The organism is Micromonospora maris AB-18-032, assembly GCF_000204155.1.
GTDB lineage: Bacteria > Actinomycetota > Actinomycetes > Mycobacteriales > Micromonosporaceae > Micromonospora > Micromonospora gifhornensis.
Genome location: NC_015434.1, coordinates 2401983 through 2517325, shown reverse-complemented (window position 1 = coordinate 2517325; position 115343 = coordinate 2401983). Strand labels below are relative to the sequence as shown.

The following is a 115343-nucleotide window of genomic DNA, read 5'->3' as shown; positions in this document are numbered from 1 at the left end:
GGAGCAGATCCTCGGCCAGCGGATCGACCACCGCGCCGACCTGTACGGGTTGGGAGCGACCCTGTTTGACCTACTCACCGGCACCGCGCCCTTCGACGGCCTGACGACCATGACCACCGTGCGGCAGCAGATGGGCGCCACCCCACCACGGCCCGCCACGCTGCGACCGGAGACCCCGTCCGTGCTCGACGACCTGGTGCACGCACTGCTGGCGTCCGCCCCCGACAGCCGGCCGGACAGCGCCGCCGACGTCTACCGCGTGCTGGCACCGCTGGCTGAGAATCTGCCACCGATTCCCGGCGTACTGGACGATTCCGTCACCGCGGTCCAGGCGTACGCCGCGATCGTCGGACGCATACCGCCGCAACCAGGCCCCACCATCGCACCCGCTGCCGCACCGTCCGCCCTCGACCTGGGGCAGGCCGTGCGACAGGCGGAGCAGATGCAGGCCGCAGGCGAGTTCCGCGCCGCCGCCCGGCAGTGGCGGCGACTCGCCGAGCACCGGGCACGACAGCACGGCGACGAAGATCCGCAGGTGTTCGACCTTCGACTGCGCGCCGCGCGTACCCATGTGGCGCTCGGCGAGCATCCCCGGGCGTTACGACTACTCACGGCTCTGCTGCAGGACCGGGAGCGGGTCGACGGGCCGGAGCATCCCGCCGTGCGGGAGCTACGCGAGGAGATCTCTCGGCTCAGCACGGAGCCGGCCAGCGCGCCTGCGCTCCCGCAGCAATTCGTACCAGACGCGGATCGCTGAATAACCGGGGCAGCAGCACCGCCTTCTGCTCGGCGAACCGGCGACCCCCGTAGCGGAAGATCTGGGCGCAGTTCTGCCCACGCGTCTCGGTCGTCATCGCACGCACCGCCAGTGGGGAGTACATCGTGCTGTGCTTTAGCCAGGCCGCCTCCTCGCCGTGCCGGTCGAACCCCCGGCCGCTCGCCGCATGCCCGAACACGTCGTGGACAGCGCGGAACATGTCATTCTCCCCGTCGCTGAGGTACGGATGGGGGTTGCCGCTCGCCGCGCTGGCCCACACCTTCAGCCGGCGTTGCCGCACGTCATCGATCATCGACTCGACGTCGGCATACGGATCCTCGTCAACGATGCACACTGTCACGCCCAGGCCGCCGAACTCTGCCCGCCCGACCAGGAAGTGATACTGCTGGACGGTCTCCCGGCAGAACGCCGCGTAGGCGGCGTACGCCTGCTCGTCACGATGCGGTGCCGCCACGTACGCGTCGGCGATCGCAGCGCCGAGAACGGGGTCAAGGCGCACTCGCGCGTACGCATGGAAGGCAACCGTGCCGGTGGCGCCGGAAGCGTAGCGCCGCGCGCCGCGACAGACGTGCGCGACCGGCGGAAAGCACGGGGACGCAACGGGTGACGGCGCTGCTTCGAACAAGGGTGTTCATGGTCCTCCTCAGATCGACGGGATCGAATCAGTCGGTGCTGGTCAGCGCGGTGTCGCTCCTTCCCCCACCGACGGCGAGTGCGCCTCCGCACGCGCAGCGATGTACTGCTCGCGACGGAGCAGATCACCGAGCATCCGGATCTCGGAGGCGCGACGTGCCTGACAGAGCTGGGCGATCTTTCCGACCGTGGTGCTGCGCCCACGACGTGGCATGGAACCTCCCAAGGATTGTGAATCAAACGACCGAGACTGCATCGCCTGTGAATCGCGTACACAATGCAGTTAGCCATGTTAGTGTTCACGCGTGACGAGAAAGTCGACGCTGGCCCCGAGCGAGACCACCTTGACCGCCAGCGGCATCGCCCGACTGGCCAAGGTCGGCCGGGCTGCGGTGAGCAACTGGCGACGCCGCTACGCCGACTTCCCAACTCCCGTCGGTGGTAGCCCCGCGAGCCCGTTCTTCGACGCACGGGAGGTCGAGGACTGGCTGCGCCGACACGGCAGGCTGCACCAGGCCAGCACCGACGAGTGGGCCTGGCGGCACGTCGAGAGCTACCAACCAGCAGCGCAGATCAGCGACGTGCTCGGCATCGCCGGCGCACTTCTGCTTGTCCGCGCCGACCAAGCCCCGGCCACCGGCACCGGCCTACCGACACCAAGACAGCTCGTCGCCCAGCTACGCACCCTCGACCCCGACCTGTCCCGGATGGTCGACGCCCTGCTGCCGAAGCAGTGGACCGCGCAGCTCAGCACCCTGCTGGGCACCGTCGACCAACTCGCAGCGGAACAGGGCGCCGAGTCGGCCTTCGAATACCTGCACAACCGCTACGTCTCCTCGGCCCATTCCATGTCCGGCCTGGCCGGGACACCGGACACCGTCGCCGAGGTGATGCTGGCCCTCGCCGAAAGCGGCGCGAACACCTTCGACTTCACCAGCGGCACCGGGTCGATCCTGCGGATTGCCGCCGACAAGGCCTTGACACGAGGTACGGCCACCCGCTGCTACGCCCAGGAGATCAGCCCGCAGTACGCCCTGATCACCCTGCTGCGGCTGTGGCTGCTGCACCTGCGCGCCCGACGCAGCATGGACAACGCCGAGCCGCCGGTCGTGCGCGTCGGCGACAGCCTGCTCGCCGACGCGCTGCCCGACCTACGCGCCGACGTCGTCGTGGCGAACTTCCCCTTCGGCATCCACGACTGGGGACACGACCGCCTCGCCTACGACCCCCGCTGGACCTACGGTCTGCCCCCACGCACCGAACCCGAACTCGCCTGGGTGCAACATGCCCTCGCCCACCTCGCACCCAGCGGCACCGCCGTCGTGCTCCTGCCACCAGCAGCCGCGTCCCGCCCCGCCGGCCGTCGCGTCCGCGCCGAACTTATCCGCCGCGGCGCGCTACGAGCCGTCGTCGCCCTACCCGCCGGACTGATGCCGCCCACCGCCATCGGGCTGCACATCTGGGTGCTCACCCAACCCGACCCAGACCAGCCTCCCCCCGGCGACATCCTCGTAGTCGATACCACCACCACCGACCGGCCGCTGACCGAAACCGTACGCGCCGCCTGGAGCGCCTACCGGTCACACGAATACGCCGAACTGCCTGGCGTCCATCGCACCGTGCCCGTGATCGACATCCTCGACGACCAGGTCGACCTCACCCCACAACGCCACCTTCCGCACGCCAACGACCCCGCCACCGACCCGGCACAGATCATCGCCAAAATCGGCGAATTCGACCACCTGCTCGACCATCTGCGGCGCGGCCTGCCAGCGGTCCAACCGGCGCCAGACGGACCGCTACGCGGCGCCCCGCAGGCCGACGTCGCCGACCTTATTCGGTCGGGCAGCATCACCGTGCACCGCGCCCCCACCCGCAGCCGGTCGACGGGTGTCACCGTCACCGGCATCGTATTGACCGCCGCCGACGTCATCTCCGGCGGTCCGGCCACCGGCACGGCGACCCGCACCGCAGGCGACGACCCGGGACCTGAGGTACGCCACGGCGACATCCTCGTCCCCGTCATCGGCCGCAGGATCAGCGCATGGGTAGCCACCCCGGAACAGGTCAGCGCCGAACTCGGACCCGGCATTCAACTCATTCGCATCGACACCACCCGCTTCGACCCGTGGTTCATCGCCGGCGTCATCTCCCGCAGCGACAACCGGCGAATCGCCGGACGCGCCTCCAGCACCGGCAACGGGGCTATACGCATCGACGTCCGGCGGCTGTCCATCCCGGTCGTGGCGCTCGAACAGCAGCACGCGTACGGACACGCCTTCCGCCAACTCATCGAATTCCGCACCACCCTGGAACGAGCATCAGCGACCGGAGTCACACTCGCCCGCGAGATCAGCGACGCGCTGACATCAGGCACCCTTGGCCTCACATCCTGATCGACCCCCGATGAACCTGGGCAGTTCGGCAGCCAGGAGCGACGACCAAACTGGTCGTCCAGAATCGAGCCGCCCGAATCTGCGGCCCTACCACCCGCGATTCGCCCGGTACGCTGCTCCCAGCCGCACATCAACAGGCACGCGCCGCCCTCGCAACACGAGTGTCGAAAGGGCCGATCTTGCGAACCAAAGTGAATGAAATCGGAGTGGTTGATCTATAGCGCCGCAGGTCAAGAAGCCTGCTCCCCGCGCACGCGGGGGTGATCCATTGAAGGATCCGACGCACAACGCTAAAGCCATCTGCTCCCCGCGCACGCGGGGGTGATCCGTGGTCAGCCGCGTCCCGGACATGCTGTTTGGTCTGCTCCCCGCGCACGCGGGGGTGATCCCCGAGGTAGCTCTTCTCTGCGGCTGTCTGCTGCCTGCTCCCCGCGCACGCGGGGGTGATCCTGCCCGTAGCCCAGCACCGGGTTACTCCGGAACCTGCTCCCCGCGCACGCGGGGGTGATCCCGGGCAGAAGTTCGCTCAACTCGTCACGGCCCTCTGCTCCCCGCGCACGCGGGGGTGATCCCTACGTCAGCCCGGCGGCCGGCGTTTCCCTGGCCTGCTCCCCGCGCACGCGGGGGTGATCCCTGGCCGAGCATGTCGAAAAAGTTCTGCCAGACTGCTCCCCGCGCACGCGGGGGTGATCCCAGGACTGGCGGCACCTGGCCCGATCCCGCCAACTGCTCCCCGCGCACGCGGGGGTGATCCCCTAGCCCGTGTCTGCCGGGCGATGTTTGGAAGCTGCTCCCCGCGCACGCGGGGGTGATCCGCGGCGCGAAGCCGTGTTCGGGGTGGCCGGCCTCTGCTCCCCGCGCACGCGGGGGTGATCCCTGGCCGGCACCTTCACCGCGCCGTTTGCCGCCCTGCTCCCCGCGCACGCGGGGGTGATCCTCGTCCATATCGGGGTCGTAACCCTCGCTGTCCCTGCTCCCCGCGCACGCGGGGGTGATCCCCCAAGCGCCTTGAACGAATCGGCGGCGGCCTTCTGCTCCCCGCGCACGCGGGGGTGATCCCTCACCGAAAGGCACACCCGATGGCACGCTTGCCTGCTCCCCGCGCACGCGGGGGTGATCCTCACCCGGGCCCGCAAGGACGAGAAGGAGCGACCTGCTCCCCGCGCACGCGGGGGTGATCCCGGGGCGGAGTGGATCCGCTGGTTCTTGCCGAACTGCTCCCCGCGCACGCGGGGGTGATCCCGGTCTCGCGATCAACAAGCGGACCGGTGAATTCTGCTCCCCGCGCACGCGGGGGTGATCCCAGCCACAGCGCCGCGTTGACGCTGGGGGTGATCTGCTCCCCGCGCACGCGGGGGTGATCCGAGGGCACCGAGTACACGACCCGGCCGGGCACCCTGCTCCCCGCGCACGCGGGGGTGATCCCCCGCACCGGGTCTGCCGTGGCTATGGTGCCACCCTGCTCCCCGCGCACGCGGGGGTGATCCCTGGGCGGTGAGGGCGGTCGCCCGCTCGGCGGCCTGCTCCCCGCGCACGCGGGGGTGATCCCTGGACTGGCAACCGTCGGACTGGCGTCGGGAACTGCTCCCCGCGCACGCGGGGGTGATCCCGTCATCACCACCTGGGCCCGCCACATCGCCACCTGCTCCCCGCGCACGCGGGGGTGATCCCAGAACGCCGAACACGTCACCTACGCGCATGGCCTGCTCCCCGCGCACGCGGGGGTGATCCCCACAGGACTACACGGGCCGTCGGGGCGACTAGCTGCTCCCCGCGCACGCGGGGGTGATCCCGATCCGGATCGTGCTCGCCAAGAGGGCACATCCTGCTCCCCGCGCACGCGGGGGTGATCCCTCCACCCGGACCCACCTACCGCAAGCAAGGAGCTGCTCCCCGCGCACGCGGGGGTGATCCGGGGATTCCGTCCCAGCGGTACATGGCGAGCCTCTGCTCCCCGCGCACGCGGGGGTGATCCCGAGGTCCGCGACGACGAGGAGCTGGCCCCGGTCTGCTCCCCGCGCACGCGGGGGTGATCCGGGGATTCCGTCCCAGCGGTACATGGCGAGCCTCTGCTCCCCGCGCACGCGGGGGTGATCCTCGGCAACCAGGCCAAGCACTGGATCGGCTGGGCTGCTCCCCGCGCACGCGGGGGTGATCCCCCGCCTCCGAGTGCACGTACCGGCTCACGTCCCTGCTCCCCGCGCACGCGGGGGTGATCCCCCACCACGGCCGAGCCGAAGCCGGGCGATGGGCTGCTCCCCGCGCACGAGGGGGTGATCCTCGGTCAGACGGACTGGTTGTAGAGGACGGCCGCTGCTCCCCGCGCACGCGGGGGTGATCCCGGTGATCACCACTGACCAGATCGCCATGGCCCCTGCTCCCCGCGCACGCGGGGGTGATCCCCGGACTCCGGCGCTCGGGCTGTCGTACGCCAACTGCTCCCCGCGCACGCGGGGGTGATCCCGCCTGTGACACCCGGCCGAGCCAGGCCACCTCCTGCTCCCCGCGCACGCGGGGGTGATCCTCTGTGAGGGACGTTCGGGGGGAAGGGTGGCCACTGCTCCCCGCGCACGCGGGGGTGATCCCCAGCGGACGAGTCTCATGGGGTACGCCTCCCCCTGCTCCCCGCGCACGCGGGGGTGATCCCGGACAGAGCGACGCCAAGGTGGGCGCCGTCCTCTGCTCCCCGCGCACGCGGGGGTGATCCCCCGGACTCGTGGGGGTCGCGCGGTATGGCCGCCTGCTCCCCGCGCACGCGGGGGTGATCCCACGATCAGCCCCAGCAGGGTGCCCAGAGTGGCCTGCTCCGGCCTCGGGCCAACCCGCCGTTCGCCCGAATGAGGCGTCAGCTTGTACGGGGCAAGTTCGTTGCCCAGCTCGTCCCCGCGGTAGGTGCAACCGATCCCGATTCCATCCAGGTGGTCAAGGATTCCAGTACGTCGTGAACGTCGCCGATGCCCATCTTGTATTGCACCGCCTTGCCGCCCTGCTCGGTGAATGCAGCGCAGTTGTCAGCACGGTCGTCGATCAGTGCAGCGTCCGCGAAGGTAAGGCCGTGTTCCGCAAGCCAGGGCCCGAAGAAGCGTTGAGGGACTTCGGCCTTTAATGCTGCGACTTCGCTGGAACAGATGATGTCGTCGAGAATGACCGCCCAGTCCGCCAGTGTCTCGGACTGGGGGGTAGGGCGACGCCTCTTGGCCCGCGCTCGGTCGAACGTCCGCAGAAAGCAGTCCATATTGTCAGTCGCCAAGACAACCAGGACATGTGATTTGATTTTACGGAGGGCTTCGAATAACTCGGCGTTGACTCGCATCTTTGCGCAGTCGACGTATAGTCGTCGCGTGAGGAAGTCCTCGCGGAATCGGCCATCAAGCTCGACATCCATAGACTTGATGATTTCTTCCGAGGAAAGCAGTCCTTTCATCCACTCGTTGGCCTTGCTCTTGAATACCTCGGCGAGGTTCGCTTCGAGTTGCGCCTTCAGTGGATGAGTGGCGCTCTCGCGGATTGACATCCAGAAGGGGTCGCGTGACAGGACGCTGTGCCAGTCCACGAAGACGACCTTGCCGGCTAGCGGCACCTGTATCACGCGGGCGGCCCTCCTAGTTCGCAGCGGCTGTCGTCAGTAGGCCTAACGGGTGTGGGCTGCTGAGCCGGGTCTCCCAGCCGCCCGGCTCAGCGGTTGCGCACGGTTGGACTAGTCGGGAGGCCGATGTGCAGCGATTGTCGCCGCCAGGATCGGCGGGTTCGTCAGGGCGCGGCTGCGATCTCGTGGGCGCCGATCCGTGATACGAGTTGGGCCGCTTCGTCGATGACGGCCTTCTGGTGGGGCTGAAGAGGCTCGGCCGCGTAGTCGGCGACGACGGCCAAGGGATCGGTGACGCGGGTCGTGGTGCCGGCGAGTTCTTCGAGGAATGCCAGGGCGCAGTACGGGACGTAGAAGGGGCTGTAACCGCCTTCATGGGCGGCGACGAGTCGGCCGTGGCAGAGCCGGTCTGCCGCGTCGGTGAGCATGCGGGTCATCGCACGGTAGGAGGCGGCGGTGAGCATCTGCCTCGCCATGGGGTCGAAGACGTTGGCGTCGAAGCCGTTGGCGAGCAGGATCAGGTCGGGTGCGAAACGTTCGAGTGCGGGAAGGACGATTTCGGTCATGGCGTGCAGGTAGCCGGCGTGACCGGTGCCGGGTGGTAGCGGCACGTTGATGGCGTAACCGGTGCCGTCGCCTGCGCCGTTCTCGCGGATCCAGCCGGAGTCGGGTGGAAAGCACCCGGCCTGGTGCAGGGAAATGGTGAGCACGCTCGGGTCCGTGTAGAAGATGGACTGGGTGCCGTTGCCGTGGTGGACGTCCCAGTCCACGATCGCGATCCTCGTCAAGCCGAGTTCCGCCTGCGCGTGCCGGGCGGCGACCGCGATGTTGTTGAACAGGCAGAAGCCCATTCCCCGGTCAGCAGTGGCGTGGTGACCAGGCGGGCGGGTCAGCGCGTACCCATTGGTGACCTCACCGCGTGCTACGGCGGTAACGAGCTCGATCAGCCCGCCAGCCGCAAGGCGGGCAATCGCGTAGCTGCCGGGGCCCACTGGCGAGAAGCCGTCCCCGGCGTCGCCTCCCCCACGCAGGTCGCTCTGAGTCTTGATGTGTTGAACGTGGTCGCCGGTGTGGACGCGCAGGAGTTCCGCCATGGTGGCCCGGCGAGGCTCGATGACCGTCAGCTCGGCGAGAAGTCCGGAGACGTGGATCAGTTCGTGGGCGCGTCGTTTGGCCTCGGGATTCTCGATGTGCACGGCGGGTTGGATACCTGCGGGTGGGTTGGCGGGCAGCAGACCCGCGCTGGTGCCGGTGTCGTGCCACAGGTACTCGGGGTGGAAGACGTAACCGGTCGTCATGGACAAATCGCCTCCGCGAGTGGGTCGGCCTTGCTGGGGCTCGGTGGTGTGGTCGCCGGGTGCGGCGGTGATCGTGGCGGCGAGGGTGGTCAGCCGCTGCGGGGCGGTGAGGCCAGGCGCGGTAGCCGTACCGGGGGTGGGCGTTGCGGGTGGGGGCGCTGCCGGCCCGGTGGGGCTGGTGCTGCCGTGGTAGTGCTGCCGGGCTGGCAGCCTGTGAGCAGGGTGGCGGCGAGGAAGATGCCGACCAGCCGACGGCTGATGGTGCGGCGGCTGGGGATGACGCCGGGCGCAATCTCATGGGGTGCCTTCGTCGATCGGTGAGCGGGGATGCGGGATGGGTGTGCGGGTGGCGGCGGTGATGTCGGCGGCGAGGGCGTCGATCTGCCCCTTCGTGATGCCGGGCATGCAGACGATGTGGCTGGTGCGATCGTGGGTGGCGAGGAGCCATTTGGTGCGTACGGGTTCGGGTGGGGTGGGTAGGACGACGGTGAAGGCATGCTGGTGTCGCCAGGCGGGCCAGCCGGTGGCTCGGATCTGGTCGACGGCGTAGCCGGCGAGGCGGCGGGCTTCCGCGGCCCGCCAGCGGTGGCCTTCGCGGCCGTGGGTGGCGATGGCGTGCCAGAGCAGGGCGGCAGCCAGGCCGCAGCGGGAGCCGGTGACGGTGGTGTCGGCGGTGCCGGTGTAGGCGATGCGGATGCTGGGTTTGCGAGCGCTGTCGCGGATAAGCACCACCCCGCAGGGGGTGGGCGTGCCAAGGAACTTGTGGCCGGAGATCGCAATGCTGCCGATGCCGCTGGTGTCGTCCAGCCGCAGTCGGCCGTCGAGGGCGAGCGGGATACCGACCAGGGCCGCGTCGACATGCAGATGCCCGGCCATGTCGTACTCGGTGAGGATGGTGCGAATGCGGGTGGTGTCGTCGACGGCTTCGGTCATGGTGGTGCCGGCGGTGGCGACGACGATCGCCGGCCAGCGTCGCCGCCGACGCAGCTGCGCGGCCAGGTGCTCGTAGTCCATCTCCCCGTCCGGGCCGGCGTCCACGACCGCCTTGTAGGCGCCGAGCATGTCGATGATCTTCGGGATGGAGTAGTGGGCGGCGGTGGAGTAGTAGATGCGGGCGGTGGGCCAGCGGCGGTAGGCGGTGTGGAGGGCGGAGAGGTTGCCTTCGGTGCCGCCGGTGGTGACGTAGCCCCACCGGTCGTGGGTGGGCATGCCGAGCAGGTCGGCGATCCAGGCGATGACGGCTTGTTCGAGGATGCGGGTGTGGGCTACTCCCCCGGTGTCGTGGGGGTCGCCGATGTTGTTCCACAGTCGGTTGCCGAGGCGGGCCATGACGGCGGTGTGGTCGAGGTCGGTCGCGCCCGGGTAGCCGATGCTCGTTGCGGCGGTGGTGTCGGCGTGCTGGGCGAGGTGGTCGAGGACGGCGGTGACGTCGACGGGTGGGTGGCTGAGGTCTGCGGCGACGGCCAGGTTGAGGGTCATGTGACGGGCCTTGCGGTGAGGTAGCTGGTGAGGGTGTGGTGCAGGGCGGTGAGGTGCCGCCATACCTCGCGGGTGTGGTGGTCGCCCTGGTCGGTGAGGTTGGCGTGGGGGTTGTGCCAGTGGGCGGAGCGGTCGGCGTCGAGGGGTTTGCTGCTGCGGATGCCGTCGTAGTGCAGGGGTGCGTGGGGGTTGCGGTCGATGTGGATAGCGGTGTCGTCGGTCAGCAGCAGGTAGCAGTGGCCTTTGAGGTCGAAGGCTGATCGGCGATGGCCGGTGGCGGAGGGTTCCCGCAGGGTGCGGGCCAGTTGGTACCAGCGGCCGTCGTCGGTGTCGAGGGTGCTCGCGCCGACGCCGACGTAGGTGGCGTCGGCTGGGATGCCCATGTCTCCGCCGTTGACCATTGACCGTTGCGGGCCCAGGGGATGCCACCGGTGTCCGGTGGCATTCGCGTGGGTGATGTGGGTCTTGGCGATCCTGCTGAGGTCGCCGAGGATGCGGGGCAGGTCGTCGGACTCGGGTGCGGACAGGAACAGCCGCCATGCGGTGTGCAGTCGGTAGCCGTGCGGTTCGGTGGGTGCTGGGGAGGTGAAGAACAGCAGGACACCGTGGGGGCCGAGGGCTTCGTGTGTGCCGTACCGCTGGTCGGCTTCGGTCATGTGGCCGGCGTTGAACCGTTTGACGCGGAACACCATTTGGTTACGCAGGTCCGCCCACCAGCGGTCCTCCAGGCGGGTCGTTTCCCCGTCCGGTTCTTGCCCTGGCGCGGGCGGAGGTTGCGGTGCGGGCGGAGGTGGGGGTGGGGGGTGCGGTGGGCGTTGGTAGCCGGTGGGTCGGGGACCGTAGGTTGCCGGTGGTGGCCCGTAGGCGGCGGGCGGGTGGACGTCGGCGGGCGGTGGCCGCCAGTGGGGGTGCAGCGGGTCCGGTGGGCCGTCGTGGCCGACGGGGTGTCTGGCGTGGGTCATCATGTTCTGGCCTTGTCAGATCGAGATGGTGATGGCGTCGGGGACGGCGTTGGCTGCCGGTATGCCGCGTCCGATGCCGGCGTAGGTCTGCGGTCGGGTGTGGCGCAGGTACGCGGCCCAGGCCCCGCCGACGATTGCGGCGCCGAGGATGATCGCGGGTAGCAGCAGCGGGAACAGTGAGCCGGGTGCGGCGCCGAGTAGCGAGCCGATGTTGCCGATCATCGCGATGAGGACGATTGCTCCGGTGACCACGCCGACGGCGGGGGCGATGCGCCATTCCCATGCGCGGGGTCGGTCGCCGCGGATGTGGGGTGGGGCGGCGAGGGTGGCTACCGAGGCGGCGAGCAGGAGGGACAGCAGTCCGACGGCGGCCAGGCTCGACAGCCAGGTGAACATCTGGGTGAGCGGGTCGAGGCCGGCTACCGCGAATCCGGCGACGACCAGGGCGGCGGTGGCGGTTTGGGTGAGGGAGCCGCCGCGGGGTGCGTTGATGCGGGTGCCGTGGTCGGTTCCGGCGAGGCGGGTGGGGAGGACTCCTTCGCGGGCCATGGCGAACACGTACCGTGCGATGACGCAGTGGAATGACAGTTTCGAGGTGAGGATCGCGAAGATCAGCATCAGGGCGGCGGTGGCCACCCAGCCGTCGCCGAGGCGGCCGAGGATCGTGAACGGTAGGTTGCTGTCGGGTGGGGCGGCGAGGTCGGCGATGGCGTACGGGCCGACGGCTACTCCCATCGCCCAGGCGGTGGTGGCGTAGACGCCGCCGAGTGCGAGTGCCCCGACGATCGTGGCGCGGCCGATGGCGCGGCGGTCGACGGCTTCTTCGACGAAGGAGCCGGGTGCGTCGATGCCGGTGAACGCGGCGACGCAGAATGCGATCGCTCCGCCGATGCCGCCGACCATCAGGCCGGAGGTGTGGAAGCCTGCCCAGGAGAGACTGTCGGCGGGTTGTGTGGTGCCTGCGATGACGAACGCGGCGACGATCAGCAGTGACACGGTCAACACGACGGCGAGGACGCGGATCGACAGGACGATCGCTCGTACGCCCAGCACTGCGACGACGGTCACGGCGATGCCTGCCCATACCCACCAGGTGCCGCCGAGGTGGGTGGCCATGGTGGCGCCGAGGAGGCCGTAGAGGCTGATCTGGATCGCGTTGTAGGCGATGAGGGCGACCGCGCCGCCGGCCACTCCCCATCCGCGGCCGAGGCCGTGGGCGAGGATGCCGTAGTAGGCGGCCGGGTGGCCGATGTGGCGGGCCATGGTGGTGTAGCCGACGGCGAGTATCGCCATGGTGGCTGCTACCAGCAGGAACGTCAGTGGTAGTGCGGTCACGCCGGTGGTGGCGTAGATCGCGGTGATGCCGCCGACGAGGACGACCATCGGTGCTGATGCCGCCGCACCGAACATCCACAGGGCAGCTGGTGTCAGTGTCCGGCGGGCGAGGGCCACCTGCACGTGCGCGGTCACTACTGCTCACCTCGCTGTGGGGTGTGGGGGCATGACGGGTTGCGGCAGCCGTCGACGGGATGGTGGTCCACGTCGGTGGTGTGGGCGGCGACGATGAACACGGCTGCCGGCCGGACCGGGCCGGAGCGCCAGTAGGTGTGGTCGCGGGTGAGGTTCCGTTCGGCGGTGTCCTTGTCGGGGGTGAAGGCGAACAGGTCGTGGGTGCCGTCGGGCCAGTCACGACGGATCGCGTACCCCCACCGATGGTGAGGTGTGCTGCCGCCGGTCTGGGGGATGGCACCAGCGGCACACCGCGCCTGTCGGCGCACCACCCGCCATCCTTGGGGCCGTTTCCGCCCGAGTGTGGTGGTGGGACGGGTGAGCACGGTCAGCATGAGCAGAACTCTCCTGTCGACATGTGGGTACGACGAGTCGGCCTGCTGGGTGAACGGGGTCGACCATCAGCAGGTGAACGGTGTGCTGTCAGCGCCTGCGGCTCATCGGGAGCCTGGTGGTGCCGCCCGCAGCAGCCTGCCGCGAAACGGTGTCGCGGTGCGGTGGACACGGACCCGTTGCGGCAGCCCGGTTCCGGCTGTCTCGGCCTGGTCTGGGTGGGTGGGTGGCCGCCACATCCGCCACACCACGGGACCGCCCTGCTGCAGCAGGATCGGTGACCGGGGCTGATAGCCGCAGGCGGCGAGCAGCCCGTCCCGGGGGCGGCTGGTGCTCACCTCCGCATACGCCGGGAGCTGTGTCGCGTCCAGCAGCCGGTGGTGGCTGGCCAGCAACGCCCTGCCCACTCCTGCCTGATGTTGGCCGGGGGCCACGGCCAGGTGGGCGAGGTAGTGATGGGCGGTGAACGGGTGCACGGTGTCGGCGTAGGCGTGCAGCAGGGCGAACCGGGCGGTGTGCGGGCCGAGTATCGGCTCCAGGTCTCGTTGCCGCACGGCCGGTGGTGGCGTCGACCGCGGGTGCCAGATCGCCACGGCGGTGTGGTCGTCGGTGGTGTCGACCGTGCCGTGCGCCAACCCCTGCGCCACCACGAACTCCGCGTACCGCCGCATGATGCTCGGCCGGTCGGCCCGGTCGGGTACCAGCCAGACACTCAACCGGCCGGTCATCAGCGCCCCGGCCACGAGTGTGGCCAAGGCGGCCGCATCACCACCGGTCGCACGACGAACACCAGTTCCCGTCGGCCGCATGTCAGCTCCCCCAAAGCCCATGAAGATCCCCGCATCCCCTGTCTTCGTCGCGCGCCGGTGCCGGATCGCCCGACGTGGCCCGCTGACGGCTCATCGACCAGCCCGCGTCGATGGCACGGTCGAAGGTGGCTGCCAAATGCAGGCTGTCCGATGGGACCCCAGCCGCGGGCAGACGCTGCCGAGCGGCAGCGATCAGTGGTGGTGGGCCGCAGACGTAGACGACCTGCCCCGGCCGGTAGTGCTTCACGGCCATGGTCAGCACGTCTGCCTGCGCGTGCGGCTCGACATCACGGTCGTCGGAGAACGCCAACACCACCGTCAGCCAGTCCCGGTGGGCGCCGGCGAGGGTGTCCAACGCGATCGCGTCATACAGATCCAGCAGCGTGCGGGACCCCACCACCAGCGTCACCTGTCGCCCGGTCGGGGCTGCGGCGACCTGCTCCACCAGCGCCCGCAGCGGCGCCAGCCCGGTACCACCGGCGACCAGCAGCAGGTCAGCACCAGCGGCCGGCTCCACCGACAACCCGACATCACACGCCGGCCCCAACCACAGCAACTCCCCCGGCCTGACCTGCTCCACCAGCACCGGCGACACCTCACCGCCTGGCACCGTCCGGACGTGGAACTCCACCGTCCCGTCCGCGCGAGGAGCATTCGCCGGCGACAACCACCGCCACCGCCCCGGCAACCGGGGCGTACACACCGGCAACGCCTGACCCGGCAGGAACCGCAACCGCCGCATCGGCCGTACCGTCAACACCACCACGCCAGCCGACACCGACTCACGGGTCTCGACCTCACCGACGGTGACCTGAGGGCCGTCCCCCACCACCGCCGCCGCCCGCGCCGCCAACCGCAACGCCCGCCGACACCCCCGCTCCCACACACCCGGCGCGGCCGGTCCCCAACCGTCGGCCGCAAAACGGCGCACCGTGTCCACCATCGCCGCCGCGATACACGTGTCGTGATACGGCTGAAGATCGAACCGGCGACACATGCGACCCAACACCGCCAACCCTGCCCGCCGGGCAGCAGGATCGCCCCGCCCCGCGACCACCTGGCCGAGCGTCGAGACGAAGATCGGGGCGAGCCGCTGCGGCAGGAACCGCACACTCCGGTCCTCCAGGTGCGCCCAGAAATGATCGGCGGCACGGTCATCTGCGACGAGGGCGCAGAGATGCGGCAGTATGTGGTCAGTCATCGCTCCGGCTGTTCCTCGACGACGGATAGCTGATGGCGGTTCAACGATCACGGAACAATCCACAACAGGGAATGCCGACCTCCGGTTCGACCTCACGTTCTGACCTCCGGTTCGACCAGCCCTGAACAGCGAATGATTCGCCGACCGCTGCAACAGGACGCGCCAGACTGGCGGCCGCGGCTGGGACATGGCAGTGTCAGCGACGTGTCTGTCAACAATTCCTGCGTAGAATCAGCGTTGCTGGCGAAGCTCACGTGTTGATCGACGTCGACCGGTCGCCATTAGACGTAGTATGGCGGGACTTCAAACGTTTACCTCGAGCCAAGCCGGCGACCGTTGCAGTTCCGAGTTCGACAGGGCTATGCCGTAGAGGAGGAGCATGCCTCGGCACGCGGAAACGGTGATCACGCCGAATACGCACCTCAGGAGCGCCCGAGTCCAGCTTCCTTCACCGTTGAGACCCGGGCAGTGTATGTCTCGAACGGAGTTGGCCGATGCGGTGAACGCTGCGTTGGATGCCCTCTACCCTTCGCGTTGCATCGCTGCTCACTACGTGGATTCCCGGTGGGTCGGCAAACTGGAGCGCGGCGAACACCGCTGGCCCAGCGCGGAGCGGCGCGCGGCGTTACGTGCCGTCTTCGGCGTCACCGCTGACAGGCAGCTCGGGCTCTACAGTCCTCGCCGAACAGGGGCCACGAGTAGCAGCCTGACGGATGCTGCGTGGCCGGGTGTGGTTCCGGACGAGATGGCTGAGCTGCCGGGGCCATGGACGTCGGGTATGCAGGTGCCGAACAGGATCGAGCAGCCCCATGTGGAGGCACTGCGCCGGAGCATCACGTTGTTCGAGGACTGGGATCACCGATACGGGGGTGGTCTTGCTCGTGCCGCCATGGCGGGGCAACTCGAATGGGCGTGCCGCGCCATCCGTCAGGCATCGGCTAGCCCTGCCGTACGCCGGCAGTGGCTTTCGACGGCAGCCCGGCTCGGTGACGTGGTCGGCTGGGCGTGCTTCGATGCAGGCGAGGACGCCGGGACGACTCGCGGGTACTTCGTCAGGTCGATTCAACTCGCGACCGAAGCCGAAGACGTCCAGCAGCGCGCTCACACCGTCACGAGCCTGAGTAGGCGTCTCACCTACAGCGGTAAAGCCAAGGAGTCCCTACAGATCGTCGGTCTTGCCCGGAGCGGGTGGCGTGATCTACCTCCGCTGGGCCGTGCCGTCATAGGAATCGTAGAGGCGCGGGCGTACGCGTCCCTTCGCGATGCAGAGGAATGCCGTCGTGCCGTCGGTCTGTGCGACGAGCATTTCGACGCCAGCCCCGCAGATGGCGCATACGATCCCACCTGGGGGTACTACGCGGACCTCGGTCAAATCCTCGGCGACGCCGGACACGCCATGTGCGATCTCGCGTTGACCGCCAACGACCCGGCGCTAACCGATGCCACGATCACGCGGCTGCACGCCGCGTACGAGCTTCACCCCGGCACAGTGGCCAGGTCCCGAGCGCTGACCATGATCCGGATAGCCTGCCTACAGGCACACCAGGGTAACGTCGCCGCCGCCTTACCCTCAGCACGAGCCGGTTGCACGGATGCGGCCGGCGTGTACTCCAGCCGCTTGCGCGATGACGTTCGGGTCCTCGCACACATGCTCGAGAACGTCGACGCGGAACCGGACCTCAAGGATGACCTGGTTGCGGTGCGGGCCCAGCTCAGTGGTGTCGCCGCGTCACAGGTCTAGAAGCCTGTCCAGCCGGCTGGCGCCGAACCGTCCCGCAACGAGTCCAGGCGGTGTCTCAGCTGCTGCCGCCGCGGCGTGTCGTTGTCTGCCGACTGCGCCAGCCACAGAGTCATCCGCAGCATCCGGATCTGCCGCAGTACCGGCCAAGCTGGGCTGCACCGCACGTCATAGCCATAGCTATCCGCGAACATGGCGTATTCGTGCTCGGAAAACCACCCGCACTCGTAGTAGAGGGCACTGAGCGTCAGATCCCACTCCGGCGGTCCGACACACACGGACTCCAAGTCGATGAAGGCGCATCTGCCTGCCGTCGTGACCAACAGGTTCTCCATGTGCGCGTCGCCGTGCAGCACCGCCTCCCCGAGCGCGAACGTCGCGTGATCCCACTGCACTGCGAGTCCGTCACGAAACTCGCGCAAAAACGCCCTGTCGCGTTCATCCAGGCCTACGGCCGACGCCAACTGCTCACGAAGCCTCGAAAACGGCGACACGCGAGTCAACAGCCCGACCGGCCGGGGCACACCATGGAGGAGACGCAGACACCGCGCAAGCGTTACCAGGTCCGCCGAATGCCCGCCCGGCAGGTACTCCCACAACGAGACCACATGCTGATCGACCACGATCGGCTCCGACCGCACCGGACGCGCCACCGGTACACCCTGCGACGCCAACCATTCAGCCACCGCAATCTCCAGCCGCACCCGTTGCACCGCCCCCGCACGCGGCACGACCCGCACCAGCACCCCCACGCCAGACAACAGCACCACGCCGTTCTCGCCAACACGGAGCACCTGCGCATCATCAACCGGCATGCCTACCCGTGCACCAGCCAACGTCGCCACGCGGACCGCCTCATCCGTACGCACCCCGCCATCCTCTCCCAGAAACGCCCCGACTCCGCGAACCCGCAAGTGCACCCGACTGCCACCACTTGCACCCCCGGATTTGCGATTGCTGCCGCACCCACCGGCGACCGCCTCGTGGGGCTCGAGGCGCTACGTCACAGCCTGACTGCCGCCATCGACGTCGACCACGATGAGTGGCCTGACATCGTTGCCGCTTACGGCCGGTGCTATTACCAGCAGCCGCACGACCAGGTGATGACTCAGCTCGGCCGAGACTTGGCAGTGCTGCAGCACCAAATCGCTGTCGACCAGGGAGAGCGGCGACCGCTTCTCCTGAAGGCAGCAGGTCAGCTGTCGGTCATTATCGCGCTCGGCCTTGTCGCGTCCGGGCAAGCAATTGCCGCCCGCCGGTGGTGGCACACCGCACGGCGGGTCGCCGATGAGTCCGCAGATCCCGACGCGCAGATCATGGTACGAGCCTGGGATGTCGTGAACGGCTCCTACGACGGCCGTCCAGCTGTGCAGGTGGTGGCCGTGTCAGATGAGGTTCTTCCGCTGCTGGATGGGCGGGCCAGCGCTGCTACCTGTGGTCTGCTTGCCGGCCTGGCGCAGGCACTGTCGTTGGCCGGCCGGCACGCGGAGGCCGTCGCGACGGTCCAGCAGCTGGCCCGCATGGCCGAGCAGCTCCCGGCCACCGTGGTCGACGACGTCGAGAGCCTGTGGGGGTGGCCGGAGCATCGGCTGCGGCACACCGAATCCTGGGTGTACACGCACGCCGCCGACTACAGGCGGGCAGGCGAGGCCCAGGATCGTGCGCTCGCTCTCTACCCGGCGTCGCAGATAAGGCTGCGTACGCAGGTCGAGCTGCATCGAGCGGCGGCACTGATCCGAACGGGGCATGTTCCGGACGGACTGCGCCTGGCTGCCGACCTGCTGGACCGTTTGCCGACCAGTCAGCACAACGAGCTCGTCCGCAGTGTGGCGCGGCAGGTTGTCGTGGCGGTGCCTGACAGCGAACGGAGGCAGTCGTCATACCGCGAGCTTCTGGAGCGAGTCCGGTCGTAGCGGTGCCCGCGGCGTCAGATCCGATCGCCGTGCGAACTAATGTCCGGCCATAACATCCAGGGGTGCTCACCTATCACAGTGTCGCCCGTGATGAAGCCCATCAGGTCTTCGACGCCCTGGAAGACCTGTACGCGATCGTTTACGCCGAGCCGCCGTACAGTGAGGGGCCGGAGCAGGTCGCCCGATTCCGCGAGGGCCTACCGGAGGAGACGACGCGGCCGGGATTCCGCTTGGTCACCGCCACTGACGGCACCCTGCTGCTCGGAGCCGCCTACGGATGGACGATGGCAACCGGTACCTGGTGGTCGCGCGCTACCGAGGATCCGCCGCCCGAGATCCGTGACGCGGACAAGTTCGCCGTGATGGAGTGGATGGTGCATCCGAGCCATCGTAGGCAGGGTATCGGCGCAGAGCTGATGCGCCGGTTACTTGCTGGCCGTTCCGAGCAGTACGCGACGCTAGCTTCGAATCCCGTCTCTGCGGCCCGTCGCATGTACAAGCGGACGGGGTGGCAACAGGTCGGCACGTCGGCGCTCTCCTGGGGGCCGACGATGGATCTGCTGGTTCTGCCGCTACAGCTACGCCCGACTGCGTAGTAGAAGCCGGTCCAGCCAGCTGGCGCCGAACCCTCGCAACGAGTCGAGGCGGTGTCTCGGCTGCTATCCGCCGCTGCGTGTTCTTGTCTGCCGACTGCGCCAGCCACAGCGTCACCCATCGCTTACCGGTTGCACGAGGCGACGCCGTAGCCCAGATCACCGGTCATTGCTGCAAGATGATGTCTCATGTTCTTGGATCAGCGGCAATTCCCCTTCCTGGCCGATCTTCGGGCACGGTGGGAGGCGATCCGGGACGAATGTCTTGCTCTGCCGCAGGACAGCTACCAGCCGTGGGTGCAACGCGAGATGTACGGCCAGGGCTGGAGCGTGTATGGCCTGGTCGCCTTCGGCGAACGGATCGAGGAGGCCCTCGCCGCATGCCCGGACACTGCCTCCGCGTTGACGACGATCCCTCACCTGACGACCGCGGGATTCTCCCGGATGGCTCCCGGCACCCACATCACACCCCATGAAGGCTGGGTGACGACCGTGTACCGGGCCCATCTCGGACTGGTCGTGCCGCAAGACTGCGCACTGCGGGTAGGCGACGAAACCCGGCAGTGGAGCGAAGGCCAGACCCTCGTCTTCGACGACACCGTCACCCACGAGGCGTGGAACTACGGCTCCAGCGACCGCATCGTGCTCTTGTTCGACTTCGCCCGTCCCGGCTGCGAGGACATGCCGCAGGACGAACTACCGACCACAGTGGCAGACCTCGTACGACGCAAGGGATGAGCGATACGCCCGAGAGCGTCTCCACGGCCCCGTCTCATCCTGCCGTCCTGAGAACCAGCCGGGACCCGATGAGCGCCACCACGCCCGGACGCATCACGCTTCCGGCAGCGCCGTTCGCGACATGAGCGGATGTCCAGTAGCCGTGTGCTGAACTGCGAACACCACTCCTCGCCGCCTCTGGAGAGAGGGGTGCCTACTTTGGGCGTACAGGCAGCTGTGGCCCGTTGGGGTTGTTCGCGTTCCATTGCCGACGGAACGCCGCCGCGCGCGCCTCAGCCGCCGCGCTACTCAAGTTACCCCGGGCAGTCTGCGCACCGACCCGGGTGGTCTGGCCCGGCGGTGTGAACACGTGGGAGCCGCCCGGCTGGTGCCCCGCATGAACCCGACCGGAGGTCGCAGGGCCGTCCATGGTGCCCCACTTACGCGACCAGTCGCGGACTTCCCGTCGGATCCTCCGCGTGACACCGCGGTAGGTCTGCCCCGGGGTCACCTTCCACCGCTTCAGCGCTCCGACGTATACATCGGGCACGAAGTCAGCAGCCGCACCGGTACCCTTGCCGACCGCCTGCCCGGCGCCCGCCCCCGCCGCGCGCTGGGCTCCCCGGACCGCCGGGATGACCTTGCCAGCGACCTTGCCCGCGACCCAGGCCACTCCACCGCCGGCTACCTGGCCCGCCATGGCTTCCGCAAACCCCCGGCCATACCACTCGGCCCGCTGGTTGTACGGGTCCACCGGCAGCTCCTGTCCGGGCTTGACGGCATTGACCATTCCGATGCCGAAGGCCTTCAGGTCACTGCCCTCGATCCGTCCCTTGCCCTCGACGTACCGCTTCGCCTCCGGATGCGAGACCTGCGGCTCGAATGGCATCGGAGCCTCGATGATCAGCTCGGGTAGATTGATCACCTGGTGCCGACCACCCCAGCCGTGAGTGGACGCGGCGTCGCGCTTGCGCTTGGGACGCACCGGCCAGCGCCGCGCGTTGGGACGGGCCTGCGCGCCGATCCGCATGGCCGCCACGTGATCGCTGAGCCGGATCTGCGGCGAGGTGACCGGCCGGAACGGCACCCGCGGCACAACCGGTGGTGGTGACATCGGTGGAGGTCGGTGAGCCTGCGGTGGTCTGTGGGCCGGCTGCGGCGGCCGGTAGACCTGCGGCGAGACCGGCGGGCGCGGGGTCGGGCGGACCGGCGGCACCGAGGGGGTCGGGCGGACCGGCGGCTGTGGACGGGGAGTGAACGAATGTGTCCAGGGCCTGCTCGCCGGTGCCGGGCGTGGCACCTTATGCACCGCCGCCAACAGGGTGGGAGTCAACTGCGCGGCGAGATCCGCCATCGTCGGCCGATGGTGCGTAGGACGGTGGTGGACGGGACGGTGATGGTGTGGCCGGTGATGCGCCACCGGCGGCTGGGCCCGGGGCTCGGTGCGAGGCGCCGCCGGCGCCTCGGCCGGTCGGGGCCGATGCACCGGCACTGGGGGTGGCGGTTGCGGGCGCGAAGCGCTGGGCGCCGGGGTCGGATAGCTCATGTTGTCGCTTCGCTGACCACCGCACCGGTCTTCACCGGGTCCGCCGCCTCCAGTCGGATCACGTCGTCCACCAAGGCCAGGTTAAGCCCGACCTCGTCGGCAGCGAGTTCCAACGCTGCCTGATCGATACCGCGGGCCGCGCAGAACTCCTGCACGGCCGCGTTCTCCAGCGACAGCGGCAGGTCGACCGCGTTCTGCAGCCAGTGGGTGACCGCCAGCCGCAGCAGCGGCTGGGGCGCTTCGTCACCGAGTTCGGACACCAACTCATCGCGCATCCGCTCGGCGTTGCGCCGCAGGTACCGTTGCAGCTTTCCGCCGTACCCGTCGGTGATGAACTGGGCCAGCCGCGACAGCACCCCGGCTGCGGTGACGATCTGCGCCTGGTCGAAGCCGTACCGATCGAGCAGGTGCCGCACCACCCGATGGGTGTCGCTGGCCGGGTCATCGACATCCAACAAGACCGCGGGCTCGATCAGGCCGAACCGATGCAGGTCGTCGGTCAGCTCGCGGGAGCGCTCCGGGTCATCCCCGGCGACCGCGTTGAGTAGGCAGAAGACCAACTCGGCCCAGCGATCCGCCTCCGCGGCCCATGGGATAGCACCCAGGCCGTCGAGGTGCCGAAGGGACAGTTCACGAAGCTCACTGGGCAGGTCCATCGACACCTCACGGGTTGCGAAGCCAGTTCACCTGAGCGGCGGCCGACGCGGCCGGTATGGCGGTCTTTGCTTGCGGCCTGGCCACGCTACCGCTCAATACGCCAACGTCACATCGCCTGTCTGTGCCGGTAGTTGCACGAGACGGCCATTACCTTGGGGATCCGGTACCGGTGTGAAACGGGATTGGCCTTCTTCGTATTTTGCGTTTCATCCACGTCGGGCGCGCCGCGGTCGTCCACGCATGACCAGACGGCGAAATGGACTACGACCACCTAGCCGAACAACTAACGCCGCAGCCGCTGGCCCGCGATCATGGTTGCCATCGCCGGCACCACCATGACCGAAGCCGTCGACAACACCACCCATATCCGTGACGTCGGGACGACATCACCGCACTCCGGCGCGTTCACCGTTGGGGGCCCAGCGCCGGCGCGAACAGGTCTCACAGGTGACCGTGGCCCGGCGGCGGAGACCTTCCGGCGTGAACGAGAACGAGTCGGCGAACGTGCCGAGCCGGTGGTGTCGCTGCCGCTACTGCTTTCTGACGCCCGCGGCGCTCTGCCGGCTGCATGATCGAGTGCACTCAACTCGGCACGTGCGCGCACGGGGATCGAGCCGACGCCTGCGCCGGACATCTACGGAGAGTGACGGCATTTCCGGCCTTCCGGCGCGCTCGCTCGGCGGCATGAGCGTGACGTCGCCCGAGGTAGCTTCTGCGGATGCCTCATGATCCGTTGCAGGACATGCCCGCCGAATCTCGCGCGGAGCTGACGGCGGCTGTCTGCGCTGCCATCGACATCGATCAGGCTACCGCGGAGGACATCATCCGCTCGACTGAGCCGTTTTTGGACGCGATGGAACGAGCCGGTGGCCTCGTGGACTCATGGGGTGGAGGCGAGTTCTGTTATGTCCTGCCGAGGCTGTTGTCGTTCATCCGGCAGACCGCCAATCCGTAGCGCGATCGACGATCCCTCCGCCCTGTCACCGGCGCGACCGCACGGCACCTGACTCAAGTGATCGTGACGCTGCGCGGCGCGCGGTCCGCGCCTAGATCCGTGTACCTGGGTCCCAGGTGTGACCGGCCTGACGGAGCCGGCCTCGGCGACGTCCGGAGGCGGAGCATCAGAAATGGTGCATACGTGGCTCGTCCCGACCACGGGGCAACCATGATTGCGAGGAGCAGACCATCGACAAGGCCGACACGATCACCCTCTGGCGGCCCACCGGGCAGGCCGAACTCGACCTTGTGGAGGCGTCAGGGTGGCGGGAGTGGCCTCCACGCCTGCCGGACCAGCCGATCTTCTACCCCGTACTCAACCGCTGGTACGCCACGAAGATTGCCCGCGAGTGGAACGTCCCTGCCGGTGGCGTCGGCTACGTGACTCGGTTCGAGGTCCAGCGTGAGTACATGGACCGTTACGAGGTTCATCAGGTCGGTGGCCGCGACGTGCTGGAGTACTGGATCCCCGCAGAGGAGCTTGCCGACTTCAACGCCCACCTCGTCGGCGCGATCACCGAGGAAGCCGACTATCGCGGCCCTGTAGGCGACCAGGAGTTCACCGACGCCCACCATGCGCTGGGCCGAGCCCTACCGGCCGCGTGGCGGACGTACCTGCAAGGTGCGTCGTGGTTCCGGCGAGGCTGGATGACAGGCGAGGCGTACGTTTGGCTCAACACCCCACGCGAGATGCTTGAGCTGCATCACGCATGGCACGAGAGCACCGACTTGCACCCCGGCATCGCGATCATCGGCGGCGACGGATCCCGTGAACAGCTCGTACTCGACCTGCGCAGCGACCCCGCACCGGTGCTCCTGGTCGACATCACGAGCAGCGGATGGGACAACGCCATCCGGCAAGCCGATGATGTCGACGAGCTCATCAACCGCATCGAGGCGGGCACCTTCGACTTCGACTTCGACGATTAGCGGACACGGGCAAGCATGGTCGAACGCGCACCTCACGGCTACTTGTTTCATTGACCTGCGACCGTTGCCCGGCCAGGCTTCGGTCGAGGCGCCCGGGTTGTCGCTCTCATTGCGGCTGCCCACGCTGGTCGTGTGGCTCTCATTTGGCCTGCGCGGCCCGGGCGTCGCCCCAGGGCGGGGAGAGGCTCAAGAGGGGTTTGCTCGGCTCGAAGTAGCGTTGCCCTCCCGGCTCGACAACCCAGGTGGATCGAGCATCGGAGGACACGTTGACTGTCACACCGAGTCGTGTGGTCATCGGGATGGACCCGCACAAGCGTTCGGCAACGATCGAGGTCATGGCTGGCGACGAGACCGTCGTCGGCGGCGGCCGGTTCGACACCGACCGCGACGGCTACACGGCGATGCGAAAGTACGCCGGTCAGTGGCCGCACCGGGTGTGGGCGATCGAGGGCTGTCAGGGCATCGGCCGGCACATCGCCAACCGGCTGCTGGCCGACGGCGAGCAGGTCGTCGACGTTCCACCGAAGCTGTCCGCCAGGGCGCGGGTGTTCGCCACCGGGCAGGGCCGCAAGACCGACGCCACCGACGCCCACTCCATCGCGCTGGTCGGCACCCGCATGACCGGACTACGCCCGGTGGTCAACGACGAGCAGCTTGCCTTGCTGCGGATCCTGGTCGACCGGCGCCGTTGCCTCGGTGTCGACCACACCCGGATGGTGTCCCAGCTGCACCAACTGCTGCTGGAGCTGATCCCGGGTGGGGCGAAGAAGAGTCTGTCCGCCGCCCAGGCCAAGACACTGCTGGCCACGGTCCGGCCCCGCGACGCGGTCGGCAAGGCCCGACGGCGGGTCGCCGCGGAGCTGATCGCCGACCTCGAACGGATCTACCGACGCTCCAAGGAAGCCGACAAGGAACTGAAGGAGCTGGTCGCTTCCACCGGCACCAGGTTGATGGACCTGCACGGCATCGGACCCTCCGGCGCCGCCCGGCTGCTGGTCGAGGTCGCCGACATCACCCGGTTCCCCGACCGGGCTCACTTCGCCTCCTGCAACGGCACCGCCCCCATCGACGCCTCCTCCGGCGAACAGGTCCGCCACCGGCTCTCCCGCGCCGGGAACCGGCAGATCAACCGGGTGCTGCACATCATGGCCACCGTCCAACTCCGCAACCCCACCGAAGGCCGCGCCTACTTCGACCGGAAGAAAGCCGCCGGCAAGACCTCGATGGAAGCCATGCGCGCCCTGAAACGACGCCTGTCCGACATCGTCTACCGAACCATGATCAGCGACGCGGTAGCCACGGCGGCGGGCCCGGGAGGACAACGGGGAACGACTACCGACTCCAACGTGACCGACTCTCATCCCCAAGCCAGCTCTTCGGAGAAGTCACTTCCCAGACCCGCCGAAACCCAGCATAGAACTCTCCTCTCGGCGGTGTCTTGACACAGAGGGGAGCCAGATGTGCGCAGGCGATCAGCCGACTTCGTGTCGATGGTCAAGCCACGCCCGTCCGCCGAGGGCTCGTCGCCGGGCCGGTAGACGAAGCCGAGCAACTGCCGGTAGAACTCCGCCAGCGCCCTCGCGTCGGTGCTGTCCAGCACCACCGAGCACAGCTTGGGCACGCGCTGTTGGTCGGCCGTCCCCGATCACCTCCGAACGCCATTCTGGCCGCAACACGGCACCGTCGCATCCGCGGCGACGCCCCGGGTCGAGCGGTTCGCACTCTTGACACCCACCGGCCTCCGGAGTGGACGATGCGGTATGCGGATTCTCGTGATCGGTGGCAGCGGCCTGATCGGCGCCAGCGTGGTGGCGGTGCTGCGCGAACACGGCCATGACGCGACCACAGTCGCCCGCACCGCCCGGGACGGTGTCGCCCACCGCCTCGACGTGGAATCCGCCTCGGTCGACGACCTGCGGCGGTTGCTCGCCGGGCACGACGGCGTGGTGTACGCCACCCGCACCGACGAGCAACGGCCACTGCCCAAACCGATCTATCCGACGTTCCGTCGGGACAACGTCGACCCGGTGGTACGCCTGTGCACCGCGGCCCGCCGCGAAGGTCTCACCCGGGGCGCCGTGATGGGCTCGTACTACACCTACTTCGACCGGCTCCACCCGCAGTGGCGCCTCGCCGAGCGGCACACGTACATCCGCTGCCGCCTGGAGCAGGCCCGCGAAGGGCGGGCGGCGGCCGGCCCGGACCTGCCGGTCGCCGTCCTCGAACTGCCCTTCGTCTTCGGTCGGGCCGGTGACCGGCTACCCAACTGGGCCGGGCCGCTGGACCGGTGGGCGCGCTCGCGTACCCCGCTGGTAGCCCCGACCGGCGGGACCGCCGCGACCTCGGCGCGCAGCGTGGCCGAGATCGCGGTGGACGCCCTGGAGCGGGCCAGCGGGGCGGACATCCCGGTCGCCGACGTCAACCTCACCTGGACCGACATGCTCACCCGCATCGCCGAGGCGGTCGGTCGCCGCCGCCGGGTCGCCCGACTGCCGGCCGCCGCGGCGCGAGCGGCCCTGTGCCTGGGCGGCGCGGCACAGGCTCTCGGTGGCAAGGAGTCCGGAATCAACCCCACCTACCTGGCCGACCTGCTCCTCGCCGACCTGTTCATTGAGCCGACGACCGGCCGCCCGCTGGACGCCGCGCTGCGCGAAACCTTCGCCGCCCCGTAGCCAGGACGGCCGTCGCCGGGATGCCCCGACGCCCTCGACTGCGCCACTTCGGAGCCCTGTCGGCGATCAACGCTGGCTCCCGGCCCGGCTACGCGGCGGCACGAGCGCTCTCAGCAGGCCCGATTCCACGTCGTACTCCAGCCCCGCAGCCCCGCAGCAACGTCAGTCCGGAGCGGCACACCCGGGCGGGCCTCATCCGTACGGCGCAGGCCGTGCAGCGCCGAGGCAAGCAACTGGCGGGCGCCCTCGTCGTACGGCTCCTCCTCAACCAGCCTGCCTGGTCAGGTCTCCGGCGGCTTCCGGAGGCCCAGCGCGATCAAGGCCCCGGCGTGGCCATTCCGTGCCGAGCGGCGCAGCGCCTCCAGCCGGGCCACCGAAAGCTCGTCAGGGGTCACCGCAACATCGAACTACCCAGACCGTCCCGTGGCCGAGCAGAGAGCCGTAGGTGTAGGAACGGCATTCGTACTAGCCGAACCGTCCGCAACATCGGCCACGAGTGGACGCTGACCTGGCGCGCGGTCTGCGGCATGAGCGCGTACCTGATCTTGTCGTCTGTATCGCCGGGCAGCAGCGCAAGAGGACTTCTGCCGTCAGTCGACGGCTCTCCAAGGTCGGCGACGGCAGCCTTGTTGTCGTACCTACGATCGGTGCCATGAATAGAGGGGCGTGGCTCATCGTCGGGTCGCTGGTTGCCACCCTTCTTGTCATTGCCGGCCTCGCGCTGTTTCTCCGACGGGTCTGCTGCACCGATAGGTGACATCTGAGATGGCTTGCCTTGTGGGCAGGCTGGAAGGATGTCGCTGTGCCCAAGCCCTATCCCCGAGAGTTCCGTGATGATGTCGTGCGTGTCGCTCGTGACCGTGATCCAGGCGTGACGGTTGAGCAGATCGCCAAGGACTTCGGGGTGCACCCGATGACCTTGTTCAAGTGGTTGCGCCAGGCCGACATCGACGCCGGTGCCACCCCTGGGACGTCCAGCAGCGAGTCGGCCGAGCTGCGGGAGGCGCGTAAGCGGATCAGGTTGTTGGAGCAGGAGAACGAGGTCCTGCGTCGGGCCGCTGCGTATTTGTCGCAGGCGCATCTGCCGGGAAAAGGCTCTACCCGCTCGTGAGCGAGCTGGCCGCCGACGGGATCCCCGTGGCGGTGACGTGCCGGGTGTTGAACATCGCTCGTCAGCCCTACTACCGGTGGCTTGCCCGCCGTGTCACCGACGCTGAACTGGCGCAGGCGTACCGGGCGGACGCGTTGTTCGACGCGCATCGCGACGACCCGGAGTTCGGATACCGGTTCCTGGCCGATGAGGCCCGCGATGCCGGCCAGCCGATGGTCGAGCGCACCGCCTGGAGGATCTGCTCGGGCATGGGCTGGTGGAGCGCGTTCAGCAAGCGCAAGCGTCGGGGCAAGGGCGGCAAGGTCGGTCCGCCAGTGCACGATGACCTGGTCCAGCGGGACTTCACCGCCGACGGCCCGAACCGGTTGTGGCTGGCCGACATCACCGAACACCGAACCGGTGAGGGCAAGCTCTACCTGTGCGCGATCAAGGACGTGTGGTCCCACCGGATCGTCGGCTACTCCATCGACTCACGGATGAAGTCGAGGCTGGCCGTCAACGCCCTGCACAACGCCGTAGCCCGCCGTGGTGACGTGGCCGGCTGCGTGCTGCACACCGACCGCGGGTCGCAATTTCGAAGCCGGAAATTCGTCCGTGCCCTCCACCAGCACCACATGATCGGGTCGATGGGCAGGGTCGGCGCCGCCGGTGACAACGCTGCCATGGAGTCGTTCTTCGGCCTGCTGCAGAACAACGTCCTCGACCGCCGAACCTGGACGACCCGGCAGCAGTTGAGGACCGCGATCGTGACCTGGGTCGAACGGACTTACCACCGCCGTCGACGCCAACGATCCCTGTCCCGGTTGACCCCTATCGAGTACGAGACCATCATGACCCCACCGGCCAGTCAGGCCGCGTGACTACGACTGTCACCTATCGGTGCAGCAGACCCGACAACGGGTAAACGCGGATAGGTCCGATCGAACGCTGAGGGAAGCTCGCCGCGCCATCCGCCAGAGCGGACGCGACCAGCGTCACCGACACAGGGGCAATATCCGCGGCAAGGGATACGGCGGAGACGACAACCAAGGCTATAACGCAGGCGTCTCGAGCGACGGCGGCGGGATGCCGTAAAGCGACGTCGACCAGCCGGGGCAACTCCTCGTTAAGACAGCTTGGATCGCGGCAGGAGCGGATGGCCTGGCCGCTACAACCTGAGTCCATGACGCACGATGAATTCCAGGACGTCGGCCGCCTCAAACTCCGGGTCGCCGCCATCGTGGAAGTGGAACCAGACCTCCTCGCGGCAGTGACCATCATCGACCGGGAATCCCCAGTAGTCGCCGGTGCCCACCGGCGCTATCGCGATGAATGTCCGGTCAGGGAACTCCCGGTCGTTGACCGACTCGACGTCGTCGTCGCCGGAGCCGGCGCTGACGATCGGGAACAGTTCGACGCAGCCGACCACGCCACCGCCGTAGCGCATCATGAAGGCCTTGTACGTCTCCGGCAACGTCACACCGAGTTGCTTCTCCAGATCGGCGACCTCGGCGACGGTGGCGGTGCGTCCTTCGATGAGCGCGAAGCCGTGCTCGGCTAACGAGGCCACCGACTTCTGACGCAGTGGCTCGACCAGGGCGTCGAACTCCACGACGTTCATGCTGCTCAGTCTGCGCTCCCACCCGTGCAACATGTGTGTGCGGGGTCGCCAGCTGCGGATACGAGGAGCTGACTGGCTTTCAACGCAGGTGGAGGCGTCTGCTCCTGAGGATCGCGGGTTCCGCCGCGATGCCGGACGATCCCTGAATGGAGACCATCCATCTGCTGCAGGCGAGAGTGACCATGCCGCACCTGGATCAGGCCACCGACGCCACCTGGCTGGCCATGCTGTATGACAGCGCCAGGGCACTGCACGGTGTGGTCACGCCCTCGGTCGAGGAGCGGACGGTCGACTCAAACTGTGCGACTGCGTGATGCCAAGCGGTTGAGCAACCTGGTCAACCGCTTGGGTCTTCCTGGTCGCTGCAGCCGAACAGCGAGACCTTCACATGATCCACTCGGTGTTCGTTGACGTCCCAGAGGGAACATCTACCGGAGCGCAGGGCTGCGGGTCGCCACCACGGCATAGCTGAATCAGCCGCTCCACGAGCGGCACCTGCATGTTCTGACCGAAGATGAACGCCGGGATATCGCCTACCACCAGCCGAGCCGGCTCGGCGACCTCCTGTTCAACTGGTTCGACTGACCGCCTTCCGCGCTCACCGTACGGCAAATCCGGGCACCTCGAACTCAAGGGACGAGCGGCGTCGGCCGGTCGTCTAGCTCACGGCGCCAGACACGTTGCCAGCGCTCCTCGGCTGTAAAGGCACGCCAGCGTGCGGCGGGGCCGTCCGGATGGACGCCACAGGTCGGGCATGCGCGGCCCGGGCGGCGCCTCTCGACGCCGCATGCCAGGCAGTGCCTGTCGACGCTGATTCCGGCATCGTGGCGATCGAGGACCGCTTGCACGACCGTGGCGAGAGGTCCCGTCGGGTGATGCTCAGGGTCGGGACAGTAGGCGATCCCGGACCAGCCCCACGAGTTCCAGGGTGGCGGCGTCCGTGGGAGTCGCCTGCCAGTGGCCTTCTCTCGACGCCGCAGGGCAGCGAACTCCTGCGCACGCGGCACGACCACGTCGCGTGTCCGCTGCAGTTCGTCAACGGCACGCACGAGCGCGTCGAGATCGTCGGTGAGACTGCGTGGGATACGGGCGGCGACGACCAGATGGTGCCAGGTGGCGCGGAATCCGTACGGGGCACAGTGCAGAGCGCACTCCCGCAATGCGTAAAGCCTGCGCTGCGGCGAGAGCGTGCTGTCGCGGACGCGGCGCGCCTGCGCAGGAAAGCTGGTCACGGAGCAATGATGGCGCTCTCCATCAGACGGCACGACCACGTTTCGGTACCCGGACGAACCACAACGCAGGACGAGACAGCCCTCAGGGTAAACACACGCACGTCGACATGAGCAGATGCCGACCGACGATGTCGGCTCCGCCTGAAAACTGACCCCGTGGTTCCGGCTGAATTTTGACCCCTTCCGGAAGCATCGGGAGGTGCTGAGCGTGGAGGACTGGGCGGAGATCCGTCGGTTGCACCGGGCGGAGCGGATGGCGATCAAGGCCATCTGTCGTCGGCTGGGGGTCTCGCGGAACACGGTGCGCAGGGCCTTGGCCAGTCATGAGCCGCCCCGCTATCAGCGGGCGGCGAAGGGTTCGATCGTGGACGCGGTGGAGCCGCAGATCCGGGCGTTGTTGGCGGAGTTCCCGGACATGCCGACGACGGTGATCATGGAGCGGGTGGGGTGGACCCGCGGCAAGACGGTGTTCGCCGATCGGGTGCAGCAACTGCGGCCGTTGTTCCGCCGTCCGGACCCGAGCCAGCGGACGGAGTATCTGCCGGGAGAGCTGGCGCAGTGCGATCTGTGGTTCCCGCCGGCGGACGTGCCGTTGGGTTTCGGGCAGGTCGGCAGGCCGCCGGTGCTGGTGATGGTGTCGGGGTATTCGCGGTGGTTGTCGGCGGTGATGATCCCGTCGCGGCAGTCGGCGGACCTGCTGGTCGGGCACTGGACGTTGATCTCCGGCTGGGGGCCGGGTGCCCAAGGCGTTGGTGTGGGACAACGAGTCCGCCGTCGGGCAGTGGCGGGCCGGGCGGCCGCAGCTGACCGAGGCGATGAATGCCTTCCGCGGCACCCTGGGCATCAAGGTGATTCAGTGCCGGCCGGCGGACCCGGAGGCCAAGGGCCTGGTGGAGCGGGCCAACGGCTATCTGGAGACGTCGTTCCTGCCCGGACGCTGCTTCGGCTCACCTCAGGACTTCAACGCCCAGCTCACCGAGTGGTTGGTGCGGGCGAACAACCGCCAGCACCGTGTGCTGGGCTGCCGCCCGCTGGACCGGTGGGATGCCGACCGGGCCGCCATGCTGCCGCTGCCACCGGTTGCGCCGGTGGTCGGCTGGCGGCAGACCACCCGACTTCCCCGCGATCATTACGTGCGCGTGGACGGCAACGACTACTCGGTGCACCCGTCGGTGGTCGGGCGGCGGGTTGAGGTCACCGCCGACTGCGACCAGGTGCAGGTGTTCTGCGACGGCCGGCCGGTGACCCGGCATGACCGGTGCTGGGCCAAGCATCAGAGCATCACCGATCCCGCCCACCGGCAAGCCGCCGCGGACCTGCGCGTCGCTGCCCAACGCACCCCGACGACCGCCGTCGACGCCCAGGTCGAACGCCGGCCGTTGAGCGACTACGACCGCATGTTCGGCCTCGATGCCGAGGTGGCTGCGTGATGGCCGCCAAGACCAGCCGCAACGTCGCCTCGGAGATCGCGTTCCTCACCCGCGCTCTCAAGGCGCCGTCCCTCGCTGCCTCCGTCGAGAGGCTGGCGGAGCGGGCCAGGACCGAGTCCTGGACGCATGAGGAGTTCCTCGCCGCCTGCCTGCAACGCGAGGTCGCCGCCCGGGAGGCTCACGGCGGTGAGGGACGCATTCGGGCAGCGAGGTTCCCGGCCCGCAAGAGCCTGGAGGAGTTCGACTTCGAGCACCAACGCTCTCTGAAGCGGGAGACCATCGCCCACCTGGGAACCCTCGACTTCGTGGCGTCGAAGGAGAACGTCGTCTTCTTGGGCCCGCCCGGCACCGGCAAGACCCACCTGTCCATCGGCCTCGGGATCCGAGCCTGCCAGGCCGGGCACCGGGTCGCGTTCGCCACCGCCGCCCAGTGGGTGTCCCGCCTCGCTGATGCCCACCACGCCGGCCGGATGCAAGACGAGCTGGTCAAGCTTGGCCGGATCCCGCTGCTGATCGTTGACGAGGTCGGCTACATCCCCTTCGAAGCCGAAGCGCGAACCTGTTCTTCCAGCTGGTCTCCAACCGCTACGAACGAGCCTCGCTGATCGTCACCAGCAACAAACCCTTCGGCAGGTGGGGCGAAGTGTTCGGCGACGACGTCGTCGCCGCGGCCATGATCGACCGCCTCGTCCACCACGCCGAGGTCATTTCGATGAAGGGCGACAGCTACCGGCTCAAAGACCGCGACCTCGGCCGCGTCCCCGCAGCCACCAAGACCAACGACTGAACATCAACAACCAGCGAGGGGGTCAAAATTCGACCGGAACAGAGGGGTCAAAGTTCAGCCGGCGTTGACAGACGACCAGGTTGGCAGAATCCGCCTATCCCCACGGCGGCCTGGGATCCTGTCGTACCTGACCAACTCGACCTATCTGCACCAATCACGCCTAGACGCTGCATCTCGCCGCTTGGAGTTCGGCCACGACGGGCTGCTGAGCTTCTCGGTTTGGCGGCTGGCGTTCCTCACGGCGGGAAGGGCGTCGCGACGAGCGTGGCGCGGTGGCGGGCTGGTTCTCCCGCCACCGCGCCGTTGTTGTCTGCTACTCGGGGGTGGTGGTGTTCGGTGGTTGGCGTGTGCCGAGGATCCGGACGGTGGTGCTGAGTTTGATCGGCTTGTCTTCGGGTCCCTTGAGGAACGGTTCGATGGTGATGGTTTTGCGGAGGCGTCGGCCTGGTCCGTGGGCCTGGTTGCGTTCGTGTCCGGAGACCCAGTAGCGGTAGTCGGGTTGTGCCCGGCTGCGTTTCTGGCTGTTGGGGTTCGGTTCGGTTGGCGGTGTGGTGGTGGGTGGTGTGATCCGTACCAGGCGTACGTCGGGTGTGGGGCGTTGTTGTCGCTGGTAGGCCTTGGTGATGGTCTTGGGGAGTTTCGCGGGTACGGCGTCGGCCATGTGTTGGTTCATCAGGAGCCAGGTGGTGATCAGTGGGCCGAGTGGGTGGTGGCCGTCGATGGTGGTGCCGGCGGGGAGGTGTTCGGTGTGGGTGGGGATGAGCCAGCCGATGTCGTGTCGGAGTGTGGGCATGAGGTCGTTGGTGAGGCCGGCGCCGATGCTGCGGTAGGCCAGGAGGTGCCAGCCGTCGGTGTGGGGTGTCCAGGACACGGCGGCTATCTGGTGGTGTTGGCCGATGGGGTGTGGCCAGGCGAGGAGGCCGCTGCGGGTGGGGGTGATGCGGTCGGTGACGGGTGCTGGTGGTTGGTTGCCGGTGACGTCGTGGGTGAGGCGGGTGAATTCGGGGTTGATCCAGTACAGGGGTGCGCGGTCGAGGTCGTCGGCGAGGGTGTGTCGGGTGGTGCGGGTGTTCAGTGGGTCGGGTAGATCGGCGGGGCTGCGTAGCAGGCGGGTGAGCCGGTCGCGGATCTTGGGCAGCATGTCGGGGGTGATGGTGGCGGGTGGCCAGTCGGTGGTGGTGATGAGGGTGCGTCCTTCGCGGGTGAGGACGATGGCTCGGTGCACCATGCCGAGGATGGTGTGGCGGGGGTCGTGGGGGTGCCAGCCCATGAGGGCGGCGCTGGCGGCGGTGAGGGTGTCGGGGTCGTCGGCTTCGATGTGCTGGGCGCAGCGCAGGCAGACGTGCCAGTGGGTGTTGTAGGTCTGGATGACCTCTCGGGTGCCGCCGAGGCCCTGGGCTTCGAGTTCGGCGGTGCGGTAGTTCCAGACGGGGTGGGTGGCGCTGCAGATGTGGCAGCGGTCGTAGACGTCGTCGATGAGGTGGGCGGGGACGGGGACGGGTGGGTGTCGGTCGGTTTCGCTGACCGGGTGCCGGTAGTGGATCTGGTCGCCGTGCCGGTGGGTGGTGAGGCTGTAGCCGCAGGTGGCGCAGGCCATCAGGGTGCCGAGGTTCATGCGCCGGTCCCCCGGTCGGTGGAGTGCAGGTCTCGGGGGCGTGGTCCGCGGCGGGCTGCGCGGGTCGGCATGCGCAGGCCGGGGGTGTAGATGACGTGTTGGTTTCCGCCGCCGTGTTTGGCGTGGTACATGGCGATGTCGGCGCGGTGCAGGGCGACGTCGCCGAGGCTGTCGGTGCTCTCGACGCAGGCGACGCCGATGCTGGCGGTGACGGCGATGGTGCTCAGGTGACCGTCGATGTCGAGGCGGGCGGGTGCGGCGATGACGGCGACGAACGCGGCGGCGATGCGGTCGACGTCGTGGCGGCAGACGGGGAGCAGAGCCGCGTATTCGTCGCCGGAGAGCCGGGCGGCGACACCGCCGTGCAGGTCGGTGAGTTCCTCGATGCGGTCGGCGATGGTGATGAGCAGGTCGTCGCCGGTGTCGTGGCCGTGGGTGTCGTTGATGGTTTTGAAGCCGTCGAGATCGATGAGGATGGCGAGGATGGGTTGTGGGTGGGTGGTGAGGGTGGTGTGGGTGGTGTGGGCGGCGAGGAGTCCGGCGCGGTTGAGTAGGCCGGTGAGGGGGTCGTGGGCGAGTTGCCAGGCGGCGTCGGTGAGCGCGGCGCGCAGGCGCCGCGTTTCGGCGACCATGTGGCGGGCCCAGGCGGCGGAGACGATCGCCACGGTGGTGGTGGCGATCACGGCCAGGGTGGTGAACACTGGGTTCCTCCATTTCTGGTGGAGAACCCGGGACGCACACGTTTCGTAGGCGGAGGCGTCCCGGGTCTGGATACGACGAAGGCCCGCCGGCGGCGGGCCTTTTCCTTGTGTGGTGCCGGTAGCGGGGGCGGTGTCGTTGTGCCGCCCGGATTGGGGCACCGGTGGTGGGGCGGATGGTGGGCGGTGGTCGAGGTTGTCTCGGGGTCCGCGCGGCGGGTGGCTGGTCAGGTGGGTAGGTTGCGCAGGAGGTGGTGTGCCAGCCAGTCGCGTGCGGTGGGCAGGACGATGAAGTAGGTGGCGCCGACGCGTCCGGTGGGCTCCCAGACGCGCGTGTCGGGTGGGTTGACCGAGGCGATGACGACGAGGCCACGGCAGGTCAGGGGGCGTCGGACCCGGGCTACGAGGTCGGTGCCGATGATGATCAGTGGGCGGCGGGTGGCGTAGCGGCGTCCCTCGGGGATGGACGCGGCGTAGTCGAATTCGCAGCCGGCGTCTCGTTGCACGGCTTGTAGTTCGGCGCGCAGCAGTCGGCTGCCGGTGATGGCGATGGGCGGGAACCAGGCAGATGCGGTAGGCCGCCTGCGGGCGGTGCGTCCCAGGCCGGGCCCAGCCGGTGGGTGAGCGGCCGGGTTGCCGGATTTGGCGGGCGACGGGAGTCCCGGTGGCGGCGGGGTGTTGAGAGAGCGGCGGGGCGGGTGGGCGGCTCGGTCGGCGTGCAGCGTGGCGGTCAGGTCAGCCGGGATGACGGCGTAGGGTTCCACGGCGCGAAGCACCTCCGACGGGTCGAGGATCGTCTCGATCAGGCCGAGTTGCAGGTTGATCGGCTCCCCTTCGGCGTTGGTGGTCGGGTTGTTGGTGAAGTCGGCGACGGTGGCGAAGTAGGTGTGGTGGGGGTTCCAGCCGACCTGGATCGTGTAGCGCTCGAATCCGGGTCGGGGTGTGAGCGTGTGGGTGGTCATGTCTCTCCTTCGGTGGCTATGACGGGCCGGTGCACGGCCAGCCGCGTCAGGGTGTTGCGGATTCCGGGTAGAGGACTGCTCGGGGCAGCTGTCAGGTGCGGCGGGGGCACGAAGACCAGCCCGCGTCGGGATCGGTCGGCGTTGCGGTCTGCTCGAACATGGACGGTGGGAGCCCGGCATGCAGCGCCTGCAGCAGCAGGTCGGCAAGCCGGTATCCGGGGTCGACCTGCAGGGCGCGTTCTGCTGCCATGGCGGCCAGGGCGCCGTCGCCGCACCGCCAGGCGGTGATCGCGAGCAGGGTGGCCGGTGCGGGGACGAGGGTTTCGTGGGCGCGGCGGGTGATGTCGGTCCAGAACGTGACGTACTGGTCGGTGGGTGGGCTGAGGTCGGCGGCGAGGTCCCGGACGGACAGGCGGACCAGCAGCACGGTGAGCCAGGCGGCCTCGTCATCGGTGAGTGCCCGGTCGGGGTGGCGCAGCGCCGCCCGGACCGCTTGCGGGCCGGCTTCGTCGACGGCGGCGGTGTCGTCGGCGAGCAGCGCCTCCAGTCGGGCCACCGCCGTGTCGGTCGCCTGCTGCATACGGTCGCGGGCGGCGCCGGTGAGTGGTGCGAAGCGGGCGGCGACGGCGGCGCGGTCCGGGAAGGCGACCAGCCCGGCGGCGGTGGCCTGCACGGCGACCAGTGAGGCGGTCGGGTCGAAGGGGGTTCCTTCCGGCGGGCAGCAGGCCCGGTTGTCGCAGAGCAGGCTGACGAATCGAGTACCGGTCACGCGGAGGATTTCCTGGACGGTCATGCCTTCGGCGGTGAACGTGTCGCGGACGGCGTGCAGGGCCGGGTCGACGTGCTCGGCGGTGCCGTAGCCGACGAGCAGCAGTTCGGTGATCGGCTGTTGCTGGTGCAGGACCGGGATCAGTCGGCCGGCGAGGTCGCGGATCTGGTGGGCGGGTGCGTCGGGGGCCGGTAGATCGGTGCGGGCGGCGAAGACGACCCGGCCGTGGCGGGAGACGATGACGACGATGCTGGCGTCGGTGGGGTGGAAGCCGAGCAGGTACGGCACGGCGGTCACCACGTCGGCCGGTGAGCGCAGGGTCAGCTTTTCGGTGAAGGACACGCTGTTCTCCTCGTGAGGGTGTGCGGGCGGGATGGGTGTGGCGCGTGCAGGTGAACGCGGGTCACCGCGCGTCGGTCCGGCAGCGGCGTGCACGGGCGGCGGACCGGGGATGGGTTTTGCCGGTCAGTCGCTCTCGGGATCCAGGAACTGATCGATACCGGCGGTGTGGACGGTGGCGGTCACCGTCATCAGCTCGTGGGCGAGGCCGGCCAGGGTGTGGTGCAGAGCGACACGCACGGCAGCGTGGGCGGCGGCGCCAGCGTCAGCGGAGGTGGCGTGGCCGCGAAGCCACGTCTCGTACTCGTGCCGCCACGGCACCCGCCATCGGCCGTGCTCGCCGGTGGCGTAGTCCGACTCGGCCCCGCCGTACGCCTCCCACGCCGCACCGAGACCGGTGCTGGTCACCGCCCGCATCACCTGCGATGCCGCGTCGCAGGCCTGCTCCACGGTGCGGGCGACGACCAGCAGGGTCAGCTCCACGACCACTGTGATGTGGTGGGCCCGCGGCAACGCGTCGAGCCCGAGACCGGTCAGGAACCGGTCGACCCTTCGCGCGCTGGGCTGGTAGGGGCCGTCGAATTCGGCGTCGACCAGGGCACGGATCGCGCGGGCGCGTATCTTGCGCCGCAGGCCGACCAGGGCATCGAATGCGGCAGCCCGCTCCGCCGTCGCCGCAGCAAGGTCATCGTCAGCGGTGGATTGCCCAGCGCTGGACGACTGCGACACTGCACTGTCGTCGGGGCTGTCGGCCAGCCACGTCAGCCCGGTCAGCACGATGCCGGCGGCAGCCAGCGCCGGCAGGTGTGCCTGCATCGCCGTACGGGCGGCGTGGTGTGCGTCGGCCGACCGGCTCGCCGTGGCCCACACGTGCAGTCTGACCTGCACGGTGATCCGGTACCCCCGCACTGTCGGCGGGTCGTTTCCCGCGGGCTGAAGTGACCCCTATCGGCCGGACACCTCGATGTCTGTCAGGGACTCTCGGTGGATCTTCTCGTAGGTGTCGGGGCTGACGTTACCCAGACGGCTGTGTCGGCGGCGAGGATTGTAGAAGCCCTCGATGTAGGAGAAGACCTCCATCTCCAGCTCATGCCGTGACGGCCAGGCCCGGGTGTAGACCAGTTCGGTCTTGAGGGTGGCGAAGAACGTCTCGGCCATGGCGTTGTCGTAGCAGTCGGCGACCGAGCCCATCGACGCGAGGACGCCGCAGGAACGCAGGGTTCGGCCGAACTCGAACGACGTGTACTGCGTCCCGCGATCCGAATGGTGAATGAGCTGATCGCGGGCGGGCCGACGATGCTGGATGGCCATGCCGACCGCGTCGAGGATCAGCTCGGTGCGTAGATGGTCGGCCATCGCCCACCCGACGACTCTTCGGGAGTAGGCATCGACCACCACAGCGAGGTAGAGAAAGCCTTCCCAGGTGCGCAGGTAGGAGATGTCCGCGACCCACAACCGGTTCGGTGCCGCAGCGGTGAACTGCCGCTGGACCAGGTCCGGCGCGGTCGACGTTGACGCGGCCTTGCGGCGGGGCTTACCGCGCCGCCGGCGGTGGGCGCCCTCGATCCCGGCCAGCCGCATCAGCCGGGCCACCGCCTTGCGGTTCCACCGGTGGCCGCGCTCGTGCAACTCAGCGGTGAGCCGGCGGGCGCCGTAGACGCCGCGGTGCTCTGACCACGCCTGCCGGGTGATCTCGACGCGCTGCTGGTCGTGGCGTTTCCGCTCAACAGCGCGCTGACGTCCCTGCCGAAGCCAGTCGTAGAAACCGCTGTGCCCGACGCCGAGAAGTCGGCAGAGCAGACGGACCGGGTAGATGGTCTTCTCCGCGTCGATGAACCGGTACACGTCGGTACGATTCACCGCTCCGTCTCGCGTGCGAAGAAGACCGCGGCTTTTTTCAAGATCTCTTTCTCCAGCTCCAACTGGGCGACCTGCCGCCGCAAACGCACCAGTTCGGCCCGCTCGTCAGCGGCCAGATCGCTCGGCCGGCCGCCGTCACGTTCCTGCCGCATCCGATCGACCCAGTTGCGCAGCGTCTCGTGGTTGACGCCCAACTCCCGACCCACATCCCGAATAGTCCGACCGGAGTCGAGCACCAACGCCGCAGCCTGACGGCGGAACTCCTCGGGGTACTTGCTCTGTCGAGCCACAGCGTTTCCTCCTCCTCAGCAGGATGCCAAGTCAGGAGGTGTCCAGTCTCAGGGGGTCACTTCAGGCAGCGGCGTCACCTCGATGACGCGTTGCGGATACACCGCCACCGCAGGGTCTAACTGGCGGATCTCGTCCGGCACACCGAAGCGGGCCTGCGCGTGGGCCTGTGCGTCATCGGTATGCGACCGCGTGTATGACAGCTGCGCGTCCGCGGAGACCGTCCACCGCTGCGGCAGCGGATCCAGATCCCAGACGGCGAGGGCGTCTTTCACACCGGGCCGGCAGACCAGCCGACGCTCCAGGGCCGTGATGAGCGCGGAGCGTGCCTCGTCTGCGAGCGCCTGCCGCTGTTGCACGGCGGCAGGCGTTTCCCAGCGCAGTATCCGGATCTGCTCGCGGATGGGGTCGGTCATCGTGACACCGCCTCGGGGGCGGTGCTGGTGTGACGGCGGTGGGCGTACGGCGCGGTACGCGGCGTCGACCGTACGGTGATCGTGTCGTGGGTGTGGTCGGACCGCTGGTTGTCGGGTGCGGCGCTGCCGTGGGGCGGGGTGGCAGTGCGGTCGCAGGCGGGGAGGGTGCCGTGGTGTCGGCACAGGGTGAGGCGACGCATCGTGTCCTTTCTTCGGGCATGGGGATTCGGCGGTCACCGGATGCGGTGACCGCCGACAGGGGCAGGGGTTTGCGCCTTGGGCGCGGGGCGGCGACATGGGTGCTGGTGGCTGAGGCGGGCAGAGGGCGGCCGACCGGGAAGGTGGGCGCGATGCCGTCGCGGGACGCGTCAGTTCAGCACATGAGATGTAGGAGAGCCTTCAGGCTAGCCAGGGTGCTGCTGGTGCGGCTGGCCTGTCAGGCCCTACGGGTCTGACAGGCCCTGACAGCCTCGGTGCCGGCGTCGACCAGCGCCGGATTTCAGTCCGACATCGCGGAAGTTCGTGGTGACTGTCGACGTCGTAGGGCTTCCTGAGTTCGTTGATCTCGTCGAGTTGGTTCGGCGATCGATGCGGGAGATGGAGCCGACCGACCCGGACCGCTACTGCTGCCGGGCATGAGATGGTGCGGGACGCGGGGTTGACGACGTTCACCCGTCGGAAACGGGTTGCATGATGACCTGGGGGTTTGAGTAATGTCTTGTGCCATGTCGAGCCCTGAGGCATCCACGGTGGGGGCTTTCGGTCACGCCGTCAGCCCCCTGAACCGCTGAGTTCCTAACCCGCTCCCCCGCAGACGTGGCGGGGCGGGACATTACGCGCACGCCCTGGGGTGCTGGCCGCGGTGACGAGACGTGCCTTTCTCCTTCTCGCTCACCTCGGAGCTTGTGATGCCTCTCCCGCTCTATCTGCTTGCCGTGGCGGTCTTCGCCATGGGCACCTCAGAGTTCATGCTCGCCGGCCTGGTGCCGGACATCGCAACAAACCTCAACGTGTCGGTCGGCGCCGCCGGTCTCCTGACCTCGGCGTTCGCTGCCGGAATGATCGTCGGCGCGCCGCTGATGGCGGCACTCGCGCGCCGCTGGCCGGCCCGGGCCAGCCTGCTCGGCTTCGTGCTGGTGTTCGCCGTGACCCACGTCGTGGGCGCCCTCACCACCAGCTTCACCATTCTGCTGGTCACCCGCGTGCTCGCCGCCCTGGCCAACGCGGGCTTCCTCGCGGTGGCACTGACCACAGCCGCCACGCTCGTCGCCACTGACCAGAAAGGGCGCGCACTGGCGGTGCTGCTTGCGGGCACGACGGTGGCCACCATCGTTGGAGTACCCGGCGGTGCCGTGCTCGGCACGCTGATCAGCTGGCGTGCCACGTTCTGGGCGATCGCCCTGCTCTGCCTTCCCGCTGCCGTCGGCGTCATCAAGGGCATCCCGGCCCGTATCGACACCACCTCTCAGGGCACTGCACCCGCCTCGTCTCTTCGCCGGGAGATCGCTCAACTCGCGATGCCCAGGCTGCTCCTGGTCATGCTGCTCGGTGCCCTCGTCAACGCGGCCACCTTCGCCACGTTCACGTTCCTGGCACCGATCGTGACGGACACCGCCGGCCTGCGCGGCCTGTGGGTGTCGGTCGCACTGGTGATCTTCGGGGTCGGGTCCTTCACCGGTGTCACCATCGCGGGACGCCTCTCCGATCAGCGTCCCCACATCGTGATCGCCATCGGTGGCCCGTTGCTGCTACTCGGCTGGGTCGCGTTGGCGGCTCTGGCTACCCAACCGGTAGCGCTCCTGCTCCTCGTGTTCGTGCAGGGCACGCTGTCCTTCGCCGTAGGCAGCACCCTGATCACCCGGGTGCTTTATGAGGCAGCAGCCGCACCCACCATGGGCGGGTCGTATGCGACTGCGGCACTCAACATCGGTGCTGCTGGCGGCCCCGTCGTTGCCGCCATCACCCTCGGGGCCGACGCCGGCGACCTCGGCCCGGTATGGGTCAGCGCCCTGCTGGTGGCGATCGCACTGCTCATCGCCCTGCCGCTCCGGAGAGTCGTCACACCCCGCGCCGGTCAGGCCGCCCGATGACCCACAACGCTGCGCTGAGCATTGTGGGACGGCGGTGACTCATCACCGGAATTTAGGGCCGGTCGCCGTCGATCGTGAAGTCCGAGATGGCGGCGAGCAGGTCCCTCGACACGTACCAGGGATTCTTCGTGCTACCGACGACCTCAATGAGGATCGCGGTGTCGTCACGAGCCAGCACACGGAACTCGTCGCCGGTGCGGAGGGTCAGTCCGCCGCCGGCGTCGGCGTCCTCGGCGACACGGTAGATCCGCGACATGGCTGCCGCTTGGGCGTGCACGTGGAGCGCCTGCTTGATGGACCTCGTTGTCCTGACAACGGCCTTTACGCCAACCTCACCGCCCTTGTAGACGAGGGCACCTCCGGCGGCGATCGCGAGGATGAGCACGCGTGGTCCGCCGATCTTCCCGGCGACGGTCGTCATGAGTTGGTAGTCGTTCCACTTGGCCACGAGCCGCCCCCGTCGAGTTCGAGTGAGCGTGAGCGTAGCCCGTCCGATCGAAGGACGTCGCCGGTCCTCTGTGCATCACCGGGGCTCTGCGTAGGTCACTGCCCATCAGGGAGGTTCAAACCCGAGTGCCGATGGCATGACAAGCCCATCGGCTACCCGGATTCGCCGTGCAACACACGGGTGTTCCTGACCGTCAGGACTGTGGGCCGCGCCGCAGGACCAGCACGTCCTCGTGGGCGATGAGGTGGACGGGGAGACCTTGGGCCCGGGACGTGCGGACGGCCATGAGCCCGAACATCGAGGCACGGTGCACGATCTGCCCGTCACGGACGGCGGCGAGCATCGCGGCGCACCGCTGCACCGGTATCAGTCCCACCGAGCGGGCCAGGGTGAGCAGTTCGCCGGGCAGGTCGATCAGGTCGTCCCGGTGGTGGCGCACCGGCCGGCAGGTGATCACCACGGTGCCGCCGGGTCGCAGCAGCTGGTAGCTGGCGGCCAGGATTGCGGCGAACCCGTCCAACAAACGCGACCATCCGCCGTAGGCGAGGTTGCCTCGTTCCCGGTCCCCGTACAGGTGGTTGCGTTTACGGACCCCGCTGCCGGTCACCTGCACGAGGCCGTGGGTGCCGCGCCCGTATGGCGGTGAGGTGAGCACGAGTCCCACCCGGCCGACCGTGGACGCCGGGACCACGCCGAGAAGCGTGGTCGCGTCGCCGGTGAACACTCGCGCGGATCCGGTCGCGCCCTGCGACCGGGCGAGGGCGATGTTGGCGGCGGCCAGCGCGGTGAACCGAGGTTCGATGTCGATGCCCAGGCCGTGCCGGCCGAGATGCATGGCCTCGATCAGGGTGGTGCCGGACCCGCACATCGGGTCGAACACGAGATCCCCCGGTGCCGTGTAGGAGCTGATCGCGTGCGCGGCCAGATGGGGCAGCATCTTGCCGGGATGGCTCGACGTCGCCGGTACGTAACGGCCTCGACGTTGGTCCCGAGCCGGCTGCTGACAGGTCAACCACAGTGACGTGACCGGCAGAGACTCAGCCATCGGCACCGCCCCGGCGCGTCAGGATCAACACGTCGGTGTGGATGTCCAGCTGCGTACGCTGACCGGGCCGAGGCGGCCGGTCGGCCGCCACGATGTGCTGCAGGTACGCCAACCCGGCCCGCTTGGCGGCGATGACGACATCGACCGGCAGGACAAGGTCACCGTGCGGCAGCAGCACCGCCACACAGCCACCCGGCAGCAGGCCGGCCCGGCAGCGGGCGAAGAACTCCCCCGGCGGCGTGTCGTCCACCGGCCAGCCGGTGACGACCAGCATCGCGGGTTCCCGACCCCAGCCGGGGTGCCGGTGGTGAAGGTGGCTGCGGCGGTGCGCGGCAATGACCGCGCGGGCAAGTTGTGGCCCCACCACCAGATCGATGACGAGATCGGTGGGATGGGTGAGGTTGTGGACCAGCCGCACCGCCATCGCGTTAGACATGGTCTCACCGTCGGGCGGGGCGGGGACCGGCCAGACAGTGATCGGCACGGGCGGGTCACCGGACACCACATCCCCCACAGGGATCGGTGCACGGCGCGGGTTGCTGTCGGTCATAGGCACGGTGGCCCCCGGACCGGCGGACGTACTGACGGTTCCCAGTGCGCCCCTGACAGGCCGATCGAACCCACCCCCGACCTGACACGACCCGTCACACCCGCAACCTCACACCCCCACCCGATCCGCCGTCAGCGGCGCACCTGACAGGACCGGACACGACCTGTCCGGACCTGGCAACCAGCTCTGGTGTCAGGTCAGGCTGTCCCAATCGATGGCCTCGGAGCCGCCGCACCAAACGGCAGGCCCCCGTCGAAGGAGACACCACCATGGCCACGACCACCCGCAACCGCGCAGCCGAGACGGCCCTGACCACCGCGGAGACCGCGTTCACGCTGCTGACCTGTGAACCCGCACCGCTGGTGTTCGACGCCCGGCCGATACCAGGCCTGCCGGACACCACACTGCCGCTGGACCAACTGCGCACGCTGGTCAAACTCCAGCGCTACGACAGCAGCACCACCGACGAGCTGTGGAGGCAACTCGCCCACCACGCCCGCGAATGGGGACCCGCCTGGGTCGTCGGCGCGATCGGCGTCGCACTACCCGCACTGACACACCTCGCGGCGAAGATCAGCCGCGGTCACCCCCGGCACGCCGACGACGTCGACTCCGAAGTCCTCGCCGGATTCCTGCACGCCCTGCGCACCGCCGACCTCGACACACCCCGCCTGTGGCTGCGGCTCTGCTGGGCCGCCTGGCGGGCCGGCAGCAGCGTCATCACCGCCGACGACAGCCAGGAACTGCCCCTGGACCTGACCACGGAATCACGGTCGCCGAAGATGCCATACGGGCACCCCGACCTGCTGCTCGGTCGAGCAGCCGCCACCGGCCTCATCTCCGCCGATGCAGCCGAACTCATCAGCGCCACCCGCTTCGGCGACGCGCTGATCGAGCACCTCGCTGCCACGCAGGGCCTGACGCCGTCCGCTTTGCGGATGCGCCGCCGACGCGCCGAGCGCATCGTCGCCGCCGCCATCGTTCGAGGCGACCTTTCCAGCCGCACACCTTCCTGCGGCGAGGGCGAATACGCCATCAGCACCTGATCCCTGCTTGTCGTACCACGAGGCCATCCCGGTACTCCTGGGTGGCCTCGTGGTACGACGGGTTCAGACCCTCCTGCCGACAGTTGTGTCAATCCCCCGGCGAACGTCGCGATTAGCGACACGGCGAACCCAAAGTCTGGCTGTCATGGCTGGCCGGTCGTACGGCCAGCGTCTGACCTAACGGCCATGAGCGAGGCCACTGCGGAGATGACGACGAGAGCCGCTTCGCGGCTCCAGGTGAACTGCTCGGCCTTCGGGTCGCCGTGAGCCGGTGGGCTGGCTAACGAGAACAGGGCGTGGCGCAACAGAGCGAAGCGTTCCTCCTGGGTCCGGTCGTTCGGCGGAATATCCGTGATCAGCTTCATGGCGGCGTTGCTCGCGTTGAGGGCACCGAAAACAGTGTCCGCCACCTCGATGGCCCGCCGTGCGTCTATGACCGCCTTCGCCGGGTGGCCGGCCGCGACCAACTTGACGGCCTCTCGAAGCAGCGCGCTAACCGCTTGGGCGTCTGGGTCCAGAGCTGGCACAGGCACTACGACGACAAGGGCGGTGTGCGCAGTGACGCCGGCCAGAAGCTCAACCCATTGGGACCGAGTGAAGACTAATGTGTGCCTGCCGTGCGCTACGGGCCATCCGCTGGCCGAAGGTGTGGGAACGTGGCGCCGTCGCGGCCACCGAGACACCGCAGTCTCGGCCTTGGGTAGTCCGCCCGTAAGTGCTGCATCGATCTCCAACTCGATACGGACACCGCCGTCAGCCGCGGCGCGACGTTGTTCGATGAGCCCGAGCTGATCGTCGCGTAGCTCAAGTACAAGATTTGTGCTGAACGGATCCGGATACAGCGCGAGCGGCTTCTCCGTTTCCCAACGGCCCAGATAGTCTCGCGAGTCGTTGAATACCAACCAAGCCGCCCCGCTGAGCGAAACAGGCGTGCCCGCGGGCAGTGTGTACCTGCTGTCCACTTGCATGCCTACCGTAAATCTGTGGATCCCGGCACCCCCAGAAAGCCAGGCACGGTCATCGATGCTTGCCCAGACCCCGGTCGTACGTTGGCTGTCGAAGAGTAACGGAATCAAGATGCCCACAAGGTATTAGCTTGTGCCCTTGGGCAACAAAACGCCAGCGAGAAATTCCGAGTACGGCTCCCAACGGGAGCGTAGGCCAGTCAAAAGGTTCGGAACGGACATCATGCTCTACTTGACGCACCTTTTGCCACCCTCCGAGCACGGTGACCTTCCCGGCTACGCATTCGACTCGATCAGCGCACACCTCGGGGCGTCGAGCTAGCCGACCGACGTCGGCTTGCGACCCCTCGCCATCTACGAGACTAACGAGCTCGTTCCTCGAGCCAGATGGCGTGGTCAACCATCCAGGGCGTGACCGGCCTTCCCAGACGATCGGTAAGCTCCGCTGCCACCTCGGTCAGCAGCCGACGCGCCTCGTCGGCACCAACTCCCGGCCGGAGCCGGGAGAGCCATCTCAGCACCATGCGATCCGGCTTGACCAAATCGTCGTTGCCACAGAGCATCCACAGATAGCCACGCCGGATTCCGAACCGCCCGTCGCCCGGAACTGCTGACAAGGAGGCATCAATATTCCTCCACCTTCCATCCGGACCAGCTAGCAAGTCCTGGGCGGCGGCGAGGTCGGAAATCTCGTGCTCTACAAGGATTCGGGCGTATCGCAGCACCGCCTCGGAACGGAGAATCCCGCCTCTCGATGACGTGAGCTGTGCGTTCGTGTCGTTCGTGAGGGTCCTGGCGTCAGGGTACCGCGCCAGGAGCATCGGAAGCGGCACAGGATCCGTCTGTAGAACGTGTGTCGTCGGCTTCGTGTCGCCAAACGCCGCCGCGACCCGCTCGACAAGCGGCACGACCACGCTGTAGTACCGCGTATTGAGGGACCACACGGCATCCAGAACGCAATACGAGAGGCTGCTCCATCTATTGCCGCGAGGCTGCGGTTGCAGCGCCGCTACCGCATCACCAATCTCCGACACAGCGCTCACCGTATCGTGCGAGACACTCGGAGCACGCGGCCATCGGATCGTCAGTCGACTCGTGTTCCTCGTCGCGCTGGTTGATGGGCGGCGAATTATCCTGATCCCGCTCCGGTCGAACCTTCCGGTCGCCATGGGTGTGGCATAGTCGGCAGGGCTGGAATTTCGGTCGAGGGGAGAGACGGTGCCTCGCCATCCGGACACCACGCTCAGGCCGAACACCATCCTCAGTGGTGCCCGGTGCAGGTTGCCCTCCCCGATGCGGCCGGGGCAGTGCATGTCCCGAGTCGAGTTGGCCGACGCGGTCAACGCGGCTCTTGACCGTCTTTATCCCGGCCGGAATCTCGCCCCTCTGTACGTGGACTTCCGATGGGTCGGCAAGCTGGAACGTGGAGAGCACCGGTGGCCAAGTCCCGAGCGCCGTGCCGCTCTGCGTCAGGTCCTTAGCGCGGTCACCGATGCGGATCTCGGTCTCTACAGCCCGCGGCGCACGCATCCGGACAGGAACGGTCCCGGGTCGGCGGAACCGTTCCGCGTCCCCGCCACCACACCTGAGGTTGACCTGAGCGGATTGCGGGCTTGCCTCGATGCGTTCGACATCCCGCCAGACGGTCCGGTCCGCCCCGCAGCCGAGTTACGGACGGCGGTGGACCATGTCGTACGCCTGCGCCTCACCTCGAACTACCGGAAACTCGCCATCGTCATCCCCGCCCTACTCGACGAGCTTCACCGTGCTCAACGCTCCTCGATCCATGCGCGGCGAGAGTTCACGGCGGCCCTCCTCACGCAGGCATACCGAGCCGCTGATGCTCTCGCGGACAAGTTCGGCCACCACGACCTGTCCGCCAGGATCATCACCATGATGACCAAGGTCGCCCAGGACACGTCCGACCCGACCGTCATCGGCACCGCCCAGTACGTACGCGGAGAACTGTTCTTCCACAACGGCCGACCCGAACTCGGCCGCATGCTCCTGGAGGAAGCGGCAACCAGCATCAGCGGCATCAGCCAGCCAGCAGGGCGGGCGACGTACGGTGCGCTGCACATGCGGGCAGCGGTGCTTGCCGGCCTGGCCCGTCAACCGTCTTATGCCCATGACCACTTGAGGGAAGCCAGCGAGTGCGCGCGGAGACTGCCCGACGGCGAGTATCACGGCACCGCCTTCGGGCCTTCTTCTGTCCGGATCCACGAAGTGACGCTGGCTCTCGACTCCGGTGAGCCAGACGCTGCCCTTCGTGCCGCTGCGGGCTGGGTTCCCCCCGCCTCTGTCCCCAGCGAGCGGCGGTCCCATTTCTACATCGACCTGGCCCGCGCCCACATTCAGACCGGCTCGCCGCAGCGAGCCGTCGAATCTCTGTGGGAGGCGAGGACGGCAGCACCGGAACACACTCGGATTCATCCGCACGTTCGGGACGCTGTCAGTGCGTTACGTCCTGTCGTTGCATCTGGCAGTTCCTTCGACGAGTTCGCCACGTGGGCAGCCGGAGCCATCGGCTAACTCGGTCGGACCAGATCCGCTAGCTCCTCCAACGACTCCAGCACCCAGGCCCCGGTGTCGGCAATGGCGGGGTCGTCCGCCCACAGGTGCCCCCAGGGACCGCGTTTGATCAAGGCTGGCCGCAGGCCGGCCGCGTGTGCAGCGGTGACGTCGTAGTCTCGATGGTCACCGACGTAGAGAATCTCGCTCGGTTCCCCTGGCGCGAACTCGACAACCCGGGCGAAGAACAGCGGGTCCGGCTTCGCGACCTGCCACTCGCCGGAGGTGGCAATAGCGTCGACGGGAAGGGCCAACGTGCGCAGCAGGTGAGCAGCCCGGACGGTTTGGTTACCCGCCACCCCGACCCACACCCCGCGTCTGCGCAACTCGGTCATGGCGGGACGCACATCGGCGTACAGGTCCGCCTCGCCGATCTGTTCACCGAGGCCTGCTGCCTCCCGCCGCTCTCGCTCCGCAGTGAGATCAATGCCGGGGCGTAAGTACTGAAAGGCTTCAGCGTTGTTGCGGCCCTGCGCGACGACGATCCCCACCAGGGCCGACAGGGTGTGCCGTGGCACGCTCAGCCAGTCAGCCCATGCCTGGAATTCCCGTGTGTCGTCCAGCAGCGTTTCACCGACATCAAACACCACTGACCTGATCACCGGCGGCTCCTCTATCAAGGTCGACGCTTCACCCTATGGGAGTTGGGCGGCTCGGACGGTCTGCCGTTGGGTGTTGAGGCAAGTACGATCCGTGCCATCGTCGAGATGAGCCCTGCAGGAGTAGCTGATGATCGCCGATGAAATCCTCGCTCGCATCAATGAAGGGGTGCAGTTGCATCATCAGCAGGGCCAGCGTGAGGTTGCTCGCGGCCTTTTTGCGCAGATCTGGGATGAGATCGGTGGTGAGCGCGGCGATCCGTTGCATGTTTGCGTCCTGGCGCACTCGATGGCCGATGTGCAGGACAACGTGCACCAGGAGCTGGTCTGGGACGAGCGGGCGCTGACAGCGGCCAGCTTGCTCACCGACGACCGGCTTGCGCAGGCTGGGGTGCCGATGTCGGTGGCCGCTTTGTATCCGTCGTTGCATCTCAACTTGGGTGAGTGTTACCGAAAGCTCGGCGATCTCGGCCGTGCCCGCGAGTTCCTCCAGTGTGCGCAGGCGGGGATCGGCGCGCTTGGCGATGACGCGTACGCGCAGCTGATCAAGGGCGGATTGGATCGGCTGGCGCAGGAGCTGACTTCCAAGTAGGCGCACGCTGCCGAAAGGGGCTCAACCGGTCGCATCGCCGGGCGGCGAGGCGACCGAGCAGTCCCCGGTTGGGGACGATCAAAAAGACCTTCGATCGCCTCGAGGGGTCAAGTGGCGGGGATTGGTTGGATCGCGGGATGGACTACCGGAAGCTCTTCGCGGACGTGCATCGGCGGCCCGGGATGTTCGGGCTGGACGGCTCATTTCACGACTTCACCGTCTTCATTCATGGCTGCGAGGCCGGCAATGACTGGCAGTTACTTGCAGGCTTCAGGGAGTGGCTGGTGGTCCGCTGCGGGCACGGAGACAATCTGGTCTGGAGGGCACTGGTGCTGCACCAGGCGTTCCCGGATGGTCCGCCGCACCGTGAGCAGCTTGAGGCGGAGGTTGAGCTCGACCGGGCGGCTGTCGAAACGCTGTTTCGGCTGCTTGACGAGTATCTGCAGCGACGAGCAGAGGATGGTGGTCTGGCGAGGATCTTCGACGAGTACGTGACCTGGCGGAAGGCACAGAGCTGGTCGTGATTCGTGCGACGGCGGTGTCCTGCCGCGGGTCGAATGCCCTGGCAGGGTCGTATCGCTGGCCTGTCGCCAGGCAGCGATGCAGGCAGCCGCGGAGCCGGTTGACAGGCGGCGCAGCGCGGCGGGGTGCCGGTCGCCGTGGTCGCGTCGGCGTTGGTAGTGCTGCTTGGCGGGTTCGGCGTGGGTGGCGGCGACGAAGGCCCGCAGGTATCCGGCGACAGCGAGCGGGTGGTTTTGACCCTTGCGGTGGGTGAAGGAGATGCTGCGGCCGGACGCGCTGGTCACCGGGGCCGTTTGCCCACTCGAAGCTCAGCCCTGACTGGGCGTCGAGGGATCGGAACCGGGGTTCACCCGGTGAAGGACCGGTCAGCCCAGAGCAGCTGATCGATCGTGTCAGGGGGTGACAGGTTCGGGGTGGGTTCGATCGACCTGACAGCCGGGATCTGGGCGGTGCATGTCATCTACGGCATGCCCGCCCGGTGGGGACCGGGCGAGGTGCATCGGTTCGGCATGGCTGGCGCGGCGTACTGACACCGCGATCCCTTTCGCCACACGTGAGGGAGGAGCGCCCCCACCGGACCCCTGCACCGTTGTGGTTCCCACCGTGGCGGCCCCGCAGACCCTTGTGGAGCGCCGCAATGCACACGACTCTGTCCGTCCTGTCTGACCTTGCCGCCACGGCGGCGCAGCCGTTGGCGGTGAACAGCATCAATCAAGTCATTGCCAACATCACCGGTTGGATCATGGGGATCATCGCGCTGGTCGCGACGATGTTCCTGGTCATCGGTGGTCTGCGCTACATGGCGGCCGGCGGTGATCCGGCCCAGATCGAGCAGGCGAAAGGTAACTTCAAGTCGGCGTTGGTCGGTTACGCCCTCGCGGTGTTGGCCCCGGTGATCCTGCAGGTGTTGCAGGGCATCCTCGGCGGCTGAGGTGTCACCGGGCATGGTCACCTGGCTGATGGACGGCCTGGTCGGCTGGCTCGCCGAGACGGTCACCGACCTTCTCGGCGGGCTTTTGGCCTTCCTCACGTCGTCGATCTTCGTCTCACCGGACATCACGGTCCTGCCGCAGGTACGGTCGATCGCCGGCAACAGTGCCCTGGTCGTCAACGCCTGCTTCGCCGTCGCCGTCATCGCCGCCGGTATCGCGGTGATGCTCGGTGATGGCGTCGAAACCCAGTACCACGTCAAACAGCTGGTGCCTCGGCTCGTGGTCGGGTTCATCCTGTCGGCGTTCGCGGTCCCGCTCACCGGCGTGCTGATCAGCATCGCCAACGCGTTGACGGTGGCGATGGCCGGTGAGTCGGCGCCGACGACCGAGGCCATCGGGTTCGTGCGGGCGCGTGTCGCCTCAGCGATGACCGATCCGGGCAACGCCCTGCTGATCACTGTCATCGGGCTGCTCATCGTGGTGCTGATGTTCCTGCTCGTGGCCGGCTGGCTGGTCCGCATCGGCCTGTTGGTGATTTTGGCGGGGATCGCGCCGGTGGCGTTGGCCTGCTACGCCACCCCGTGGACCCAGGGTGCCGCGACACTGTGGTGGCGTGCCCTGCTGGGTTGTCTGGCCACGCCGACGGTGCAGGCCGTCGCGTTCTCGGCGGGCATCAACCTGCTGGTCGACCCGGAGTCGAACCTGCCGATCCTGCTCGGCCTGCCCGCCTCGGACACCCTCAACCTGCTGCTCGTGGTCGTGGTGCTGTGGACCACGGTGAAGATCCCGAGCCTGATGCACCGGTTCGTCACCCACCAGGGCCGCCCACCGAACATCACCGCGCTCATCCTGCGCACCGTCGCCGTGCAGCGGATGGCACGCGGTCTCGGCCGGCCCGCAGCAGCCCTGCGGGGAGCGCCGTGAGCAGCCGACCCTCAGCCCTCCAGCCCGCCCACCGACGGGAGTCGCCAATGACCCACCATGATGACGGTCCGCGTGCTGTCGTGCCGGCCAACGTCAACGAACCTGACCGTATCGCCTTCGGCTTGACGTTCCGACAACTCGGCATCCTCGGCGGCGTCGGCCTGGCCGCGTTCACCGTGTACCACACTGTCGGACACGTCCTGCCGCCGGTGGCATGGATCGTCGCCGGGGCCATCGTGTTCGCCGTCGCGATCGTCGTGGCGCTCGGCCGCCGCGACGGTCTGCCCCTGGACGTGTGGCTACGGCACGGCGTCGCCCTGACCTCCAGCCCCCGCATACTCACCCCCGGCGCTGCCCGGGCCAGCACCGTCGCGGCCGTCGCCGGCGGACCACCGGTGCCGGCGCCGCTGCGCTCCCCGGTCACCGCGGTCACCGCGACTGGGGTGCTGACCTGCGAGGGCAGCGACAAGGTGGTGATCGCGTGCGGCACCACCAACATTCACCTGCGCACCGGCAGCGAACAGAGCGCGTTGCTGGACGGGTTCGGCAGGTTCCTCAACAGCCTGACCGGGGCGACGCAGATCGTCGTGGCCGCGCAACGACATGACCTGAGCGGCCATGCGCAGCTGATCGTCGAGCACGCGCCACGTCTGCCGCATCCGGCGTTGCAGGCCGCCGCCGCCGATCACGCCGGGTTTCTCCTCGACCTCGACGCTGAGCGTGACCCGTTGCGCCGTCAGGTGCTCGCGGTCGTCACCGGCGCGCACACCGGCGACGCCGCCGTGCGTGCCCTGTCCGGGCTCGGTGTCGAAGCGGCCGTCTTGGACGGGCCGGCCGTCGCCTCGGCCCTCGCCCACGCGGTCGACCCCTTGTCCCCACCGGTGCCCGGCCCGCGCGCCGTGCCGGGCACCCCCATCACCTTGCGGAGCACACCATGAACCTGTGGAAGACCAGAACGAGGAACGTTGCGGCCGGGATGGGGATGCCGTCGCCGGCCGCGCTGGAGGTCACGGCGTCGCATCTGCGGGTCGGGGACGGCTACGCCGCCACCTACGTGGTGTGCGGCTATCCGGCCGAGGTCGGTCCCGCCTGGCTCGATCCTCTGCTGTCCTACCCCGGCCGCGTCGACGTCGCCGTGCACCTGGAACCCGTCGCACCGCAGGTGGCGGCACCGATGCTCAAGCGTCAACGGGCCCGCCTCGAATCGTCGCGTCGCCTCGACGCCGAGCAGGGACGCCTGGATGACCCGATGGTCGAGGCGGCAGCGGCCGACGCCGCGGATCTGGCCGAGCGGGTCGCGCGGGGCGCGGCAAAGCTGTTCGACGTCGGTATCTACATCACCATCCACGCCCGGACCCTCGAGGAGTTGACGACCGTCGCCGCGGGCGTGAAGTCGGCGGCCGCGTCGGTGCTGCTCGACCTGCAGCCGGCCACGTTCCGCCAGCAGCAGGGCTGGACATCGACCCTGCCGGTCGGGGTGGATCCACTGCGGATGCGCCGCATCCTCGACACCACCGCCCTCGCCGCCGCGTTCCCCCTCGCCTCGGCGGACCTCGCCGCCCCCTCCCCCGGCGTCGTCGCCGCACCGCAGGGGGTGCTGTACGGGGTGAACACCACCTCCCACGGGGTGCTGGTGTGGAACCGCTGGGCGCAGGACAACCACAACAGCGTCGTCCTCGCCCGCTCAGGCGCCGGCAAAAGCTACTTCGTCAAACTCGACGTGCTGCGCAACCTCTACCAGGGCACGGCGGTGTCGGTCATCGACCCGGAGGACGAGTACGCGCCGCTGGCCGCGCACGTCGGCGGGACCGTCGTGCAACTCGGCCAGCCCGGTGTCCGAGTCAACCCGCTCGACCTGCCCGCCGACCAGCGACCCGACACCCTGACCCGCCGCGGCCTGTACCTGCACACACTCATCGCGGTCATGCTCGGCGCGGCACCGTCGCCCGCCGAACGCGCCGCGCTGGATCGGGCGATCACCGCCACCTACGCCGGGGCGGGAATCACCGGTGACCCGGCCACCTGGACGAAACCGGCGCCGCTGCTGCGGGACCTGGCCGCCACCCTCGCCGCCGACGACGCCCCGGCCGCCGGGCAGCTCGCCGCCCGACTCGCTCCGTGGACGAGCGGGAACTTCGCCGGCCTGTTCGACGGGCCGACCACCACCGCACCGACCGGGCATCTGGTGGTGTGGTCGCTGCGGCACCTGCCCGAGGAACTGCGTACCGTCGGCACGCTGCTGGCGTTGGACTCGATCTGGTCGGGCATCGACAACCCGCCCTCGGGCGGACGTCGGCGACGCCAACTTGTCGTGGTCGACGAGGCGTGGCTGCTGATGCGCGATGGTGAGGGTGCCCGGTTCCTGTTCCGGATGGCCAAGGCGGCGCGCAAACGGTCCGCCGGTCTGTGTGTCATCACCCAGGACGCCGCCGACGTCCTGGCCACTGACCTCGGTTTGGCGGTGGTGTCCAACGCCGCGACGCAGGTGTTGATGCGCCAGTCGGCGCAGTCCATCGACGCGGTGGCGGAGGCGTTCCACCTCACCGCTGGTGAGTCCCGGCTCCTGCTGTCCGCGCCCCGGGGCGAAGGGTTGCTCGTCGCCGGCCGTAGCCGGATTCCGTTCCGCAGTGTCGGGTCGGCCGCGGAGCATCGCCTCGCCGTGACGGGTGTCGGGGAGGCCGAATGAGCACCGTCCCGGCCTGGCCCGTTGAGGTGTGGCAGTGGGTGATCGGCCGGCCGTGGCTCGGGCTGCTCGCCGCCGCCGTGATCGTCGCGGCAGTGGTCGGTCACGACCAGGTGCTCGCCTGGCGGCACCGCCGGTTGGCCGTCGGCGCGCGGTGGTTGACCATCGCCGCCCCACCGGAGGTAACGCCGGAGGCGGCTGCCGCGTTCTGGATGACCGTGATGGGCGTGCTGACCCCGTCGGTTTGGCGACGGCGGGTGTTCGGCTATCCGCATGTCGCCTGGGAGTACCTGTGGACCGGCCGTCGGTTGACCATCCGCGTGTGGGTTCCCGCGACGGTGCCGCCCGGCGCGGTCGAGGCCGCCGTCCGGGCGGCGTGGCCCGCCGCCACGGTGACCGCGGTGGCGGCGGCGGCGCCGATTCCCACCGAGGTGGGGCAGGAGGTGGGTGGGGCGCATTGGCCGCAGCGCACCGACGGTCTGCCGTTGCGGGCCGCGCATGACAGTGATCCGCTGCGGGCGTTGCTGGCCGCCGGGGCGCAGGTCCGTCATCGGGAACACGCGTGCGTGCAGATTTTGGCCCGCCCGGCGTCCGCCGGCCGGGTGCGTGCCGCCCGTCGCGCGGCCGCGACTGCCAGCACCTATCCGCACGGGCGGCCCGACGTGGCTGCCCGCGCCGTGTCCGGCGTAGCGCTGGTGGCCATCGATGCCCTGCGGTGGATCCTCGATGTCTTCACGCCCGGCTCGTCCCGAACGCACGCCCCGGCCGCGACCCGGCGGCTGGTGGAGCGGGATCCGGTGGTTGGCGCCGATGCGCGCATGGTGGTGGACAAGGCGGTGCGGGTGCCGCATGTCGAGGTCGCGGTGCGGTACGCGGTCGCCGCGGACCGCACGCCGGGCGACGAGACGCGGGCCCGGCAGGTCGGCGGGCGGCTGGCCGGACTGAGGCACACCATCGCTGCTGCGGCGGCGGTGTACACCGGCCCGAATCGGCTGCGGCCGATAAGGATGCCGCAGCCGGTGGCCACCCTCGCCGGCCGGCGGCTGCGACGTGGCTTCCTCGCCACGGTGCCGGAACTGGCGGCGTTGGCGGCGCTGCCGCGGGACGTCGCGGTGCCGGGCCTGGACCGGGCGCGGGCCAAGGCCGTGCCCGCGCCGGTGCAGGTGCCGGCGGGCGGGAGGGGGGTGAAGGTGCTGGGACGCTCGCAGCTCGGCGGTCACAGTGTCGGTCTGCGGGTGCGCGACGCCCGCCAGCACCTGCACGTGGTGGGTAAGACCGGTGTCGGTAAGTCCACGCTGCTACTGAACATGATCCTCGCCGACATCAAAGCCGGCCGCGGGACGGTGGTCATCGACCCGCGTGGAGATTTGATCACCGATGTCCTCGACCGGCTTCCCGCCTCGTCGGCGAGCAGGATCGCGATCATCGACCCGGACCAGGACAACCCGGCCTGCTTCAACCCACTGGATGACCAGGGTGATCCGCATCTGGCCGTGGACAACCTCGTCGGGATCTTCGCGAGGATCTTCGCGGGGCAGTGGGGACCGCGTATGGACGACACCATGCGGGTGGCGTGTCTGACGTTGATGCGGCATGCGAAACCGACGCTGAGTCTGGTGCCGTCGCTGTTACAGGACCGCCAGTTCCGGGGCCGGTTCACCCACGGCCTGGACGACCCCGACGGCCTCGGCGGGTTCTGGCTCTGGTACGACGGCATCAACGAGACCTTCCGCGGCCAGGTCATCGCCCCGGTCCTGGCCCGGCTGCGGGCGTTTTTGCTGCGGGACTTCGTCAAGAGCGTCATCGGTAACGCCCGCAGCTCGTTCGACATGGGTGCGGTGCTCGACGGCGGGGTGCTGCTGTGCCGGCTACCCAAAGGCATCCTCGGTGAGGAAACCAGTCGGATCCTCGGTTCGCTGATCGTCGCCCGGGTGTGGCAGGCCGCCATCGCCCGTGCCGCCGTCGCCGAGGACCAGCGCAAGGACGCCACCCTCTACATCGACGAGTGTCAGAACTTCCTCACCCTGCCGGGCAGTGTCGGTGACATGCTGGCCGAGGCGCGGGGGTTCCGCCTCGGCCTCGTCCTGGCCCATCAGGACCTCGCGCAGCTACCGAAGGACATCGCCGCGGCGGTGTCGGCCAACGCGCGCAGCAAGGTGTTCTTCACCGTCGACCCGGCCGACGCGAGGGAGCTGTCTCGGCACACCACACCTGAGGTCGACGAGCATGACCTCGCGCACCTGGACGTGTACACGGCCGCTGCCCGGCTGCTGGTCGACAACCGGGAACTGCCGGCGTTCACGTTCACCACCCACCCGCCGGTGCCGGTGGTGGGTGAGGCGACCGCGATCCGGCAGACGTGCGCCGCCGCGCACCGCCGCGACGGTGAGCCGCCGATGCAGCAGCTGGCCCGTACGGCGTTGACGCGGCGGATGCGCACATCCCCGCCGTAACTGCTCGTGCGGTCGGGGGCTCGGTGGGGTGCGGCGGTGGGGGCTCGTGTGGGGGTGTCGGCGACACGAGGCCCCCAACGAGCCTGCGCCTGCGGGCCTGTCAGGTCCCTGACCTGCGCTGATCGGGGCTACGGCAACCCCACGACCACGATCGTCTTGTCCAGACTCCCTTCGGGACTCTCTCTGCATCGGGGTAATGCTTCATGGCGACATCGCGTTCCGCTGGCCTGCTGGCCATCTACCCGCACATCACCGGCCGTGACCGCCGGCTGCTGCAACTCCTCGACGAGCACCAGGTGCTCACCACCGACCAGATCCACCGGATGCTGTTTCAGGCGCGACGCACCTGTCAGCTCCGCCTCGGTGAACTGGCCGCCCTGGGCCTGCTGGACCGGTTCCGGTTCCACCGCGACGGCGGCGGCACCCGGCCGTGGCACTGGACCCTCGGCCACCTGGGGCACCGCTTCCAGGCCGCCGCCCACCACCGACCCGAGCCCACCGTGCGGGCGACCCGGCAGATCGTGCACCGCCTGTCGGCCAACCCGCACCTGACGCATCTGCTCCTCGCGAACGAATTCTTCGTCCGGCTGACCGCCCACGCCCGCCACCACCCGGGCACGAGCCTGGACCGGTGGTGGTCGGAGACGACCACAACGAAGCAGTTCCGAACCATCACCGCCGACGGACACGGCCTGTGGAGCAGCGGCGACACGACGGTGGGGTTCTTCCTGGAAGCCGACACCGGCACCGAACCGCTCGGCCGGGTGGTGGCGAAACTCGACCGGTACGCCCAGCTGACCCGCCGCGGCGGCCCCCGCTACCCGGTGCTGTTCTGGCTCGGCAGCGCACACCGTGAGGAACACCTGCACCGGCTGCTGGGCGGCGAGGTGCCGTGCGCGACCGCCACGCATGCCGCCGACCCGGCCGACGCAGTGTGGCTTGCCGCCGGCACGACCGCCCGGGTGCGGCTGGCCGACCTCCCGAGTGACCACGGCCAGCCGGTGGCGGACAACCCCACCTTCGACGACGACGGAGTCTTCCTCACCTGACAAGCCCTGACAGCCGCACCGCCATTCCTGTCAGGGCTGGTCAGCGGCATGGTGACAAGGCGCAGCGGAGATGGCGCTGTCAGGTCACGACGCTACGGTGCAGCTTCACCTTTTTGCTCGCACCGCCGGCCGTCTCTCCCCTCGGACCTGCCCGCGCCAGCGGGATCACCCACCCACCCTTGCGGTCGGTTCCTGATCCCCCTCGCGCCCACACGGCAACCGTCCCGGTGCAGACGCCCCGCCCGGTGGCACCACCTGCCCCCACCTCTGTCGTGAAGGGAGCACCCCTGTCATGCCCACACCTGCGGCGATCGTCGGACTGACGGTCACCGTCTGCTTCTCCCCCGGCGCCGACGCCGACTGGTTCGCCGCCTGCGAGAAGGTCCACGACCTCCTGGACGCCCACGGCACCCCGGCCCGCCGCTACCACGTACGCCACCGGCCGGTGATCGGCTGGCTGACCCGCTTCTTCGGCTACTACCTGCTCGACGCAGTCCGCCGCTTCGGTGCGGTCACCCGCGCCGCCGGAGGCCGCAAGAGCCGCCTCGACCTGACCCGCACCGCCGCCACCGCCGCCCGGCACGCCACCCTGCGGTGGCGTGCCTGGAACACCCTCATCGCCACCACCACCCGACCCGCCCGACCGTGGGAGGACTTCCTCGCCCACCACCACGCCGACCCCGCCACAATCCCCCCGAACGAGGCACGTCGCCGCTTCGAACAGCAACCCCAGGTACTGGCGATGATCGCCCACCACCTCGACCCCTACGAACTGTCCGCCTACCAGGCGGGCGAACACACCTACGTCGGGCTGCACTGGCGCATCGCCCTGATCGGTGACGCGCTGATCACCACCGACGGCCGCCTCCTCGCCCCGGCCAGCGACTCAGTCGCAGACCGGTTCCGGTTCCTCAACGAGGCCTGCACCTACGTCCGGGGTCTTCGCCCCGACGCGAGGCTGTGCGCCATCACCCTCGCCTAGCACCCACCACCTGCCACAAGGCCGGTCGCCGCAGTGCGGCGACCGGCCTTCGCCATGCCCGGCCTATCCGCGAAGGAGTCCTCCGTGTTCCTGACCGATCCGGCGCTGCGGCGTATCGCCGCCGACACCCACGACGTCCTCCCCGAGCCCCTGTGGCGCCACGACACCGCCACCCTCAACCCGATCGGTGACCTCGCCCGCCTCCTGCACACCACCGCCCGCGACTTCACCGACAGCACCACCGCACTCGATGCTGCCCTCCTCCGAGTGGACGCCCTCGCCAGCCGGGGCCGCCGCGGGCTGGCCGCCAGGGCCGATATTCACATCGCCGGATACCAGCAGACACTCACCGACGCCCTCGCCGCCCGCGAACGACACCTCGTGCTCGGGGCCATGCTCGTCACCGCGTACCGCGCGTGGCGTAGCCATCGGCCGGTGCTCGGCAGCAGCGACGAGCGCCACCTGCTGCTGTACCGTGGCGACCCGTCGCGCGGCGTGGCAACGCTACGGCTCAAAGACCCAGGGACGTGGCTGGTGGTGCCCGACGCCGAGGCCGCCAGCGCCTTCACCATTCCTTACCCGGACCGTGTCGTCGGCGAGGTCACCGAGACCGAGCAGGGATGGGCGCCGACCGCGTACACCGACCCGCAGCATCGCCAGATTCAGTCCGGCATGACGTATCCGCTTCCGGTGTGTGACGACCTTGCCTCGGCCTGCCGGTCGCTGCTGCGCTGGTGGCACCTGCGCCACTCCGACGCCTGGCGCAGCCGCACCCCCGCACAGCTCACGCCCGCCGAACTCGCCCACCTCGCCAGCTAGATCGGGGGATGCTGATGCTGCACCTCGACACGATCGGGCGATGGGTCGCTCTGGCCACCGGCCGCACCCTCGACCAGCACGCCGCCGACCCGATCCCCGCCGCCGCGCACCTGCCCGAGGCCGCCGCCACACTGCGACACCTGCGGACCGAGTTACTGCTCGCCGTGGACCGACTGCGCACCTTACTGATCAACGAAGACGACCTGACCGCTTCCGCCAGCACGGTCGCCGGCAGCGTGGAGACCGTCCGAGAGCTGGCCCGCGAGTACCGGTACGCCCGCAACTGGATCGACACCCTCATCGGCGACGAGGCACGGGCCGCGTACGCACAGACACATCCAGGCCAGACGGTACGACGGCGCTACGTCAACCCCGGCGACACCGTCCTGGTCGTCCTGCCACACACCGACTCCTGCCGCAGGCAGAACCTCGCCGGACACACCACCCGCATCCGGGTCGGCACGTCCGACGCCAGGCTCCGCCCACCCGGCAGCGTCAACCCATTGCGGTTGTCCCACGCCGACGCCGGCATCTACCGCGACCCGACCGAAGACCGCCTCTACGTCCTCCAAACCGGCGACGAGACCGCCGGCGCCGGCCACTAACCCCTCGGCCGTATCACGCAGCCCCGAGACCACCGGGCCGCGATCCCCGCAGCGCCGCACACGGCAGCGCACCGCATCGACGTGCCTGCCGCGCTGGCCGCTGCCCGCGACCCGGCGCACCACCGCCCGGCCACAAGCCCGTGCCGGGCATCCCCAACCACAAGTCCCAAGGAGGGACCGATGGAAGGCCTGTCCCTGACGCCTGCCACGCAGGCCGTCTTCGACGCCCTGACCGAACTCGGTCAGGGCAACGTCCATGAACTGGCCGACAAGGCCGGCAAGGCCCGGTCGACCACCGACAAGGCGATCAAGACCCTCGCCGACGCCGGACTGATCGCCGCGGTGGACACCCACGCCGACCCGGCCGAAGGCGCGCTCACCCGGTGGACCCTGGCCACCTCGGTAGAGGCCGCCGACGCTGTACCGGACGACGCCACCGACCTCGGCGGCGAGCACCCGGTTAACCCGGACGAGACCGTTCCACTCAACGGCATCGACCCCGACAACGCGGCCGATCAGCCGGACATCGGCGACACCGAGCAGGCCGACCAGACCGGCAACGAGGCCGACGGCGACGAGGCCGCAGACGAGGAGCCCGACGACACGGCGGACGAGACCGACCGGGACGACGCGGACAGCGACGCGGACGACGCGGACAGCGACGCGGACGACGCGGACAGCGACGCGGACGACGCGGACAGCGACGCGGACGACGCGGACAGCGACGCGGACGACGCGGACAGCGACGCGGACGACGCGGACAGCGACGCGGACGACGCGGGTCGGACGGTCGCCGTGGTACAGCCGACGCGTCCCGGTGACCGCAAGGTCATGGCGATCAAGGGGGTCTTGGCCGACTACGGCGACGACGGCGCGACCCTCGCCCTGATCGTCGCCGAAAGTGGCATCGGACACGTCACCGCTACCCGGCTGCTGACCGCGATGGAGCAGGCCGACGCCGCCCGCCGGCTGCCCGGCGAGCCGCTGCGGTGGATTCCGGGCCCGACCAGAGCCAGCGAGGTCGATCCGAACCCGGAACCACCCCGTTGCCCGCTGTGCTGTCAGGTCATCCGCGGCCTGGCGAACGCGCCGAGCGCCACGGCGGCGGTGCTGCCATTGATCCGTCCGGACGGCACGCTGCACATCGTCGGACCGGATGGTGAGACCCACATCGTCGCCCTGTCCACCCGCACCGCCCCCCGCGCGGCGGCCACCACCCGCAGCGTGGCCCGCAGCGGTGACGGGACCGTCAACGCCGACGGCAACCAGCCGTTCGGTCGAGGCGAGTTGGAGAGGCTCACCCTCGACTATCTGGCCGCCAGCCCTGGCCGTCAGATGACCCCGCAGGACATCGCCACCGCGCTCGCCGCGCAGCTCAACCGGGCGGTCAGCAACGGGGCGGTGCGCAACAACCTCACGAAGGCCGCCGCCGCCGGCCGCATCCTCCTGGTCTCCGACAACCCGCTGACCTTCGTCCACCCGGCACCGACCGACAGCGGCGCCGCCGCCGAGGCCGACCCGGGCAGCACCGAGCAGTCCTGACCCACACCATCCCCGCCGTCGGGGGCCGAGCCGCGCGCTCGGCCCCCGCAGCCGCATCGAGAGGAGCACCCGTGCCGCACGAACTGGAAACGTTCGCGGACGGAACCACCGCCTTCGCCAGCGCCCGCCTGTCGGCCTGGCACCAACTCGGCACCGTCACCCAGGACACCATGCGCGCCGAAGAGATCATGGCTGCCGCCCAACTCGGCGACTGGGGTGTACGCACCATCCGCACCGTCGGCATCGACATCGTCGATGGGGTCGAGGTGCAGATCCCCGCCGACGACAAGCGGATGACCGTACGCCGCAACCCCGTCACCGGCCAGACGGAGTACCTGGGCATCGTCGGCACCGACTACACGGTGGTGCAGAACGAACAGTGCGCCGAAATGCTTGACCGTCTGGTCGATCAGGTGGGTGGCGCGCACTTCGAGACCGCCGGCAGCCTGCGTCGTGGCAAGTCGGTGTTCGTGACGATGAAGCTCCCGGACGCGATGGAGATCGCCGGGGTCGACCGCCTCGACCTGTACCTGATCGGCACCACCAGCCACGACGGCACCGCCGCGCTGCGCGTGGACGCCAGCCCCATCCGGGTAGTGTGCGCGAACACCCAGCGGGCCGCGTTCGCCAACGCGGTCGGGCACTACACGTTCCGGCACACCTCCAACGTCAACTCCCAGATCAGCCAGGCCCGCGAAGCCCTCGGACTGATGTGGAAGTACATCGAGACCTTCGAGAAGGCCGCCGAGCGGATGCTCCAGACCGAGATGACCATGCGCGAGTTCGAGCAGGTCGTCGGCCAGGTATGGCCGGTCAAGGACAACGCGTCCGAGCAGACGAAGAACAACGCCAAGCAACGGCTCGGCACGCTGAAATACCTGATCCGCGAGGCCGACACCCAGAAAGCCATCACCGGCAGCCGGTGGGCCGGATACCAGGCCATCACCGAGTACCTCGACCACTACCAGCCCGCCAAGAACGACATCGCCCGCGCCAACCGGGTACTCACCGGCAACGCCGGCGACCTGAAGCTGGCCGCCTTCGACCTGCTCAAGGTCTGACCACACCCCGTCCACACCACCGGGGCGGCGGCCACCCGTGCCGCCGCCCCGGCCTGCGAAGGAAGGGACACGCCCCATGGCACCGCCACGCACAACGAAGTGGAGTTCAGACCGGGCTGGCAGCCAATGAGCGGCCACATCCGCCACCCACGCGACCTGCAGCAGTCGGTATGCGGACTCCATGCCGCCGACGTGCGGCGGTGGGAAACCGAAAACCCACCACGCATCGACTACACCTGCGAAGACTGCTACACCCTGCTCCCCGCCGCCCAGCGCCCCGATGACGCCAACCACCCACCAGGGGACGCCACGCTCATCGACACGCTGCGGCGCATCGTCGCCGACCGCCAGTACGCCAAGATCGACGGCGTCATCGTGGACATGTGGTCCGCCGCCGTCACCGTCCTCATCTGGGACCAGCTTCGCGACGACAAACGACAGCGGCTGCTGACCCTACCGTCACACGAACTCATCCTGCGCTGCGTCGCCATCTACACCCGCCTCACCCCCAACGGAGGCGACACATGACCGGCCCCCGGCAAGCGCAGTGGTTCCACTTCGGGCCGTGGGTGTTCTCCATCGACGCCGCACAGGCCCTGATCGCCGCCGCACCCCGTGACACCCAGCCCCTCGACGTCCCGACGTGGGCGAGAGCGTACGGCCTGATCCGGCTCGACGACCCGCACCAACGGGCGGTCAGCCTCATCGGCCCGACCAGCACCGCCCTCGACCGGGCCCACGCCTCGACCACCGACCTGACCACACCCCTGATCGTCGCCCAGCTCGACATCAGCGGGTACCCACCCGCCCCACTGCTCATCGACGGCACCCACCGCCTCTACCGCGCCTGGCGCGAGCACCTGCCGCACCTGCCTGCCTACCTGCTCACCGTCGAGGAAACCCGCCAGGTCCAGGACAACGTCCTCCTGGGACCCGGCCGAGCCGCCATCACCGGGCCGCAGACCTGAGCGACGGACCACCCCGCCACCGCGTACACCTCGGAAGCTGCCCACCGCCGGCGGCGACCGAGGCGTACGCGCGCAGACGTTCGGAGGAATCCGATGGCCTACATCCAGCCGTGGCAGAGGCTCTGCGACTGCCGCTGCCTCGTCCACCACCACCGGCCACGCACCACCTACAACGACCCCGACTGCGCCTGCACCATTACCTGCACCACCCAACCCCTCACCCTCCTGGCCGACCCCTGGGGCTGCGCCCTCTTCCTCGACCACGGCGGCGACCTCTGGCACGTCCCCGCCATGACCCACGGCACCTTCGACTGGGCATACGCCGCAGAAATCGACAGCCGACACGACCACTACGACGCCAGCCGGACCATCGAGCACCTGCTCCGCCAAGCCGCCCACGAACTCCGGGCATCCATCAACTGACCCGACCGCTCAAGGTGGGCCGCCCGCGAGGGCGGCCCATGGCCCTTTTTGCGTTTCACGACCAAGGAAACACGGCACCGCATCTACCGCAGCGTCTACGAGCGCGACTGCGAGCGGCTGACCCACCGCTAGACCGCCGGCCTGATCGCCGGCTTCCTCCGCGATATCCCCGCCCGGCGGCTGACGCTCATCTATCGCCCATAACCACAGCACCACTTCACCCTTGCCGGCCGCGCACCCGCGCACGCCGGCCCTTCTTCGTGTGCAGCGGAAGGTCAATCGCCATGACCAAAGTCATCATCGGTGTCGTCACCATCGTCATCGTCGCCTGCTTCGGCCTGCCCATGCTCCTCCTGTCGGCCGTCTTCGGCGGCAGCTCCCACGGATGCGGCATCGTCGCCGCGCCCGCCCTGCGCCCCACCGGATCGCAGCCCGACATCGGTACCTGGGACACCGAGCAGCTAGACATCGCCGCAACCATCGTCGATGTCGGCGTCGCCAAGGGCGTACCCCGTTGGGGATGGGTCGTCGCTGTCGCCACCGCCATGCAGGAATCCGGCCTGCGTAACCTGCCTCACCTCGGCGACGGCAACGACCACGACTCCATCGGGGTGTTCCAGCAACGCCCAAGCCAGGGATGGGGCACCGTCGCGCAACTGTCCGAGCCTGCCTACCAAGCCGGGAAGTTCTTCGAGAAGCTTTTGACCGTGCCCGGCTGGGAGTCGATGCCACTCACCCAGGCCGCCCAGACGGTTCAGGTCTCGGCCTTTCCCGACGCGTACACGAGGTGGACCGACGACGCTTTGCACCTGGTGGACCAGCTGGCCTACACCCTCACCGACTGCGCCACCGACACGCTCGCCGCCCTCCCGGACGGATTCGCGCTGCCCGCGAACACCCCACCCGCCGTCACCACCGCCATCTTCTGGGCGGCGAACCAGCTCGGCACCCCGTACCACTTCGGGGGATCATGCACCGACCCCCACTCCGGCAACCCCGACAAACAGTGCGACTGCTCATCGCTCATGCAGGCGGCGTACCGGGCGGCCGGGATCGCCATCCCCCGCGTCACCACCGACCAGGCCAAGACCGGCAAGCCTGTGGCCGACACGGCGCTCCTACTGCCCGGCGACCTCATCCTCATCCCCGGCAGCCAAGGCACCATGACCAACCCGCGTCACGTCGGCATGTACCTCGGCGACGGACTCATCATCCAAGCCCCGACAACCGGCGACGTCGTCAAGATCACTCGACTGGACAGTTGGATCAACCAGATCGCGGCGATCCGGCGGATCGTTTAAAGGTTAGTCAAGGCATCTGATACAAATTCGCGCCGTTCAAGAAGATGGAACTCGAACGCTTCACCGACGGGCTGGATCTGCTGGAGCCCCGGCGTCGCCACGTGCTCGCTCTGGCACCCCGACCCCCCGCCTCGGGTCCTGGCCGAATGGCGCCACGAGCGGGCACGCTCACGCCGCGTACGGCGCTGCCGGCTCCGAAGAGCAGGCGTGCGGGAGTCGGTCCGCAACGGTGTCTGCGCGGACCCAGATGTGCGGTGCCCCGGCCGCCCCGGGCAGTCCGTAGCGGCAGCCGGGGCCGATGCAGCTGCAGTGGTCGCAGCGGCAGATGACGGTGGCCGGTGCGGCGGTGTAGGCGGAGACGAGACGGTCGCGGCAGACCGGTCACCCCAGACCGGCGAGGCGGTCGAGGCCGGTGCCGAGGCGGAGGGTTCGGCGGATCCGGCCGTTGAGGCGGTCGAGGAGCTGGGTGGTGCGCGGGCGGCGTGGTCGCTTATGGCGGGGATGGTGTCCCGGATCCGGGTGAGCGGTGCGGTCCAGCCTGGTGTCGCCGGGAGGTGGCGGGCGACACCGTCGAGCTGCTCGCTGACCTCCCGGGGCAGGTCGGCGTACCGGTTGCGTCGCATGCGTCCGCCGATGGTGAGGATGGCGTCACCGACGGGGTCACCGTGGCCGCCGAGGGCGTGTCGGCGGCCCCACGTCGGGCTGCGCCTGTTTGATGCTCTCCAGAGCCTGGAGCAGCGGCCCTGGTTGCCCGCCCTGCAAAAGCTCCCACGACAAGTTGCTGCGCCTCACCGACGTGCGTGATCGTGGCGGCCGTGGCTCTGTATTGTCGACCATCACCGCAATCCTCGGGCACCCACCCTCAGTGCCAAGCTGCCGAGTACAGAAGGATGACAGGCTGGCGCAACGTCTTCGCCACAACCATGGTGCCTGAGGTGCTAGGCGAGTCAGAAGCCGAACGTGGCTTCTTGACGCCGCCGAGGATGGCAACGCCGTGGCGTTGGAGGCGCTCATTTCGAGACTGACGCGGGGACCCGGTGTAAGGCGGCGGCGAAGGGCAGGATCACCCATGGACATGGCGACGCTCGGCCAGTTGGCCACCAAGGCGGCCGTCAACTGCAGCACCGTCATCGGCCGGAAGCTGCTGACCAGGCACCAGCGGAACAAGATCGCCACCGATGCCGCCGGCATCCTGGTCGCTGGGAACACTGAACGGTTCATCGAGCACCTGAACCCTCGGCAGCTCCGTGGGTTTCGCGAGTTCACCGAGTCGGCTCAGTTCGATCACCTCGTACGTCAGGCCATGATCTCCTCCCTCGCGTCGACAACCGACGACACGCGGAGCGCGATCCGTGAGCAGCTGCGGCACGGCTTGCGCCACCATGGCGAGTTCGGCGAGGCAGACCTGCTACAGGCCACCGACGTACTACACGAACTGGTGGACGCCGCGGTGCATGCGGTGCGACAGACCGCGGCGCCAGGAACGCTCGACAGCGGCCGCGCCGTGGCGATGGCAGCCAGGGTGGCCGCTGCCGGGGTGCTCAATAGCGAGCTGCTAAACCGCCTCAAGACGCTCGACGAAGTCCACCAGTTCGCCAAGGCGGTTCGATCTGCGACCAAGGCCGGCCACGCGAAGCTGCGCATGGCCGCGCACGACTTGAACCGCCAGGTCGACTACGCTCAGCTGTACGTCACCCCCGTACTGCGCCCAGCCGCCTCCTCCGTGTGGGATTCATCGGCCTCAGAGACGTTCACGCTGGCCGACGGCATGAACAACGAGGTTCGCTTCGTCATCCTCGGCGACCCGGGCGCGGGAAAGTCCACGCTGGCCGCGAAGCTCGCCCACGACCTGGCAGCCGACAGGATCGGCGGCCTAGAGGGGCAGGTGCCGATCCTGCTCGTCGTGCGTGCACACACACAGTCACTGCGCACCGATCACCACACGCTGCTGCACTACCTGGAGGCGGCGTGCCGGCGTCCTGGCAACGTCAACCCCCCACCTGATGCGCTCGAGTATCTGCTGCTTAACGGCCGCGCCACGGTCATCATCGACGGCATCGACGAACTCGGTGACAGCTCCTACCGCCAATCCTTCGCCGGACTCGTCGATGGCTTCGCCCACCGCTACCCGCTTGCCCGCGTCATCGTCACCTCCCGAGCCGTCGGCTATCCAGACGCCCCCCTCGACTCTGACCTGTTTCCGACCGTCGACATTGCCCCATTCAACGAAACCCAGGTCAATCAGTACGCCAACCGGTGGTTCCGGCTCGATACAACGCTGGACGCCGACCAGCGCCGTCAACTGACCGAGGCATTCATGCGGGAGAGCGAGGTGGCCCGCGACCTGCGAGTCAACCCGCTGGTGCTGTCGCTGCTGTGCGGCCTGTATTCGACCGTTCATTACATCCCGCGTAACAAGCCCGAGATTTACGAGAAGTGCGCCGAGCTGCTATTCGAGACCTGGGACCGGTCACGGGGCATCGAGGTCACACACCGGTACGGGGCACACATCCGCCCAGCAGTGCAACGCCTCGCCTGGCGGCTCTTCACCGATCCGCAGGGCCGCCAAGCGCTGCCACGCACGGAGCTGATCGCGTTCCTCGCCGAATACATGAAGACCAAGCGGTTCGAGGACCCAGACGAGGCGGCTCAGGCCGCGGCCGACTTCCTTGACTTCTGCGCCGGCCGAGCCTGGGTGCTCACCGACGTGGGCTCGGACGCCCTGCAACCGCACTACGGGTTCGTGCACCGCACGTTCCTGGAGTTTTTCGCCGCCTCCCAACTCGTTAAGCATCAACCCGATCCCGAGGTGGTATGGGGCCAGCTGGAGCCGCACCTCGCCGACAGCACCTGGGACGTTGTCGGCCAGCTAGCAGTACAGATTCTGGACCGCCATTGCGACGACGGCGCGGACCGAATATTGCGCCTCGTGCTGGCCCGCGTCGACGAGGTCCCCAGCGCCTCGCTCAGCCACCTGTCCTTTGCCGCCCGGTGTATGGAGAACGTTGCCCCGGACAACGCCACGCTTCGCGATGTGGTCACCCGTGTAGTGGCCCTCTCGTGTGCAGCACCAGCCGCCGACCGCCGGAGGACGCAGCTAGAGCTTTTCCCAGAGGTCGACATCCCACTATCGGCGCTGCTGGCGGTCACCGCGCCGGACAACGCCACCCGCATAGCTCGTGCGATGGCTGACGCCGTCGAGCACCACGCCAGAGTTTCCCCCCTGAGCAGTTCAGCCGGATTGCTTTACGACACTTTGCTGAACAAGCCGATCGCCCTTAACGACGGAACCGGGGAATTGATCAAGGGACTGGTCGCGGATGATCTGTCCCAGCGTGCCGTACCCGAGACGGCCCGGGTATGGCACCGCCTTGTTCAGCGGCCCACCGCCGATGACCTGGCCGAGTACGGCCTCTCGATCCTCTACGAGCTGACTTACGTGGCCGGCGCTGGCATACTGCCTGTTCTCGCTTGGATCCTGACGGGAACGGTCTCCCCGCCAGTCGGCCGGGCGGCAGCAGTCTTTGGCCGGTGGGATAGAACCCTTGCAGGTTATTACCCCCAGATCATTACAAACCATGACTGGCTCTTGCGCGCAGTGTTGCCCCGGAACGTGTGGGAGCCAGTGCTGACCCGGTTCGAGGAGGCAGCACTGCGCGAGATGAGCAAGCACGGCCGCGCCGCCCTGATCCTGCTGTTGCTCCCGATCATGCGGGTTGCAAGAAACCGACGCGACGTTGATCAGCTTGAGCAGCTCATGACCGCAGTGGAAGGCGGCTACCACGAAGCGGCTATCGAGATTGTCAACTCTTGGGCATTGCCCGCCGAAGCCCACGACTTCCTCGTTGAATGGGTCCGGCGACCCCAGCTGACGGGGGCAACCCCGCCGGGATCGGTTGTCAGATGATAGCCCGATACGCAAGGTTGGGCGCCTGGGAGGATAGGTCAGGTAAGCCATAGAGCAGGCGTAGTCGATGCCCAGTGGTGTCGCAGAACCTCCAGTTCTGCTGAGGGTCGGTAGGCGTGTGGGCGGGCAGCCCATCCAGGGGTGTGCGGGACATGGTCCCGTCCAGTGCCACCAGTGACGCCGGTACAAGCCTTTCCACGAACTTGCAAGCACTGAGGGCGACTCGGCCGCTCGGCAAGGTCACTATGCCCCAGGCGTCCCCGTCGACGTCCAGCCAGCGCAGCAGAGCCTGCTCCTCAGCGGGCGGCACCGTCACCAGGATGTTTTCCTCGCCGCCGAGTGACTGGTGCCCGGTGAAATGCAGAGCGGCGCTGTGCACGGTGTTCCGCAGCACGGCCGCAACCTTCATGACCCGATGAGCGGTCCCGCCCGCGCCGGTGAAGTTGGCCAGTTCCGGGGCGCGGCCGTCCAGCTGATCCCGCCAAGCCTGCTTCTGCCAGCCCACTTGGAAATTTGGCGTGTTCAGGCCGAGGTAGAGGTCGGCGACACGAGCCGTGATGTCGAACGCGCCGACCAGGCTGTACAGCAGCGAATCCAGCTCAGCCAGCATCTCATCGGCGTTGCGGCGGGCATCGTGCGCCGAGAGGCCGTGGATCGCGTCCCGAAACGCCAGCGCCCGCGCCACCCTCGTAAGACACGATGCCACGAGCGAGCTGTAGGGCAGATCCCCGGCGTGGTCTCTGGGTGCCGCAGCCGCCCACTCCCTATAGCTTGGCAGCATCGCGTATGCCGCCGCTTGTCGCATCGGCACGGGGCTCCAGCGGATCCGTCCGCCACCGATGATCACCGGATCCCCGTGCCACCGCAGGAACAGACCAACCAGGGCGAGAGCTTCCTCGGGCGACAGCACGTTCGCTTGGTGCCGCGCGTGGGCACCTGTCCGCCTTGCCAGCAACCACGGACGGGACGTGACAATGGCATCACACTCGATTTGGTTACCGATGTGGGGAAGCAGCACGCCAGCCAACGCCTCCGTGACCTGTAGTCCGTGACGGCCGGCCAGCTCCTGCGCCTCGGCGAGGGACTCGCGGTAGCCGTCAACTCCCGTCCACATCTTGTCGTGCACCGTGAAGCACACCTCGTCGCGCTCAAGATCCGGGTCTTCTAAGACGACACCTCCGGTAGCGTCCGGATCGTCAGTGACGAACAGCAGCTCGACGGCCTCGTGCTGACCGTATGAGCGCAGGACCGCCGCGGCGTCGGGGAAACCGGTCGAGCCGCCCGGCATGAACGGGTATCCGGCGAACTCACCCTGCCCGTCGGCGTCACCGGCAAGCAGTGGCCGGTCGAGCAGCACCCTCAGCCGACGCCGTTCAGTGATTCGATCGAACGGGTTCGGTTTCCACCCGGATCGCAGGATCGGACTCTTGTACGGCGGGATCGGCACCGATCAACTCAACCACAGCGCCATGGCGAGGCGCGTGGCGGCCGCCGGATAGAACCGAGTGAGGGTGGTTGTGAACACCCCGCAGCTGCCCTGCAGCTCAGTCGAAGGCACCGACGACAACGTCCACCGCCGCCGCGCTCTGCATGGTAGGACCGGCTCTTGTCACCCTGATCGTCGTTGATCCCCGCATCTGGCCGCCGGTCGTGCCCGGCCACACCCAACCGCAGCGGTCAGCGCACCTGGGCCTGTCGACCGTCGTGCCCGAGCGGATCAGCATCAGGTGTGACGACGGTGGCGGTATCGGATGGTTCGATGAGGACTTCGACGGGGCCCGCCAGGACAGCAACCCGTCCGGTCGGACCCTGGTCACGGATCACTCTGACCTGCTCGGCGGCGACGGTCAGGCTTACCCGTACCGTCGCCGCACCGCCAGGCACGACCAGCCCACCGCCTGCATCCCCGACTGTCCTCCTTACCCCTACCGCACTGTCCTCGGATCCAGGCGCAGGCATGCCCGAGGGCATCTCCAGTGCGGGGTCCACCTCGGGGTCTGTGGCGTGTCCGTGAATGATGAAGAAGCCGAGTTCGGCGTCGGTGCTCTTACCGAGAACCTCCCGCAACGCCGTGCGGCAATGCTCATAGGGCCACCGGTGTTCACCGCGTTCCAGCTTGCCCACATAGCGGGCGTCGACAGCGACCCGACGGCCCGTGCGCCGGTAGGCGTACGCGTTGACCGCATCCGCCAACTCCTGACGCGACATCGGCCGCCCCGAACCCGAGGGAGACCGCTGCGCCAACCGCGCCGCGCGCAGCAGATTGTTCGGCCCCGGTCGATAACCCACGACGAATCCTGTCTCCTGGTCTGTCTACTGGCATCAGCTGGCTGGCATCGGAGCGAGGAATGTGTGCGGTGGGCTCGCCCACCGCACCGGCAAGCCCACCGCTGTAGGCCAGCGGCTGGGAGTAGGTCGCCGGTCACCCGCCCCCGCAGCCGTGCTGGCGGTACGTGAACGGGGAGTCATCCGTGCGGTCGACGGAGTGCCCGGCGCCGCGCTTTGCCGGTGCGTCGGGTCGCAGTCCGGCCTGCCGCCGTGGGGCACGTCCATCTGGCTCTCCCTGGCGTGACATTTCCGCTGGCCCGCCGGCGCGCAATGGGGGTCAGGATGGTCCTGGCCGGTGTGCCGACGTGTTCCTGACATCCACGGTCGCTGAGGGCATCGGCCGGGGATAGGCCCAGCGTGGTGGGCCACGGTGGGCCTCACCGGGTCTGGCCTGGGTCGATGCGAAGCGAGCAGGCGGTCGGTCAGTACGGGAGCTGGTTCAGAGAATGTGCCAGCGGCGGAGGTCCGCCCCGTCGTCAACGAGGCCCGCGATCCGGTGGTGCACTTCGTCGGCCGCTTCGGTGCCTGGTCGGGACTTTCGGGCGTTGGTCGCGATCATTTGCAGCTCACGGAGCTGGCACAGTTCCTCGAACTGTGGCCAGGATGTGGCATCCCAGCCGTAGGCGGCGGTGAAGTCGGCGAAGGCTCCCGGGCCGGGCGGGTCGAAGCGGCGGCAGTGGACAGCGATGGTGGCGATGTCCCACTCCCGGGGTCCGAGAGCGGCGCCGTCCCAGTCGGAAAGGACGGGCCTGCCGTCGAAGCGCCGCAGTGCGTTGCGGACCTGCGGGTCGGACTGGATCAGGCTCGCACCTCGGGGAAACCGCATCGTTTCCCAGCCGGTGGCCAGCGTTTCGAGCCGGCCCATCAGCAGATCCTGTTCCTTGTCGTTCAGGATTTCCGAGCGGGCGACGGACCGCTCGATGCTGTGGATCGGTCGCAGCACGGGCAGCGGCACCGGCGGAGCCGGCAGGGCGTGCAGATCTCGGAGAAGCGTGCCGAGTTCGGAGACGGTGATGGGGTTGTCGTGTGCCGGGTCCAGACGCTGCCAGACCGTGACGGCGTGCCCGCCCGCCAGGACGGGCTGGGACAGCCCTGGGTGAAGGCGCACCGTGGGGAAGTCTTGGGCCACCAGCCAGTCGACCACGGCCACCATCGCGTGCACCTGTTCCAGGTCCTGGTCGCCGGGGGCGATCTTGACGACCACGTCACCGACTGCGTAGACGGCGTTGGTGTGGTGTCGCAGCAGGATCGCGTTCGAGTCGGGGTAGCCGAGGAGACGGCATACCTCGGCGAGCACCGGCCGGGTGCGCGCCTCGACGAACATGGGGCTCCTAGGGACCAAGTGCGGCTGTGGTCCCAAGCCTACGGGCGCGCTCGCGGCACGCCCGCACATAGTCGGTCAACATGGCGGCCTCGCCCCGCTGGCCCTTGTCAGGGATCGCGGTGACCACGGTGGCCCTGTTCAGGATGATCTCCGTTCGCTGCGTCTCGGGCAGGTCCGCGACGGCGTCACGCGCGGTCACCGCCGCTTCGGTTGCCCGCCGGTCCTGCGCGAGGCACATCGACCGGTCCAGGGCGATGAGCGCCACGTCGATCGGTACGGCCGGAGCCGAGCCGTATAGCCGCAACGCCTCGTCCTGGACCCGGTACGCCTCCCCCGTGTCACCGAGCCAGGTGTACGCGCCGGAGAGGTAGAACAACAGCCGCTTCGCTGGAAACCTGAAGGCGACGTTCGTGTCCTCATCGCCAGCCTGATCGAACAGCCGACGCGCCTGGTCGATGCCCGACCGTGCCTGCTCGGCGGCGCCGATTCGGGCCAGGGCACGCGCCCGCCCTGCGGCTGCCAAGGCACCCGGCGATGATGCGATCGACGTGACGGCCAGAGCAGCATCAGCCAGGGCCACGGCTCGGGTCGGATCCCCGAAGTAGTACGGCAGCATCGCCGCTTGGGCCCGCACCAGTACCCGAAGCTGAGCCTGCCCGCTGTCGTCCGCCGCGTGGATCGCCGTGCCGTACCACCGTCGAGCCTCGGTCACCTCCCCGAGCCTCATCAACGCATCAGCACACATCGTCGCCAGCACCGCCGCCACCCCTGACAGCCGGGCCTGGACCGCCGCCGGCTGCCGCCGCAGCGACAGCACCTGAACCTCCCGACAGTCGGCGGCCAACAACGACAGCATGACCTGGGGCGACGCCGAGGGATAAACCCTCATGTGCTCGCTTGCGGACTCCTCGATCAACTCAAGTTGCCGAGGAGCGACACTCGCCGACGCCAGGGCCTCATCCATGCCCAGCCGAAGGCTCGCCAGGCTGTTGACCGCCATGCTGGCAAGCGATCGGTCCGCGCCACCCTCCGCCACCCGATGACCGGGGGCACGAGACACATCAGCGTCCTCGTCTCGACCGAGACCCATAGCCAGACGCGGAATGTTCAGACCAGCAGCGATCCGCTCCAACACCTCGTAGGCCGTGACCTGCCGAACGCCCTTGGCTATCTCAGCAGCCCGGTTGGGCGAGACACCGACCAGAGCGGCGATCCTGCCGTACGACACGCCTCGCGCGTGCAGGAAGCGGAAGACAGCAGTGACATCGCGCCGCCGCAGAACCTCACCGATCGGTCGGCCGTTCCAACGTCCCGAGCTCCACCACTCGGGATCCACCTGCGCGGCCACGATCACCCCCGATCGAACGACGACCACTGCCAGCACAGCGCACCCGCGTCGCCACATCAAGCCAATGGCGGTCTAGCCGGGCACCACCACCCCAGAGTCGGCGCATGCAGCAGCATCCGTAACACCCACGATGGGGCCTCACCATGTCTCGGCAAGGGGGCCTTGCCCAACGCCGCTCGCGCCGCCGGGGCCGCCAGCACCGTGCAGACGGGGAGATCATCGCCTTGAAGGAGAGTGGCAGACCCCTCGTTCTCGTGGCCGCAGATCCGCATGCACACGTCGGCGCCGCCACGGCGTCTACTGCGCAGCACGCCAGTCGTCGACTACGTCTTCGATCTGTTGCGCTTGCAGGGCAATCCGACGCTTGAGTGGCCCTGCGCGCAGCGTCGCAAAGGGTCGGCGGTGCGCCGATTGTGCCTGGTGTAAGCGAGATTGCGTCATTCAGCCGTGAATGCGCTGGATTCGCGTCGCGCGGCGTAGCGATCGAGCAAGATCGGCAATCCCGTGTGCACCCACCAGGGAACGTGGACAGCGCCGGCAGACATGCCGTGGCCCGGGTCGAACTCGGGGACGTATATCGCTCCGGTGGGGTCGTGCCACGGTGCCGATTCGAGGCTGGCGGGATGTTTGCCGACAATCTGCTCGATGGTGTCCATGATGAGCATCCGTAGGTCGTAGCAGTCGTGTGGCAGCGGCGTGTCGGCGAACCGCGCGCGCAGTTCGTACCACAGGTAGAAGTCGCCGCGCAGCGAGTACTGGATCGGCTCGCGCTCAAACAAGGAGCCGACACTGTCTGTGTCGACGGGCGGCGGACACCGAACCCAGACAGCCGCGCGGGTTCGCTTGTGCATGGCTTCGTCGAATGCGACGAGCCGCACCTCGTCGACGCCCGTCTCGGCGGCCGCGATGGTCTCGATCGCCGCCGCGATGGCATCGGCGTGTGGCCAGCCGCGGACACCGGTGTTGATCAGCGGGAACGCGACGCTGCGCGCGCCCAGTTCGTCGGCGACCTCCAGCGCACGCCGGTAACACGACTCCAGCAGGGAACGGTCGCGCTCCCCGGCGTGGTAGTTGGGGCCGACGGTGTGGATGACCCACCGGGCGGGCAGGTCGCCTGCCGTGGTCCATCCGGCGTCGCCGGTAGCAAGGCCCTCAGGAAACCGGGCGATGCAGTCACGCAGGACCGCCGGGCCTCCGCCGCGATGGATCGCGCCATCCACACCACCACCTCCGCGCATCGCCTTGTTCGCCGCGTTGACGATGGCATCCACATCCTGCGTCGTGATGTCCCCGAGAACGGCGGTGACGACTGGCATGGCATTAGTCTGCCCGGGGGGCTCCGATAGAGCCGGGACCACCCCGGCACACGGCTCCACCGCTCCTGCCGCTTGCGTTGCAGTCGGACCGCTGACCACGTTCGCGGCGGCACGGCAGGGCGTTTGATCATCTAATGATCTTGAGCATTTTGGGTGAAGTCCCTGCTGACGCCGACCGATGCGGACGCGTGCCGGGCCAGCACGGTCTGCCGCCCACACTGATTGCCCAGCAAGGATCAACGTCGTTACACCGCGCCCTCATCTCGCCGGTACGACGCGTACGCCGGAGGCGATTGCCGCTCGACTCGTTGAGCTGCAAGGCCGCTGATGGCTGAGGACGTACGGCGAGTCTGCTCCCGCGAGGCCTGCGGGCTCTACTGCCACGGGAGGTCCGGCCTCTCTTGGGAGACGCAGCCGTCCGTGTCAAAGACGACAATCTCGCGGACTCTTCACATTCTCGGAGAGATTGGACACGATCGGCGCACGACAAAAAGGGAAGAGACAGCGGCGAGTCCCCGAGTTCTCACGATCACGTTCCAGATGCGGGTACCGGAGGGGCTGCGCGCCCATATTCGCGGCAAGCGTCTTAACACTGCGGTCTCCCGGATCGTCGACGCAGTGCAGGGGTGTCGTGCCGGCGGTCTTCCCCTGGGCTGACCGGATTACCGTTCGGTCCAGCTGGGACTACCAGTGGTGGGAGGACCAGCAGCCCCGGCCGTGCCGGCGTCGTAGCTCACGGGGCGAGCTGCTCTTGCCCGAGCCGGGAGATGCCCCGGATGCAGACGAGGATCGTGTCCGGGCTGCCGGTGGGTTCAGCTGCCACGATGCCTCCTCGGATTCAGTCGTTGCGTACGGTGAGGTCGAGGGCGGCGACGGCCAGCCGGGTGAGGTCAGGGAGTTGGTCTTCGTCGAGGGTGACGCCGCGCAGGTTGTCCAGCGGCGTCTTGAGGTCATGGAGGCGGCTGCCCCGCAGGTCGGTTCCGTCGAACTGGCAGGAGTCCAATTCCAGACCGGCGAGGTCACATGATCGCAGTGCGATGCGCGGTAGTCGGCAGGAAGACCAGGCACCGTTGGAGAGCGTGCAGTCGGTGAAGGCGACCGAGCCGGCGGCGGCGACGCGTTGGAGGGTCGCGTAGTCGAAGCGGCAGCCGTCGAACAGTACGTCCTTGAGGCGTACGTCGGTGAGTCTCGTGCCGGTGAACCGGGAGCCGGTGACCGCGCATCGTTCGATGGTGATGCCGGTCAGGGTCGCGCCCGAGAAGTCGGTGCGGGTGATCTCGCAGCCGTAGAAGCTGCCGGCTTCCCAGGTGCTCTCACTCAGGTCCACGCCGGTGATCAGGCTGCTGCGAATGCTGACGTCCTCAAGGTGCGAGCCGCGCCACGAGGCGCCCTCGACGAGGGCCTCGCTGAGGCCACCGGCCAGGTCCGTCGTGGTGTCGAGGTCGTCCGGTTCGAGGTCCGGCAGCAGGACCTTCACGTCGCCAATCGTGGTGGTGCGCATGTGTCCTCAACCTGTGTGGGCGCGGGGTGGGCACGCCACCCCGCGCGTCTCGTGGTGCGGGCTACTTCTTCTTGTTCCAGTTGTCCCAGCCGGGCCGACTGTCGAACTTACCCTTGTTGTCCCAGGTGGGGCGATTGTCGAACTTCGCCGCGTCGATCGACGCTACCGACCGCTGCGGGTCGACGCCGAGACGGGCGAGTTGCTCGGGTGCGGCGTTGACGAGGACCGCGAGAGCGTTGGTCATGGTGCTCCTCCTTGGAGGGTGAGGTGGTCCGCGGCGGCTCGGACGAGGGCCTGTCGGGTGGTCCGGCAGTAGGTCGTCTCTCGGGCGGTGAACGTCGCGTGCTCGAAGTAGCGGTTGCCGGCCTGGGCGCCACGGCAGAAGTCGTAGAAGGCGCAGAGGTCGGCACAGTCGTTGAGGGCAGTGACGAATTCGGCGACGTAGTCCAGGTCGCCGGCAGCGGCGAGCATGTCAGTGATGGATTTATGGAGGACGTTGCCGGCGATGAAGTCGCCGTATCGCGGCTCGGTGATACCGAGTAGCTCCGGTGACAGCAGCACCACCTGCCCATCCCAAGAGACGGTCGGGATCGGCTCGTACGGGGCGTGGTCGGCGTGTCCGGCGCGGGTGGCGGCTAGATAGTCGGCCAGCCGGTCCACGTCGCGGATCCGCAGCGGGTTGCCGCCGACGCGACGTTTGATGAGGTGCTGCCAGAACCGGTACGCGGCGTCCTCTGACACCGGTGCCCGGTCGGCGCCCTCCTGTTCTTCGATGTTGAAGCCGACCGACTGGCAGCCGGGCAGGCCGGTGAAGAAGTCGACGAGGGTGTCCGCGTGGGCGATGGTTTCCGGGGTGACCACGCAGATCACCGAGTACCTCAGCCTCGCTTCGGCCAGTGTCTGCATGCCGCGCAGGGTTCGGGCGTCCGTCGGGTTGCCGGCCCGATCGAGGCGGTTCCGGTTCAACGCGCCCGGTCCGTCGATGCTGACCCCGACCTCGAACCCGTAGGTGGCGAACAGGTCGCACCACTGTCGGTTGATCAGTGTGCCGTTGGTCTGGATCTCGTGACGCACCAGCCCCGCGCGCCGCAGCTCCTCGAAGGGTGCCAGCAGGCCCCGGAACAGCCCGATGGGTGTGGCGGTGGGTTCACCCCCGTGCCACACGACACTCACGGGATGACCGCTGTTCTGCTGGGCGATCGACTCGACGCAGGCCTGCGCGACCGCGCCGCTCATCAGGCGCAGGGATCTCCGGTCGGGCAGATAGCAGTAGGTGCAGTCGAGGTTGCAGAAGCTCGTTGGCTGCACGACCAGGGTGTGGAAGCTGCCGGCGATCGCCGGCTGGCCGGTGGCGTTGATGAGGCCGATGCCGTTCACGAGGTGGCCCCCTCGACGCTGACGGCCGTGGTGGTACTGACACGGTAGGCGTGGGTGGGGCGGGCGGGCCAGCCGAGGAACCGGTCGAACATGTCGGCGGCGCTGCCCGTGACGCTCGGGTAGAGCCGGTGCAGGTCGTGCGCGAACAGCCGACGCCACACGAAGGTGAGCAGCGGCGGGTCAGCAGGCCACACCTGCCCCGGCGAGGCCGTCCACCTGGGCTCGGGGCACCGGGACTGGCTGGCCATGGCGTTACGCGAGACGTACACCGTCATGCCGCCACCCCCACCAGGAACGATGAGCGGCGGGCCCGCCGGGGGAAGGGCGAGCCCGCCACCGCACCACGGCGGCTGGGAGCAGACCGCCGATCACCCACCCGCGCAGCCCTCATGGCGGTACGCAGGCAGGGAAAGCGCCGAGACAGTTCGCTCCCGGACGGGCCTCGCCAGCGAACCAAGCCGTGGTGTGATGCGCCGCTCATCGATCCCTCCATCTGCAGCTCCCTGTCAGTCATCCCTGACACCGACATCGACACGCGCCGGTGATCCGGGGTGAACTGAACGTAGGAGCGGTCCGTACGGAGGACCGGGAAAATCCGTACCGGGTCCGGCGGCCTTCAGCGGGCAGGGTGATGGTGTGCGAGGAATGACGGACGACATGACGATCGGCCAGCGCGTCGCCTTCTACCGGCGCCGGCGAGGGCTCTCCCAGGAGGTGCTGGCCGGTCTGGTCGGCAAGACGCAGGAGTGGTTACGCAAGGTCGAGACGAACCGGGCCGACCTGGACCGCCTGTCGGTCATACGCGCGATCGCCAAGGCCCTCGACGTGTCCCTCGGCGACCTGATCGGTGCACCGCGCCTGTTCGAGTGGTCGGACGACTCAGGGCGCGAGACCATCCCCGCCTTGCGGGCCGCGCTTCACGACTATCGTCACCTCGCGCCGGCGCTTGCCCGCACGGGGGACGTCGAGGCTCCTGCCTTGCGCGAGATCGAGAACGATGTCGCCGAGATCTGGACCGCCTACCAGCACTCGCGGTATGGCACCCTCGCCCGCCGGCTGCCCTACCTCATCCACGACTGCCTCACCGCCACTGAAGCGTACGATGGTGACGACGGCCAGCGCGCGCATGCGATGACCGCATACGCCCACCAGCTCGCCGCGTTGTTCCTCACCAAGCTGGGCGAAGGTGACCTCGCGTGGACCGCCGCCAGCCGAGGGCTGGCCGCCGCCAACGCCAGCCACGACCACGTCGTCATCGGCTCACTCAGCCGCTCCGCCGCGCACTCGCTGGCGTCCATCGGTGAGTACGCCCAAGCCCGCGGCCTCGCCGCCACGGCGGCGCATTTCCTGGAACCACGGCTCGTCAAGCCGACTCCGCAGCTACTGTCGGTCTACGGCAGCCTGCACCTCGTCTGCGCGCTGGCCGCCGCCCGAGACGACGACCGCGCTTCCGCCGACACCCACATCGCCGAAGCCGATGCCGCCGCGCAGCGGCTCGGCGCCGATGGCAACCACGTCTGGACCGCTTTCGGGCCGACCAACGTGTCGATCCACAAGACGACCGTGGCGATGGAACTCGGCGACGTGCAACGCGCCATCGCCATCGGCGTCCCACTCGACACCAGCACCGTGCCCGTCGAGCGGCAGGTTCGCCACGCCATCGAAACCGCCCGAGCCCTCGCCCGGTGGAACCGCATCGACGACGCACTCGCGGCGCTCCTGGACGCCGAGGTCATCGGCCCTGACCAGGTGCGTTACCACCAGCTCTCCCGCGACCTCGTCCGCGATATCCTCACGCGCCCCCGGCCACCACGGCTGGCTGTCGAACTCAGCGACCGGATGGGCGTCCGGTCGGGAGGGCCGCGCTGGTAGCTGGGCTCAAATCAGCCGGCTCGTGTAGCCCGCCGCCACCAGGCGCTCGAACGCCGCCCGCACCTCGTCCGGCATCTCCTGCGGGATCGCGAACCCGCGCTCCGCGTACACCTCGATCCGCTGCGTGTCACCCACCAACATGTCCACCACCCGCCGCGGATCGCCGATGCTGCTCACGTAGTCGTCCAGCTCGAGTGGGTTCGACGCGCACACCACATCGACCTCCGGCCACATCAACCTGCACGTCGCGTAGGCCCGGCGCTGTTGGTAGGGCCGTGACATGATCAGCACCGACTTCACCGGGATCTGTCGTTCGGCCAGGAGCGCACGGGAGTACTCGAGGTTCTCGGCGGTGTTCGTGGCCCGCGGCTCCACGAGAACGGACTCCGCCGGGACACCGTGCTCAACCGCGTACTCACGGTAGTGCACCGCCTCGCCGTGGGGGAACCGCTCGATCGTTGTCGGCGCGTTCGCCCCGGTGAAAACGATCCACGGGAACAGCCCTGCTTGAAACAGCCGGGTTGCGATAACCGCAACCCCGAGGTCATGGCTGCCCAACCCGATGCCCACGTCGCACGAGCGCAGCTCGTGGTGCATGTCGTGGTAGCGCCACAGCGTCTCCACCTCAGCCCGGACCTCGTCCGGGAGCACGTGAGTCGGCACCGCGGCCTGCCGATCCATCAGCGCCCGCCAGGTGGGGCAAGTGCTGGAGTTTGATTCACGCCCCGTTCCCTCATGGCGTCAGCGTAGGACAGGCCGGGGCCGGGGCCGATCCAGATCAGCTACAGCTCCTCCGTCCACAGCGGCACATTCAGGCAGGGACGACACCATCAGCGCTATCTGCAGCCGCTTTCTCCGTCAGCGCCAGCTCGCCGCACCTGAACCCACAACGCCATCTCGCCGGTCTCGCGGACGGCCGTACCGAGCCGCGCGATTTGCGGCTACTTGTTTCATTGACCTGCGACCGTTGCCCGGCCAGGCTTCGGTCGAGGCGCCCGGGTTGTCGCTCTCATTGCGGCTGCCCACGCTGGTCGTGTGGCTCTCATTTGGCCTGCGCGGCCCGGGCGTCGCCCCAGGGCGGGGAGAGGCTCAAGAGGGGTTTGCTCGGCTCGAAGTAGCGTTGCCCTCCCGGCTCGACAACCCAGGTGGATCGAGCATCGGAGGACACGTTGACTGTCACACCGAGTCGTGTGGTCATCGGGATGGACCCGCACAAGCGTTCGGCAACGATCGAGGTCATGGCTGGCGACGAGACCGTCGTCGGCGGCGGCCGGTTCGACACCGACCGCGACGGCTACACGGCGATGCGAAAGTACGCCGGTCAGTGGCCGCACCGGGTGTGGGCGATCGAGGGCTGTCAGGGCATCGGCCGGCACATCGCCAACCGGCTGCTGGCCGACGGCGAGCAGGTCGTCGACGTTCCACCGAAGCTGTCCGCCAGGGCGCGGGTGTTCGCCACCGGGCAGGGCCGCAAGACCGACGCCACCGACGCCCACTCCATCGCGCTGGTCGGCACCCGCATGACCGGACTACGCCCGGTGGTCAACGACGAGCAGCTTGCCTTGCTGCGGATCCTGGTCGACCGGCGCCGTTGCCTCGGTGTCGACCACACCCGGATGGTGTCCCAGCTGCACCAACTGCTGCTGGAGCTGATCCCGGGTGGGGCGAAGAAGAGTCTGTCCGCCGCCCAGGCCAAGACACTGCTGGCCACGGTCCGGCCCCGCGACGCGGTCGGCAAGGCCCGACGGCGGGTCGCCGCGGAGCTGATCGCCGACCTCGAACGGATCTACCGACGCTCCAAGGAAGCCGACAAGGAACTGTAGGAGCTGGTCGCTTCCACCGGCACCAGGTTGATGGACCTGCACGGCATCGGACCCTCCGGCGCCGCCCGGCTGCTGGTCGAGGTCGCCGACATCACCCGGTTCCCCGACCGGGCTCACTTCGCCTCCTGGACCAGACCCGCCGAAACCCAGCATAGAACTCTCCTCTCGGCGGTGTCTTGACACAGAGGGGAGCCAGATTCGGGCGCCCTGATCAAGCCTGGCCCTGCCTCCGGCTGTGCGTTCATGGCACGGGTTGAAGCTGAACGAGGATCATCCAGTTGTCACCATCGGAGCGGTGCGTCGCCCGGACCCGGTATTCGCTCGGGCGCAGATCGATGACGAGCTGGTTGTCGGGCTCCAGCTCCGCTCCGGGCCACGCCGAATCGAACATCACGACTGGTCCGTCCACCACCCAGCGGACATCCTCACCCCCGTCCCAATTCACGCCATCACCTACCGCTCGTCGCGCAGCGCTCACGAGGTCATCTTCCTCGTTCGCCGCTGCCCACCGCAGGAACAGCCGTTCCGAGGAGAGGTACGTCGTCATCGCCGGCTCGTCACCCAGCACAAGCGCCTGCCGCTGACCGATCGCGACTACGCCGACGTAACCGTCGACGGCGCACGCCCGACCGTAGTCGCCCCAGCTCTCCACCGAACCATCCGTGGTATCCGCACCGGTCCACAGCGATAGCGCCGATTGCGGAGCGACGAGCAGCGGTCCGCCGGCCGACGAAACCCACCTGTACTGCAACGGCTCCACCTCCCGCAGCGATCTTGCCAGGCCACGGCGATACACGAGTGCCCGCCAAGACACATGTCGTCATGGCCGCAGAGCTGATCGCCCCGATCGACGGTCACCGGATTGCCGCCCGGCTGTGCACCCATCGGCACACGCCTGGACGCCATCCAGGCACGCTCGACGCAACGCTGCGCGGCACGCGCGTACGGCCGCACCCGTCCGCATATCGCCGGCACACCCATCGATCTGGCGATCACCGGCGCTACACTGGCCGCCCTCATTAGGGATCGGTCACGTCGAGAGCCAGCTGCCTGACTGCGAGAAGCAATCCGGGTTCAGCGCGATCGGCCGCTCGCGCCACTGAACTGACGAGAATCGCTGTGCCGCGCGGAGGACGGGGCTTGGACGACGCCGCCGCACCGCACCCACGACCGGCTCAGCACCTTGGGTGCGGAATACAACCGAACATCGGTTAACGACAGTCGGTCAAGCCGTGTCCTTATGGGTGCGCCACACCTAAAGTGGTGCGGTGCTGACCCTCGGCGTCGACCTTGCAGCGGCGGACAAGCGTACGGCGATGGCCACGGTTGAATGGCTGCCGGGCAGGGCGGTCGTGCGGGACCTGATCCTAAACGTTGATGATGTGCGCATCGTCGAGGCCGGTGGGCACGTGGACAAGGTGGGGTTGGATTGTCCCCTCGGCTGGCCGGAGCCTTTCGTCGCGCTCGTGCAGGCCCACCGCCTCGGTCACGTCGCCGTCGCTGATGGCGAGGGCGCCCAGTGGCGACGTCGCCTTGCGTACCGGCTGACGGACGAGGTGGTCCGCGAGAAGACTGGCATCATCCCGCTTAGCGTTTCCGCGGACCGCATCGCGCATGCTGCCTTCCGCTGCGCCGGGTTGTTGGCGATGCTCGCCGCCGCCGGACACGACGTGGACCGTGGTGGCGGCGGGAGGGTCGTGGAGGTGTATCCGGCGGCGGCTCTGTACTGCTGGGGATTGGCACATCGCGGTTACAAGGGCCGGGGCCAGCAGGTGCAGCATGCCGATCTGGTGACCGCGCTTCGCGACGCGGCGCCTTGGCTGGATCTGGGGATGTTCGAGGGGCTGTGTCGGTGCAGCCACGACGCGTTCGACTCGGTGATCGCGGCCTTGAACGCGCGCGCCGCGGCGATCGGTTTGGCGGTCCAGCCGAGTGACGATCAGCGGCCGATCGCACGTGTCGAGGGCTGGATCGCCCTGCCGACCGGTCCGCTCAGCAATCTCATTCATGGCGCGGACGAATGAGCGGAGGGTGTTGATGGCCTCGGGATTGAGCTGGCTGGACAGTTCCCGTGACGATCAGAATCGGATGCGTGAGCTGCTCAAGCTGTTCAGCGACGCGGAGAGCCGGGACGAGTTGGGCGTCGGCCAGGTCCGCGACGCGTTCAGCGACCTGCTGTTTCCCGGGACCTCGGTACTGCAGACCCGGGCGCGGTACCTGCTGATCGTGCCGTGGTGCTATCAGGAGGCGCAGCGGCGTGGACTGCGCGGTGAGCGCCTCGCCGCGCAGGTTGACGGCAACGAGCGGAAGGTGATCGCTGCGCTGCTACGCGGGGACGATACCGCGGGTGTGATCGGCCGGCGGGCGGGCGTCGGTGTGCGAACCCTGCCATCGACCATCTACGCGGCGGCGCTGCTGCGGTACGGCATCCGCACGGGTGACGACGACATTCCGGGCCGACAGGTGGCGTCCGGATCGACCGAGGCCGAGGAGCTGGCCGACCAGTCGAGCGATGCCTGGCAGCCGACGCTGCCGGGAGCACCGGCGAACTTCCCGAATGAGGTTGACGGCGGACTTGCGCTGTATCCGCAGGAGGCCCGCTGGCTGCGGGAGAGGCTTCTTGCCGCGGCACCGGACACGCTGTTGGCGTACCTGCTCCAACCCAGGCATCGGCCGGTTACCGACGGCCAAGTGCCGTGGCAGCCGGCGGCGCTCGCCGCGCCGGAGCCGGTCGGTTCGCTGGTCTGGGACGCGCAGCGGTTCTCGCTGGCGATGCATGGCGCAGCGTTGCTGTACAACTTGCTCGTGGCCGAGCGGTACGAACAAGCCGGTCTGACCGAGCACGAGAATCCGACGGACGTGTACCGCGACGCCCTGCGGAAGTGGAGTGATCAAGTGTCGGACTTGCCCGGCCTCAATGGGTGGGAGCGGTCGGGCATGTGGAGCCGGTTGATCCGGCAGAACCCGCGGATCGCCACAAACGCAGCAGCGCACCGGTTCATTGGGCGGTGGCTCGACGCGGTGACCAGCGGAGCCGCCGGTAATGCGGCCACCGACCCAGGACTGCGGGCTCTCGTGGCCGAGCGGGAACGGTCGGTGAAGAAGGGCCAGTCGCGGCTGGTCAACGACAAGCTGCTTCGCACGTGGAGTGGCGCGTCGGGCAGCCGGCAACTGGTATTCCGGTGGCCGCAGGTACGCCGGATCCTCGCCGACATCCACGACGGCTGCGCCGCCGACCTGCCGGAGGCTGCCGGTGCTCGCGCCTGACTCCCGCGCCCTGCTGCTCGACGCGCTGCGCCCACCAGCGGGCGCGCGGCTGTCACGAGCCGTGGCGTTGACGTTCACCCTGGACCTGGAGAGTCTGCTGGTCGCCCCGTTGGCGTTCGCCGCCCAGGGCCTGCGGGAGTCAACGGACCCGATCACGGTGATGGAGGGCGTGCGGCACTGCGCCGACCGCATCGACGTGTTTTGCCAAGCGGGGCAGATCACCGTGCCCCCGACGCAGTCCGCGCTGCTGGCGTTCGTCGAGCCCATGGTGCACCAGGTACGCCGGCCCAAGCCCGGGCACCTGTTCCACCCGAAGCTGTGGGCGCTGCGCTTCCACGACGAGACAACCGGCGAGACGTCCCTGCGGCTGCTGGTGCTCAGCCGGAACCTGACCAAGGATCGCAGCTGGGACGTGTGCCTGCGCCTGGACGGTGTTATCGGCCCACGGCCGAAGGCGGACAACCGGCCGCTGTCTGATCTCCTGCGGCATGCGATGCGGCTGGCGGTCGCGCCACCACCGCCCGTTCGGCAGGCGGCGATCGAGGCACTGGCCGAGGACCTGCGCCGGGCCCAGTGGGAACTCCCCGACAGAGCCCGGGAGATGAGCTTCCACGCGCTGGGCGTGCCCGGCGCGTGCCCGCCGCGTTTCGAGGGCACGCGTCACCTCATCATCTCGCCGTTCTGCACGCCGGGCGGCCTGGGCCGGTGCGCGCCGGGCGGGCAGCTGGCTCTGGTGAGCCGGCAGGAGACCCTGGACTGCCTGCCGGAGGAGACGGTGGTCGGGTCGGAGGCGTTCGTGGTCAATGCTCTGGCGGGTCTGCCCGCCGAGGGGGCGCCGCCGGGCCAGGAGGTGCTGCACGGGCTGCACGCGAAGGTGTACGTGGTGGAGAAGGGCCACCAGGCACGGGTCCTGCTCGGCTCGGCGAACGCCACCGACGCGGCGTTCGGCGGGAATGTCGAACTGTTGGTGGAGTTGGTCGGCAGCCGCGCCCAGTGGGGCATCAACGCCGTCCTCGGCCCGGAAGCAGGTCTCCGCGGGATCCTCGATCCCTACGACCGCCACGATGCCACCGAGTCGGAGCCGGAATCGACCGCGCTACGGGACCTGATCCGTGACATCGCGGCCATCCCACTGTCGGCCACCGTCACCACCGATACCGACAGCTACGGCATCCGGCTCACCTCCCAGGAGGACCTGCCCGATCTGCCGGGGGTTCGGCTTACTGCGCAGGTGCACACCCGCCGCGGTGAGGCGGTGCCGCTGGTGGCGGGGCAGCCGGCGGCTGCCGTGTTCGCCGGACTTGCGCTGGCCGACCTCACCCCGTTCATCGTCATCACCGCCGAGGACACCACCGGCCGAGAGCAGACCGTCGTCCTGGCCACCCTGATCGGCGACCCCGCACATCGGCTCGATCACGTCCTCGCCCAGCAGATTGATACTCCGGAGAAGTTCCTGCGGTTTCTGCTGCTGATCCTTGGCCTGGGCACCGAGGCTGCCGCCGCCGTAGGGGGCGGAACCGGCGGATCGGGTGCCTGGCGCGCTGGCGGGGCCGGGATCCTCGAGCTGCTGCTCAACGCTCTCGCCGACCGGCCGGACCAGCTCGACGATTTGGCCCGGTTGGTGACCCGCATCGAAGCCAGCGGCGACAGCGGCCGGCTGCTGCCTGCGGGCTTTCCGGCGCTGTGGCGGGTCATCACGGCGGCACGCGAGACGATGACAGAGGCGGTGCGCGCGTGAACAGGTACGACGCCGGGCCGGTCATGGCCGGCTTGAAAGACTTCCAACGCGCCACCGTCGCGCATGTCATTGACCGGTACTTCGGCACCGATCCGACCCGCCGGTTCCTGATCGCCGACGAGACCGGCCTCGGCAAGAGCGTCGTCGCCCGGGGCGTCATCGCTCAGACCCTGCAGCGATTGCAGGACGACGACAGCGTGGACCGGGTCGACGTCGTGTACGTCTGCTCCAATCAGGACATCGCCCGGCAGAACATCGCCCGACTCCGGGTCACCCCCAACGAAACCGTCACGCTGTCCAGCCGCCTCACCCTGCTCGCCAAGCACGCCACTGAGCTCAACGCCGCACCCACCACTGCGGGCAAGCCGATCAACCTGGTCGCGTTCACCCCGGGCACCTCGTTCGACCAGGGGTGGCGCACCGGTACGGCCGAGGAGCGAGCACTGCTGTTCCTGATCCTCGAGCAGGCGAGCTCGTGGAACGGTTGGCAGACCCGGGCCGCGCTACGCGCCCTGCAGGCCGGCGTCGCAAGCCCCGGCCGGTTCGAGGAACAGTGCAACCGGCTGTGGGCACAGCTCGACGGGAAGCTTGACCGCATCATCACGGGCGAGTTTCTCCGCCGCGCCCGCCGACGTGGCCTGCTCCACGAGTTCGACGCGCTGCTCGACGGCATCGGCCGCCGCCCCGCCCTACCTGACGCACTACGGGAAACAGCACGCACGCTCACCGGCGCTCTCCGGACCACGCTCGCGACCGCCGGCGTCGAGGTTCTCGAACCCGACCTGATCATCCTCGACGAGTTCCAACGGTTCCGGGAGCTGCTCGACCCCAACGGCGGCGAGGGCGCCGACCTCGCCCGACACCTGTTCGACTACCGGGCCGCCCGGGTGCTGCTGCTGTCGGCCACCCCGTACAAGCCGTTCACCCTCGCCGAGGAGGCCACCGCCGGCGAGGACCACTACCGCGACTTCCAACAGGTGCTGAGGTTCCTCAGCGACGACGAGTCCTGGCACGCCGACGTGACGAAGGCGTTCGAGGAGTACCGGGACGCGCTGGTGCGCGGCGAGCCCTGCGGTGACCTACGCGACCGGCTACGCGGCCTGCTGCTGCGGGTCATGTGTCGTACGGAACGGCCCGCGCTGGTGCAGGAGGGCATGCTGCGAGAGCACCTCACCGTGGCGGACAACCTCGACGCACGTGATGTCCACAGCTATGTGGCAATGCGCAAGATCGCCGGCGTCGTCGGCGCTCCGATGACGGTGGAGTACTGGAAGTCCGCCCCGTACTTCCTCAACTTCCTCGACGGCTACCAGCTCGGTGACAAGGTCCGCGCCGCGCTCGACGGCCAGCCCCACCCCGAAGTGTCCGCGCTGCTGGCCTCCACCCAGCTGCTCGATGCCGAGGCGATCAACCGACGGGAACCGGTCGATCTCGGCAACGCCCGGCTCCGGCAGCTCGCCGCCGACACCATCGACCAGGGCTGGTGGCGACTACTGTGGCTGCCCCCATCCATGCCCTACCACGCGCTCGGCGAGCCGTTCACCACCGCAGCGCGGGACGGCATCACCAAGCGGCTGCTGTTCTCGTCCTGGAACGCCACACCCACCGCCGTGGCAGGGCTACTCAGCTACGAAGCCGAACGCCGGCTCGGCGCCGTCGGGGAAGGGCACCGGCATCTCGACTACCGAATGGAACACGGCCGACCGGCGGCGATGAGCGTCCTGGCGCTGTTCTGGCCCCATCCCGGCCTGGCCGATCTTTGCGACCCGCTGGCCCTAGCCCGGCAACGGCCGGACGAGACCGCACCGCTCGACGTGGTCGAACGCGAGGTGCGGGAACGGCTGCTTGCTCACGCTTCGGGCGAGGCGGAGGCCATCGAAGCGAGCCCGACCGAGCCGTGGGAACTGGTCTTCCGGTGGCCCGGCGTCGACCCCCGCCCGGACGACGCCGCTGCCGCCCTGGGCACCTCCGCCGAAGAGGACGGAACGGCCACCGGCCTGGACCGGCACGTGGAACGAGCTCGCGAGCTGGCCCGCGACGCCCGCTACCCGGCAACAGACCATCTCGACGGCTTGCTCGGCAGCGTCGCGGAGATCGGCATGCACGGGCCAGGCAACATCGCCTGGCGGGCACTATCCCGACTGATCCACCCCGACGATGCGGTCACACCCGCAGGGCACTGGCGCGCCGCGGCGGTCCTGGCGAACGGGCTGCGGTCCCTATTCAACCGGCCTGAATCCGCGCAGCTGCTCGACAGCCTGTCAATGGGCCCGGTCTACTGGCGAGCGGTGCTGCGGTACTGCGCCGCCGGCGATCTGCAAGCCGTCCTCGACGAGCACCTGCACACCCTGCGCAGCGGTGCCGCCGACACCCGCCTCGACGACGAGGAAATCTGCCGGCTCGCCGACGAGGCGCGGCAGGCCATCGCCAGCCGACCGTCGACGTACGAAGCCTTCAACCCGCACCATCCCGACGAGCGGATCAAACTGCCCGGCCGGTTCGCGCTGCGCTACGGCGGCCGCGGCGAAGAACAATCCCAGGTCAACCGTAAGGAGACCGTCCGTCGAGCCTTCAACAGCCCCTTCTGGCCGTTCGTCGTCGCCACCACCAGCGCCGGACAGGAAGGCATCGACTTCCACCAGTGGTGTTCCGCCGTCGTGCACTGGAACACCCCCGCCAACCCCGTCGACTTTGAGCAGCGGGAGGGCAGAGTGCACCGATTCGGCGGGCACGCCGTACGCCGCAACGTCGCCGCCGCACACCGCGCGGAGGCCCTGCGCTCCCCCGAGCCGGACGTGTGGAAAGCCCTCTACGACGCGGCACGAGCGCATTCTGGAGAGCTCGGCGACTTCGCGCCGTACTGGGTGTTCCCCGGGCCGGCAAAGATCGAACGGCACGTCCTGCCGTACCCGCTCAGCCGCGATCAGGCGAAGCTCGACCGGCTCAAGTCGGACCTGGTGATGTACCGGCTGGCGTTCGGCCAGCCCAGGCAGGAGGACCTGCTGAACCTGCTCCGACGACGGGAGACCGGCGCGGCGGCCGTACCCGACATCCTGGATCTGCGACCGTCCCCTGAATGGAAGCGACAGTGACGGACCAGCCAGCCTGGCAGCTCATCCTCACCGCAGCACGCCAGCTCGCAGAACACAAGCTCGACTTCAGCCGAGCGGAGCTGATCGCCGAGGTCCAACGGCTCCACCCGACGCGGCACCCGCACTCGCTTGGCCCGGTCATCCAGGGAATGACCCGGGATACCACCGGCGGCCCGCCCAGCCCGTGCGGGACGCCGCTCATCCGGGTCGGGCACGGCCGGTACACGCTCGCCGACAGAAGCCGATCGCCCTCTTCCTCCACAGCTCAGCCAACGATCACGGCCCAGCGCCCGAGCGGACAATCAAGGCCGGCCGAGCCTGGCGAGGCCCGTGCAGACATCGCGCTGATCGGCTGCGTCAAGTCGAAACTCGACCACCCTGCGCCAGCCCGCGACCTGTACGTCTCGCCGTTGTTCATCCGCCGCCGCGCCTACGCCGAACGGCACGCCCGCCGCTACTACATCCTGAGCGCCGAGCACGGCTTGGTGCTGCCCGAAACGGTGCTCGCACCGTACGACACCGCCCTCGCCGAGCAGAGCAAGGACTACCGGCGCGTGTGGGGCCAATGGGTCGCGGCCAAGCTGATGCGCGCAGAGAGCAAGGTGCGTGACCGCGTGGTCGAAATCCACGCCGGCGACGAGTACGCGCAAGCAATCGTGCTACTGCTCACCCAGGCCGGAGCGACGGTTCGCCGACCACTGGCCGGGCTACCGCTCGGCGAACAACTCGCCTGGTACGACCGGCAACCCCAACCACCAGCGCCAGAACAACCCGTAGCCCCCACCAAGCCCCCGGAGACCATCCGGCCGCTCGCACCCACCGGCACACCCGCTCCCGTCCGGCCAGATGCGCGTGCCGTCGTCACGGCCCTGCTCAAGTACGGGCGGGAACATCAGGCCGAACGAGCCGGCACCCCACCCCGATTCACACCGCACCCCGAAGCCAACACGTTGATCCTGACCGACCCGTTCGCGTTCCTGCTGACTGTCATCTTCGATCAGGGCATACCCGCCGAGCGAGCCTGGAAGGCACCGTACGACCTGCGCCAACGCCTCGGACACCTCGACCCAGCGCGGTTGGTGGCCGAGCCAGAGCAGGTACGTGCCGCCGTCGCCCAGCCGACGGCCCTGCATCGGTTCATCAACAACATGCCCGGATGGCTGGTCGCCGCAGCCATCCTCGTAGTGAACTAATACGGTGAGGATGCCGGCCGGATCTGGGCGGGCGAACCACGCGCGGCGGATCTGGCCGCCCGGCTGCGGAGGTTTCCCGGCATCGCGCAAAAGAAGTCGGCGATGGCAGTAGGAATCCTTGCCCGCGACCTGGCGGTGCCAATACAAGAGCTATCCGGGACGGACATCGCCTACGATGTGCACGTACGACGAGTGTTCCTGCGGACACGGCTCGCCGAGCGCGACGACATCGACCACATGGTGGAGGTCGCACGATGCCTACACCCCGAGCGGCCCGGAGAGTTGGACTTCCCTGCCTGGCTGATCGGACGACGCTGGTGCCGGCCAGGCATACCAGACTGTGGCGGCTGCCCGCTGCGATCCGTTTGCCCGAAGAACATCAATTAGACAGCAGCGATCTGACGACCGGACGCAGCTGGCCGAGCGCTCTCACCTGGGACTACCCAGCGGTCTACGCCAGTAACGTTTTGTGCCTGCAGTCTGGGAAGCCTGCCTCGCCGGGAAGGTTTGACTAGGACGCACCACGTCAGGAGTCCACCAGGGCCCACTGCGCCACCCTCAACCCCATGGGTCCAGCAGCCCCATGCAGGTATTCGGGCTCTTCGAAGTTAAGGGGATTAGGGTGTCCACGGTGGCGTCTGGTGGTCGCGGTGTGGGTGCGTAAGCGCTTGTATTTGGGGGTTGCGAAAGCCGTAGGCGTCACCGCCGGCGAGGGTCTTGATGACCCGGTTAGTTCCTGCCGAGCCGGCGATGGTGATCCCGGTATGCAGGAACGCGAGGATCTGCGGCCACCAGGTCTCGATGGCGGTGGCGAGTCGGTAGAGCTCGGGCAGGTCGGTGGCGGTGCAGCGGGTGTAGAAGCGACATAGCAGCTGGTGGACGTGTTCGCGGTCCGGGTGGATGCGGGCGGTCGCGAGCAGGTCGAAGGGTCTTCTTTGGCAATCCACGCGTCGAGGAGGGACGCCGATCTTGGCGGGTAGTGCTTCGAGGTCGACCTGGCGGTCGACGTGCTTGCAGGGCATGCGGGCCGCGTAGCGGGTCAGCCGGTTGCACATCCGCCACTCGGGGTCACTGTTGCGGCCATGGCATCCGCGTTGAGTCAGCGTCATGTGTCAGCGGACCTCGGTGACGGCCCGGTTGGCCAGTTGCACGACGTGGAAGTGGTCCACGACCAGCAGCGCATGCGGCAGCACCTGCCGGATCACGGCCTTGAACACGGTGCACATGTCGATCGCCACCCCGCGGATCTGCTCGCGACAGGCGGGTGAGCGAGTGGCCAGCCATCCGGTCACCGCCGCGGTGGTACGGCCTCCGACCTGGCTGAGGAGCCCTTGGCCGCCGGACAGATCTACGAAGCCCACGTGCCACCGGTCCGCGGTCGTGGTCCACGAGACGGCCTGCCTATCCCAGACCCAGTGCGGCTTGCCCCGGCGGACCTCGTCGATGCCGATCACCGCAGCCGGTTCGGTCTCGGCCGGTCACACCGCGGTGGCCGGATGTGGTGAACGCGGCCGCGACGATCGGCCACGAGACGCCGTGGTCGCCGGCCGACGCACGATCGTGCGACCCGCGTCGCCACCGCCACCGCCACCCCCGTCGCCTGTCGCCTGTCGCCTGTCGCCTGTCGCCTGTCGCCTGTCGCCTGTCGCAACCGGATGGTCAGCCGTGAACGGGCCAGAACCTGGGCGAACTGCTCGATGAACGACTCGCGAGGGCAAGCAAGGGTCGAGCAGTACCAGCATCGTTTGCGCTACGTGGCGCAGCCGTACTGCTCGCCCGGCGACCGGCAAGTCCCGCAGCCGGGTCGGAATCTACTGCTTCACGCGCATCGCCCGCTGCCCGCACCTCGGGCAGCATCGTGCCTGCTCACAACCGGTGGACAGATTCACAACCGGGCCGCCGGCGTCGTCCAACTCGACTCGCTCGGCCATCAGGATCGTTCAGCCCCAGCAGCCGGTCGTATCGTTGTCCATGCTCGCAGCTCTTACCTGTGAGACCATTCCAACTCGACATTCAGATGATCAGCGACGGGCTGCGAGCCCTCACGTCCGAGTCGCCGCCGATCGCGAACCCCGCTCCACTTCGAAGAACCAAGACACAGGCCAAACCTGATCTCTCCTACATCGCCAACGTGACGCGCGCCCGTGGCCTTCGAATCTGTCAACGTTCGTCTGACAGATTTGGTGCTGGGCGAGGTCGCCGACGCGGGTGGTCCCGACTTCCGACGAATCGAGCAGGACCGCCAGTGCCGACTGAGCGTCCGGCGAAACGGCCCGCCGCCCGCGACTGGTCGAGGCTCGTCAGCCACCGGGCTGGTTCCAGAGAAAATCCGGTAGCCGGTCGAGGGTGACGAAGTCGTGTGTGCGGTCGTCGGTGAAGGCGGCCGGGGTCGGCTCTCGTGTCACGAACAGGCCCCGCACGGCGAATGCCCCTGCCACGTCGGCAACACCGAGCCGGGCCGCGACCTCGGCGGGATCCGCAGCGACGTCCGCGACCTTGGCCAGCAGCTTGTCCACATGCCCTCCCGCACGCTGGTACTTGTTCACTTCGCTGCGTATACGGCCTGGCGCGAATGGAATTGCGAGGTCCTTAGCCTCCAGCACCCAGATGGTCAATGAGTGTACGACGACGACAACGGCGTCGATCTCGGCGCGTACCGGAACGCCAAGCAGATCAGAGGGCCTACCGAGAACGCTTTGGAGGACCCCGGCGACGAACGGCAGGCCCGTGGACGCGAGGGTGCGTTGCAGGTCGGCCTCGAACCCTGCGATGGGACGCACCAGTTGCCGACGCTGCTCAAGCGCTCTGGAGAGAGAAGCATCGCGCGCCTGGAGTTGCTCGGGCCAGGTGCCCTCGAGGATTCGTTGCAGCAGCACGACGCGCGCCAGCCCGGGCACGTTCCGAGGCACGAAAAGGGACCCGTCACCGAGTTCGAGAACTGGACGGCTATAGAGACGGCCGACCGACTCTCGGTACTCCAACATTTGCAGCGGCGAGTTCTGCAGGAGGGCCTGTGTCCAAATCAAGTGCTGGCATGCTTCCAGCACACCGTCGGGATGAGCGGCGGGCAAGAGCCGGTCCATGTTGGCCCGGATGCAGTCCTCCAGATTCTCCCAACTGGAAAACAGGAATCCAGTGACGCTGCGATCGTCGGCCCCGCTGACCTGTATCAGGAACTCCTGCGCGGCGAGGAGGTCGACGAGCCCGTAGCCGCGGTCGTCCTTCAACGCCACGTCGATCGCAGCCAGATCACCAGGTATCTCCGAACCGCCCTTCAAGGACCGGACAAGATCTTGCAGGACGGCGTTATCGCCCGCACTCCGAGATGGACCGTTATCGGCCATCCGCTTAACGTATGCATCCATAAACTGGGAGACCCGGTAGGGAGGTCGGTCGCAGACCTGGACATCAAAGGTGCCTCGTTTGGTCAGTCGGGCGCCAGCCACGGTGACCAGCCGGGCCGCGACCCGGTCTGCCACGGTCCGCCATCTCCAGAGTTCATGGGCCAAGATTGCGAGGGATTCGAGATCACGCCGGCTCGGATTTCGCTGACGGCCGTCGACTTCCTGCCTTGCGGCGAGTTCGAGGACGAGGTGGGCAGCCGCTGCATTCTCGGAGTGCAATTGTGCCTCACGCGCCTTGGTGAGCGACGAGGGAGCTGCGGTTCGCGCCTTGAACTGGAGGTCTGTCCAGTGTGCCAGTTCTCCCGCGGCCCAGCGGACAACTTCACGGATGTCCAAGTCCCCGAGCCGCTCACAGATGTCCAGTTCAACAGCATCCGCAATTCGGCCGATGACGGCATCGGCGACGGTCGCGTCCCAAGGGCCACGGCCGATACCGATCTTGCGCAGGGATACCTTCAGAGAGTCGAAGACCAGATTACGCGACGTAGGAGGATGCGACGGCCTCGGCACGAGGCAATCATGTCGAACGCTCTGTCATTGGTAAAGGCGATTACGAAGCCACCAGGGCCCCAGCCGCTCGCCTTGATTGAGGTCGCTAACTATAGAGCGTCAGGCGGCGGCACGGCTTATCACCAGCAGCCCGGCGGCGGCTCCTGGGCTTCCGTTCATGGTGCGGTCAGAGCCACACCCATGACTCCAGTGAGCTGCCGCAGATGTGGGAGTGTCTCGCCGGTTATCTGGACCCGATTGCCCATCCTGGCTCACGTCGAGCCGTGGTCCGGGTGGCGCTGGCCGCTGGGTCGGATGCATCACGATCGCGTCTGTGTCGGGTGGTCACCGTGCGGGCTGCGGGGCGTGGTGATGGTTCATGTGTCGTTCAGGGTGGCCCGGAGTTGGGTGGCGAGCGTGATGGTGTCGTGCTGCGGTGCGGTGTCGATGTCGGTGAGGGCTTTGGTGAGGGCGCGGAGGAGGGTTCGGATGCCGTTGGTGTCGCCGAGGGCATGTCGGGCGTGCATGGCTTTGCGGTAGAGGGCTTCGTTGTAGAGGTCGAGGCTGATGGCTTTGTCGAGGAGGTCGGATGCTGCTTGTGGGTCGTGGTCGAGGAGGTCGTCGGCGAGGAGGAGGTGGGCTTCGGTGCCCCAGCGGCTGATGGTTTCACGGTGGGGTTGCACCCATTCGTAGTCTCGGCCTTCGGCGAGGGGTGCGGTGTAGAGGTCGCATGCGGTCGTGAGTAGTTCGCGGCGCCGTGGCCCGGTGGCGATGGTCGCTTGGCGGAGGAGGTCGCGGAGTCTCCACACGTCGACGTCGACGGTGGTGGGGTCGAGGCGGTAGCGGCCGGCGTCTTTGATGACGTAGGCGTTCTTGGGGTCGGCGGTGCCGGCGCGGCCGAGTACGTGGCGGAGGTTCGAGGCGTTGGTGTGTACGCGTTGGTCGGCTTGGCTGATGCGGGCGTCGGGTTCGAGGTATTCGCCGATGTCGCGGGTGGTGGCGCCGTCGGGGTGGACGGCGAGGTATACGGCCAGTTCGAGGGCTTTGGCGCGTAGTGGTCGGCCGGGTTGGGTGATGGTGTCGATGCGTGGTGGTCCGAGGACCCGTAGGTGTGCTTTGACGGTGGTGTCGGGGGCGGGCTGGTCGGGTTGGGGTGTGTCGGCGGTGTCGGTGTGGGTGCGGCTGGTGGGCAGCGGAGCGGGGGTGGCAGGTTCGGCTGGCGCGGTGGTGGTGGGCGGTGTGCCGGTGTGTGCCTCGTTCAGTGTGGTCAGGAACGCGACCGTGTGGGCGGTGTCGAGCACGGCGATGCGGTCCCCGACCGGCGCCGTCTCGGGGTCTTGCGGGTTCTGGATGTGGCCGTCGGTGGTGACGGCGATGGTGGGGCCGGGTGGCCAGGTGCCGAGCAGTAGCGCGGTGATGTCGAGGTGCGCGGCGGTGTGGAGGGTGGCCTGGAGGCGTCGGAGGGTGTCCGGTGTCGGTGTGGGACTGATCAGCAGCACAGGTGGGAGTGTTTGTTCGTCCGGTATCTGGTGGCGGAGGTCGTTGATGTCGGTGAGGTGGTGGTTGTCGAGGATGCGGGTGCGGTGCAGCAGCATCGTGTCGAGGATGGTCAGGGCGTCCTCGGGGGTGTCGGCGAGGTGCAGGCGTGGCCAGGGTGTGAGCGTGGCCGGGTCGAGGCCGGTCAGGGTAGTGAGGGTGGCGTGGTCGATGACGATCTCACCGCGGTGGTGCGGCTTGTGGGGGCCGCCGGAGGCGAGCATGGTGACCAGTGCGGCGCGGGCGGCGGCGTGCGCGCCGTCGCCGACGATTCCGATACCGCCCGCGGGCAGCAGGGGTAGGTCGGGTACGGCGGCGGCTTGTTCGGCCAGATCCGCGGTGGCGGGCAGGTCACGGTTGCGGACCACACGACGGTGTACCTCGGCGACTGCTGGTGGCAGGGCGGGCGGGTCGTCGGTGCGGGCGGGGGTGAATCGGCGGCGGCGGTGTAGCCAGGCGAGTGCGGTGGCGGCGCTGATCGCTGCGGCCAGGGCCCATGGCAGGAAGCTGCCGCCGGGGAGCTCGATGCCGTCCGATTCGGTGGATGGTGCGGTCTGTTCGGGGGTTGGGCTCGGACGGGGGTCACTGTTGGCGGTCGGTGCGGTGGACGGCGTCGGTGGGGCCGGTGTGGTGGGTCGGGTCGGTGACGGCACCGGGTCGGTTGTCGTCGGGGTGGTGGGCGCCTCGGCTCCGTTGTCCGTGTCCTCGTCGTGTGGCGGTGGCGGCGTGGGTGTCGGGTGGGTGGGTTGGTGGGGTCGTGGTGGGGTTGGTGTGGCGTCGGCCGGTGGTGTCGCGTCGGCGGGTAGGCGCAGTTCCCAGCCGGGGTAGATGAGGTTGCAGTCGCGGAGGGTGCCGCCGACGGTCGGGAAGTGGCGGTGTTTGTTCAGCTGGCAGATTTCCGGCCACCGTGTGGTGTCGCCGAGCCAGGCGGTGGCGATCTTCGACAGGGTGTCGTGACGTTCGACGGTGTAGACGTAGCGGGTGTCGGCGACGTGGATGATCGCCGGCCCTCGGGCGACCGCCTGCTGCGGTACGGGCGGGGTGTTGCCGGTTGAGGTCACGGCGGCGGGTGCGGGGTCGGTGTCGGGGCCGGGCAGGTGGGTGGTGGAGGTGACCGCGAGGGCGGCGGTGCCGGCCAGACCGAACAGCAGGCGGTGCAGGGGTGCCGGCAACCTGAGGATCGGGATCCGCCACCGGGTCACCGCGGCGACCAGTTCGGCCAGCAGCAGCAGGGCGAACACTGCCCAGAACAGCCACAGCGCCCAGACGGCCAGGCCGGTGAGAACCTCGGTCGTCAGGCGGTTCTGGGGTTGGTCGAGCCATGCGGTCAGTTGTGGCCAGGTCGGTAGCCGTCGCAGCGGATTACCGGCGACGAGCCACAACACGGCCGGCGCCCCTGCCAGGTAGACCAGCGCGCCGACGGCGGCGCGAACAGACCGGGCAGCCCGTCCTCGTGGTGGTGGCGGTGGGGTTTGCGGTGGGTGGTAGACGGTGGGGCGGGAGCCGTATTCGGTCAGGCGGCGGGTCTGCGTGGACTCGTCCGGCATGCAGGCACCTTCCCCGATGGTGTCGTGTGCGACCTGTCTCGCATACACGACACTTCACGCGAACGGCCATCCCACCGAGAAGGATTCTCACCATCCGCGCACAAAGGATCACTAACGAGTACAGGTGGTTGACGGGATCCCGTAGCGGCGGGTGACACTGCCGGGCATGTCCAGCGGGGGACCACAGCTGTCGATCGACCTGAGCTCACCCACCGCGATCGCCGCGACCATCGGCCGGTCCGGAGCCCGTATCCCCGTCCTCGTCGGCGGCCGGCACCTCCTGCCCACCGGCATCGCCATCGACCCCACCGGACACCGCTACTACGGCATCGATCCCACCGCCGCGCAGAGCCTGCCCACCGGATACCGCTTCGTCGCCGACCCGGTCACCCTCCTGACCACCCCACCACCCCCGACGGAATCAGGCCCGGTCGACGGAGTGGACGTTCTCGCCGGGCTGCTGCGACACCTCACCGACCACGCCGCACACCAGGTAGGCGCGCCGATCACCGCCCTGACCCTCACGATCCCGACAGGCTGGGGACCACGCCGCCGTGGCCTGCTCACCGACGCCGCGACCCGCGCCGCACTACCCCCACCGGTCCTGGTCACCGCCCCGGCCGCGCTGGCCGCCTACGCCACCACCCTCGGCCTGCACGCACCCCCCGGGTCCTGCCTGCTCACCTGCCACACCGACCAACGCCCCGCCACCCTCACCGTCCTGCAGGCACACCCCGACGGGTACACGGAGTTGGCCACCCAGCCGGTCGGACAACCACACGACCTGGACCAGATCCTCACCCACCACGTCATCACCACCGCCACCAGCGACGACGACCCGCTCCGCGACGCACTCCACCACCCCGACACCGACACGGCAGCCCTCCATGACGCGGTCCGGCAGGCCCGACACACCCTCGCCACCCACGACCGCGCCCCGATCCTGCTCCCCGCACCCCGCCCACCGGCAGTCATCACCCGCGCCGACGTCACCACCGCCGCGCAGCCACTCCTCGACCGCATCCCCACCGCCGTCACCGACATCCTCGACGCCGCCGACGTCGACCGCGCACACCTCACCGCCGTGATCGTCCGTCACACCGGTCCCGTTCCCGGACTCGTCGACACCCTCACCACCGCCACCGCCACCACCACCGGCGCCGTCGACCAACCCCACGCCCTCGCCGACGGCGCACTCACCCTCACCACCCGACACCACCACACCGCCACCGCCGCCACCACCCAACTCCCCCGCATCCGCCTGCGGATCACCGACCTCATCACCGCAGTCCTGCTCGGCGGCTGCTCCCTCGCCCTGCTCCTCCACGCCGTCCACAACGCCGACATCTACAAACTCGAGGGCCGGATCATCGACGTCGTCGTCTCCATGCCCCAACTCGGCGCCGCCGGCGCCCTCGCCGCCCTCGCCGCGTACGCCGTCGCCCACCTCGCCCCCACCACCTGGCTCGCCGGACCACCCACCACCAACGAACCCACCACCGGCCGACTCATCCGACACGCCTACCTCACCGCCGCCATCGCAGGCCCCACCACCGCCGCCCTCTACGGCCTCGCCGTCGGCACCGCCCTCCAATACCCCTACCGGCCCTTCCTCACCTGGACCCTCGGCTGGGCACTCCCCCTCGCCGCCTGCGCCACCATCATCGCCGCCGCCGCCCCCCGCATCCCCACCGACGACCTCCCCCACTGGCTCACCCGCACCAAACCCGTCATCACCCACGCCACCATCGCCGCCACCGGCATCCTCCTCATGACCACCGCACTCATGTACATGCCCATGAACAGCACCGGCATCGGCATCATCCGCAACGGCGGAGCCGCCCTCATCGGCATCGCCACCGCACTCACCCTCACCCGCATCCGCACCATCCGCATCATCACCGCCACCGGCCTCGCCATCGGCTACGCCCTCGTCGTCACCTGGCCCACCCACGGCGCCCTCATCACCGGCTACCTCATCGCCCTCACCTGGTGGACCATCCACCTCACCGCCCACACCCTCAAACTCGCCTTCCCCCTCAAACGAACCACCCTCCACCGACTCATCACCAACCAACACCACCAAGACGACCGGCCACCGCCGCAGAAGTAAGAAGGGAAACCCGCCAGCAGACCGCCCTGCACTCAGGCTGTCCTACCTGCCGTAGCAACCGACGCCAGCGGACAGGGTGTGCTGACGAGGTGTGACGGCCTTGGCCGGCAAAGTCTGCGATCCCGTGCGATGGCTGGCGCACGTGTAGCCGGCGAAGGGAACTGCGCCAGTTCACCTCGACCAACTCCAACCGCCGCCCATTTCGACTCGCATCTGACCTCGGCCTCCAGGCAGGTCGATGCGTAGCTGCGCACGGATGGAGAGCGTGCCGGCGCCTGGCTCTCGCCCAACAACGTCCGCCGCCAGTGGCGTCAGGCCCGCGCCGACACCGACCTCGCCTGGGTCACTCCGCACACGTACCGCAAGACCGTGGCCACCCTGATCAAGGAGGAAGCCGACACCAAGAGCGCCGCCGCACAACTGGGACACTCCAGCGAAGAGGTCACCACCACCTACTACATCGCCAAACCCGTCCAAGCCCCAGACGTCTCCGACGTCCTGGAGCGCCTCGCCGCCCACCCCAACCGGCAACACACATCCCCAACACCCAACGATGCACACCGTCGACAAACCTGAACAGCCGCACCCGGTAAACGGGGGTTCGGGGGACGACTCAAACTCCATCGAAGAAAGTCTAAGCCCTGGCCATGTTTCCGCTGGTCAGGGCTTCCTCTATGTCGGGACGGCCCGGATTCGCACCGACGACCCCTTGACCCCCAGAGAACCAGCAGGACTGCCATGCCATGCCAGCTCGTGCTGACATGCAGGTCAACGACCAGGTGGCGGTCGGGGACAGGTTGGGCTCTATCGATCCTTCCCGGACCGTCCGTGAGACAGGCGTGAGATATCACGGCAGTTCGGTTTGGAGTGGCGCTGGCGCAATCGCCGGCGCCACTCCCTCGATTACCACAACTCTGAGTCTCTTCCAACCTGATCTTGCAGGTCGGCGCGGCCGGGAGGGGCGTTGATCGATAAGGGCGAGGCTCCAGGTAGGACAGCAAATCGACCTGGTAGCAGGCAGTGCCCTGCTCCTTGGCTGCACCGGCAACGGAGCTGACAATCCGCACTACACGGCGCCTGACGTCTCGGGTCATGGAGCCTACGTCAAGACCCATAACACGGCTAGGGTCTACAAATGCTTGTGCTTGTACGAGTGGTGCACCGACAACACCTGGCGCCGGAAGGCGTGTTCGAGCACCGTAACGCGGTCTATTGTTCCGACGATGACACTGCAGCCCACTGACGAGCTCTCTGCTGCGGCGTGGCTGTATGCCACCGATATCGGCCCGACGCGGCGGATCACGTTCGGGCCAGCCTCGTTCCCCGCGTACGCACGCCTTCGCTACCTGCCCGATCCGGTCCTTCCGGATATGCGCGAGTCGGACGCGCGGCTGCCATCTCGCCGAACCACTGAGATCGACATGGCCCGAACAGCGTTGGAGGCCCTCGCCGACTACAGCTCATCCACGCGCGACTGCTATGTCTGCGTGTGGGAGGGCGGCGCGACGTTCCGGAATCCGGCACTGACTGGCGGACCCAAGCTGGACCTTCCGCACCGGCGATATGTCCTGTTCACCGGTACCCTGGACGACTTGATGGGGTGGAGCGACTTGTTCGACTCCGACGTTTACTCAGCGCCGGCATTCGTCTGGCCAGCGGATCATGCGTGGTGTTTCGCCAGCGACGTCGACCCTCATTGGGCCGGCATCGGAGCCGACCGTGGGGTTGTCGACCGCCTCGTCGCGGACAGGAACCTCGACGTGGTGCATGCGGACCCGGAAGAGCGGCAGCCGACGTACTACTGACAGCCATTTTCATCGTGCGTAGCGGTTGGCTTCGACGTGGTCGCGTGAGCCCGGTTCACGGCCTTCTGCCTGCGTGACAGCTTTGGCCGGAAGCGGCGCCGCTCGGACGGGGTGCGCACGCTGCCATGGGCGCCCTGGTAGCCCAAATGGCGAAGGTCATCGCGTCGGCGCTGGTCAAGGCGTCGATGATGCCGTGGGGCTGCGGTCAGACCGCCGACTGCCACGAATTGGCACTGACCTGCAGAGACGGCATCGATCACTAGACTCGCCCTCACTGATTGTCAGTCATCAGCCTGTGTTTTTCGGGCGGTGAACGGGGGGCGCCACCGGCACTCAGCACGGTTATCCACACCATGGCACCTTCCGCCAGCCCACTGGCATCACGAAGCATCCGACCTGCTGGGCCGTGCGATTCAGCCATCCTCCGTTCAGAAGCCCTTCGACTAGGGGACCCCGCCGCGCACCGCCGCCGTGGCGCTTTCGGGCACGACGACGACGCACGCGACCGACCGCTCGGCGGCGGGTGCCGGGTGAAATCCGATGACCTGGTGGCCGGCGGTGACCAGGTTGGTGGCCATCAGGGTGGTCATTTTCCCAGTCCCAGAAACGCGATTGTCACTGTCCTTCGACGGTCAGGTCGGGCGGGTTGTCGATCGTGGCGAAACAGGCATCCACGAGTTCTGGGGGCACGTCGACGAGAGTCGCCGGTTGCCAGCGGGGTTGCCGGTCCTTGTCGATGATCTGGGCGCGGATGCCCTCGGCCAGGTCGGGCAGCCGCAGCAGCGCGGCGGACAGCCGGTACTCCTGGGCCAATGCTGCGGGCAGGTCGGGCAGGCGCGCCGCGCTACGTAGCGAGCGGAGTGTCACGACCAACGAGGTGGGTGATCTGGTCGCGATCGTTTTGGCGGCGGCGCGCGCATCGGGATCGGGATGGTGGGCGAGTCGCTCGACGATGCCGGCCACCGTGTCGTCGCAGTAGCTGTCGTCGATCCAGCCGTGCGCCAAAGTGCGGTCGGACTCGGGTGGTGTAGTGGCGAACGAGGTGACGGCATCGGCCGCGTCGCGGCGGGCCAGCGCGAGCCTCAGATAGGGCAACCGCTCGGATGGGACGTAGTAATCGGCGAGGCCGACGGCGATGGCGTCGGCCGCGCCGATCGCATTGCCGGTGAGGGCGAGGTGGGTACCGAGTTGGCCGGGTGCCCGCGAGAGCAGCCACGATCCGCCGACGTCAGGGTGGAAGCCGATGCCGACCTCGGGCATGGCGAGCCGGGACCGTTCGGTCACCACCCGCAGCGAGGCGTGGCCGGAGATGCCGATCCCGCCGCCCATGACCAGACCATCCATCCAGGCGACAATGGGCTTGGGGTATGCGGCGATGGTGGCGTTGAGCCGGTACTCGTCGGCCCAGAAGTCCAACGAGGCGGTGCCACCGGAGACCGCGTCGGCGTGGATCGCCCGGATGTCGCCGCCTGCACAGAGGCCACGTCCGCCCGCGCCGGAGACGAGAACGGTGCGGACGCGGTCCGAGGCCGCCCACATCGCCAGGGTACGGCGGATGATGGTGACCATCTCGGCGGTGAGGGCGTTGATCGCGGCCGGCCGGTTCAGGGTCAGGTGCCCCAGATGGCCGATCAGCCGGGCGATGACCGGTGGTGCGCTCATGCGGCTCTCCTTTGGTGAGCATGCTGTGGGCGATGATCAGCCGCATGATCTCGTAGGTCCCGTCGTGGACCTGGTGGACCCCTCGTCGGTTGTTTGTGGCTGAATGCCGGCCGACGGACGCGGGTGTGGCGGTTCGGATTCGTGGCCGTCCAGCCCGCCTGTTCCGCCGCCGCGTCGGCCAGCACGGTGTGGGTCTCGTCGGCTGCTGTTCCGTGACGTCTCCTGGTGGGAACAGACGTCGCGGTCCTGGTGGGACCGCCGACGTCGAGGTCTTCGGGGGGTGGAAGGTCGTCAGGCCGGTACCGGACGCGGTTGCGGGCCTGCGTAGACGCTCAGCGGGCGGATGAGCACGTTGGCGGTGAGCTGCTCGACGATGTGGGCGGTCCAGCCGGTGATCCGGCTCATCACGAAGATCGGTGTGAAGGTTGCGATGTCGAAGCCCATCAGGTGGTACGCCAGCGCGGAGGGGTAGTCGAGGTTGGGGTGAATTCCCTTGCGGTCGAGCATCGCACCCTGGAGACGGGTGTAGATCTCGGCAAGCCGGCGGGTGCGGTCGTCGGCGTAGGTGGCGATCAGGTTGTCCAGGGCGGCCTGCATGATCGGGACGCGGGAGTCTCCGTTCTTGTAGACCCGGTGCCCGAACCCCATGATCTTTCGCTTGGCCGCCAGGGCCTCATCGAGCCATCCCTCTACCCGGGCCGGGTCGTCGATCTCGACGAGCATGTGCATGACCGCCTCGTTCGCCCCGCCGTGCAGCGGGCCCTTGAGTGCACCGATCGCGCCGGTGACCGCGCTGTACAGGTCGGACAGCGTTGAGGTGATCACCCGGGCGGCGAAGGTGGAGGCGTTGAAGCTGTGCTCGGCGTACAGGATCATCGTGGTCTCGAAGGCCCGGACCACGTCGGCCGGCGGTTCCTCGCCGAAGCACATGTGGAAGAAGTTCTCCACGTAGCCGAGGGTCGGGTCGGGTGGGATCGGATCCTGACCCCGACGACGGCGGAGGTCGAGGGCCACGACGGTGGGCAGTTTCGCGAACAGCGAGAGGGCCTTGGCCTGGTTGGCCGTACGGTCGGCGTGGTCCTCGGTCGGGTCCTGGGCACCCAGGTAGGAGACCGCGGTGCGCAGCACGTCCATCGGGTGGCAGGTCTCGGGGAGCTTGCGCAGCAATTCCTGCCCGCAGCGGTCCAGGGACCGCTGGGCGGCCTCGGCGGCGCGGAAGTCGGCCAGTTGGGTGGCGTCGGGCAGGTCGCTGTGCCAGAGCAGGTAGGCGACCTCCTCCCAGGTGCGGGAGGCGGCGAGGTCCTGGACGGCGTACCCGCTGTAGGTCAGCGAGTTGGTCTCGTTGATCACGGTGGAGATGGCGGTGGCGTCGACCACGACGCCGGCCAGGCCGCGATGGATGTTGGTGCTCACGGTGTCGTCCTCCGTGCTTCGGGGTGGATCGTGGGCGGGTTCGGAAGTCAGGCGTCGGGTGGCAGGGTGAAGCTGGCGATGTCGGCGTCGAAGCGGCTGTACTCGTCGTAGTCGATGACCTCGTAGAGCCGGGAGCGGGTCATCATCGTGTCGAGCAGTCCGGTGGCGGTGCCGTCGGCGGCGAGTCGGCGCAGGCCGGCCTCGACCGCGCCCATCGCCAGACGCAGTGTGGTGACGGGATAGATGACCAGGTTGTAGCCGAGGTTGCGGAGCTGGTCGACGTCGAGGGTCGGACCCTTGCCGAACTCGGTCATGTTGGCCAGCAGCGGCACCTCGACGGCGGCCCGGAAGGCGGCGAACTCCGCCTCGTCGGCCAGCGCCTCCGGGAAGATCGCGTCCGCGCCGGCGTCGACGTACGCCTTGGCCCGCTCGATCGCGCCGGTCAGGCCCTCGACGCCGCGCGCATCGGTCCGGGCGACGATCAGGAAGTCCGGGTCGCGGCGCGCGGCCACGGCGGCCCGCAGACGGCGCACCATGTCCTGCGGCGCGATGAGCGCCTTGCCGTCCAGATGCCCGCAGCGCTTCGGGTTGACCTGGTCCTCCAGGTGGCAGCCGGCCAGCCCGGCGTCCTCCAACCGTTGGATGGTGCGGGCCGCGTTCAACGGCTCACCGAACCCGGTGTCGGCGTCGACCAGCGCCGGCAGGTCGGTACTGGCGGCGATATCCGCGGCCCACCCGGCGACCTCGCTGAGCGTGGTCAGCCCGATGTCCGGCAGCCCGGCGGCGGCCGACAGCGCCCCGCCGGAGACGTAGACCCCTTCGAAACCGGTCTGCTGCACCAGGCGGGCGGTCAGCGGATTGAACGCGCCCGGCAGCCGCAGCAGTAGACCGCTGGCGAGGCCAGCACGTAGCGCCTTCCGCTTGGCGGTGGTGCTCGTACGGGCGTAGAGGTAGGTCATCGGAAGATCCCCTTCGGCAGCACGTCGTCGGCCTGCGCGATCGCCTCGTGGTCGACCCTGGGGAACAACGCTGACAGGTGCTCGGGGGTGAGGTCGGCCAACCGGGCGGCTGCGTCCAGGAAATCGTGCTGGGCCTCGGCGGAGACGACGCCGTCGGCGAGGGTGGTGAACTTGCGGACGTACGCCGGGCGGTCGAAGGGCCGCGCGCCGTCCGGGTGGGCATCGGCCAGGGCCAGCGAGTCCTCCAGCACGGTGCCGTCGGTGAGGGTGACCACCAGCCGTCCGCCGAACGCCTTCTCCGCCGGGTCCGGGCTGTGGTAACGGCGGGTCCACTCCGGATCCTCCACCGTGGTGATCTTCCGCCACAGGGTGACGGTGTCCGGTCGGGCTGCCCGCTGCGGATCGTACGAGCCGATGTGGTGCCACGCGCCGTCCTGCAACGCCACCGCGAGGATGTAGGGGATGGAGTGGTCCAGCGTCTCCCGGCTCGCGTTTGGGTCGTACTTCTGCGGATCGTTCGCTCCCGAGCCGATCACGTGATGGGTGTGGTGGCTGGTGTGCAACACGATCGACTCGACCCGCTCCACCCCCGCGGCGGTGTCGATGCCGGGCAACTTCTCCCGCATCGCGCGGGCCAGATCGATGAGCGCCTGGGCCTGGTACTCGGCGGAGTGTTCCTTGGTGTAGGTGCGCAGGATGCCGCGTAGCGGTTCCCCGGGTGCCGGCAGCGGCACCGTGTAGGCGGCGTCCGGACCCTCGAGCAGCCAGGCGATGAATCCGTCCTCGCCCTCGTAGATGGGCGCCGGAGCGCCTTCGCCCCGCATCGCGCGGTCGACCGCCTCGATCGCCGCCTTGCCGGCGAACGCGGGAGCGAACGCCTTCCACGAGGAAATCTCGCCCTTGCGGGACTGGCGGGTGGCGGTGGTGGTGTGCACGGCCTGTCCGATGGCCTGGTAGACCACCTCGGTGGGCAGGCGCAGCAGCGCCCCCAGGCCGCAGGCGGTCGCCGCGCTCAGATGCGCCACATGGTCGATCTTGTGCTTGTGCAGACAGATTCCGGTCACCAGGGCCACGTGCACCTCATAGGCGACCAGTAGTCCACGCAGCAGATCCGCGCCGTCGGCGCCGACGTGCTGGGCGACCGCGAGCAACGGGGGGATGTTGTCCCCTGGGTGGGAGTAGTCCGCCGCCAGGTAGGTGTCGTGGAAGTCCAACTCCCGCACCGCGGTGCCGTTGGCCCAGGCCGCCCACTCCGGCGACACCCGCAGCGCCGGATCGGCACCGAAGACCGAGGCCCCCGGCGCCGCCTGATGCGGTCGGGTCTGTGCCCGGGCCACCGCGACCGCACGCCGGGACAGCGACGCCATCGCCACTGCGGCGTTGTCGATCACCCGGTTGGTGACCATCGCCGCCGCGTCGGAGTCCAGCGGAGCGCGCGCGGTGGCCACCTCGGCCAGCGCCCAGGCCAGTTGCCGGTCGCGGGGCAGCCGTTCCGCACTGGGCGATACGCGTACGACGTGCTCGATCAACGGGGCCTCCTCAGGCTCGGCGGTCACCCTGTCAGGCTCACCGGCCAACAAGGTCTGCGTCGAGGCCCGGAAGATGCGTACTTTCCACCGCGTGAGCAGCAAAACTGCAACGTCTGCAAACCTTGCAAGTGTTATATTCGCAGCTCCGGCGTGCTGAAAGAAGGCGACAAGTGACGGCCGACAAGAAGCTCTACGCGCACGCCAAACTGCGTCGACTCCGCCGTGAGCACGGCCTCACCCAAGCCGAACTCGCCCGCCGCCTGGACATCTCCACCAGCTACCTCAACCAGATCGAGAACAGCCAGCGCACGCTGACCGCGCCCATCCTGTTGCGCCTGGCCAAGGTGCTCGGCGTCGATCCGGAACACTTCGCCGACACCGATGCGGAGCGACTCGGCGCCGACGTCCGCACCGCGCTAGCCGACGAGGCCAGCGGCGTGAGTGTCGACCCGGTCGAGGTCGTCGAGCTGGTCCGCGACTACCCGACCGCCGCGCGCGCCCTGGTCGCCCTGCACCAGCGCTACCAGGACGCCGCCGGACGGGTCGCCGCCCTCGCCGGACCCACCGGCAACCCCCCGCTACTCGGTGAGCCGCACGATGCCGTACGCGACTTCTTCTACGAGCACTACAACCACTTCGACCCGCTGGACACCGCCGCCGAACAGCTCGCCGGCTACCTGCGGCTGACCCCGGCCCGGGCCACCGAGGTGCTCGGCCGACACCTGCGCGAACAACACGACGTCCGGGTGGTTGTCACAGCTCCCACGGCCGAGTCACGCCGATTCGACCCCGACAGCCGCGTACTCCACCTGGCCGCCAACCACACCGACGGCCAACGCGCCTTCCAAATGGCCACGCAGCTGGCATTCCTCGAACACGGCAACCAGATCAGCGAACTGGCAGCCGGCCTCACCTCGCCGGCGGCAGCCGCGCTGGCCCGCATCGGCCTCGGCAACTACTACGCAGGGGCGCTGCTGATGCCCTACACCGACTTCCACAGCCAGGCCGAACACCTGCGCTATGACGTCGAACTACTCGCCGGACACTACGGCGTCAGCTTCGAAACCGCCTGCCACCGGCTCAGCACCCTGCAACGACCGACCCGCCGCGGAGTGCCGTTCTCCTTCCTGCGCGTCGACCGCGCCGGCAACATCTCCAAACGACAGTCCGCAACCGACTTCCACTTCTCCCGCTTCGGCGGCACCTGCCCACTATGGATCATCTACGAAGCGTTCGCCGCCCCCGGACGGATCCTCACCCAGGTCGCCGAGATGCCCGACGGCAAACGCTACTTCTGGATCGCCCGCACCGTCACCCACGGCGGACGCGGACACCACAGCCCGCGCAGCACCTTCGCCGTCGCTCTCGGCTGCGAACTGCGCCACGCCCACCGGCTCGTCTACAGCGACGGCGTTGCCCTCGACGACCCCCGCACCGCCACCCCGATCGGCCTCGGCTGCCGCATCTGCGAACGCCGCGACTGCGCCCAACGGGCGCGACCGCCCGCCGCCGGGCACCTGCTCATCGACGAGAACCGACGCACCGTCATCCCCTACCCGGTGGACCGCAGACAGGCAGAGCCGCCGCCGTCCCCGTCGTGACCATCCGCTACTCGGCCCGCTCCGGCCACAACTCGACGACCAGGCGGTACTCGAACTCGCGTCAGGTGAGCGGTGAACATGGCACCCCGTCCGGTTACCCGCTCGCGAGCGCGTCGCTATGGGAAGGGCGTCTGTGGCGGCAGATGAGGGTCGACCGCCGGAACCTGCTGTCCGCTGCCCTGCGGGAGCACACCGCAACCACCATCCTCTGCGGGCGTGATCGGCACAGGCCCAGGTGCCGATGGTGTGGCGAAGGTGACCGGGGCGTCGAACGCGGCCCGGCGGGCGGCTCGGCGCAGCGCCGCCAGGACAGCCGGTCCGACCAGGACGATGGCGACGGCGGTGGTGACCGCCCGGCCGGTGTCCCAGCCGAAGGTGGAGGTGACGGCGGTGAAGACCGCGAAGCGGTGCAGGTTCTCCAGCACCGGTGCACCGGCGACGTAGGAGAGTTGAGTGTCCGCGCCGACGCTGAACGGCCAGAACCAGAGGTTCATCAGCAGCCCGTACGCGTAGGCGGCGACCGCGCCGTACCCGGCCAGCACGGCGATCTCGGCCCGCCCCCGCAGCCGGGACGGCAGCAACCCCGCGCCGAGCCCCAGCCAGGCCGCGGCCAGCATCTGGAACGGCAGCCAGGGTCCGACCCCGGCGGTGAGCAGCGCGGAGGCGAACAGCGAGATGGCACCCAGCAGGAAACCGAACCCGGGTCCGAAGACCCGGCCGGCGAGCACGAGCAGGAAGAACACCGTTTCGATGCCGGCGGTGCCGGCGCCGAGCGGGCGTAGGGCGGCGTTGACGGCGGCGAGTACGCCGAGCATCGCCAGGGCCTTGCTGTCGATGCCGCCGGAGCTGAGTTCGGCCAGAACGAGCGCGAGCAGGATCGGTAGGACGATGATGAAGACCAGCGGCGCCTCGGTGGTGCGGGCCATGCTCTCAGGTTGGGCGGGGACGAAGAACGGCCAGGTGAAGGTGGCGAGCGCGGCGACGGAGGCCAGGGTCAGGATGACGGCGGTGCGCGGGGCGACCCGCAGCACGCTCATCGCGGCACCTCGGTTCGGGTCAGCGCCGTGGTGACCTGGTCCACCGTCAGCCAGGGCTGCGGGGCCAGGACCTTGGCGACCTGGGGCGCGAACGCCGGTGAGGCGAGCATGACCTCGGCGGCAGTACCGTCGGCGACGATCTCGCCCTGAGCCATCACCACGACCCGGTCGGCGAGGGTGGCGACGAGTTCAACGTCATGGGTGGCGACCACGACCGCCCGACCCTGCGCGGCCAGCCGACGGACCACGCGGGCGAACTGCCGCTTGGCCCGGTAGTCCAGTCCCCGAGTCGGCTCGTCGAGCAGGACCACCGGTGGGGCGGCGGTGAGCTGGACCGCGAGCGCGAGGGCCAGCCGCTGCCCCTCCGACAGGTCCCGTGGGTGCCGGTCGGCCGGCAGCCCGGGGGTGAGGTGGTCCAGTAACGCTCGGCACGTCCCCTCGGGCACCTCGGACTCCCGGTCGGCCTGGGTGCACTCGGCATCCACCGTCTCCAGATAGAGCAGGTCGCCGGGGGTCTGCGGGACCAGTCCGACCCGGCGTCGGGCCCGCGCGGCGGGCAGCGCCTTCAGATCGGTGTCGCCGTGCGGGCCGGGCACGGTCACCGTGCCGCCCTGGCGTGGGCCGCTGCCCTGCACCGCCCAGAGCAGGCTCGACTTCCCGGAGCCGTTGCGGCCCATCAGGGCGACGACCTGTCCCGGATGCAGATCGAGGTCGACGCCGCGCACCGCCACCGTGCCCGGGTACCGCACCACGACACCCCGCGCGGTCAGCGCCGGTACGCCGTCCGGCACCGGCGCGGCCGGTGGGGGCGACGCGTCGGCGAGCCGCTGCCGGAGGTCGCCCGCACGACGCCGGGCGTCGCGAACGGAGAGCGGCAGGGGTGTCCAGCCGGCGACACGGCCCAACTCGATCAACGGCGGGGCCAGCTCGATGCCGGCGAGCACGGCGTCCGGTGGCCCGTCGACGACAGTGCCGTCGCCGGGCAGGTAGAGCAGCCGGTCGGCGTACTGCACGACGCGTTCGAGTCGGTGCTCGGCCACCACCACGGTGACGCCGAGGTCGTGGACCAGGCGGGTGACGGCGGCCAGGACGTCCTCGGCGGCGGTCGGGTCCAGCGCCGAGGTCGGTTCGTCGAGCACCAGCACCTGCGGGTGGCTGGTGAGGACCGCGCCGATGGCGACCCGCTGCTGCTGCCCGCCGGAGAGCGTCCGCAGCGGACGGTCCCGCAGCTCGGCGATGCCGAGCAGGTCGAGGGTCTCCTCGACGCGCTTGCGCATGACCGACGCGGGCAGCGCGAGTTGTTCCATGCCGTAGGCGAGTTCCTCCTCGACGGTGTCGGTGACGAAGCCGGCGAGCGGGTCCTGGCCGACCACGCCGACGACGTCGGCCAGGTCACGCGGCGGATGTGCCCGGGTGTCGCGGCCGTGCACGGTGACGGTGCCGTACAGGGTGCCGCCGGTGAAGTGCGGCACCAGGCCGTTGATGGCCCGCAGCAGCGTCGACTTGCCGGCTCCGGTGCGCCCGGCGACCAGGCACAGCTCGCCCTCCGGGATGTGCAGGCGCACGTCGCGCAGCATCGGCTCACGGCTCTCGGCGTACCGGACGGTGACCCGGTCGAAGTCGATCATCGGTGCGCCTCCGGCTGGGCGGTGTCGCGAGGCGACGTGTGGTCGGTACGGCCGGTCGCCGCCGGTGGCACGGGCAGCGGTCGCGGGGCGGGGTTCGCCGTCGGCGCCGGTGGGGCCAGCCAGGCCGGTGCCACCGCCACCAGCACCGCGAGCACCAACAGGGGCGTCAACTCCGGCCAGGTGAGCGGGCTGACCGGCGGGTAGAGCCGCTCCGGATCCACCGTGCCGGCCATCGTCATCACCGCAGCAGTGGCCAGGCCGCACCCGGCGACGGCCAGCTCGGCCAGCCGCCACCGGTCGGGGCGGTAGCGGCTACGCCGCACCTGACGCCCGGCCAGCAGCATTCCGGCCACTGCCGTGGCCAGCCCGGCGAGCAGCATCGGCAGGCCGAGGTAGCCGGGCACGGTCGCGTCGAGCAGGCCGTACGTGCCGACGCAGACGCCGACCAGCCCGGCGAGCACCAGGGCGCCGGTGAGTGCACGCTGACCGGCCGGTACGGCGGCGGTGCGTCCGTAACCCCGCGAGTCCATCGCCGCCGCCAGGGCGAGGGACCGGTCCAGGGCGTCGGCCAGCACCGGCAGGGCGATGCCCCGCAGGGCGCGCAGGCCGTGCCCGGCAGCACCGCGCAGTCGGCGGGCGCGGCGTACCCGCAGCACGCTCTCGACCAGTTGCGGGGCGACCGACAGGGCGACCACCACCGCCGTGCTGACCGCGTACAGGGCGCCGGGTACGGCCTTGAGTAGCCGCTTCGGGTTGGCCAGGGCGTTGGCGGCGCCGAGGCAGATCAGCATCGTGGCCAGCCGCAGCCCGTCGTAGAAGCCGCCGAGAAGTTGTTCGGCGGCGACGGGACCGAACAGCCGGATACCGGCCGCCCAGGCGGGCAGCGGGATCTCCGGCAGGTGGAGCAGGACGTGGTCGCCCTGACCACCGCCGAAGACGAGGCGGAACAGCACCCGCATCGCCACGATCACCGCACCGAGCACCAGGTACATCCGGAACGCCAGCGCCCAGGGGGCGTTGCCGCGACGACGGACCACCACCAGCGCGGCCGCGGCGACGATCATCGCCAGCGGCAGCGGGTTCGTGGTGTGGCTGGCGGCGGTGGCCAGCCCCAGCGCCCAGCACCACCACGCGCCCGGGTGCAGGCTGCGCGGTAGCCGGCCGGCCCGGACGGACCGGACCCCGGACCACGCCGACACCCGGGCGGGCGGTCCGCTGTCGACGACGGCCCGGTCAGTCATCCGGGGTACGCCGACGACGGGCCGCGAGGACACCGCCGCCGACCAGTGCCACCAGCAGGAACAGCCCGGCCAGGGTGCCCAGCGGCAGACCGTCGCCGTCCCGGGCCCCGGTCACCTCGACCGGCGGGAGCGAGCCCGTCGGGTCGGTCGACGGCACGGGGGCGGCGCCCAGGGGCGGAACGACGCTCGCCGTCGGCGGCACCTGCGGCGCAGGGCCCGACGGGTCGCCGGTCGGCGCGACCGGGACCGAGGCGGCGGGCGTACCACCTGCACCGGTCGGGGTGCCGACGCCGGGTGCCACGGGTGCGTCCGCGGTCGGTGGCGGGAGGGCGGGTGGCGGGTTGCCCGGTGCTGGTGGGGTAGGTGCGGGTGGTGGCGGGGCCGGTGCCGAGGTGCGGGGCGGCGGCGGTGCCGGTGGTGTGGTGCGCGGCGGTGCCGGCCGGTTCGGTGCCACCGCGGGTCGCGGCGCATTGTCGGCGCTGCGGTTCAGCGAGAACGACCAGCCTTCGAAGCTGCCCGCCGGGGGCTTGCGGTTGAGGACCCCCTTGTCGCTGTACGTCCAGGCACCGCCGTCCGGCGCGTGCCAGTACGACCAGTAGGCGCTGGCCGGCGGGGTGTCCACGCACTTCTCCGTCGCGGCCGAGGGTTTACCCTCGATCCGGCAGATGAAGCCCTCGCCCCAGCGCAGGGTGCCGGTGATCTGGAAGCCGGCGTTCTTCAGCGCGGCAAGGCCGGTGGCCTGGTCGCCCGGGGCGCAGCGGATAACCACCCCACCGCCGAGTTCCTTGAAGTCGACCACCACGGTCACCCCGTCGGCGTCCGGACAATGACCGGCGCGGCCGGCGGCCTGGGCCGGAGCCGCCCCGACGGCCGTGCTCGCGGCGGTCACCGCGAGCACCACTGCCGCACGGACCGCCCGGCTGCTCATGTGGCCCGCCGGCGGCCCAGCACCAGCAGCACCGCTCCCCCGCCGACGAGCAGCAGCGCGGTGAGCACGTACCCGCCGATGGCCACGCCGGTGGTCGGCAGGCGTCCCGGTCCGCCCGCGACCGGGCTGGTGCTCACGGTCGGCGTGGCGACAGGCGTGGACGGTGTGTCACTCGGCGTCGGGCCGGCGGTGGGCGTGTCGCTCGGCGACGCGCTCGGCGTCGGGCTGGCGGTCGGCGCGTCGGTCGGCGTCGGTGACGCGGACGGTGCGGGCGAGCCGGTGGGCGTGGGCGACGCGCTGGTCGACGGGGTAGGGCCGCCGGTGGGCGGCGGATCGAGACCG

98 protein-coding genes, 6 pseudogenes and 1 CRISPR repeat array (2 of these 105 cut by a window edge) are annotated in these 115343 nt (G+C 68.9%); of the genes and pseudogenes, 48 read left to right on the top strand and 56 right to left on the bottom strand.

Annotation, left to right across the window (positions count from 1 at the left end; translation table 11 throughout):
* A protein-coding gene (locus VAB18032_RS11520) for a serine/threonine-protein kinase (RefSeq protein ID WP_232510782.1) crosses the window boundary here: on the top strand, positions 1-757 show its 3' portion. It extends 539 nt beyond the left edge of the window; 757 of the gene's 1296 nt are visible here — the last part of the coding sequence; its start codon lies off the left edge, out of view; the stop codon is at positions 755-757.
* Here VAB18032_RS11520 and VAB18032_RS11515 read toward each other — a convergent pair.
* Both VAB18032_RS11515 and VAB18032_RS32075 read right to left on the bottom strand, forming a co-directional pair.
* On the bottom strand, positions 693-1403 hold the full coding sequence (locus VAB18032_RS11515) for a hypothetical protein (protein ID WP_232510781.1): 711 nt from the start codon (positions 1401-1403) through the stop codon (positions 693-695). The genes VAB18032_RS11520 and VAB18032_RS11515 overlap by 65 nt on opposite strands.
* Positions 1404-1454: 51 nt before the next feature.
* On the bottom strand, positions 1455-1625 hold the full coding sequence (locus VAB18032_RS32075; RefSeq protein WP_157626868.1) for a hypothetical protein: 171 nt from the start codon (positions 1623-1625) through the stop codon (positions 1455-1457).
* Positions 1626-1716: 91 nt separating this feature from the next.
* Between VAB18032_RS32075 and VAB18032_RS11510 the strand changes: the two genes are divergently transcribed.
* Complete coding sequence (locus tag VAB18032_RS11510; protein WP_013733000.1) at positions 1717-3807, top strand: N-6 DNA methylase; 2091 nt, start codon at positions 1717-1719, stop codon at positions 3805-3807.
* Between the two features lie 239 nt (positions 3808-4046).
* Positions 4047-6575: direct repeats of the CRISPR family, unit length 28 nt; unit sequence CTGCTCCCCGCGCACGCGGGGGTGATCC.
* 77 nt (positions 6576-6652) lie between these two features.
* On the opposite strand, the gene VAB18032_RS11505 is transcribed toward VAB18032_RS11510, so the two are convergent.
* The 8 genes from VAB18032_RS11505 to VAB18032_RS11470 form a co-directional block, all read right to left on the bottom strand.
* Entirely contained in the window at positions 6653-7360 is a 708-nt protein-coding gene (locus VAB18032_RS11505; protein WP_148272245.1) for an HAD family hydrolase, read from the bottom strand.
* 197 nt (positions 7361-7557) lie between these two features.
* Positions 7558-8691 (bottom strand): class II histone deacetylase, encoded by a 1134-nt coding sequence (locus tag VAB18032_RS11500; RefSeq protein ID WP_013732998.1) that lies wholly within the window; start codon positions 8689-8691, stop codon positions 7558-7560.
* Positions 8692-8985: 294 nt separating this feature from the next.
* A complete protein-coding gene (locus VAB18032_RS11495) occupies positions 8986-10170 on the bottom strand; it encodes a histidine decarboxylase (protein WP_013732997.1) in 1185 nt (394 codons plus the stop codon).
* Complete coding sequence (locus tag VAB18032_RS11490; protein ID WP_013732996.1) at positions 10167-10862, bottom strand: hypothetical protein; 696 nt, start codon at positions 10860-10862, stop codon at positions 10167-10169. The genes VAB18032_RS11495 and VAB18032_RS11490 overlap by 4 nt, the downstream gene beginning before the upstream one ends.
* Positions 10863-11147: 285 nt before the next feature.
* Positions 11148-12602: an APC family permease gene (locus tag VAB18032_RS11485; protein ID WP_013732995.1), complete on the bottom strand. Its 1455-nt coding sequence runs from the start codon at positions 12600-12602 to the stop codon at positions 11148-11150.
* The gene (locus tag VAB18032_RS11480; RefSeq protein ID WP_148272244.1) at positions 12602-12913 is read right to left on the bottom strand and encodes a hypothetical protein; all 312 of its coding nucleotides are present in this window, start codon (positions 12911-12913) and stop codon (positions 12602-12604) included. The genes VAB18032_RS11485 and VAB18032_RS11480 overlap by 1 nt, the downstream gene beginning before the upstream one ends.
* A 165-nt stretch (positions 12914-13078) precedes the next feature.
* Positions 13079-13729: an N-acetyltransferase gene (locus VAB18032_RS11475; RefSeq protein WP_232510780.1), complete on the bottom strand. Its 651-nt coding sequence runs from the start codon at positions 13727-13729 to the stop codon at positions 13079-13081.
* Positions 13730-13784: 55 nt separating this feature from the next.
* Positions 13785-14984, bottom strand: a complete 1200-nt coding sequence (locus VAB18032_RS11470) for an FAD-binding oxidoreductase (protein WP_013732992.1) — start codon at positions 14982-14984, stop codon at positions 13785-13787.
* Between the two features lie 379 nt (positions 14985-15363).
* On the opposite strand from VAB18032_RS11470, the gene VAB18032_RS11465 reads away from it, so the two are divergent.
* Positions 15364-16725 carry an NsdA family TPR-like regulatory protein gene (locus VAB18032_RS11465; RefSeq protein ID WP_483308178.1) on the top strand — a complete coding sequence of 454 codons (1362 nt, stop codon included), beginning with the start codon at positions 15364-15366 and terminating at the stop codon, positions 16723-16725.
* On the opposite strand, the gene VAB18032_RS11460 is transcribed toward VAB18032_RS11465, so the two are convergent.
* The gene (locus VAB18032_RS11460; protein WP_013732990.1) at positions 16722-17591 is read right to left on the bottom strand and encodes a phosphotransferase enzyme family protein; all 870 of its coding nucleotides are present in this window, start codon (positions 17589-17591) and stop codon (positions 16722-16724) included. The two genes, VAB18032_RS11465 and VAB18032_RS11460, sit on opposite strands and share 4 nt — an antisense overlap.
* A 114-nt stretch (positions 17592-17705) precedes the next feature.
* Between VAB18032_RS11460 and VAB18032_RS11455 the strand changes: the two genes are divergently transcribed.
* From VAB18032_RS11455 to VAB18032_RS11445, 3 genes are all read left to right on the top strand, one after another.
* The gene (locus tag VAB18032_RS11455) at positions 17706-18635 is read left to right on the top strand and encodes a hypothetical protein (protein WP_013732989.1); all 930 of its coding nucleotides are present in this window, start codon (positions 17706-17708) and stop codon (positions 18633-18635) included.
* A 62-nt stretch (positions 18636-18697) separates the two neighbouring features.
* A complete protein-coding gene (locus VAB18032_RS11450) occupies positions 18698-19231 on the top strand; it encodes a GNAT family N-acetyltransferase (protein ID WP_013732988.1) in 534 nt (177 codons plus the stop codon).
* Positions 19232-19417: 186 nt separating this feature from the next.
* On the top strand, positions 19418-19966 hold the full coding sequence (locus tag VAB18032_RS11445) for an aspartyl/asparaginyl beta-hydroxylase domain-containing protein (protein WP_013732987.1): 549 nt from the start codon (positions 19418-19420) through the stop codon (positions 19964-19966).
* 193 nt (positions 19967-20159) lie between these two features.
* Here the strand turns inward: VAB18032_RS11445 and VAB18032_RS11440 are convergent, their stop codons facing one another.
* Together VAB18032_RS11440 and VAB18032_RS11435 are read right to left on the bottom strand one after the other, a co-directional pair.
* Positions 20160-21032 (bottom strand): hypothetical protein, encoded by an 873-nt coding sequence (locus VAB18032_RS11440; RefSeq protein ID WP_148272242.1) that lies wholly within the window; start codon positions 21030-21032, stop codon positions 20160-20162.
* A 455-nt stretch (positions 21033-21487) separates the two neighbouring features.
* Positions 21488-22147, bottom strand: coding sequence for a hypothetical protein (locus VAB18032_RS11435; RefSeq protein WP_013732985.1), 660 nt, complete (start codon positions 22145-22147; stop codon positions 21488-21490).
* A gap of 248 nt (positions 22148-22395) precedes the next feature.
* Between VAB18032_RS11435 and VAB18032_RS32825 the strand changes: the two are divergent.
* The 4 genes and pseudogenes from VAB18032_RS32825 to VAB18032_RS11420 all read left to right on the top strand — a co-directional run.
* A pseudogene (locus VAB18032_RS32825) lies at positions 22396-22525 on the top strand (histidine decarboxylase); the annotation flags it as partial.
* A 341-nt stretch (positions 22526-22866) separates the two neighbouring features.
* Entirely contained in the window at positions 22867-23103 is a 237-nt protein-coding gene (locus VAB18032_RS11430) for a hypothetical protein (RefSeq protein WP_013732984.1), read from the top strand.
* Between the two features lie 230 nt (positions 23104-23333).
* Positions 23334-23681, top strand: a pseudogene (locus tag VAB18032_RS11425) (ADP-ribosylation/crystallin J1); the annotation flags it as partial.
* A 692-nt stretch (positions 23682-24373) separates the two neighbouring features.
* A complete protein-coding gene (locus tag VAB18032_RS11420; protein WP_013732982.1) occupies positions 24374-25516 on the top strand; it encodes an IS110 family RNA-guided transposase in 1143 nt (380 codons plus the stop codon).
* Here the strand turns inward: VAB18032_RS11420 and VAB18032_RS32070 are convergent.
* A complete protein-coding gene (locus VAB18032_RS32070; protein WP_232510875.1) occupies positions 25432-25674 on the bottom strand; it encodes a VOC family protein in 243 nt (80 codons plus the stop codon). The two genes, VAB18032_RS11420 and VAB18032_RS32070, sit on opposite strands and share 85 nt — an antisense overlap.
* Positions 25675-25834: 160 nt before the next feature.
* Here VAB18032_RS32070 and VAB18032_RS11415 point away from each other — a divergent pair, with 160 nt between their 5' ends.
* Positions 25835-26746 carry an NAD-dependent epimerase/dehydratase family protein gene (locus VAB18032_RS11415; RefSeq protein ID WP_013732981.1) on the top strand — a complete coding sequence of 304 codons (912 nt, stop codon included), beginning with the start codon at positions 25835-25837 and terminating at the stop codon, positions 26744-26746.
* A gap of 802 nt (positions 26747-27548) precedes the next feature.
* Positions 27549-28717 (top strand): IS3 family transposase gene (locus VAB18032_RS11405; protein ID WP_086011265.1). Its coding sequence is split into 2 segments (ribosomal slippage): positions 27549-27833 and positions 27836-28717, totalling 1167 coding nucleotides; the frame shifts between segments, so codons are not numbered across the junction.
* A 287-nt stretch (positions 28718-29004) separates the two neighbouring features.
* Here VAB18032_RS11405 and VAB18032_RS11400 read toward each other — a convergent pair.
* Complete coding sequence (locus VAB18032_RS11400) at positions 29005-29457, bottom strand: SMI1/KNR4 family protein (protein ID WP_013732979.1); 453 nt, start codon at positions 29455-29457, stop codon at positions 29005-29007.
* Between the two features lie 146 nt (positions 29458-29603).
* Here VAB18032_RS11400 and VAB18032_RS32065 point away from each other — a divergent pair, with 146 nt between their 5' ends.
* A complete protein-coding gene (locus VAB18032_RS32065) occupies positions 29604-29771 on the top strand; it encodes a hypothetical protein (protein WP_013732978.1) in 168 nt (55 codons plus the stop codon).
* Between the two features lie 315 nt (positions 29772-30086).
* Here VAB18032_RS32065 and VAB18032_RS31645 read toward each other — a convergent pair whose 3' ends face one another.
* The gene (locus VAB18032_RS31645; protein ID WP_148272241.1) at positions 30087-30689 is read right to left on the bottom strand and encodes a hypothetical protein; all 603 of its coding nucleotides are present in this window, start codon (positions 30687-30689) and stop codon (positions 30087-30089) included.
* Between the two features lie 199 nt (positions 30690-30888).
* Between VAB18032_RS31645 and istA the strand changes: the two are divergent.
* A pseudogene (gene istA, locus VAB18032_RS11395) lies at positions 30889-32119 on the top strand (IS21 family transposase).
* Positions 32119-32906 (top strand): annotated as a pseudogene (gene istB / locus VAB18032_RS11390) (IS21-like element helper ATPase IstB). Before istA ends, istB begins: the two co-directional pseudogenes overlap by 1 nt.
* A gap of 313 nt (positions 32907-33219) precedes the next feature.
* Here istB and VAB18032_RS11385 read toward each other — a convergent pair.
* The 9 genes from VAB18032_RS11385 to VAB18032_RS11345 form a co-directional block, all read right to left on the bottom strand.
* A complete protein-coding gene (locus VAB18032_RS11385) occupies positions 33220-34521 on the bottom strand; it encodes a hypothetical protein (RefSeq protein WP_013732976.1) in 1302 nt (433 codons plus the stop codon).
* Positions 34518-35222 carry a GGDEF domain-containing protein gene (locus VAB18032_RS11380; RefSeq protein WP_013732975.1) on the bottom strand — a complete coding sequence of 235 codons (705 nt, stop codon included), beginning with the start codon at positions 35220-35222 and terminating at the stop codon, positions 34518-34520. The genes VAB18032_RS11385 and VAB18032_RS11380 overlap by 4 nt, the downstream gene beginning before the upstream one ends.
* 224 nt (positions 35223-35446) lie before the next feature.
* The gene (locus VAB18032_RS11375) at positions 35447-36181 is read right to left on the bottom strand and encodes a CpaE-like family protein (RefSeq protein ID WP_013732974.1); all 735 of its coding nucleotides are present in this window, start codon (positions 36179-36181) and stop codon (positions 35447-35449) included.
* 91 nt (positions 36182-36272) lie between these two features.
* Positions 36273-37292 carry a DUF4192 domain-containing protein gene (locus VAB18032_RS11370; RefSeq protein ID WP_013732973.1) on the bottom strand — a complete coding sequence of 340 codons (1020 nt, stop codon included), beginning with the start codon at positions 37290-37292 and terminating at the stop codon, positions 36273-36275.
* 123 nt (positions 37293-37415) lie between these two features.
* Positions 37416-38177, bottom strand: a complete 762-nt coding sequence (locus VAB18032_RS11365) for a hypothetical protein (RefSeq protein ID WP_148272239.1) — start codon at positions 38175-38177, stop codon at positions 37416-37418.
* A gap of 57 nt (positions 38178-38234) precedes the next feature.
* A complete protein-coding gene (locus tag VAB18032_RS11360; protein ID WP_013732883.1) occupies positions 38235-39149 on the bottom strand; it encodes an IS3 family transposase in 915 nt (304 codons plus the stop codon).
* Positions 39146-39439, bottom strand: a complete 294-nt coding sequence (locus VAB18032_RS11355; RefSeq protein WP_013289120.1) for a transposase — start codon at positions 39437-39439, stop codon at positions 39146-39148. The genes VAB18032_RS11360 and VAB18032_RS11355 overlap by 4 nt, the downstream gene beginning before the upstream one ends.
* 48 nt (positions 39440-39487) lie before the next feature.
* Positions 39488-39853 (bottom strand): hypothetical protein, encoded by a 366-nt coding sequence (locus VAB18032_RS11350; protein ID WP_013732971.1) that lies wholly within the window; start codon positions 39851-39853, stop codon positions 39488-39490.
* Positions 39850-40053 carry a hypothetical protein gene (locus VAB18032_RS11345; protein WP_013732970.1) on the bottom strand — a complete coding sequence of 68 codons (204 nt, stop codon included), beginning with the start codon at positions 40051-40053 and terminating at the stop codon, positions 39850-39852. Before VAB18032_RS11345 ends, VAB18032_RS11350 begins: the two co-directional genes overlap by 4 nt.
* Before the next feature lie 708 nt (positions 40054-40761).
* Between VAB18032_RS11345 and VAB18032_RS11340 the strand changes: the two genes are divergently transcribed.
* On the top strand, positions 40762-41943 hold the full coding sequence (locus VAB18032_RS11340) for a Cmx/CmrA family chloramphenicol efflux MFS transporter (protein WP_043723818.1): 1182 nt from the start codon (positions 40762-40764) through the stop codon (positions 41941-41943).
* 52 nt (positions 41944-41995) lie between these two features.
* Here the strand turns inward: VAB18032_RS11340 and VAB18032_RS11335 are convergent, their stop codons facing one another.
* The 3 genes from VAB18032_RS11335 to VAB18032_RS11325 form a co-directional block, all read right to left on the bottom strand.
* Positions 41996-42391: a hypothetical protein gene (locus VAB18032_RS11335; RefSeq protein ID WP_013732968.1), complete on the bottom strand. Its 396-nt coding sequence runs from the start codon at positions 42389-42391 to the stop codon at positions 41996-41998.
* A gap of 193 nt (positions 42392-42584) precedes the next feature.
* Complete coding sequence (locus VAB18032_RS11330; protein ID WP_050814723.1) at positions 42585-43436, bottom strand: TRM11 family SAM-dependent methyltransferase; 852 nt, start codon at positions 43434-43436, stop codon at positions 42585-42587.
* Positions 43429-43872: a hypothetical protein gene (locus VAB18032_RS11325; RefSeq protein WP_232510778.1), complete on the bottom strand. Its 444-nt coding sequence runs from the start codon at positions 43870-43872 to the stop codon at positions 43429-43431. The genes VAB18032_RS11330 and VAB18032_RS11325 overlap by 8 nt, the downstream gene beginning before the upstream one ends.
* Before the next feature lie 383 nt (positions 43873-44255).
* Here VAB18032_RS11325 and VAB18032_RS11320 point away from each other — a divergent pair, with 383 nt between their 5' ends.
* The gene (locus VAB18032_RS11320; protein WP_013732965.1) at positions 44256-45032 is read left to right on the top strand and encodes a hypothetical protein; all 777 of its coding nucleotides are present in this window, start codon (positions 44256-44258) and stop codon (positions 45030-45032) included.
* Positions 45033-45175: 143 nt separating this feature from the next.
* On the opposite strand, the gene VAB18032_RS31640 is transcribed toward VAB18032_RS11320, so the two are convergent.
* Both VAB18032_RS31640 and VAB18032_RS11310 read right to left on the bottom strand, forming a co-directional pair.
* Positions 45176-45934: a hypothetical protein gene (locus VAB18032_RS31640; protein WP_148272238.1), complete on the bottom strand. Its 759-nt coding sequence runs from the start codon at positions 45932-45934 to the stop codon at positions 45176-45178.
* A gap of 425 nt (positions 45935-46359) precedes the next feature.
* Complete coding sequence (locus VAB18032_RS11310) at positions 46360-46905, bottom strand: hypothetical protein (protein ID WP_198408930.1); 546 nt, start codon at positions 46903-46905, stop codon at positions 46360-46362.
* 403 nt (positions 46906-47308) lie between these two features.
* Between VAB18032_RS11310 and VAB18032_RS11305 the strand changes: the two genes are divergently transcribed.
* Entirely contained in the window at positions 47309-48529 is a 1221-nt protein-coding gene (locus VAB18032_RS11305; protein ID WP_148272237.1) for a hypothetical protein, read from the top strand.
* Here VAB18032_RS11305 and VAB18032_RS11300 read toward each other — a convergent pair.
* Positions 48526-49170 (bottom strand): HAD family hydrolase, encoded by a 645-nt coding sequence (locus VAB18032_RS11300; protein ID WP_013732961.1) that lies wholly within the window; start codon positions 49168-49170, stop codon positions 48526-48528. The genes VAB18032_RS11305 and VAB18032_RS11300 overlap by 4 nt on opposite strands.
* A gap of 127 nt (positions 49171-49297) precedes the next feature.
* Here VAB18032_RS11300 and VAB18032_RS11295 point away from each other — a divergent pair, with 127 nt between their 5' ends.
* From VAB18032_RS11295 to VAB18032_RS11210, 18 genes are all read left to right on the top strand, one after another.
* Positions 49298-49759, top strand: coding sequence for a hypothetical protein (locus VAB18032_RS11295; protein WP_013732960.1), 462 nt, complete (start codon positions 49298-49300; stop codon positions 49757-49759).
* Between the two features lie 137 nt (positions 49760-49896).
* The gene (locus VAB18032_RS11290) at positions 49897-50283 is read left to right on the top strand and encodes a hypothetical protein (RefSeq protein ID WP_043720429.1); all 387 of its coding nucleotides are present in this window, start codon (positions 49897-49899) and stop codon (positions 50281-50283) included.
* A gap of 635 nt (positions 50284-50918) precedes the next feature.
* A complete protein-coding gene (locus VAB18032_RS11285; RefSeq protein ID WP_013732957.1) occupies positions 50919-51212 on the top strand; it encodes a pilin in 294 nt (97 codons plus the stop codon).
* Positions 51213-51225: 13 nt separating this feature from the next.
* Positions 51226-52137, top strand: a complete 912-nt coding sequence (locus VAB18032_RS11280; RefSeq protein WP_013732956.1) for a conjugal transfer protein TrbL family protein — start codon at positions 51226-51228, stop codon at positions 52135-52137.
* Positions 52138-52184: 47 nt separating this feature from the next.
* Positions 52185-53075, top strand: coding sequence for a PrgI family protein (locus tag VAB18032_RS11275; protein ID WP_043720426.1), 891 nt, complete (start codon positions 52185-52187; stop codon positions 53073-53075).
* Positions 53072-54823 (top strand): VirB4 family type IV secretion system protein, encoded by a 1752-nt coding sequence (locus VAB18032_RS11270; RefSeq protein WP_043720422.1) that lies wholly within the window; start codon positions 53072-53074, stop codon positions 54821-54823. Before VAB18032_RS11275 ends, VAB18032_RS11270 begins: the two co-directional genes overlap by 4 nt.
* Entirely contained in the window at positions 54820-57273 is a 2454-nt protein-coding gene (locus tag VAB18032_RS11265; protein ID WP_013732953.1) for a type IV secretory system conjugative DNA transfer family protein, read from the top strand. Before VAB18032_RS11270 ends, VAB18032_RS11265 begins: the two co-directional genes overlap by 4 nt.
* A gap of 203 nt (positions 57274-57476) precedes the next feature.
* Positions 57477-58322 carry a replication-relaxation family protein gene (locus VAB18032_RS30635; protein ID WP_013732952.1) on the top strand — a complete coding sequence of 282 codons (846 nt, stop codon included), beginning with the start codon at positions 57477-57479 and terminating at the stop codon, positions 58320-58322.
* Between the two features lie 292 nt (positions 58323-58614).
* On the top strand, positions 58615-59304 hold the full coding sequence (locus VAB18032_RS11255; RefSeq protein WP_013732951.1) for a hypothetical protein: 690 nt from the start codon (positions 58615-58617) through the stop codon (positions 59302-59304).
* Positions 59305-59388: 84 nt separating this feature from the next.
* Entirely contained in the window at positions 59389-60123 is a 735-nt protein-coding gene (locus VAB18032_RS11250) for a hypothetical protein (RefSeq protein ID WP_013732950.1), read from the top strand.
* A gap of 8 nt (positions 60124-60131) precedes the next feature.
* Positions 60132-60728, top strand: coding sequence for a hypothetical protein (locus VAB18032_RS11245; RefSeq protein WP_013732949.1), 597 nt, complete (start codon positions 60132-60134; stop codon positions 60726-60728).
* Positions 60729-60908: 180 nt separating this feature from the next.
* Positions 60909-62270: a hypothetical protein gene (locus VAB18032_RS32060; protein WP_013732948.1), complete on the top strand. Its 1362-nt coding sequence runs from the start codon at positions 60909-60911 to the stop codon at positions 62268-62270.
* Positions 62271-62341: 71 nt separating this feature from the next.
* A complete protein-coding gene (locus VAB18032_RS11235; protein WP_013732947.1) occupies positions 62342-63331 on the top strand; it encodes a DUF932 domain-containing protein in 990 nt (329 codons plus the stop codon).
* Between the two features lie 126 nt (positions 63332-63457).
* Positions 63458-63859 carry a hypothetical protein gene (locus VAB18032_RS11230; RefSeq protein ID WP_013732946.1) on the top strand — a complete coding sequence of 134 codons (402 nt, stop codon included), beginning with the start codon at positions 63458-63460 and terminating at the stop codon, positions 63857-63859.
* Positions 63856-64299, top strand: a complete 444-nt coding sequence (locus tag VAB18032_RS11225; RefSeq protein ID WP_013732945.1) for a hypothetical protein — start codon at positions 63856-63858, stop codon at positions 64297-64299. The genes VAB18032_RS11230 and VAB18032_RS11225 overlap by 4 nt, the downstream gene beginning before the upstream one ends.
* A gap of 93 nt (positions 64300-64392) precedes the next feature.
* Positions 64393-64722 (top strand): hypothetical protein, encoded by a 330-nt coding sequence (locus tag VAB18032_RS11220; RefSeq protein ID WP_013732944.1) that lies wholly within the window; start codon positions 64393-64395, stop codon positions 64720-64722.
* Between the two features lie 284 nt (positions 64723-65006).
* Positions 65007-66023 carry a C40 family peptidase gene (locus VAB18032_RS11215; protein WP_013732943.1) on the top strand — a complete coding sequence of 339 codons (1017 nt, stop codon included), beginning with the start codon at positions 65007-65009 and terminating at the stop codon, positions 66021-66023.
* A 1069-nt stretch (positions 66024-67092) separates the two neighbouring features.
* Positions 67093-69930 (top strand): NACHT domain-containing protein, encoded by a 2838-nt coding sequence (locus VAB18032_RS11210; protein ID WP_013732942.1) that lies wholly within the window; start codon positions 67093-67095, stop codon positions 69928-69930.
* On the opposite strand, the gene VAB18032_RS11205 is transcribed toward VAB18032_RS11210, so the two are convergent.
* The 9 genes from VAB18032_RS11205 to amcA (VAB18032_RS11165) form a co-directional block, all read right to left on the bottom strand.
* Positions 69923-71377, bottom strand: coding sequence for a hypothetical protein (locus VAB18032_RS11205; RefSeq protein ID WP_148272235.1), 1455 nt, complete (start codon positions 71375-71377; stop codon positions 69923-69925). The genes VAB18032_RS11210 and VAB18032_RS11205 overlap by 8 nt on opposite strands.
* 230 nt (positions 71378-71607) lie before the next feature.
* Complete coding sequence (locus tag VAB18032_RS11200; RefSeq protein ID WP_013732939.1) at positions 71608-72138, bottom strand: hypothetical protein; 531 nt, start codon at positions 72136-72138, stop codon at positions 71608-71610.
* Between the two features lie 559 nt (positions 72139-72697).
* On the bottom strand, positions 72698-73582 hold the full coding sequence (locus tag VAB18032_RS11195) for a phosphotransferase (RefSeq protein ID WP_013732938.1): 885 nt from the start codon (positions 73580-73582) through the stop codon (positions 72698-72700).
* 7 nt (positions 73583-73589) lie between these two features.
* Positions 73590-74987, bottom strand: coding sequence for an NsdA family TPR-like regulatory protein (locus VAB18032_RS11190; RefSeq protein WP_415878000.1), 1398 nt, complete (start codon positions 74985-74987; stop codon positions 73590-73592).
* Between the two features lie 380 nt (positions 74988-75367).
* A complete protein-coding gene (locus VAB18032_RS11185; protein ID WP_043720416.1) occupies positions 75368-76246 on the bottom strand; it encodes a macro domain-containing protein in 879 nt (292 codons plus the stop codon).
* An 838-nt stretch (positions 76247-77084) separates the two neighbouring features.
* Positions 77085-77747 carry a pentapeptide repeat-containing protein gene (locus tag VAB18032_RS11180; protein WP_013732935.1) on the bottom strand — a complete coding sequence of 221 codons (663 nt, stop codon included), beginning with the start codon at positions 77745-77747 and terminating at the stop codon, positions 77085-77087.
* Positions 77748-77808: 61 nt separating this feature from the next.
* Positions 77809-77991, bottom strand: a complete 183-nt coding sequence (gene amcA / locus VAB18032_RS11175) for a multiple cyclophane-containing RiPP AmcA (protein ID WP_013732934.1) — start codon at positions 77989-77991, stop codon at positions 77809-77811.
* Entirely contained in the window at positions 77988-79124 is a 1137-nt protein-coding gene (gene amcB, locus VAB18032_RS11170; protein WP_013732933.1) for a cyclophane-forming radical SAM peptide maturase AmcB, read from the bottom strand. Before amcB ends, amcA (VAB18032_RS11175) begins: the two co-directional genes overlap by 4 nt.
* Positions 79121-79399, bottom strand: a complete 279-nt coding sequence (gene amcA, locus VAB18032_RS11165) for a multiple cyclophane-containing RiPP AmcA (RefSeq protein ID WP_081476078.1) — start codon at positions 79397-79399, stop codon at positions 79121-79123. Before amcA (VAB18032_RS11165) ends, amcB begins: the two co-directional genes overlap by 4 nt.
* A 370-nt stretch (positions 79400-79769) precedes the next feature.
* On the opposite strand from amcA (VAB18032_RS11165), the gene VAB18032_RS11160 reads away from it, so the two are divergent.
* Positions 79770-80996: a helix-turn-helix domain-containing protein gene (locus VAB18032_RS11160; protein WP_193386299.1), complete on the top strand. Its 1227-nt coding sequence runs from the start codon at positions 79770-79772 to the stop codon at positions 80994-80996.
* A gap of 6 nt (positions 80997-81002) precedes the next feature.
* On the opposite strand, the gene VAB18032_RS11155 is transcribed toward VAB18032_RS11160, so the two are convergent.
* Positions 81003-81677: a YdcF family protein gene (locus VAB18032_RS11155; RefSeq protein WP_013732930.1), complete on the bottom strand. Its 675-nt coding sequence runs from the start codon at positions 81675-81677 to the stop codon at positions 81003-81005.
* A 521-nt stretch (positions 81678-82198) separates the two neighbouring features.
* Here VAB18032_RS11155 and VAB18032_RS11150 point away from each other — a divergent pair.
* On the top strand, positions 82199-82819 hold the full coding sequence (locus tag VAB18032_RS11150; protein WP_013732929.1) for an IS110 family transposase: 621 nt from the start codon (positions 82199-82201) through the stop codon (positions 82817-82819).
* 30 nt (positions 82820-82849) lie between these two features.
* A complete protein-coding gene (locus tag VAB18032_RS32820) occupies positions 82850-82999 on the top strand; it encodes a transposase (protein ID WP_013732928.1) in 150 nt (49 codons plus the stop codon).
* A gap of 61 nt (positions 83000-83060) precedes the next feature.
* On the opposite strand, the gene VAB18032_RS11145 is transcribed toward VAB18032_RS32820, so the two are convergent.
* A complete protein-coding gene (locus VAB18032_RS11145) occupies positions 83061-83579 on the bottom strand; it encodes an immunity 21 family protein (RefSeq protein ID WP_013732927.1) in 519 nt (172 codons plus the stop codon).
* A gap of 508 nt (positions 83580-84087) precedes the next feature.
* Between VAB18032_RS11145 and VAB18032_RS11140 the strand changes: the two genes are divergently transcribed.
* The 5 genes from VAB18032_RS11140 to VAB18032_RS29995 are packed head-to-tail and all read left to right on the top strand — an operon-like array spanning position 84088 to position 92109.
* Positions 84088-84843: a DUF429 domain-containing protein gene (locus VAB18032_RS11140; protein ID WP_013732926.1), complete on the top strand. Its 756-nt coding sequence runs from the start codon at positions 84088-84090 to the stop codon at positions 84841-84843.
* A gap of 13 nt (positions 84844-84856) precedes the next feature.
* Entirely contained in the window at positions 84857-86086 is a 1230-nt protein-coding gene (locus tag VAB18032_RS11135; RefSeq protein ID WP_050814582.1) for a DUF6361 family protein, read from the top strand.
* Positions 86073-87824, top strand: coding sequence for a phospholipase D family protein (locus VAB18032_RS11130; protein ID WP_013732924.1), 1752 nt, complete (start codon positions 86073-86075; stop codon positions 87822-87824). The genes VAB18032_RS11135 and VAB18032_RS11130 overlap by 14 nt, the downstream gene beginning before the upstream one ends.
* Complete coding sequence (locus VAB18032_RS11125; protein WP_013732923.1) at positions 87821-90916, top strand: C-terminal helicase domain-containing protein; 3096 nt, start codon at positions 87821-87823, stop codon at positions 90914-90916. The genes VAB18032_RS11130 and VAB18032_RS11125 overlap by 4 nt, the downstream gene beginning before the upstream one ends.
* Entirely contained in the window at positions 90913-92109 is a 1197-nt protein-coding gene (locus VAB18032_RS29995) for a DUF6884 domain-containing protein (protein WP_013732922.1), read from the top strand. Before VAB18032_RS11125 ends, VAB18032_RS29995 begins: the two co-directional genes overlap by 4 nt.
* 613 nt (positions 92110-92722) lie before the next feature.
* Here VAB18032_RS29995 and VAB18032_RS33500 read toward each other — a convergent pair.
* From VAB18032_RS33500 to VAB18032_RS33175, 3 genes and pseudogenes are all read right to left on the bottom strand, one after another.
* Positions 92723-94040: pseudogene (locus tag VAB18032_RS33500) on the bottom strand (transposase); the annotation flags it as partial.
* A gap of 369 nt (positions 94041-94409) precedes the next feature.
* The gene (locus tag VAB18032_RS31625; protein WP_148272233.1) at positions 94410-96023 is read right to left on the bottom strand and encodes a hypothetical protein; all 1614 of its coding nucleotides are present in this window, start codon (positions 96021-96023) and stop codon (positions 94410-94412) included.
* 356 nt (positions 96024-96379) lie between these two features.
* The gene (locus VAB18032_RS33175; RefSeq protein WP_013732920.1) at positions 96380-99085 is read right to left on the bottom strand and encodes an AfsR/SARP family transcriptional regulator; all 2706 of its coding nucleotides are present in this window, start codon (positions 99083-99085) and stop codon (positions 96380-96382) included.
* Between the two features lie 166 nt (positions 99086-99251).
* Between VAB18032_RS33175 and VAB18032_RS32055 the strand changes: the two genes are divergently transcribed.
* The 3 genes from VAB18032_RS32055 to VAB18032_RS32480 all read left to right on the top strand — a co-directional run bounded on the left by VAB18032_RS32055 (position 99252) and on the right by VAB18032_RS32480 (position 103003).
* Positions 99252-101198 carry an acetate and sugar kinases/Hsc70/actin family protein gene (locus VAB18032_RS32055; RefSeq protein WP_013732919.1) on the top strand — a complete coding sequence of 649 codons (1947 nt, stop codon included), beginning with the start codon at positions 99252-99254 and terminating at the stop codon, positions 101196-101198.
* Between the two features lie 246 nt (positions 101199-101444).
* Positions 101445-101774 (top strand): tyrosine-type recombinase/integrase, encoded by a 330-nt coding sequence (locus VAB18032_RS30620; protein WP_232510873.1) that lies wholly within the window; start codon positions 101445-101447, stop codon positions 101772-101774.
* Between the two features lie 647 nt (positions 101775-102421).
* Positions 102422-103003: a hypothetical protein gene (locus tag VAB18032_RS32480; RefSeq protein WP_013732916.1), complete on the top strand. Its 582-nt coding sequence runs from the start codon at positions 102422-102424 to the stop codon at positions 103001-103003.
* 38 nt (positions 103004-103041) lie between these two features.
* On the opposite strand, the pseudogene VAB18032_RS30615 reads toward VAB18032_RS32480, so the two are convergent.
* The 6 genes and pseudogenes from VAB18032_RS30615 to VAB18032_RS11070 all read right to left on the bottom strand — a co-directional run.
* Positions 103042-103199, bottom strand: a pseudogene (locus tag VAB18032_RS30615) (IS5/IS1182 family transposase); the annotation flags it as partial.
* 247 nt (positions 103200-103446) lie between these two features.
* On the bottom strand, positions 103447-103593 hold the full coding sequence (locus VAB18032_RS32050) for a hypothetical protein (protein ID WP_157626867.1): 147 nt from the start codon (positions 103591-103593) through the stop codon (positions 103447-103449).
* Between the two features lie 25 nt (positions 103594-103618).
* Positions 103619-104665 carry an enoyl-CoA hydratase/isomerase family protein gene (locus tag VAB18032_RS11085; RefSeq protein ID WP_013732913.1) on the bottom strand — a complete coding sequence of 349 codons (1047 nt, stop codon included), beginning with the start codon at positions 104663-104665 and terminating at the stop codon, positions 103619-103621.
* Between the two features lie 291 nt (positions 104666-104956).
* Positions 104957-106078, bottom strand: coding sequence for a bifunctional 2-methylcitrate synthase/citrate synthase (locus VAB18032_RS11080; protein WP_013732912.1), 1122 nt, complete (start codon positions 106076-106078; stop codon positions 104957-104959).
* A gap of 47 nt (positions 106079-106125) precedes the next feature.
* Complete coding sequence (gene prpB, locus VAB18032_RS11075; protein WP_013732911.1) at positions 106126-107037, bottom strand: methylisocitrate lyase; 912 nt, start codon at positions 107035-107037, stop codon at positions 106126-106128.
* Positions 107034-108593, bottom strand: a complete 1560-nt coding sequence (locus tag VAB18032_RS11070) for an MmgE/PrpD family protein (RefSeq protein ID WP_232510775.1) — start codon at positions 108591-108593, stop codon at positions 107034-107036. Before VAB18032_RS11070 ends, prpB begins: the two co-directional genes overlap by 4 nt.
* Before the next feature lie 143 nt (positions 108594-108736).
* On the opposite strand from VAB18032_RS11070, the gene VAB18032_RS11065 reads away from it, so the two are divergent.
* Complete coding sequence (locus VAB18032_RS11065; protein ID WP_013732909.1) at positions 108737-110167, top strand: short-chain fatty acyl-CoA regulator family protein; 1431 nt, start codon at positions 108737-108739, stop codon at positions 110165-110167.
* Between the two features lie 116 nt (positions 110168-110283).
* Here the strand turns inward: VAB18032_RS11065 and VAB18032_RS11060 are convergent, their stop codons facing one another.
* The 5 genes in view from VAB18032_RS11060 to VAB18032_RS11040 are tightly spaced (each overlapping or abutting the next) and all read right to left on the bottom strand, a layout consistent with a single transcriptional unit that may run on beyond the window.
* Positions 110284-111204 carry an ECF transporter S component gene (locus tag VAB18032_RS11060; protein ID WP_013732908.1) on the bottom strand — a complete coding sequence of 307 codons (921 nt, stop codon included), beginning with the start codon at positions 111202-111204 and terminating at the stop codon, positions 110284-110286.
* Positions 111201-112832: an ABC transporter ATP-binding protein gene (locus VAB18032_RS11055; protein ID WP_013732907.1), complete on the bottom strand. Its 1632-nt coding sequence runs from the start codon at positions 112830-112832 to the stop codon at positions 111201-111203. Before VAB18032_RS11055 ends, VAB18032_RS11060 begins: the two co-directional genes overlap by 4 nt.
* Positions 112829-114073 carry a CbiQ family ECF transporter T component gene (locus tag VAB18032_RS11050; RefSeq protein ID WP_013732906.1) on the bottom strand — a complete coding sequence of 415 codons (1245 nt, stop codon included), beginning with the start codon at positions 114071-114073 and terminating at the stop codon, positions 112829-112831. Before VAB18032_RS11050 ends, VAB18032_RS11055 begins: the two co-directional genes overlap by 4 nt.
* Positions 114066-115001, bottom strand: coding sequence for a hypothetical protein (locus tag VAB18032_RS32045; protein WP_043720403.1), 936 nt, complete (start codon positions 114999-115001; stop codon positions 114066-114068). The genes VAB18032_RS11050 and VAB18032_RS32045 overlap by 8 nt, the downstream gene beginning before the upstream one ends.
* On the bottom strand, positions 114998-115343 hold the final stretch of the coding sequence (locus VAB18032_RS11040; protein WP_013732904.1) for a prenyltransferase/squalene oxidase repeat-containing protein. It continues 1106 nt past the right edge of the window; 346 of the gene's 1452 nt are visible here — the last part of the coding sequence; its start codon lies off the right edge, out of view; the stop codon is at positions 114998-115000. Before VAB18032_RS11040 ends, VAB18032_RS32045 begins: the two co-directional genes overlap by 4 nt.

Excerpts from the sequence above, each read along its gene's own strand:
- VAB18032_RS11050 (WP_013732906.1), bottom strand. The coding sequence starts at position 114,073 with ATGACTGACCGGGCCGTCGTCGACAGCGGACCGCCCGCCCGGGTGTCG.
- VAB18032_RS11420 (WP_013732982.1), top strand. The coding sequence starts at position 24,374 with ATGGACCCGCACAAGCGTTCGGCAACGATCGAGGTCATGGCTGGCGAC.
- amcA (WP_013732934.1), bottom strand. The coding sequence starts at position 77,991 with ATGACCAACGCTCTCGCGGTCCTCGTCAACGCCGCACCCGAGCAACTC.
- VAB18032_RS11150 (WP_013732929.1), top strand. The coding sequence starts at position 82,199 with ATGGACCCGCACAAGCGTTCGGCAACGATCGAGGTCATGGCTGGCGAC.
- VAB18032_RS11320 (WP_013732965.1), top strand. The coding sequence starts at position 44,256 with ATGGCCACGACCACCCGCAACCGCGCAGCCGAGACGGCCCTGACCACC.
- VAB18032_RS11350 (WP_013732971.1), bottom strand. The coding sequence starts at position 39,853 with ATGACCGACCCCATCCGCGAGCAGATCCGGATACTGCGCTGGGAAACG.
- VAB18032_RS11435 (WP_013732985.1), bottom strand. The coding sequence starts at position 22,147 with ATGGACCTGCCCAGTGAGCTTCGTGAACTGTCCCTTCGGCACCTCGAC.
- VAB18032_RS11225 (WP_013732945.1), top strand. The coding sequence starts at position 63,856 with ATGACCGGCCCCCGGCAAGCGCAGTGGTTCCACTTCGGGCCGTGGGTG.
- VAB18032_RS11470 (WP_013732992.1), bottom strand. The coding sequence starts at position 14,984 with ATGACTGACCACATACTGCCGCATCTCTGCGCCCTCGTCGCAGATGAC.
- VAB18032_RS11430 (WP_013732984.1), top strand. The coding sequence starts at position 22,867 with ATGCCTCATGATCCGTTGCAGGACATGCCCGCCGAATCTCGCGCGGAG.
- VAB18032_RS11305 (WP_148272237.1), top strand. The coding sequence starts at position 47,309 with ATGTCCCGAGTCGAGTTGGCCGACGCGGTCAACGCGGCTCTTGACCGT.
- VAB18032_RS11190 (WP_415878000.1), bottom strand. The coding sequence starts at position 74,987 with ATGTGGCGACGCGGGTGCGCTGTGCTGGCAGTGGTCGTCGTTCGATCG.
- VAB18032_RS32045 (WP_043720403.1), bottom strand. The coding sequence starts at position 115,001 with ATGAGCAGCCGGGCGGTCCGTGCGGCAGTGGTGCTCGCGGTGACCGCC.
- VAB18032_RS11265 (WP_013732953.1), top strand. The coding sequence starts at position 54,820 with ATGAGCACCGTCCCGGCCTGGCCCGTTGAGGTGTGGCAGTGGGTGATC.
- VAB18032_RS11060 (WP_013732908.1), bottom strand. The coding sequence starts at position 111,204 with ATGAGCGTGCTGCGGGTCGCCCCGCGCACCGCCGTCATCCTGACCCTG.
- VAB18032_RS11330 (WP_050814723.1), bottom strand. The coding sequence starts at position 43,436 with ATGGCTGAGTCTCTGCCGGTCACGTCACTGTGGTTGACCTGTCAGCAG.
- VAB18032_RS32075 (WP_157626868.1), bottom strand. The coding sequence starts at position 1,625 with ATGCCACGTCGTGGGCGCAGCACCACGGTCGGAAAGATCGCCCAGCTC.
- VAB18032_RS11280 (WP_013732956.1), top strand. The coding sequence starts at position 51,226 with ATGGTCACCTGGCTGATGGACGGCCTGGTCGGCTGGCTCGCCGAGACG.
- VAB18032_RS11490 (WP_013732996.1), bottom strand. The coding sequence starts at position 10,862 with ATGGTGTTCCGCGTCAAACGGTTCAACGCCGGCCACATGACCGAAGCC.
- VAB18032_RS11135 (WP_050814582.1), top strand. The coding sequence starts at position 84,857 with ATGGCCTCGGGATTGAGCTGGCTGGACAGTTCCCGTGACGATCAGAAT.
- VAB18032_RS11415 (WP_013732981.1), top strand. The coding sequence starts at position 25,835 with ATGCGGATTCTCGTGATCGGTGGCAGCGGCCTGATCGGCGCCAGCGTG.
- VAB18032_RS11295 (WP_013732960.1), top strand. The coding sequence starts at position 49,298 with ATGATCGCCGATGAAATCCTCGCTCGCATCAATGAAGGGGTGCAGTTG.
- VAB18032_RS11200 (WP_013732939.1), bottom strand. The coding sequence starts at position 72,138 with ATGTCGCGTCAGGAGTTGGCGGATGCGGTCAACGCGTACGCCTACCGG.
- VAB18032_RS11445 (WP_013732987.1), top strand. The coding sequence starts at position 19,418 with ATGTTCTTGGATCAGCGGCAATTCCCCTTCCTGGCCGATCTTCGGGCA.
- VAB18032_RS11340 (WP_043723818.1), top strand. The coding sequence starts at position 40,762 with ATGCCTCTCCCGCTCTATCTGCTTGCCGTGGCGGTCTTCGCCATGGGC.
- VAB18032_RS32480 (WP_013732916.1), top strand. The coding sequence starts at position 102,422 with ATGACACTGCAGCCCACTGACGAGCTCTCTGCTGCGGCGTGGCTGTAT.
- VAB18032_RS30635 (WP_013732952.1), top strand. The coding sequence starts at position 57,477 with ATGGCGACATCGCGTTCCGCTGGCCTGCTGGCCATCTACCCGCACATC.
- VAB18032_RS11245 (WP_013732949.1), top strand. The coding sequence starts at position 60,132 with ATGCTGATGCTGCACCTCGACACGATCGGGCGATGGGTCGCTCTGGCC.
- VAB18032_RS11465 (WP_483308178.1), top strand. The coding sequence starts at position 15,364 with ATGCCTCGGCACGCGGAAACGGTGATCACGCCGAATACGCACCTCAGG.
- amcA (WP_081476078.1), bottom strand. The coding sequence starts at position 79,399 with ATGACGGTGTACGTCTCGCGTAACGCCATGGCCAGCCAGTCCCGGTGC.
- prpB (WP_013732911.1), bottom strand. The coding sequence starts at position 107,037 with ATGACCTACCTCTACGCCCGTACGAGCACCACCGCCAAGCGGAAGGCG.
- VAB18032_RS11160 (WP_193386299.1), top strand. The coding sequence starts at position 79,770 with ATGACGGACGACATGACGATCGGCCAGCGCGTCGCCTTCTACCGGCGC.
- VAB18032_RS11215 (WP_013732943.1), top strand. The coding sequence starts at position 65,007 with ATGACCAAAGTCATCATCGGTGTCGTCACCATCGTCATCGTCGCCTGC.
- VAB18032_RS11220 (WP_013732944.1), top strand. The coding sequence starts at position 64,393 with ATGGCCTACATCCAGCCGTGGCAGAGGCTCTGCGACTGCCGCTGCCTC.
- VAB18032_RS11210 (WP_013732942.1), top strand. The coding sequence starts at position 67,093 with ATGGACATGGCGACGCTCGGCCAGTTGGCCACCAAGGCGGCCGTCAAC.
- VAB18032_RS32820 (WP_013732928.1), top strand. The coding sequence starts at position 82,850 with ATGGACCTGCACGGCATCGGACCCTCCGGCGCCGCCCGGCTGCTGGTC.
- VAB18032_RS11275 (WP_043720426.1), top strand. The coding sequence starts at position 52,185 with ATGACCCACCATGATGACGGTCCGCGTGCTGTCGTGCCGGCCAACGTC.
- VAB18032_RS11270 (WP_043720422.1), top strand. The coding sequence starts at position 53,072 with ATGAACCTGTGGAAGACCAGAACGAGGAACGTTGCGGCCGGGATGGGG.
- VAB18032_RS11325 (WP_232510778.1), bottom strand. The coding sequence starts at position 43,872 with ATGTCTAACGCGATGGCGGTGCGGCTGGTCCACAACCTCACCCATCCC.
- VAB18032_RS11345 (WP_013732970.1), bottom strand. The coding sequence starts at position 40,053 with ATGCGTCGCCTCACCCTGTGCCGACACCACGGCACCCTCCCCGCCTGC.
- VAB18032_RS32050 (WP_157626867.1), bottom strand. The coding sequence starts at position 103,593 with ATGACCACCCTGATGGCCACCAACCTGGTCACCGCCGGCCACCAGGTC.
- VAB18032_RS11400 (WP_013732979.1), bottom strand. The coding sequence starts at position 29,457 with ATGAACGTCGTGGAGTTCGACGCCCTGGTCGAGCCACTGCGTCAGAAG.
- VAB18032_RS32060 (WP_013732948.1), top strand. The coding sequence starts at position 60,909 with ATGGAAGGCCTGTCCCTGACGCCTGCCACGCAGGCCGTCTTCGACGCC.
- VAB18032_RS11285 (WP_013732957.1), top strand. The coding sequence starts at position 50,919 with ATGCACACGACTCTGTCCGTCCTGTCTGACCTTGCCGCCACGGCGGCG.
- VAB18032_RS11290 (WP_043720429.1), top strand. The coding sequence starts at position 49,897 with ATGGACTACCGGAAGCTCTTCGCGGACGTGCATCGGCGGCCCGGGATG.
- VAB18032_RS11085 (WP_013732913.1), bottom strand. The coding sequence starts at position 104,665 with ATGAGCGCACCACCGGTCATCGCCCGGCTGATCGGCCATCTGGGGCAC.
- VAB18032_RS11495 (WP_013732997.1), bottom strand. The coding sequence starts at position 10,170 with ATGACCCTCAACCTGGCCGTCGCCGCAGACCTCAGCCACCCACCCGTC.
- VAB18032_RS11500 (WP_013732998.1), bottom strand. The coding sequence starts at position 8,691 with ATGACGACCGGTTACGTCTTCCACCCCGAGTACCTGTGGCACGACACC.
- VAB18032_RS32055 (WP_013732919.1), top strand. The coding sequence starts at position 99,252 with ATGTCCAGCGGGGGACCACAGCTGTCGATCGACCTGAGCTCACCCACC.
- VAB18032_RS11195 (WP_013732938.1), bottom strand. The coding sequence starts at position 73,582 with ATGTTCGTCGAGGCGCGCACCCGGCCGGTGCTCGCCGAGGTATGCCGT.
- VAB18032_RS11155 (WP_013732930.1), bottom strand. The coding sequence starts at position 81,677 with ATGGATCGGCAGGCCGCGGTGCCGACTCACGTGCTCCCGGACGAGGTC.
- VAB18032_RS11255 (WP_013732951.1), top strand. The coding sequence starts at position 58,615 with ATGCCCACACCTGCGGCGATCGTCGGACTGACGGTCACCGTCTGCTTC.
- VAB18032_RS33175 (WP_013732920.1), bottom strand. The coding sequence starts at position 99,085 with ATGCCGGACGAGTCCACGCAGACCCGCCGCCTGACCGAATACGGCTCC.
- VAB18032_RS32065 (WP_013732978.1), top strand. The coding sequence starts at position 29,604 with ATGGAGACCATCCATCTGCTGCAGGCGAGAGTGACCATGCCGCACCTG.
- VAB18032_RS11055 (WP_013732907.1), bottom strand. The coding sequence starts at position 112,832 with ATGATCGACTTCGACCGGGTCACCGTCCGGTACGCCGAGAGCCGTGAG.
- VAB18032_RS11180 (WP_013732935.1), bottom strand. The coding sequence starts at position 77,747 with ATGCGCACCACCACGATTGGCGACGTGAAGGTCCTGCTGCCGGACCTC.
- VAB18032_RS11230 (WP_013732946.1), top strand. The coding sequence starts at position 63,458 with ATGAGCGGCCACATCCGCCACCCACGCGACCTGCAGCAGTCGGTATGC.
- VAB18032_RS11375 (WP_013732974.1), bottom strand. The coding sequence starts at position 36,181 with ATGACCACCCACACGCTCACACCCCGACCCGGATTCGAGCGCTACACG.
- VAB18032_RS11185 (WP_043720416.1), bottom strand. The coding sequence starts at position 76,246 with ATGCCAGTCGTCACCGCCGTTCTCGGGGACATCACGACGCAGGATGTG.
- VAB18032_RS11385 (WP_013732976.1), bottom strand. The coding sequence starts at position 34,521 with ATGAACCTCGGCACCCTGATGGCCTGCGCCACCTGCGGCTACAGCCTC.